This window comes from Bacillus nitratireducens (genome assembly GCF_036320425.1).
GTDB lineage: Bacteria > Bacillota > Bacilli > Bacillales > Bacillaceae_G > Bacillus_A > Bacillus_A nitratireducens.
The window spans coordinates 173,015-288,357 of the sequence record NZ_JAUMJO010000005.1; the positions used below are offsets into that span (position 1 = coordinate 173,015).

The window sequence follows — 115,343 nt, forward strand, 5'->3', positions numbered from 1 at the left end:
TAGCTGTGTTACCAGAGGCGGAAGAAGTAGAAATTAATATTCATGAAAAAGATGTTCGTGTTGATACGTTCGCTTCTAGTGGTCCTGGTGGACAAAGCGTTAATACAACGATGTCAGCGGTACGTTTAACGCATTTACCGACTGGTGTAGTTGTATCTTGTCAGGATGAGAAATCACAGATTAAGAATAAAGAAAAAGCAATGAAAGTATTACGTGCACGTGTTTATGATAAATTCAGACAAGAAGCACAAGCTGAGTACGATCAAAACCGTAAACAAGCTGTTGGTACGGGAGACCGTTCAGAGCGTATTCGTACGTATAACTTCCCGCAAAACCGTGTTACTGACCATCGAATCGGTTTAACGATTCAAAAGCTAGATCAAATCCTACAAGGTAAGTTAGATGATTTCATCAATGCCTTAGTGATGGAAGATCAGGCGCAAAAGATGGAGGCAGCTGAGTAATGCGTGTCTATGAAGCCCTGAAATGGGCTTCTTCTTTTTTACAAGAAAATGGACGAGATGAGAATGCGGGAGAAATTGTCCTTTGTCATGTATTAAAGACGAACAGAACAGGAATGCTCATGAATATGCGTGAAGAAATAACTGCGGAACAAGAGACAAGCTTTACGGAGTTTATCCACAAGCATGTAGAAGGTATTCCTATTCAATATATGATGGGTTATGAAATGTTTTATGGACGATCGTTCTTTGTGAATGAAGAAGTATTAATACCAAGGCCAGAAACAGAGGAACTTATAGTTGGAGTCCTAGAGAGAATTGAGCGCCATTTCGGTAATGAGGAGCTTCATGTAGCGGATATTGGCACAGGTAGTGGAGCGATTTCTATTACGCTCGCTTTAGAAAATAAAAATCTTCATGTGTATACGGTAGATATTGCACAGGAGTCGATTGAAGTTGCAAAAGAAAATGCAAAGGCTTTAGGAGCGGAAGTAACTTTCTATCACGGTGATTTACTGTCGCCGTTTTATGAAACTGGCCAGAAGTTAGATGTTGTTGTTTCAAATCCTCCGTATATACCGGAGGAAGATTGGCGTGGTCTTTCTACTGTTGTGAAAGAGCATGAGCCGAAAAGGGCGCTTGTTGGCGGTGAAGATGGACTAGATTTCTATCGTCGTTTTATGGAGGAATTGCCGAACGTATTAAAGAAAAAGGCGATTGTGGCGTTTGAAATTGGTGTAGGGCAAGGTGAAGATGTAAAAGCATTATTACAGCAAACTTTCCCTCACGCTCACGTTGAAGTTGTCTTTGATATTAATGGAAAAGATCGCATGGTATTTGCAGAGATGGAGTAAGGTTAAAACCTTACTCTATTTTTTTTGAAAAAATTTATATAGATTTTGAATTTAATAGTTTAGAAAGAAATAACTCTGTCCACACTGTTTCTAGAGGGGACGGTGGAGGAAATGAAAAAACAAGTTATTGCTTATCTTCTTCTATTATTAATTGGTGCACAGTTACTTGTGCAGTTTGGATATATGAAAGCTGATGCGAAAGGGCCTTCTGTTATTCCGAAAGAGGCCGTTCGATTACGAATTTTAGCAAATAGTGATTCAGATAAAGATCAGGCGTTAAAGCGTAAAGTACGCGATGAAGTAAAAGCGCAAATTGATGGATGGGTAGCTGATTTAACGTCATTTGAAGAAGCTCGAAAAGTAATTCAAAATCATATTCCTGAAATTGAAAAGACAGTGGCGAATACGCTGAAAAGGGAAGGAAGTAAAGAGACTTTTCAAGTGAAATTCGGTAAAAATGTGAAGTTTCCTACAAAGGTATATGGGAATTTTATTTATCCAGCAGGAGAATATGAAGCGGTACTTATTACAATTGGAAAAGGTGAAGGTGCAAACTGGTGGTGTGTACTATTTCCACCGATGTGTTTCTTAGATTTTTCGAGTGGTACAGCTGTAAGGAAAGAAGAACATGTTGTGAAAGCTGAATCTCCTGAAGAAGAGCAGGTGAAACAATCAGATGAGGAAGTAATGGATGTACCGGAGAAGAAAGAGGATAAGGTGGAAGAAAAGAAAGTAGTAAAGCCGGAAAAAGCTGAAAAAGTAACAGCACCTGAAAAGAAAGTAGTGAAAAATGAAACGCAAGTAGAAGAACAGTCTGTAAAAAAAGTAGAAACAAAACCTGTGGAAAAAGTGGAGAAATCTGTGGAGCAAAAACAAGAAAAGCAAAATGAGTATGTAAAAGTAGAAGAGGAAGAAGGAAAACCAGAGGTTAAATTATTTATCGTCGAAGCTTTTACATCTTTATTCTCTAAATAGTACTATTAGTAAATCCCTCCTCATATATAAAAATGAGGAGGGATTTACTATGAAGAACGTGTATTTTGCTACGAAAGCAGATGTAGAAAGATTGCATTCTTTTTTCGGACAAGCTAATAAAAAAGATGATAAAATAAATGAGTTGTACGCACAATTTATGGTTTTGGAAGAGGCGGGAGAAATACGAGCTGTAATTGGATATGAACAAAGTGAAGAAGATGCACTTATTCGTTCTTGTTTATTCACACCTAATGTGGATAAGCAGACTTTCTTATATTTTTTTGAAATGTTTTTGCAGTATATGAAAGAAAAAAATATTCGACAATTGTACTTACTCACAAATCATCCACAATCTGCGACAATCTTTCAATTTTTTGACTTTGTCATTATAGAGAAAGAGAAAGTTCCAGAGGGAATTCGACAGTTAGAACACTTTTGTAAAAATATAAAAGAGCCAAATGCAATAATACTAAATTGTCAGCTATTCACAAAGTTATCCACGGATTAACAAGGTTTATCCACATTTTGTGGATAAACCTTGTTTGTCTTTTGGATAAATCTCATAGTAAACTAAAAATAGACAAGTATTTCATGGTAGAAAAGGACGTGGGAAAAAATGCATACAAATATGTGGGTTGTGGATAATGTTGTGGAAAGAAAAAAATATTATCCACAATTAAAAGAAGCAGCGAGATTATTAAGAGAAAATGAAGCGGTGGCCTTCCCGACAGAAACGGTATATGGGTTAGGAGCAAACGCAATGGACGATGAAGCGATAGCGAAAATTTTTGCAGCGAAAGGGAGACCGAGTGATAATCCACTGATTGTCCACATAGGAACAAAATCTCAGTTAGATGGTATTGTAAGAGAAATTCCACCGGTTGCAGAAAAGTTAATGGAGCATTTTTGGCCAGGGCCATTAACAATCATTTTACCGAGGAAAGAAGGGATTTCAGAGAGGGTTACGGCGGGACTTAATACAGTCGGAGTAAGGATGCCAGATCATCCAGTAGCGCTCGCTCTTATTGAAGAAGCAAACGTGCCTGTTGCAGCACCGAGTGCGAATCGTTCTGGACGCCCAAGTCCAACATTAGCTTCGCATGTGTATGAAGATTTAAACGGGAAAATTGCTGGTATCGTTGATGGCGGGGCGACAGGAGTAGGTGTTGAATCAACTGTAATTGATTGTACGAGCGAAGTTCCGACGATTTTACGTCCTGGTGGGATTACGAAGGAACAATTGGAAGCAGTAATAGGAAATGTTTCTTTAGATCCAGCTTTAAAGGATGAGAAAGAAAAACCGAAATCGCCTGGAATGAAATATACACATTATGCACCGAAAGCACCACTTAGTATTGTTGAAGGATCCCGTGAGTTTATTCAGCGTATTGTGGATGAGAAAAAGAAAGAAGGATTTAAAGTAGGTGTATTAACGACCGAAGAGTATCAACATGTATATAGTGCTGATGTTGTATTATCTTGTGGTATGCGAAATGATTTAGCTAGCGTTGCGACTAAATTATATGATGTGCTTAGAACGTTTGATGCAAGTGAAGTAGATGTTATCTTTAGTGAATCATTCCCGAATGAAGGAATAGGGAATGCAATTATGAATCGTTTAACAAAAGCAGCGGGACATCATATTATCACTGAATGATAATGTACCTTTAGCAAACAGAATATTTCTCCTCGGATAAGCATATTGTGAAGTAGCACGTCCGAGGGGGGACATGAATGACGCTTGAACAGCTAATACCTTTAATAATTATGGCATTCGCCCTAGGGATGGATGCATTTTCAGTGAGCCTCGGTATGGGGATGGTAACATTAAAGTTAAGACAAATCCTTTATATTGGTATGACGATAGGGATATTTCATATTATTATGCCGTTTATCGGAATGGTACTAGGACGTTTTTTATCAGAGAGGTATGGGGATGTCGCGAATTTTGCGGGAGCTATTTTATTAATTGGATTAGGGTTCTATATTGTATATTCGTCTATTTTAGAAGGTGAAGAGACTAGAACTGCTCCAATTGGAATCAGTTTATTTGTATTTGCATTTGGTGTCAGTATAGATAGTTTTTCAGTAGGTCTTAGCCTTGGGATTTACGGAGCTGAGACAATTATTACGATATTACTGTTCGGACTAATAAGTATGTTACTGGCGTGGATGGGTTTATTGCTCGGTAGGCATGCCAAAAATATGCTTGGTACATACGGTGAAATAGTAGGTGGTATTATTCTTGTTGGGTTTGGATTATATCTCCTTTTCCCTATATAATTTTTATGAGGGTGAAAAATGTGAATAGGCTACTGAAATGGTATAGCGTATTTATAACCTTTTTCCAAGATGGTTACGTAGGTTCATCATTTTGCAAATTGCAGTTCTAGATGGGGTTAAGTTGATTCGTGAATGGTAAGGAAATTCTTTTCTGTATACTTGAACACAATACGCTGCAAATATAGAAAGGGTGGTACAAATGACGAGATTAAAGCAAGTTTTTGGTATTATTATTAGTTTTTTTGTTTTTTGGTTTAGTATGCTCGGTGTACAAATGTTTGCCGAGTTTTTAGATATTGAGTCATTAAAATTTGTTGCAGGAAAATCGGAGACGGCGCGTACGTTTTATTCACCGTATCCATTTTTAATTGTTTTCCTTATTACATTGCTTTCCTTATATTTCTTTGTAATAAAGCTTGGTAAATCTAAAAAAGAGAAATTACCTGCATTAGAGGAGAAGAAGGAAGAATTACAGTGAAAAAATCCCCCGCTTTTAGCGGGGGATTTTATGTTTGAGTGATGAAGCTGAGCGAGCCGCTTGCGCTTTTAAAGTGGCCTTACTAATTCAAATTGTTCTCCTAGTTTTGCGTAGTTGTGTCCTGCTAGACGGCTTACTGGTTTTAGTCCTTCTGCGTGAATGCGACCGTTTTCGTATAAGTGTTCTGCGACGTGGAAGCGAACGACGCGGCCAATTAGTAGGTCGCAAGCGGGTGCGTCTTCAGTTCCGCCGAGCGGGATAGCACGTTCTAATACACATTCCATTCGAATGTTTGCTTCTTTCACCCCTGGTACTGAAATGACATCACTGGCGATTGGGGTTAGTTTTGCTAGTTCAATTTCACTCTCATTTGGCGGGAGGTTAGCTGCTGTTTCGTTAATTGCTGCTACATATGATTCGTCAGAAATATGTACGACAAATTCGCCCTTTTCAATTGCATTTCGGGAAGTGTCCTTTGGTTTTCCTTCTTTTCGTTGTACAGAAACCGAGATAAGTGGTGGATTGGCTGCGACGATATTGAAGTAGCTATATGGTGCGCCGTTTAATACGCCATCTTTCGTTATAGAAGTGACAAAAGCGACGGGACGAGGAATAATACTTCCTGTTAATAATTTATAGTTTTCTTTTTCTGTCTGTTCATTTGGATTAATTGATAACATAATTGCAATCCCCTTTCTTAATATGACGACTTATTGTTTGTTTACAAGATACTAGTGGGAAACTCCTGCTGAAAAAATATTTTTTTGACGTTTTTTGTATTGCTACGTAAAAAAGGCCTACTTCAAATTTTACTGAAGTAAGCCTTTTTTGAATAGGTATCTCAAATTCGAGATAAATGATTAAAGTAAAACGTAAGCGCCAGGGCCAATTAAAGCTACACCAACAGCAACAGCAATTAACATTAAATTGTACTCAAATCCGTTTTGTGTGATCCAGTAACCATTTTTTCCGTGAACAGTGAAGATTGCCATTAACATTGTTCCAACGATAAATAATGAACCAATTGTAATGAAAATACCTGATGCAAATAAGAAACCACCTAATAATTCAGTTGCGCCAGCCATAAATGCCATGAATACACCAGGGCGTAACCCGATTGATTCCATCCAGCCACCTGTTCCTTTTAAGCCATAACCGCCGAACCAACCGAATAATTTTTGAGCACCATGACCCATGAATGTAATACCTATAATAAGGCGAATAATAAGAAGACCGATATCCATCATTTAAAAAAACCTCCTAAAAGTTATTAACTTATCTTATGTAAGTAATGATAAAATAGTTACTTACTTTAGTCAAGTGTATTTCAACAAAAATTTGAAAGAAATTTTACAAATTAACAACAAAAAACAAAATGTAGTAAAGACCTCTAGACAAGTAATTGAAAAAAGGAGAAAATATAAGTAGAAGTTAACTTCTTATTGTTATTCAGACAATCAGAATTGACTGGAATTTTGTGAGGCGCTACAATAAGAGTCTAGTAGTAATGGCATAATTTATTTCGAAAGCGTTTTTACAGTATAACATTCGAAGTATGAAGTCTTACGTGTATTTCGATCTTGAATAGAGATTGCCCTATAAACTTTTAGGTAAATTATAAGGAGGACTATCCTATGTTTAAAAAATTATTCGGTTTTGGTTCAAAAACAAATGAAGAAACAATCGTAGCTCCATTAACTGGAGCAGTGAAAAATATTGAAGAAGTACCAGATCCAGTATTCGCTGGTCGTATGATGGGTGACGGTGTTGCAATCGATCCTACTGAAGGTGTAGTTGTATCTCCAGTTGATGGTGAAATCGTACAATTATTCCACACGAAACATGCTATTGGAATTAAAGCGAAAAACGGTACAGAAATTTTAATCCACGTCGGATTAGAAACTGTAAAAATGGAAGGTGAAGGTTTCGAAGCTCACGTTTCTGAAGGACAAGCTGTAAAAGCTGGAGATAAATTAATCTCATTCGACTTAGAATTAATTCGTGAAAAAGCGAAAAGCACAATTACTCCAATCGTTATTACAAACACAGATGCAGCTGAGTCTATTAAGACAACTGTAGGTGTAACAGCTACAAAAGGTTCAACAGAAGTAATGAAAGTTACAATGAAATAATTATTGTATGAAAGGAATCTGTTTCGTATGAAATGGATTCCTTATTTTGTTTTGTAGTGTGTTCATCATGTATGGTAAAATACTTTGGGCACTTGGAAATAGGGTTTCACATATATGTGGATAAGGCGCATTTTTCTTAGAAAAAATATAAGAGAAATGCGCCTTTCGTATATTCACATTTCTTTTTTTCTATTCTAATGTACGCTATGATAAAGTGAAACTTTAATCAGTCGAGGGGGCTGTTCATCCCCCGCTGATTATTAGCCTTCACCAATCGGGGATAAATGGTAGGAAACAGAAAAAAAGGGGTGGGTTTAGATGAAACGAGTGTTATTTGTTTGCACTGGAAATACATGCCGTAGTCCGATGGCTGAGGCTTTACTTCGTCATTACGGAGAAGGTAAATTTGAAGTGCAATCTGCTGGTGTTTTCGCCTATCCTGGAAGTGATGCGTCGGTACATGCAAAGGAAGCTTTAGCTGAAAAAGGAATTGCAATCGATCATGCCGCGCAGCAGGTAAATGAAACTTTGGTTGATTGGGCGGATATTGTAGTAACAATGACGGAGAACCATAAGCAAATTGTACTTGGGCATTATCCGAGTGTTGAAAAGAAATTGGATACATTACATGGATTAACTGAGGGTATAAGTAAGGATATTTCAGATCCATTTGGCGGATCGCTTTCTATTTATAAAGAAACGCTAGAAGAGATGGAAAAACTTGTACAAACTTTCCTGAAAAAACATTCAGAAGGTTGATGTTTCGTGTATAATACGATATTGGAGATCACTTCATCCCATTAAGGAAGCGAGTGTGAAATGAAGATAATTGATTGAAACTTTGGAGGGGTAAAAATGAAAGTAGTAGTAGCATCTGATCACGGCGGTATGAATATCCGTAAAGAACTTGTAAGTTTATTAGAAGAATTAAATATTGAATATATTGATTTAGGTTGTGAATGTGAAGCTGGTTCTGTTGATTACCCTGATTTTGCGTTTCCAGCAGCAGAAATGGTCGCAAATGGGGAAGTAGATCGTGGTATTTTAGTTTGCGGGACAGGCATTGGTATGTCAATCGCGGCAAACAAAGTAAACGGTATTCGTTGTGCGTTAGTTCATGATACTTTCAGTGCGAAAGCAACGAGAGAGCATAATGACACTAACATGCTAGCGATGGGCGAGCGTGTAATTGGGGCTGGTCTAGCGCGTGATATCGCAAAAATTTGGTTAACAACTGACTATGAAGGTGGCCGTCACGAAAACCGCGTAGGGAAAATTAAAACGTACGAAACAAAGTAATAGATTCTAACTATAAGTAGTATGAAATATAATTTGGTGAACCAACCTGTGAAAGGAAGAGGCGTAATGACAGAAATCGTAAAGGTAAGAGAACAGCTACAAATTTCGCTTTCTGATTTCCAAGAACAAGCAGCGCTGCAAAGTGGCCAAATTTTTGTAGTGGGGTGTAGCACGAGCGAAGTGCTAGGTGAAAGAATTGGAACGTCAGGAACGATGGAAGTGGCAGAGGCGATTTTTTCTGAATTAAAGCAATTTCAAGAGCGAACAGGTATTGAATTGGCGTTTCAATGTTGCGAGCATTTAAATCGTGCTTTAGTAGTTGAGAGAGATGTAGCGATGAAATATCAATTTGAAATTGTAACAGTTACGCCTGTTAGATCAGCAGGTGGTGCATTAGCGACGTATGCGTATCACAATTTTAAAGATCCGGTAGTAATTGAGTTTATTAAAGCAGATGCAGGAATGGATATCGGCGATACATTTATCGGTATGCATTTAAAACATGTAGCTGTTCCGGTTCGCACAAGTGTGAAGGAAATAGGAAGTGCGCATGTAACGATGGCGAAAACACGCGGAAAACTAATAGGTGGAGCACGTGCTGTTTATGCGGCAAATGAAGAAGTTATTCCTTGCCGTTAAACGTGAAAAATTATAAAGTCGCATAATAGCTTTATATCGAAAGATAAAAGGTATGTAGTCTGACCTTATAATAGAAGAAAGAAAAGACCGATTTCGGTCTTTTTTTTTCTTTTATGATATAGAAAGTCATGTTAGAATGTAGTTGAAAACATGAAGGTTCGAAAGAATTACAACCTGAATTTTCGTTTTTTCTGAATAAATGAGAAAAAACTATTGGGAATCGATGTAATTCGTTCAGAAAAGGGGGATTTTGGTGGATCATTTAAAACGTCAAGATGAAAAGGTATTTGCTGCAATTGAGGCAGAACTAGGAAGACAGCGTTCAAAGATTGAGTTAATTGCTTCGGAAAACTTCGTAAGTGAAGCGGTAATGGAAGCGCAAGGTTCTGTTTTAACGAATAAGTATGCTGAAGGATATCCTGGAAAACGTTACTATGGTGGCTGTGAGCACGTAGACGTAGTTGAAGATATCGCACGTGATCGCGCGAAAGAAATTTTTGGTGCAGAGCATGTAAATGTTCAACCACATTCTGGTGCACAAGCGAACATGGCAGTATACTTCACAATTTTAGAGCAAGGCGATACAGTACTTGGTATGAATTTATCTCATGGTGGTCACTTAACACACGGAAGCCCTGTTAACTTCAGTGGAGTACAATATAATTTCGTAGAATATGGCGTGGATGCTGAATCTCACCGTATTAATTACGATGATGTATTAGCAAAAGCGAAAGAACATAAACCAAAATTAATCGTTGCAGGTGCAAGTGCATATCCTCGTGTTATCGATTTCAAACGATTCCGTGAGATTGCAGATGAAGTGGGTGCATACTTTATGGTTGATATGGCACATATCGCTGGTTTAGTAGCTGCTGGCTTACATCCAAACCCAGTACCGCATGCACATTTCGTTACAACGACAACACATAAAACATTACGTGGTCCACGTGGTGGTATGATTTTATGTGAAGAGCAATTTGCAAAACAAATTGATAAATCAATCTTCCCTGGTATCCAAGGTGGTCCACTTATGCACGTAATTGCTGCAAAAGCTGTTGCATTTGGTGAGACACTACAAGATGAGTTTAAAACATATGCACAAAATATCATTAATAATGCGAACCGCTTAGCTGAAGGTCTTCAAAAAGAAGGACTTACACTTGTTTCTGGCGGAACAGACAATCATTTAATCTTGATTGATGTTCGTAACTTAGAAATTACAGGTAAAGTAGCAGAGCACGTATTAGATGAAGTTGGTATTACAGTGAACAAAAATACAATTCCATTTGAAACAGCAAGCCCATTTGTAACAAGCGGCGTACGTATCGGTACGGCAGCTGTAACATCTCGTGGTTTCGGCTTAGAAGAAATGGATGAAATTGCATCACTTATTGCTTATACATTAAAAAATCATGAGAATGAATCTGCATTAGAAGAAGCAAGTAAGCGTGTAGAAGCGTTAACGAGCAAATTCCCAATGTATACAAATCTATAATAGATTGAAAAAGACTGCTAAAACGTAATTGTTTTAGTAGTCTTTTTTTTGGACATATATTGTTTTTAAAGTATGTATACAAATGATGAATAAATTTTGGCGATATAATGAAGGATACACCTCCCATAATTGGTAAAGATACTAGATAGATTCATCACAAAATCATGATTTTGCCAAATTTGCCCTTGAATATTAGTAGCGTTTTCTTTACAATCGTAAATAGTGTAAAAAAGCGTGTAAACGCATGAATATCATCTAAAGGAGAGATTCACATGGGAAAACTGTATGTATTTGATCACCCGTTAATTCAACATAAGATTACATATATTCGCGATAAGAATACAGGTACGAAAGATTTTCGTGAATTAGTGGACGAAGTAGCAAGCTTAATGGCTTTCGAAATTACTCGCGACCTTCCACTTAAAGACATTGAAATTGAAACGCCTGTAAGCAAAGCGACAACAAAAGTGATCGCTGGTAAAAAACTTGGTTTAATTCCGATTTTACGTGCAGGTTTAGGAATGGTTGATGGAATTCTGAAATTAATTCCAGCAGCAAAAGTAGGACACGTTGGTTTATACCGTGACCCTGAAACATTGCAACCGGTAGAATACTATGTGAAACTTCCAACGGATGTAGAAGAGCGTGACTTTATCGTACTAGATCCAATGCTAGCAACAGGTGGTTCTGCAGCTGAAGCAATTAATTCTCTGAAAAAGCGCGGTGCAAAGCAAATTAAATTAATGTGTATCGTAGCTGCTCCAGAAGGAGTAAAAGTAGTACAAGAAGAGCATCCTGATGTTGATATTTATGTAGCAGCATTAGATGAGAAGCTAAATGACCATGGTTATGTAGTTCCAGGTCTTGGTGATGCTGGTGACCGTTTATTCGGAACGAAGTAAGACAACAGACGAGAGGGGAGTCCCCTCTCGTCTTTTTTTCGCCCTGAGCGTGCGGGGGAGGGGGAGATAAATATACAGGGTGTATACAACATATGTTGTATACACATCACATATAATATAGAAGTCTTACGTCTTGGGAACACTATATTATGGAAGGAAAGCGCTATATCTTAAAAATATAATAGTGACAAACTTGTGAACATTTTCTTCTATTATAAAGAGAAAACTGTTAGAAATTGCATATCTCTAACCAGTATTTAGAAGGGGAACGTTTTCATTTTTGGGAGGAAATGACTAATACTCAAATTTTTTGATTTTTTACGATTTCTCGTTGACACTGTTAATACCCTATTGTATGCTAACAACGGGGATAGATGGTAGGGCTTTCAGTGACAAAAATACATCTATTCCGTGACGAAAATGTAAACTTTTTATTTTGTATAGAATTTATGCAGAAAAATGAGTTATTATTAACACATCGTGAATGAGGGTTACATATTGGAGGGATGAATCCTTGCAAAAAAACGATCGCAGCCATATAAAAGCATATGCTTTAATGTCAGGAATTCTTGCTCAGTTAGTCGGTTCTATTCTTATTGGAATCTTTGGTGGGCAATGGATTGATAATAAGGTTGGAACGTTTCCATTGTTTCTTATTATAGGGTTATTACTCGGTTTAGGAACAGGGATATACGCAATGATTCGACTCATTCGACATTACTATTCGGGAGAGCAATGATGATAGACGTACATGGACTTGTCCAAAGACAAAAGAAATATATGTACTACTTGCTTGCGCTTCTAGTGCTAGGATGGGGATTTACCCCTTACAAGGATGTATTTCTTGGGCTGATTATCGGAACGATTTTCAGTTTTCTTAGTTTGCGCATCATTGCACGTAGAACAGACAAGCTATTAGATCGTGTAACAAATGGAGAAAACGTGAAGTTTAAGGCGACAGCGGTAAGTACATATTCAAGATTTGCCACGATTGGGTTATTAATTTTATTTGCAGCCAAATATCAAGAGTTAATTGCGATGTGGGGCCTAGGTGTAGGATTGCTGACAGGATACCTTGTCATGATCATAGATTTTCTTTATTTAGAGTATAAGAGCAGGGAAGAGAGGTGAATTACTAGTGGAACACGGTAAATTAGTTGAATTTCTAGGTTTAACGTTCGATTTGTCATCAGTTATGATGGTTACTGTAGCAGCAGTTATTGTTTTCTTAATCGCAGTTATAGGAACTCGCGGCTTAGCTCTTCGCCCAACAGGAATGCAAAATTTCATGGAATGGGTGTTTGACTTCGTGAAAGGGATTATCAATAGTACGATGGACTGGAAAACAGGTGGACGTTTCTTAACGCTTGGCGTTACGCTTATCATGTTTATCATCGTATCGAACTTCCTTGGTTTACCATTCATGTATTCAACAGTTGAGGCTGGCGAACATATTGCATGGTGGAGATCACCAACGTCTGATCCAGCAGTTACATTAACATTAGCCGTGATGGTAGTTACCCTCACCCATTATTATGGAATTAAGATGAAGGGTACGAAAGAATACGTTAAAGGTTATTTCCAACCAATGAAATTCTTATTCCCATTAAAGGTTATTGAGGAGTTTGCTAACACATTAACGTTAGGTCTTCGTTTATTCGGTAACATTTATGCAGGTGAGATCTTATTAGGATTACTTGCTAAGTTAGGCGGGGCATCATTCCTTGGAGCATTAGGTGCGCTTGTACCAATGTTAGCATGGATGGGATTCAGCGTATTCGTTGGATCAATCCAGTCATTTATTTTCGTTATGTTAACGATGGTTTATATGGCTCATAAAGTAAGTCATGACCATTAATATAATTTAAGTAAGAAAAAATTTATTTTTTTATAATACAAAGGAGGACAAATTAAATGAGTTTAGGTGTAATCGCAGCTGCAATTGCAATTGGTTTATCAGCATTAGGTGCAGGTATTGGTAACGGTCTTATCGTATCACGTACAATCGAAGGTGTTGCTCGTCAACCAGAATTAAAAGGCGCACTTCAAACAATTATGTTCATCGGGGTTGCTTTAGTTGAGGCACTTCCAATCATCGGTGTAGTTATTGCTTTCATCGTAATGAACAAATAAGGGAGACTCCCCTTACATAGATGGCGAAGAGTGTTTTTCCGAACTTTCTTCGCCATTGCTTTATGAATGAAACGTATGTCTTTTTTTTTCATATGATCAATTTAGATATTTTGAAGGGAGTGAATCCTTGTGCCAACTTTATTATTAGGGGCTGCCATTCCATTTGGAACGATTGCTTATACATTGTTCATTTTCTTACTTCTATTAGTAATGCTACGCAAATTTGCGTGGGGTCCTTTAATGGGAATTATGAAAGAACGTGAAGAGCATGTTACTAATGAAATCGACGCTGCAGAAAGAAGTAACGCTGAAGCGAAGAAGTTAGTAGAAGAACAACGTGAAATGTTAAAACAATCGCGTGTTGAAGCACAAGAGTTAATCGAAAGAGCGAAGAAACAAGCTGTAGATCAAAAAGATGTTATTGTTGCTGCTGCGAAAGAAGAAGCGGAATCAATTAAAGCATCTGCTGTACAAGAAATTCAACGCGAAAAAGAGCAAGCGATTGCTGCTTTACAAGAACAAGTCGCTTCTTTATCTGTTCAAATTGCTTCTAAAGTAATTGAAAAAGAGTTAAAAGAAGAAGATCAAGTGAAGTTAATTCGCGATTATATTAAAGAAGTAGGAGAAGTGCGATGAGCAATGGGATTGTAGCAAAACGTTATGCTGTCGCTCTTTTTAAAATTGCAAAAGAAAAACACGTATTAGAAATGTTTGAAGAGGAATTACGCCTTGTACAAAACGTTTATGTAAAGAACGGAGAACTACATAGCTTTTTAACGCAACCGAACATTTCAAAAGAGCAGAAGAAAACGTTTCTTGCAAACGTATTCGGATCTGTTTCTGAGTCTATTTTAAATACGTTATATATTTTAATTGATAACAAGCGCATTGATATCTTACCTGAAATTGCAGATGAATATGTTGTTCTTGCTAATGAAGAACGTAACGTAGCGGATGCAACTGTATATTCTATTCGTCTTCTATCTGAAGAAGAGAAGCTTAACGTTGCAGAAGCATTTGCAAAGAGAACAGGAAAAGATGCAATTCGCGTGAAAAATGTTGTAGATGAAGATTTACTAGGCGGAATTAAAGTACGTATTGGAAATCGCATTTATGACGGAAGTTTACAAGGAAAATTAGCACGTATTCAACGTGAATTAATGAAGAATAGATAGGGGTGAAGCACATGAGCATCAGAGCTGAAGAAATTAGCGCACTGATAAAGCAACAAATCGAGAACTATCAGTCTGAAATCGAAGTTAGTGATGTTGGTACAGTTATCCAAGTCGGTGACGGTATCGCGCGTGCTCATGGTCTTGATAACGTTATGGCTGGTGAACTTGTAGAGTTCTCTAACGGCGTTATGGGGCTAGCACAAAACTTAGAAGAAAACAACGTAGGTATCATTATCTTAGGACCTTACACAGAAATCCGTGAAGGTGACGAAGTTCGTCGTACTGGTCGCATCATGCAAGTACCAGTAGGAAAAGAACTAATCGGTCGTGTTGTAAACCCATTAGGTCAACCAGTTGATGGTTTAGGCCCAATCAATACAACAAACACTCGTCCAATCGAAAGTCCAGCACCAGGTGTAATGGATCGTAAATCTGTTCATGAGCCACTTCAAACAGGTATTAAAGCGATCGATGCTCTTGTACCAATTGGCCGTGGTCAACGTGAGTTAATCATTGGTGACCGCCAAACAGGTAAAACAGCAGTTGCACTTGATACAATCATTAACCAAAAAGATGAAGATATGATTTGTATCTATGTAGCTATCGGACAAAAAGAATCAACTGTACGTAACGTAGTAGAAACACTACGTAAGCACGGTGCATTAGATTACACAATCGTTGTAACTGCATCAGCTTCTCAACCAGCTCCATTATTATACTTAGCTGCTTATGCTGGTGTAACAATGGGTGAAGAGTTCATGTACAATGGTAAACACGTATTAGTAGTATATGATGACTTATCAAAACAAGCAGCGGCTTACCGTGAGCTTTCATTACTATTACGTCGTCCTCCAGGTCGTGAAGCATATCCAGGGGATGTATTCTACCTACATTCTCGCTTATTAGAGCGTGCAGCAAAATTAAGTGATGCAAGAGGCGGCGGTTCTTTAACTGCACTACCTTTCATCGAAACACAAGCAGGGGACGTATCAGCTTACATCCCAACAAACGTAATCTCGATTACGGATGGACAAATCTTCTTACAATCTGACCTATTCTTCTCTGGCGTACGTCCAGCGATCGATGCGGGTACTTCTGTGTCTCGTGTAGGTGGATCTGCTCAGATTAAAGCGATGAGTAAAGTATCAGGTACACTTCGTCTTGACCTTGCATCTTACCGTGAGTTAGAAGCGTTCGCTCAGTTCGGTTCTGACCTTGATAAAGCAACACAAGCGAAACTAAACCGTGGTGCTCGTACAGTTGAGGTATTAAAACAAGGATTACACAAACCGTTACGTGTAGAGAAACAAGTTATCATTCTTTACGCTTTAACACGTGGATTCCTAGATGATATCCCAGTAGTAGATATCACTCGTTTCGAAGAAGAATTCCATGCTTGGTTAGATTCAAATGCAACTGACTTATTAGAAGAAATCCGCACAACTAAGAAACTTGCGGATGACGACAAATTCGCAGCAGCAATTAATGGATTTAAAAAAGTATTCGTAGCTTCTGAATAATAATAAAAAGTGAAGCCGACTGTGGCTTAGCTAGATCATATAAAGGCATCTCAGCTTTTGAGATTGCTGACGGTTATGTAAAGGAAAAGAGTAGGTGCACCTATTCTTTTCCTTCAATCATGAGCAAGAATATCTTGCAACCTAGATTAGGAAGAGGATTCTTACTAATCGTGCCAACTTCCGGAAAAAAGGTGGTGAAAACCTGTGGCATCTTTACGCGATATAAAAGCGAAGATTACCTCGACAAAGAAAACGAGTCAAATTACGAAAGCGATGGAGATGGTATCTGCATCTAAGTTAAACCGTGCAGAGCAAAATGCTAAATCTTTCGTTCCGTATATGGAAAAGATTCAAGAAGTAGTAGCGAGCATTGCGCAAGGAAGTAAAGGAATTAATCATCCAATGCTAAATGCGCGTCCTGTAAAGCGTACAGGATACATCGTTATTACATCTGATCGCGGACTAGCAGGTGGTTATAACAGTAACGTATTACGTACAGTAAGTAACGTAATTCGTGAACGTCATAATATGGATTCAAACCAATATTCAATTATTGTACTTGGACGACTAGGACGTGATTATTTAAAACGTCGCGGCTTTAACATCATTGATGAAGTAGTTGGATTATCTGACCACCCATCATTTACTGATATTAAAGATCTTGCTTCTCGAGCAATTGCGATGTTCGCAGATGGTGCTTATGATGAGCTGTATATTTACTACAACCATTACGTAAGTAAAATTTCACAAGAAGTAACGGAAAATAAAATTTTACCGCTTACTGATGTGGCGTCTGACAAACCGACGACAGCTTATGAATTCGAACCTTCTGAAGAAGAAATTTTAAAAGTATTATTGCCACAATACGCAGAAAGCTTAGTGTACGGTGCATTACTAGACGGTAAAGCAAGTGAGCACGCAGCGCGTATGACAGCAATGAAGAGTGCTACAGACAACGCAATGGAAGTTATCGATTCACTTACACTTTCATTCAACCGTGCGCGTCAGGCAGCGATTACGCAAGAAATTACGGAAATCGTTGGTGGAGCAGCAGCGTTAGAATAGTAATAAAAAGCGTAGGCGGCTCTTTTAGGAGAGTCGCGTAAGCTATAAACTAATAAAAATTAAAAGCCGACTTCTCTTAGAAAGCTGGCTAATTAAAAGAAAGCTAGGAGGGAACCCGATGAATAAAGGGCGCGTTACGCAAATCATGGGTCCGGTTGTAGACGTTAAGTTTGATGGCGGAAAGCTACCAGAAATCTACAACGCCCTTACGGTAAAACAAAGCAACGAAAACGGAGCAGGCATTAACTTAACATTTGAAGTTGCACTTCATTTAGGTGATGACACAGTTCGTACAGTTGCAATGTCTTCCACAGATGGACTTGTTCGTGGCACAGAAGTAGAAGATACTGGTAAAGCAATCTCTGTACCAGTTGGTGATGCAACACTTGGTCGTGTATTCAACGTATTAGGTGATGCAATTGACTTAGATGGTGATGTTCCTGCGGATGTACGTCGTGATCCAATTCACCGTCAAGCACCTGCATTCGAAGAACTATCTACTAAAGTAGAAATTCTTGAAACTGGTATTAAAGTAGTAGACTTACTTGCTCCTTACATTAAGGGTGGTAAGATCGGTCTATTCGGTGGTGCCGGTGTAGGTAAAACAGTATTAATTCAGGAATTAATTAACAACATTGCACAAGAACACGGTGGTATCTCTGTATTCGCTGGTGTAGGTGAGCGTACTCGTGAGGGTAACGACTTATACCATGAAATGAGCGATTCTGGCGTAATTAAGAAAACTGCGATGGTATTCGGACAAATGAACGAGCCACCTGGAGCACGTCAACGTGTTGCATTAACAGGTTTAACAATGGCTGAACATTTCCGTGATGAGCAAGGACAAGACGTACTATTGTTCATCGATAACATCTTCCGTTTCACGCAAGCAGGTTCTGAAGTATCTGCCCTTCTTGGTCGTATGCCATCTGCGGTAGGTTACCAACCAACACTTGCAACAGAAATGGGTCAATTACAAGAGCGTATTACATCTACAAATAAAGGATCTATCACGTCTATCCAAGCGGTATATGTACCAGCCGATGACTATACGGATCCAGCACCAGCTACAACGTTCGCTCACTTAGATGCAACAACAAACTTAGAGCGTCGTTTAACACAAATGGGTATTTACCCAGCCGTAGATCCATTAGCATCTACATCTCGTGCACTTTCTCCAGAAATCGTAGGAGAAGAGCATTATGAAGTAGCTCGTCAAGTACAGCAAACTTTACAGCGTTATAAAGAGCTTCAAGATATCATCGCTATCTTAGGTATGGATGAGTTATCTGAAGAAGATAAGTTAGTTGTACATCGTGCTCGTCGTATTCAATTCTTCTTATCTCAAAACTTCCACGTAGCTGAGCAGTTTACAGGTCAAAAAGGTTCTTACGTACCTGTAAAAAATACAGTTAGTGGTTTCAAAGAAATTCTAGAAGGAAAATATGATGACCTTCCAGAAGATGCATTCCGTCTTGTAGGTGGCATTGAAGAAGTTATTGAAAATGCGAAGAAAATGATGGCGTAAGGCCTTAGGAGGGACGAAGTATGAAGACATTTCCAGTCAGTATTGTAACTCCTGATGGACCGGTTTACGAAAAAGAAGTAGAAATGGTAAGTGTAAAAGCAGAGAGTGGGGAAATGGGGATCTTACCAGGTCACATTCCAACTGTTGCACCATTAAAAATTAGTGCAGTTCGTCTGAAACATGGTGGACACACTGATTATGTAGCAGTAAGCGGTGGCTTTATCGAAGTTCGTCCAGATAAAGTAACTGTATTATCATCATCTGCTGAAGAAGCAAACCATATCGATATCCATCGTGCAAATGAGTCGAAGCGTCGCGCTGAGCAACGTATGCAAGATAAACAAGCTCATGTTGACTTTAGACGTGCAGAAATGGCACTACAACGTGCTGTGAACCGTTTAAACGTTTCTGATATGAAGTAAAAAAACCGTAAAGGCTTCGCCTTTACGGTTTTTTTTTATAAATGATGGTTCATGAATAATTTTACAAAAATGGTATAATTACATTGGTGTTTGTATAAGTAGAGAATGTACAACAATTTATATTTCATAAAGGAGATGAATCAATGATCGGTGAAATGAAACGAGAAGCATTGTACTCTTTAAAGGGAAATTGGGGACTAGGTGTTGGATCAACGATTTTATATTTTATTTTAAGTTATGTTGTTGCAATGGCTGCAATGCTTATACTTTTAATTCCAGGAATTATTATATTTTTCTTATTTGCTGGTTTAACAGGCTCACTTGAAGAGGAAACAATATCAATCGGGGCAGGTATTACATTTGGGATTTTTTATTGTATAATGATCATTTTGAGTAATGCATCTTACGGTATTACATCGTACGGTTATACGAATGTGTTGCTGCAAATTAGTAAACGAGACGGTGCAAAAGTAGATCACTTATTCGAAGGATTTCGTGGTTTTAAAAGAATGATGAAAACAATGTGGGCAATGCTTGCGATTTTGTTATATACAGGTACATGGATTCCGATGTTGTTACTAGGTTTATTTGCGTTTTTTGGTGAAGAAGGGAATACGTCGTTTGCAATTGCTTTCTTCGTATTATTAGCTATTTCAATTGTCGGCATGATTGTGATGTATTTTTCTTATGCGATGACGTATTATGTGATGATTGAAAATCCAGATTATAGCGTTTCACAGGCGATGAAAGAAAGTAAGAACCTTATGAAGGGGCATAAACTAGATTTATTTCTTTTATGGCTTAGCTTCATAGGATGGGCTACCTTAGCGATTTTTACTCTTGGAATAGGATTTCTTTGGCTTAGTCCATATGTAGGTACAACGACAGCGCATTTTTATCGCTATATTGCAAAAGGTGAATTGCAGTAGGAATATGCTATACTAATAGAATTGTTACGTATAGGAGGCTAGGTATGATTAGTGATTTAAAAGGAGAAGCGCTGGACTCACTAGAAGGAAAATGGGGATTAGCTGTCGGGGCAACACTACTTATTTCAATTCTTATTTCAGCTTTTAGTTTTAGTATTGATTTCGTTTTCTCTCAGGTTTGGGATTGGAAAGAAGTAAATAGCTCACTTACAGTAGACGTTATTACAATATTGGTGGTAGGTCCATTAACGATAGGTGGTTATTATTTAGCGCTACATTTAATTCGTGAAAAAGAAGCGCGTATTGGGCATATATTCAGATGGTTTACAGAAGGAAGTAAGTTTATAAAGTCATTTTTATTATATATAGTAGTAAACATTTATATTTTCTTATGGTGCTTACTATTTATTATTCCAGGTATTATTAAATCATTTTCTTATGCGATGACGTACTTTATAATAAATGATCATCCGGAGTATTCCATAAATCAAGCTATTACAGAAAGCCGTCGTATGATGGATGGACATAAAATGGAGTATTTCATTTTATGTTTAAGTTTTATTGGTTGGTTTATATTGAGTTGTATTACATTAGGGATTGGATTTTTATGGTTAATTCCATATTTTTATACTACGTCAGCAGCTTTTTACGAAGAGATTGCAGAAGAATATTACGAGAAAAAAATTCCGACACTATAAAGTGAAACTTTAATCAGTGGGGAGGGGTTATCCCCCACTGATTATTAGTTGAACCAATCGGGCATTTACGGGCAGTTGATCTCCCACCTAGCTTCTTTGCTCCAGCCTAATTTTGAGGTGGGAATCTTACTGCCCGTTAATGCGGGGTAAAGTGAAACTTTAATCAGTGGGGGCCATTCCCCGCAAATAGCGGGATAAAAACACCCAGTGTGAACTATTGGTTCATACTGGGTGTTTTTTGTAGAAATCTTATAAATTCTTTACTTGTTAGAGGTTTACTGAAATAGTAACCTTGCATGTATTTACAGTTATTTTTTTTCAAAAATTTAAGCTGTTTTTCTGTTTCAATTCCTTCAGCAACGACGGAGAGATTTAAAGTATTTGCAAGAGAAAGGATAGTGGAAACGATGGCTCTTTCTTCAGGTCGATGATCGGCTAATTGTGTAAATTCTTTTGGTACTTTTAATGTATCGATAGGGAAAATTGATAAATAAGCAAGAGAAGAATAACCGGTACCGAAGTCATCAATGGACGTTTGGATACCATATTCTTTTAATTGCTTTAGTCTAGATAATGTTTCTTTTTCATCAATCATCGCAATTCGTTCTGTTAGTTCAAATGTTACATCTTTCGGGTCAATCTCAACGTCCTTTAGTATTCTTGAAATATTTTCGATTAATTGATTTTGTTGAAATTCTCTCGCTGATAAATTGACACTCATTTTTAAGTTTGTGTATCCAAAACTTTGCCATATTTTTAGTTGACGACAAGATTCTCTTAACACCCAATGTCCAAGAGGAACGACTTGTGGTGTCTCTTCTACAATTGGAATGAACTCGCATGGTGAAATGTCACCTAATAGTGGATGCTTCCAACGTATTAATGCTTCAGCACCGATAATTTTATTTGTTGTCGTATCAATTTGTGGTTGATAGACGAGATAAAATTCGTTGTTTACTAAAGCGAGTGGCAAATCTTTTTCGATTCGAGCTTTTCGTTCCATTTTCTTATATAGTTCTTTCGTGTAAAGAGAGCTACGATTTTTCCCTTTATTTTTTGCTTCGTACATGGCCATATCGGCATGTTGCAAAATAGACAGTGGGTCTTCACCTGCTTCAGGGTATATGGCAATCCCGATACTCGGTGAGATGTGTAAATGTTGATTTTCGATTTCGAATGGTTCGTTCATAGCTACTACAATCATATCAGCTATCATTTTTACATCTGTTCTTTTTTTATAATTTTCGATAAGGATTGTGAACTCATCCCCAGCTAGTCGAGCAAGTTTCATATTCTGTGTCGATATTCGTTCGAGCCTTTTTGCTACTGCAATTAATAGGAGATCCCCTACTCGGTGACCGAGGGTATCATTAATAACTTTAAAGCGATCTAGGTCAATAAACATAACAGCAAAAGGTCTTTTCGATACTTTTGCTCGTGAAATCGCTTTTTCTAAATGTTGATGAAATGAACGGCGATTTGCAAGCTCCGTTAAAGTATCATGATATGCTAGGAAGTTAATTTGTTCTTGTTGTTGTTTACTTTCCGTAATATCTTTAATCATTAAATAGACCCCAGAAATATGCTCCTTTAAAAAGATGGGAACAGCCGTAACATGCAAATAGTAAATATCTCTATTTTTATGATATGCCCGTATTTCTAAAGAAATAGAGTTCCCTTTTTTTACGTGATGAAAGGCAGTAATGATTTCTTCCAAATCTTCTTCATACATAAGTGAATAGTATGGTTGGTTTAATAATTCATTCGTTTGATAACCGAGTAAAGTAGTTCCGGCGTTGTTCACATTTAGAAAATTACCATACAAATCTAATGTGAAAATTGGATCTGGATGATGCTCGTATAAAGATTTAAACATTTGTTGGTTATGATATAACTCATTTTTTTGTTCTACTAAATCTTCTGTACGTAGTTCAATTTGTTTCTCGAGTTCCAAGTTGAATTGCATTTGTGCTAGCAATAATATTTTATTTTGTCTTCGGACTAACATATGGCGTATGAGAACGAAGGCGAAAGTTACCATCAGTCCAATTACTACGATAGGTGCAAAAACATTTTCGACCAATATAAAAACAATAAGCATCACTACAGAAATATACGGTAATGATAATCGGATTGATTCACCCAATCGAGGTGTTAGTAATACTTGTTCTTGTTTTTCAGGTTCTTTTGTGTGAAGTATACAAGCGATTGCTACCAATACTAAAGTTACTTGATAGAATGGAGCAACTGTGAACATAGAGTACTCAGGCTGGAAGTATTTTATATAAGAATAAATAGCATCCGTAGTAGCATACAAAATTAAAGCACTGCCAAGAAGAGCACCAACTTGTTTTGGTAGTAAGAATAATGGTCTAAATAAAAGATTGATTCCTATTAAAAGAAAGAGTAAATCAGTCATTGGATACGTGAGTTGAACAAACATGTCGATATATGATGTTGTGAAAATATGAATGGTTCTTTCGATAAGCAAATAGTAGCTTAAAGTAAATTGAGCTGTAACAATAATACAAATATCACATATCGTAGAAAGCTGTTCCAATAAGTTTCGGCCATAAATAATTTCATATAGAAAGGCAAATGCAAAGCTAATTAAAAATAATAAGTAAAAAAAGTTGGATGGATCAACGAATGTATAGTAGTCATGCAGAATTAAGCGTTGATAAGCAACTACTATATCACCGATAAAATAAGAGAAGAATCCGATAGTTAATGGTATCCAAAACAAACGAGATAACCCTTGTTTTACATTTGAAAAATAAAATATATAACTGCAAATTGTAATATCAATTAATATGGTACTGATTCCAGTTAATATTTGAAATGGGAGTGCGTACTCATATAAAAAGGACATTGATACGTAATGAATAGCTATATACAACAATGAAATGCTTATAAGAATACTTATGTGTGCTTGTTTTGTCATTTATATCACCCGCTGTATATACATAAGAACCACCTTTTTGTAGTTTATGTTTTTTTAGGATTTCTTGAAAAATATATAGAATTTCTATATTTATTTTACACATTTATAATGAGTTGTAAAAATAGATTTGTTTAGCAAGCATTAATTGTTGTTTCTGTTCCCAATATATCGACATAGGAATTTGAAGTTTGCTATAATGATTAAAATAGTTGCATTATTTAGAAAAATTTAAAAATAATAAATGATGCAAGTAAGACATATTGTTTACTATGTGAACTTGTTCTTAATTCAGGGGGGAGGGTTTCACAATGGCAAGTGTATATGAAAATAGTTATATGATTGTTTTGATTTTCTTGCTATTAGGTATATTGCTGCCGGTAGTGGCTCTTACATTAGGGAAAATGCTGCGTCCAAATAAACCAAGTGCAGCGAAAGCGACGACGTATGAGAGTGGAATTGAGCCTTTTCATGATGCGAATATTCGATTTCATGCTCGTTATTATATTTTCGCTTTATTGTTCGTCATCTTTGATGTAGAAACTTTATTTTTATATCCATGGGCTGTTGCATATGACAAGCTGGGTTTATTTGCACTGATTGAAATGCTCATTTTTGTTGTGATGTTGTTGGTTGGATTAGCGTATGCTTGGAAAAAGAAGGTGTTACAATGGTTATAAATTTTGAGGAATTACACCCACAGGAGCGAGCGGAATTAGAAAGGAATATCTTTTTTTCTACACTGGAACAGCTCAAGGGATGGGCGCGGAGCAACTCTTTATGGCCGATGACATTTGGACTGGCATGCTGTGCGATTGAAATGATGGGAGTAGGTTCATCACATTACGATTTAGATCGATTTGGCTCATTTTTTCGGACTTCACCAAGACAATCGGATGTCATGATTGTGTCAGGGACGGTAACGAAGAAAATGGCGCCTATTGTTCGACGCTTATATGATCAAATGCCTGAACCAAAGTGGGTAATTGCGATGGGATCTTGTGCAACAGCCGGTGGTCCGTATGTGAATTCGTATGCAGTTGTGAAAGGCGTAGATCAAATTGTACCAGTTGATGTATATATTCCTGGATGCCCACCAAACCCTGCTGCTTTAATTTATGGAATTAATAAATTAAAAGAAAAAATTCGTTACGAGGCGAAGACAGGGAAGCAGGTGACGAATAAATGAGTGATCCAAATAAAGACTTAGAAAGTATGAAGAGAGAAGCAGCTCGTCATGCGAAAGAGGAAGCGCGAAAACGTCTTGCCGCGAAACATGAGACGGAAATGTCTAAACTTGAAGGAGAACATCGAGAAAAAGAGAAAGCGCTACCAAAAGATAAAGAAGTTAATGTAGAAGAAGCAAAACGTCTCGCCGCAGCAGCTGCAAAAGCGAAAGCAGCGGCATTAGCGAAGCAAAAGCGAGAAGGAACAGAAGAAGTAACGGATGAAGCAAAAGCAAAAGCGAAGGCAAAGGCTGTAGCAGCTGCAAAGGCAAAAGCGTCGGCACTAGCGAAGCAAAAGCGAGAAGGAACAGAAGAAATACCGGATGAAGCAAAAGCAAAAGCAAAAGCGAAAGCAGCGGCACTAGCGAAGCAAAAGCGAGAAGGAACAGAAGAAGTAACGGACGAAGAAAAAGCAAAAGTGAAGGCAAAGGCTGTAGCAGCTGCAAAGGCAAAAGCAGCGGCGCTAGCAAAAGCAAAATCTTCGCAAGGTGATGGGAATTCTGGAGATGAAAAAGCAAAGGCTATTGCAGCCGCAAAAGCGAAAGCCGCTGCTGCGGCAAGAGCAAAGGGAGCTGTAAATAAGGTAGAAGATGAACCGCAGCAAGAAGAACCATCAGTTAACCAACCATATTTAAATCAGTATGTGGAGGTTGTTAAGGAGAAGTTAGGGGAATATGCATTAGTAGATTCCTATATTAATAAGCTTTCAAAAGATGTCCCAACTCTTGTGGTGGAGCCTTCAAAATATTATGAAGTGATGGAGTTAATGCGATTGCATGAGGGACTTGCTTTTGATTATATGTCAGAGCTACATGCGACGGATTTTGTGACACATATGGAAGTATATGTCCATTTATTTTCATATGGAAAGAAACAGTCAGTAGCAGTGAAGGTAAAGCTGGATAGGGAAGCGCCGCAAGTAGAATCGGTGACGCCGCTTTGGAAAGGGGCAGATTGGCCGGAGCGTGAAGCGTATGATTTGCTAGGTATTGTATTTAAAGGTCATCCTAATTTATCTCGCATTTTAATGCCGGATGATTGGGTAGGGTATCCACTTAGGAAAGATTATGAACCGTATGATGTGGAGGTGTAGCTTGTGATCCGTACGGAAGAGATGCTCTTAAATGTTGGACCGCAGCACCCGAGTACACATGGTGTGTTTCGGCTTGTAATTAAGATTGACGGGGAAATTATTAAAGAGGCTACACCAGTTATCGGGTATTTGCATCGCGGAACAGAAAAGATTGCTGAGAGCTTGCAGTATACGCAAATTATCCCGTATACAGATCGAATGGACTATTTATCAGCGATGACGAATAATTACGTCATTTGTCACGCTGTAGAGACGATGATGGATCTTGAGATTCCGGAGCGTGCTGAATACTTACGTGTGCTTGCGATGGAGCTGGGAAGGGTTGCAAGTCATCTCGTCTGGTGGGGGACGAACCTGCTTGATATAGGAGCGGTTAGTCCATTTTTATACGCGTTTCGTGAACGGGAAATGATTATAAATTTATTAAATGAATTGTGTGGTGCAAGGCTTACTTTCAACTATATGAGAGTCGGCGGCGTGAAGTGGGATGCGCCAGACGGCTGGATTGAAAAGGTGAAAGAGTTTGTTCCGTATATGAGGGAGCAGTTGGAAGGGTATCACGACCTTGTTAGCGGAAATGAAATTTTTTTAAATCGTGTGAAAGGCGTTGGCGTATATAGCGCGGAAGAGGCAATCTCGTATTCTTTAAGTGGCGCAAATTTGCGGTGCGCGGGAGTAAACTGGGATCTTCGCAAAGATGAACCGTATTCTATTTATGATCGTTTTGACTTTGATATTCCTGTTGGGAGCACGGGAGATGCTTGGGACCGCTACGTTTGCCGGATGAAGGAAATTGAGGAGTCATTAAAAATTATTGAGCAAGCAGCTGAGCAGTTCCCAAAAGATGGAGCCGTGCTGGCAAAAGTGCCGAAAATTATTAAAGCGCCTAAGGGAGAAGCGTTTGTCCGTATAGAGTCACCGCGGGGAGAGATTGGTTGCTATATTGCTAGTGATGGAAAGAAAGAACCGTACCGTTTGAAATTTCGAAGACCGTCTTTTTATAATTTGCAAATCTTACCGAAGTTATTGAAAGGTGAGAACATCGCCAATTTAATTACGATTTTAGGTGGGGTTGATATTGTACTTGGGGAGGTTGATGGCTAATGATTGAGACGCTCTTACAATCACCTTCAAGCTGGACGAATTTCTTCATTTTTTTCGGATTAGCGGTGCTTCTATTATTTGCAGTCCTGGGCTTCGTTACATACGGTATTTTGGCAGAACGGAAAGTGATGGGATTTATGCAAGGGCGGATTGGACCAAACCAAGTTGGGGGCCGGTTCGGTTTACTACAAACGGTAGCTGATGTTTTGAAATTATTATTAAAAGAAGATAGTATTCCGAAAGCTGCAGATAAACCGTTGTTTATATTAGCGCCTGTTATTGCATTCGCACCAGCATTTATGGTGCTTGCGGTTATCCCGTTTACTGATAAATTTCAGTTCGCGGATATTGGTGTAGGATTGCTGTATTACATTGCTGTTTCTGGGATTACGACGATTGGCGTTGTAACTGGGGGATGGGCATCAAATAATAAATACTCCCTTTTAGGGGGGATGCGCGCAGCGGCGCAAATGATTTCTTATGAGATTCCACTTGTGATGAGTGTAATTGGTGTCGTTTTGTTAGCAGGCAGCCTTAATTTAAATGAGATTGTAGCGGCGCAGGAGAAGGTATGGTACATTTTCGCACAGCCGATCGGTTTCGTCGTTTTCTTAATTGCGGCAGTTGCAGAGTTAAATAGGACACCGTTTGATTTACCCGAAGCGGAGTCAGAACTTGTGTCTGGATACCATACAGAATACTCAGGGTTTCGCTGGGCGTTTTTCATGCTTTCAGAGTATGTGTATTTCTTTGGGATGGCATCTTTAACTACAGTACTCTTTTTAGGAGGTTGGAATCCAGTTATGTTCCTTGGATTTATTCCAGGAGCCGTATGGTTTGCTTTGAAATTCAGCAGTGTGGTCTTTCTGTTAATTTGGTTCCGCGTTACGTTCCCGCGTATAAGAGGTGACCAGTTAATGGAGTTTGGCTGGAAAGTATTATTACCAATCGCACTTGCAAATATTTTCTTAACGGCATTGATTAAGGAGCTATTCTTCTAATCTATGAAGGGGGTGCCAGTAAGAGATGAAAGGACTATTTAAAGGGTTAAAATATACGCTTAGTAATTTGAGTAAGAAAAAGGTGACGTATGATTATCCAAATCAACCGTTACCATTACCAGACCGCTTTCGAGGTATTCAAAAGTTTTATCCAGAGAAATGTATTGTTTGTAATCAGTGTTCTAACATTTGTCCGACAGATTGCATTCAATTAACGGGAAAAAAACATCCTGATCCTACGAAAAAAGGAAAAATTATCGACACGTATGATATAAATTTTGAAATTTGTATTCTTTGCGATTTATGTACAGAAGTTTGTCCGACAGAGGCAATTGTAATGACGAATAACTTCGAACTCGCAGAGTATTCACGTGATGATTTATTTAAAAATTTGCAGTGGCTCGACGAAAACGACGAGAACGTCAGGAAGGAGAATAAGGCATGAATGGCGAGTTTGTAGCATTCTTTATCCTATCCTTGTCTGCGATTATCGGCGGAGTGCTTATGCTGAACTTAACGAAAGTAATGCATATGATGCTGGCTCTTGTACTTACATTTCTTAGCATTGCAGGCTTGTACTTTCTTTTATCGGCCGAATTTATCGGAGTTGCACAAATTTTACTTTACTCTGGTGCAATCACTATTATTATGATTTTTGGCATTATGTTAACGAAACATAACGCGGAAAATGAATCGCGCCTTACTCTTCGAAAATGGATTATCTTCTTTGCGGTTGTAGCATTTGGAGCAGTTATGTATTTCGCTGTTAATAGTATCGATTTTTCAGATCAAAGCACACAAGGAAGTTTACCTCTCCATGAAAATAACACACTTCAAATCGGTACACTTCTCTATTCAAAATATATTATTCCATTCGAATTAACCTCAGTTATTTTACTTGTAGCACTTGTAGGAGCGATTATCCTTGCGAAGAAGGATGAGGGAGAGGAGGATTCCCATGAGTAGCGTTCCGGCTTCTGCGTATTTAACACTTGCGATTATTTTGTTTTGCATCGGCTTATTTGGAGCTTTAACAAAGCGAAATACAGTAATTGTATTAGTTTGTATCGAATTAATGCTTAACGCGGCCAATTTAAATTTAGTAGCGTTTAGTAAATTAGGCTTGTTTCCGAATTTAACAGGACAAATTTTTTCGCTGTTTACGATGTCTGTAGCGGCAGCGGAGGCAGCGGTAGGTCTTGCAATTTTGATTGCTTTGTACCGTAATCGCCCGACAGTTCATGTAGATGAGATGGATACGCTCAAAGGATAGCAGATAGCATTGTGACCGAAAAGGGGGAAGGAAACAATGATCGATTATGCATGGCTCATACCGCTTTTCCCGCTTGTTTCGTTTTTGTTACTTATTGTGTTCGGGAAGAAAATTAGAGAGGGAAGTAGTGTACTAGGTATTTTCTTTACCTTTCTCTCTTTTATATCCGCGGTAGTGGTACTAATAGAACGGTTTTCATCCGAGGCAGTGAAGCATAAGTGGGTATGGCTTAGGGTAGGAGATATAGATATATCATTTGGTTTTGAAGTTACCGCATTAGGAGCTTTAATGTTGTTTATCGTTACGCTTGTGAGTTTTCTTGTACATGTGTACTCAAAAGGTTATATGAAAGGCGACGCCAGATTACCAACCTTTTATGCATATTTAGGGCTCTTTACATTTGCGATGCTTGGGCTTGTTATATCGACGAATTTATTACAGCTTTATATATTTTGGGAGTTAGTCGGCCTTGGTTCGTTTTTACTTATCGGTTTTTATTTCTTTAAAGAAGAAGCGAAGGCTGCTGCGAAAAAGGCTTTTATTATGACACGCATTGGGGATGTTGGGCTATTTATTGGGATGATTTTAATTTTTTGGCACGCAGGTAGTTTTGAATATGACGCGATTTTTAAAGCGATTCATACGGGCGACCTCTCTCCTTCTATGATTACAATAACGGCGATATTAATTTTTATCGGTGCAATGGGGAAATCGGGTCAGTTTCCGCTTCATACATGGTTGCCAGATGCAATGGAAGGACCGACGCCTGTTTCGGCGCTTATTCACGCGGCAACGATGGTTGCAGCCGGCGTATATTTAGTAGCGACGATGTTCCCACTATTTTCAGCAAGTGTGGTAGCGATGCAAACTGTTGCAATCGTTGGGGCTTTCACCGCAATCTTTGCGGCCTCTATTGGTCTTGTACAAACGGATATTAAGAGGGTTCTTGCTTATTCTACAGTTAGTCAGCTCGGGTATATGATGCTTGCGCTAGGCTCTGCTGGTTATGTAGCTGGTGTCTTTCACTTAACGACACACGCCTTCTTTAAAGCATTACTGTTCTTGGCGGCAGGAAGTGTAATTCATGCAGTCCATACGCAAAACATTAATAAAATGGGCGGTTTACAGAAAAAGATGAAAGTAACCGGTGCACTATTTTTAATAGGTACACTTGCAATTAGTGGTGTTCCTCTTCTTTCCGGATTTTTTAGTAAAGATGAAATTTTAGCGGCGGCTTGGATGAATGGCAATTACTTTCTATTCGTTTTAGCAGTAATTGCTTCATTTCTAACAGCATTTTATATGTTCCGTCTATACTTTCTTGTCTTTACGGGAGAAACGAAGACGGAGGAAGAAGTGCATGAATCACCTCGCACAATGACGTATCCGATGATTGTCCTTGGTGTTCTTGCGGTAGTGGCAGGCTATATAAATACACCGTGGTTCGGAACGTTTCTTGGGGATTGGCTTACGAAAGATGTAGGATTCAAAGTGCAGGAAGTACATGGACCTGTTTGGATTATGATTGTTGCGACGCTCGTTTCATTTGCGGGAATTGCCCTCGCATATTTCATATATGGTAAGAAATCTATCTCTAGAGATTGGGCAGGCGGAGAAGAGACGCCTCTTTATAACCTTTTGAAAGAAAAATATTATGTGGATGAACTTTACAATGTTACGGTGCTTCCTATTACGAAAGGAATCGCTCATGTGCTTCGCTTATTTGAAGTATACGTTGTAGAAGGAATTGCAGTTTTAATTGCGGGATTGGTTAAAGGTATGAGTGGCCTAGGATCCCGGTTTCAAAACGGGAATGTACAAGTGTACGGAACTGTAACGGCCGTTTCGCTCGCAGTGCTCATAATTATTTTGTTATATACGGGAGGGGATTTACGATGAATGGATTGCTATTAACGTTCTTCATTTTCTCCCCGCTTTTAGGGATTCTCTTGCTTGTGTTAACGCCGAAAAAAGAATCGCGTACAGTGCGAGCGCTTGGTTTATTTGGGACGGCGCTTCCATTTGGTATCGCTATCGTCCTCGCTTGTACATATGTTTCAGGAAAGAGTTTATCGATATTTGATGAGAAAGTGAAATGGATTAAATTTGGGGATTTTGCAGCGGTAGATAAAAGATGGTTTTCCATTTATTACGAGATTGGTATTGATGGTTTATCGCTTGTAATGATGGCGCTGACAGCCCTACTAGCGGTGCTTGCAGCAATTGCGGCATTTTCCATTAAAAGAAATTTAAAAGCATTCTACATGCTATTACTCATGCTAGAAATAGGGATGCTAGGTGTCTTCGCTGCTCAAAATTTAATGCTGTTCTTCATCTTCTTTGAAATTACGTTGCCACCAATGTTTTTATTAATTGGCAAGTGGGGGAAATTGTCGAGTGAAAAGGCTGCATACAGTTATTTAATATATAACGGTATCGGATCAGCTATTTTACTTATCGTTTTCTCGGTTTTATTTGCGAAAACAGGTACAACAAATATTACGGAGCTTAAAGAAATATTAACAAGTGTAGGTGCTGGGGGAGGAACGGCTGTCTCAAGTAGCTTACAGGTCGGCTTGTTTCTTGCCATAATGATTGCCTTTGCGATTAAGCTTCCTGTTTTCCCTTTGCATCGCTGGATGGTCAATGTACACATAGAAGCGCATCCTGCTGTAGTTATGCTTCATGCGGGAGTTTTACTGAAAATTGGAGCGTACGGTATTATTCGCTTCGGGAAAGGATTATTTCCAGAACATTTTCGTGATTTTGCAACGCTAATTGCGATTTTAGGAGTCATTAATTTATTGTACGGGGCCTTTCTAGCACTCATCCAAACGGACTTTAGAAAGGTGCTTGCTTACTCTAGTATTTCGCATATGGGCATTGTATTAATGGGGCTTGCGGCGTTAAATGCACCAGGTATACAAGGGGCACTGTTCCAGGTTGTGTCTCACGGTTTAATTGCGGCATTGCTCTTCTTCTTACTTGGCATGATTGAAGAGCGTTTTGGGACTTCAGATATTACAGCGCTTGGTGGACTTGCAAAAAGTGTTCCTGTGCTTAGCGGCTTCTTCCTAGCGGGAGGTATGGCATCGCTTGGGATGCCAGGGATGTCTGGATTTATTAGCGAATTCCTTGCCTTTCTCGGTTTATTCCAAGGGCGACCTGTTATCGCTGCCGTAGGTGTACTTGGAATTATTTTAACCGCTGTATACGTATTAAGAGCGACACTTCAAGTGACATTTGGTAACAAAGAATGGGAAGCGAAATCTGATATACACGGATGGGAGTACGTTCCTGTTATATTACTTATCGTTTGTATTATCGCAATTGGAGTAATGCCAGAACTACTAGGGGATCCGCTTCAAAATACGTTGAAAACATTGGGGGTGAAGTAGGATGGATATGAATACGTTACTTAGCTTGTCGTGGCATCTGATGGTGCCGGAATTCATTATTCTTGGGGCAGCCATCCTTCTTTCCATATGTGATTTGTTTTTTAAGCTGAACCATAGGCACGCTGCGATTGGTGCAATCGCAGCCGTCGTATTAGCGGCCGTGTCATTAATTACGCTATATAGTGAACCGGCGGGAGATATTTTAAATGGATCGTTTGTGTTAGATGGATTTTCAAAAGGGTTTAAAACATTGTTATTAATCGGGGCAGCTCTCGTCTTATGTATGGCAATGAGCGATGATGAAAAGGATCCTATTCAAGATAAGGGAGAATATTATTACTTAATGTTAATGGCGCTTCTTGGAGCGATGTTCATGGCTTCGAGCGTTGATTTCATCACACTATTCGTCGGTTTAGAATTGCTGTCGCTTTCTTCCTACATTCTTGTAGGAATTCGAAAAAGAAACCGCGCATCGAATGAGGCGGCAATGAAATACGTCATTAACGGAGGAATTGGAACAGCAATTACGCTCTTTGGAATGAGTTATTTATACGGTATTACAGGATCGACCAACATAGTGGAAATGCAACAGGCATTTACGCAAGGATTGGCCGGGGGTATTCAATTATTGTTAGCTCTCGCATTTCTACTTTTACTTGTTGGACTCTCATTCAAAATTGCAACAGTTCCATTTCATATGTGGGCACCGGATGTGTATGAGGGAGCGGCTACACCTGTCACTGCTTTTCTCGGAACGATTTCTAAAATTGCTGGTTTTCTACTCATTACGCGTTTGTTTCTTATGGTGTTTGCAGGCGTGGTAATCCAAGGGGACGCACAATCTTTGTACGGGCGTATGAGTATATACATTGCTGTGCTAGCTAGTATTACGATGATTATTGGGAATGTAGTAGCATTAAAGCAATACAACGTAAAACGTCTATTTGCCTATTCAGGTATCGCGCATGCTGGGTATTTGCTCGTGCCTCTTGTGGCGCTATCACAGTTCACGATGGATAGTATGTGGTTTTATATGCTTGCATATATGCTTATGAATATAGGAGCATTTGCAATCATCCACGGATTAATCTTACAAAATGATAAGGAAAATATGACGATTTTTACAGGATTATACAAGCGATCTCCATTTACAGCTATAGTGATGACAATCTTTATTTTATCGTTAGCTGGAATACCGGGGACAGCTGGTTTCATCGGGAAAATTAACATCTTTTTAGGGGCACTCCATGTTGAACCTGCTCATTACGTATTAGCTTCTATTATGATGGGGACAACAGTTGTTTCATTCGTATATTACTTTCGGATATTACAGCAAATGTTTTTCCGCACTGGAGAGACAGAAGAGAGGCTTCGTTTACCGTTAAATATAAAGATTGTCATGAGTTTTTGTGCAATTTCGATTGTAATACTAGGGATTATGCCGATGATTGGTTACAATTTCTTTTATGAATATTTTCCATTAATGAAGGATTTCTTCTTCTTGGGGAACGTGGTACAATAGTGAAAATAAAGGGTGTAGAGTCCGTACTCTGCGCTTTTTATTTTGGAGTAATAGCAAACAGAAACGTATATAAGTATATGTTTTTGAGAGGAAATTACGATTTGAAATGTAAGAAGCCTATTCGCGTTTGAAAAGTGTGGCTCCTACTTATTATGGTATCGTTTTTACATTTTGCGTAAGTAGTAGCCAAGTAAAAAGGGGTCGATTTTTTGGCACAACTTTTAGGGCAACAAGCACTGATTGCCATTGTTTCGCATTTATTGTTTATTACTATTACGTGGTGGGCCTTGCAAGGTATTCACATTGAGCGTTTAATGAAGTCTGGGAAAGTGATACAGACGAGAGTATTACTCATCCTAGTTACGATTGCGATTGGGACATCTGTCAGTAACTTTTTCCTTGATTATTTAGGCTATTCAAAGAGTTTAACGTATTTAGTAAAGTAAGTGTATAGAACCTCATATCTCCGTTAACAATGGGGATAGGAGGGGATGAAATTGAAGCTTAAAGCCATTCTTATCGTTGCCTTGAGTGTTGTTTTATTTTTGGTTGGATATAGAGAGATGAAACCTATAAGCGATGAACAGAAGATGGAGAGCATGATCGCAACTTTAGAGAAGAATGATGCAAAAGTAGAGCGGTGGTCATGGTTAGCGCGAGAAACAAAAACAATTTCTAATATACATACGTTTCAAAAATTGTTAAACGATGTGAAGGAAAAGGCAAATATCGAAAGTTGGGAATTAGAACAATCTCCAGATGGATATAAAGCTACATCCTATAAAAAATCTTCTTCATATGAAGAACGAGTAGTAGTAACTTGGACTAAGGAAAATACTAAAGAAAACACTTTCATTATATTTGAGGTAAGCGGGGCGAAATGGGACCCGAAGTACGTTCAGAAAATGAATAAAATTTTTAACGGAAAACCTACAATTTATACTTGTGTTCAAGGTGTATTGAATGATAAGATTGAAGGTGTTTTGCAAAATAAAACCAATCAGGTTTTGAAAGATCTTTCAGCAAGAGCGATCGAACAGACAGAAGAAAGAGCATTTGTGTCAGTCTCCGCATATAATAAAAAGTGGAATGACGCTCTTTCGATAAATAGAGAGAAAATAAATGTGCAAATAGCAATACGTTCTACAGACAACAAAGATACAATTGTGGTTGGCACACCGATCATAACTTCTGAGTATTGAGTGAATAGATACTGAAAAAAGGACACGGAGGGGAATAATTTGGAAAAGATCATCGTCCGTGGCGGAAAGCGGTTGAACGGCACAGTGCGTGTTGAGGGCGCAAAAAATGCTGTATTACCTATAATCGCTGCAGCCCTATTAGCGAGTGATGGAAAGAATGTACTATCTGAAGTACCAGTTTTGTCTGATGTATACACAATTAACGAGGTATTACGTCATTTAAATGCTGAAGTCGTATTTGAAAATAACCAAGTAACAATCGATTCTTCTAAAGAATTAAACATTGAAGCACCATTTGAGTATGTACGTAAAATGCGTGCATCTGTCCAAGTAATGGGCCCATTATTAGCACGTAACGGTCGTGCTCGTATTGCACTTCCTGGTGGATGTGCAATTGGTTCACGTCCAATCGACCAACATTTAAAAGGCTTCGAAGCAATGGGAGCAAAAGTAAAAGTTGGTAACGGTTTTGTTGAGGCGTACGTAGAGGGAGAACTAAAAGGAGCTAAAATTTATTTAGACTTCCCAAGCGTAGGCGCGACAGAAAACATTATGTCTGCAGCGACATTAGCAAAAGGGACAACAGTCCTTGAAAACGCAGCGAAAGAACCAGAAATCGTTGACTTAGCTAACTTCTTAAATGCGATGGGAGCGAAAGTACGCGGAGCTGGAACTGGAACGATTCGTATCGAAGGCGTTGATAAATTATATGGTGCAAACCACCCTATTATTCCTGACCGTATTGAAGCAGGAACATTCATGGTTGCAGCAGCAATTACTGGTGGAGACGTCTTAATTGAAAATGCTGTACCTGAACATTTACGCTCAATTACAGCGAAAATGGAAGAAATGGGTGTTAAAATTATTGAGGAAAATGAAGGTATACGTGTTATCGGCCCAGATAAGTTAAAAGCGGTTGATATTAAAACTATGCCTCACCCAGGTTTCCCAACAGACATGCAATCACAAATGATGGCATTATTATTACAAGCTGAAGGAACAAGCATGATTACTGAAACGGTATTCGAAAACCGCTTTATGCACGTTGAAGAATTCCGTCGTATGAATGCTGATATTAAAATTGAAGGTCGTTCTGTAATTATGAACGGTCCAAACAGCTTACAAGGTGCTGAAGTAGGCGCGACTGATTTACGTGCAGCAGCAGCATTAATTTTAGCTGGTTTAGTATCAGAAGGTTATACTCGTGTAACAGAGTTAAAACATCTTGACCGTGGCTATGTAAACTTCCATAAGAAATTAGCTGCATTAGGTGCAACTATTGAACGTGTAAACGAAAAAGTAGAAGAAGTGAAAGAACAAGAAGTTTCTGATCTTCACGCTTAATTGAAATAGTCTCTATGTCTTTTGACATAGGGGCTATTTTTTTTACTATTACTGTTATAGTCAAGAAATTCTATACTTATGCACGTCTCAGTAAAAATATTTAGAAAATTTTTGTTTTATTTCGCTATTTGTGATCAGTACAACTTCACCTCATTAAAGTTTCACTTTATATCGATACCCCCAAGTATGTTCTAAAAGATTCCATAGTTCCATAAGAATGAAAGGAAGCCAACTTTATATTGGGGGAATAGGATGAAATTTTCAAAGCCACTTTTCATTACGGTAGCGCTTTTAATAGCGCTCGTCATCATTGTACCTGCTGCTCTTGTCATTCCGTTTGCGAAAGCAAAAGTAGGGGAAGAAGCAGCTTCTAAAACTCCTCCAGCGATAGAAAGCATACCAGCTCCAGGGAAAGTGGATACAGCGGTTCAGGTTGCTGTATATCGCGATCGACAGAAGAAGGTAGACACATTACCTATGGAGGAGTATGTGACCGGTGTAGTAGCTTCTGAGATGAATGCCAGCTTTGAAATAGAGGCGCTAAAGGCGCAGGCATTAGCAGCGAGAACATTTGTAGTCCAGCGTATGCTAAGCGGAGGTAAGAAAAACAATGCGGACGTGACAGATACGGTGAAAGATCAAGTGTATAAAAGCAAAGAAGAATTGAAGAAACAATGGGGTAATAACTACGAAAATAATTTGAAGAAAATCGAGGAAGCCGTTTCGAAAACCGCAGGACAAGTTTTAACATATGATGGAAAACCAATTTCAGCTTCTTTCTTCTCAACGAGTAATGGCCGGACAGAAAATGCAGCTGATTATTGGGGGAATGATTATCCGTACCTGAAAAGCGTAGATAGTCCGTGGGATCAAGCATCTCCAAAATTTACGAGCGAGCAAACATTTACAGTAGCTGACTTTCAAAAACGTCTCGGTGTGAAAGTACTAGCGGACGGAAAAGTCGGCGATATTAAAGACCTTACAGAAGGCAAACGAGTAAAAGATGTAGCGTTTCAAGGAAAAACATTAACAGGAAAAGAAGTACGTGAAAAATTAGATTTACGCTCGTCTGACTTCACGTGGAAACAACAGGGGGATAAAATCGTCGTTACAACGAAAGGATTCGGTCATGGCGTTGGCATGAGCCAATACGGAGCGAATGGCATGGCAGCGGAAGGTAAGAAATATACAGATATCGTCGCTCATTATTATAAAGGCGTTGAAATAAAGACGATGAATGATTATGAAGGAAAATTGATGGTGAAGAAGTAGGGTGAAAAAGAGGCCGTCCCAAATGGTAGTTGGGACGGTTTTCTTTTGTTGGTAGGTAGGTTATTTTTTTCGTATTTTGCAGTTAAGTCGATGTTCCTTGTCGAAACGTCGATATAATTCAATTTGCGTTGATATAAATTCGATTAGCATTGCAATCGTAACAAAGAAGAAAATAGCTTTAGTCAGAAGTTCAATTTCGGAACGTCCTTTTTGTCATTATTTGTAGAAATAAATGGAAGTTACCCTACATACTGCGTGTTATAATACAGTTATGTGAATATATAAAATATAACAACAGGGGGTAATGAAAAATGATGATGGATGTACCACTTCTCATTCCGTCCATGATGGAACGAGCGGAGAAATATTTTTCGAAAAAGGAAGTTGTTTCACGGACTGCATCGCGTATTCATACATTAACATACGGAGAAATTGCAAAGCGGACGAGAAGGCTTGCTAGTGTATTAACGAAAATGGGAATTGAACAAGGGGATAAAGTAGGGACAATTGCTTGGAACCATCATAGGCATTTGGAAGCATACTTTGCGATTCCAGGAATCGGAGCGGTGCTACATACGATTAATTTAAGGCTTTCCGCTGATCACATTTCATATATTATTAATCATGCAGAAGATAAAATCATTCTTGTCGATGAAGATATGGTACCTATATTAGAGAGTATTCAACACGAAATCCCGCATATAAAAGCCTTTATTATTATGACAGACGATCATAAACTACCTCACACAACACTATCACCAGCATATCATTATGATCAATTACTCGAAGAAGGCGATGAGACATTTCCGTTTGTAAAAGATTTAGATGAAAAAGAACCAGCCGGTATGTGCTACACATCAGCTACAACAGGAAAACCGAAAGGTGTAGTTTACACACACCGTAGTATTGCGCTCCATAGTTATACACTTGGACTTGCAGATGGCGGGAACATATCAGAAGTAGACACTTGTATGCCTGTCGTTCCAATGTTCCATGTTAATGCATGGGGATTACCGTTTGCGAGTACATGGTTTGGGACAAAACTCGTATTACCAGGACCGCATTTCACACCAAAAATTTTAGCGGAGTTAATTGAAAGTGAGAAAGTAACAATTACAGCTGGCGTGCCGACAATTTGGATTGGCTTATTACAAGAACTTGAGAAGCATCCATATGATATTAGTAGCGTAAAAACGATATGGTCAGGTGGATCAGCAGCTCCGCAAAGTATGATTCGTACGTATGAAGAGAAATATGAAATTGCATTTAGACAAATATATGGAATGACAGAAACGAGTCCTGCTGTTGTAATTAATTGTCCGAAATCATATCAACGTGATTTACCGAAAGAAGAATATTATAACTTGCGCTCTCGCCAAGGATATTTATTCCCTGGGCTAGAAATGAAAGTGATTGGACAAGACGGTGAAATTAAGTGGGACGGGGAAGAAATGGGAGAACTTTGCCTAAGAGGCCCATGGATCGCTGGTAGCTATTATAAAGATGAGCGTACAGAGGAATCGATGAAAGATGGTTGGCTCCATACAGGCGATATCGTTACAGTTGATTCGGAAGGATTTATTAAAATTGCTGATCGCACGAAAGACTTAATTAAAAGCGGCGGTGAGTGGATCCCTTCAGTAGATTTAGAAAATGCTTTAATGTCACACGATAGCGTATTAGAAGCATCTGTCGTGGCAGTTCCACATGAAAAATGGCAAGAACGTCCTGTTGCTTGCGTCGTATTAAAAGAAGGACAAGCAGTAGAAAGAGAAGAGCTGTATTCTTTGCTAGAAGCCGAATTCCCGAAATGGTGGATGCCAGATGATATTTTATTCGTAAATGAAATTCCGAAAACATCTGTAGGGAAATTTCTAAAAAGAGCACTTCGTGATCAGCTCAAGACTTATATGGTGGAGCAGAAATAGAGAAGAAGGCTATCCTGATGGATAGCCTTCTTTGTTGATACAGTATAAAAACATTGTATTAAATATCATAATTTTCCATTAATTGTTTGGTATAATAGGATAAAAAAACACTTGGGGGATACAGAATGGCGTTATTGGAGTTGAAACAATTAGGGAAGACGAACCAGTTACCGGCAGTTGAATTGAAGGTTGAAAAAGGACAATGTGTTGTTTTGCAGTGTAATAATCATACAGCTAAAGTGTTGCACCGGATTATTATCGGAGAAGAAGAGGCTTCTTCGGGCAGTGTGTTATTTGAAGAGGAGCCGATTGGAAAGAAAGTATATTCCCGCATCGGTTTTTGTTTTTTGAAAGATGAAGCATACGACCGTTTGAAGGTGAAGGAGTACTTCAAGTTTATATTAGGGCTTTATGAATCACATATGAGTATGGAAGAAGTAGTACAATATGTCGGTCTCCTAGATAAGTTGAACGTTAAAATAGAAAAATTGTCATTTTCAGAGAAACGCCGTCTTCATCTTGGGCGAGTTATGATTCATAATCCGGATTTAGTTATTTTAGAAGAGCCAGAGCAAAATGTAGATACAGAGAGTACGATTATTATTCGAAAAGCGATTATGAAAATGAAAGAACAAGGAAAGGCAATCTTCATTACGTCCTCCTTTTTATCAGATGCACTTTCGCTGACAGAAGATGTATACATATTAAACAACGATGGTGTGAAAAAGGTAGAAATAGAGCAAGAAGAAGCTGAAGAAGTCGATGAAGAAAAAGTAGTTCAAATGATTCCGCAAATGAAACTTGAAAGAATCCCAGCGAAAGTGAACGATAAAATCATTTTACTGGATCCGATGGAGATTCATTTCATTGAAACGCAAAACGGAGTGACACATATTCATGTGCGCGAAGGAGATTTCGTATGCGCATTAACATTAAGTGAACTAGAAGTGAGATTAACAGGATTCGGATTCTTTAGATGTCATCGCTCGTACCTCGTCAATTTACAAAGAGTACGAGAAGTGATTACTTGGACACGCAATAGTTTTAGTTTAATTTTGGATGACGAAAGAAAAAGTTCAATCCCGCTTTCAAAAGGACGAATGGATGAGTTAAAAGGTGTAATTGGGCTATGAAAATACTCCAATAAGCTCAAAATACGATTCATTCACCGGTAAAAATACTCCTTTTACCGGTATTTTACTGCGTAAACCCTTTGTTTTTCATATGATTGAGTCAAGAAAAGCGAAACAAACAAACGAAAAGCGCTAAGGCGACTTTCATCTATAAAAAGAAAAACAAAGGGGATGACGAAATGACATTGGCAATTGAAATGAAAGATGTAATGAAAAGTTTCGATGGAAAAACGGCCCTTCGAAATGTAAATATTGAGGTGAAGCAAGGAGAAATCTTTGGATTCCTCGGACCGAGTGGATCTGGGAAAACGACAACAGTAAAAATATTAACATCTCAATTGCTTCATAGCGTTGGAACTGTAAGAGTATTAGGTAAAGACATTACAGGACCAAGCAGCATCGATTACAAACGAATCGGTATTTTAACAGACAATAGCGGCGTATATGAAAGACTTAGCATTTATGATAACTTACTACTATTTTGTGACCTATACGATTGTAAAAAAGAACGAATTGATGAAGTGCTAGCGCAAGTGAACTTATTAGATGATAAAAAAACACAGGTGAAAAAATTATCAAAGGGAATGAAGCAGCGCGTCACATTAGCAAGAGCAATTCTTCATAAACCAGATATCCTTTTCTTAGATGAACCAACATCTGCACTTGATCCAGTAAACGTACAAAACATTCATAAAATCTTAAAAGACTTAAATAAAGAAGGAACAACGATTTTCTTAACAACGCACAACATGGACGAAGCAGAAACACTTTGTAACCGCATTGCCTTTCTGTGCGGCGGAGAAATAGTAGCGCTTGATACACCGGAAAATCTTCGCTTGCAATACGCGAAAGATCAAATACAAGTTGTGTTAACAGATAAGAAGAAAGAAATTGTGAAAAAAGATGAATTAGGAGCAAAACGTATTTCAGAATGGATGAAAAAAGGAGAATTACTATCTATTCATTCACATGAACCAACGTTAGGCGATATCTTTATTGAAGTTACTGGGAGGGGACTATAATGACATTTTCAATGAGACGATTTTCAGCAATTTTTCGGAAAGAGGTACAGGATTTTAAAACGAATTCACAAACTTTAATTATGTTGGTAATGCCACTTGTCTTTTCGGTATTATTTAGTCGCTCAGATAATATGAGAGAAATTGGAGCAAGTACGTTAACTGCGATGGCGCTAGTTATGGTTGGAGGCTTTGTACAGGCGATGCTTATCGCTGAAGAAAAGGAAAAAAATACGCTTCGAGTTCTTATGCTATCACCAGCATCATCTATTGAAGTATTAATTGGTAAAAGTTCATTAACAGGTATGATTACAGTTGCAATTTGTTTTATTAATCTACTTATTTTAGGTAAATTAGAAGGTAATTTTGCATTATTATTACTTATCTTCGTTCTTGGAATGCTAATATTTAACCTCATTGGTACTTGTATTGGATTATTAGCTCAAAATGTTCCGCAAACATCAACAATTGGATTACCAATATTAATGACATTTCTTTTCGGTGATTTAATTGGAATGTTTGTGAAGAATGAAGTCGTTACAAAAATAATCGATTATTTACCAACTCGTCATATCGGTCTTGCGGTTAGTAGTGTTATAAAAGGTGAAGGTTTTAGTGCAATTACTAGTAATTTATTGAACATAACTATTTGGTTAGTTGCAGTACTTGTTATTACGCTCTTCATTTATAGAAAGAAACAAATGGACTAAAAACTGAGCTGAAACGCTCAGTTTTTTCCTTTTTCTATCATTTCCTCGGAAATTTTGCAATTCCTATACATATTTTTACAGATTTTGTCGAAAAGTAATTAGTTATAGGTTGTATAGGATGATTGAATATTGTTCAAAATGATTGCTGAGGTGATGATGGAATGCGAGGAAGAAATAATAAAAAGTCGCAAAAAGTAGTACATTTATTTCAAAGAAGATGGGTGTTTCCGGCACTATATATTGCTTGTGCAGCGGTAATCTTAATGGTTGCGCTATGGTTCCAAGGAGCTAATCCGAAGAAAGCTCCGAACCAAGATCAAGCAACACCGTATACACAAACGGAAGATCCAGCAGTACCAGTAACAAAGTCTTCAGAAGTAGTGAAAATGCCAGCTGCAGCAAATGCAGAAGTAGTAGTACAGAAGAAATTCTATGAAGATGCAGCATCAGAGGCGGAACAAGAAAAAGCACTTGTCTTTTATAACAACACATATTCTCCTAATAAAGGAATCGACATTGCTGCGAAGAACGGAAAAGAATTTGATGTGACAGCTGCTTTAAGTGGTACAGTAACGAAAGCTGAAAAAGATTCACTTCTTGGTTATGTTGTAACAGTAGATAGTGGAAATGGTGTAGCAGCATCTTATCAAAGCTTAGGCAGTGTGAAAGTAGAAAAAGGTGCAAGAGTTGCGCAAGGTGAAGTGTTAGGAAAATCAGGTCTAAGTGCAATGAATAAAGATGCAGGTTCTTACGTTCACTTTGAAGTACGTAAAGACAATGTGGCTGTGAACCCTGAGCGTTATTTAAATAAATCAGTAGCAGAAATTAAAGCTGATGCAGGTGCTGCAAAGGCGACAAATGCTTCTGGTAAAAAAGCTGATGACAAATCTCAAAAAGAAGAAAAGTCAACAAGCACGAAACCAGAAAGTAAAACAGAAGATAAATCTCAAAAAGAAGAGAAATCAACGAGCGGTTCGACTAGTGACAAAGAGACGAACAGCAAGCAAGATGAGAAATCTCAAAAAGAAGAAAAATCAACGAATGGTTCTACAGAATCATCTAACGATTCTTCTTCTTCACAAGAATAATAAAGTGAAAAAATCAGTTCTCACTAGAGAGCTGATTTTTTTATTTTTATATAAAAATAATTAATTTCGAGAAAAAAGTTGCAATAACAAGGAAAAATGACGAGATTCTCGAATATATATTACAAAAGGGAGGGGATACTGTGTCATTTTTATCTGTTCTGTCGATTGCTATTATATTATTGTTTGTTTTATTCGCTTTATATTATTATATTGCCGGTAAGAAGGAAGTTCCCCACCATCAGTTGTTGAAAGAAGATTGTGACCGAGAAGAGTGACACCTTTTATAAAAAGGTGTCATTTTTTTGCCATAATTGTCATCTTTAACGCATTTCTCACAAAAAAACGTAATTTTTCTTAACTTAGTCCGCAAAAATAGTGAACATGTAGCATATATCAGTAGTGCGAGCAATACAATGGTATAAACCAAAGCAAAGAGAGTGTTTGAGGTGAGAAATCGTGAATCATTTCATTATAAATCCAAGAATGTTTAACGCTTACAAACAGCACTCACATTTACTTCTTAGTCGTATGCAGCGAGTCTCATTTCACACTTCTCACATCCAATTTAGGGAGGCGAGTGGTGTGCACGATTACATCAAAGAGAGAACTATCAAGATTGGCAAGTATATCGTGGAGACAAGAAAGACAGTGCGTGTAATTGCAAAGGAGTTTGGGGTATCAAAGAGTACAGTCCATAAAGACTTAACAGAACGTTTGCCAGAAATTAATCCAGAGCTCGCAAATGAAGTGAAAGAAATTCTTGATTATCATAAGTCTATTCGTCATTTAAGAGGGGGAGAAGCAACAAAGCAGAAGTATCGTAAAGAAGATACAGAAAAGCCTGTACGCCAATAAATATAAGAGAGCAAACATTCCTTGCAAATTCGGTAATATTTTTCAGAAGAATTCTTTTTGCGAATATTACGTTTCTGTTAAATTTATGATAAAATCAGAAATTAGGTGTAAAAGAATTCGGGTGTAACCTGATTTTGAATATCGAGGAGGAAAAGACGGGAATGTTTGCACGAGATATCGGAATTGACCTAGGTACGGCTAATGTATTAATTCATGTTAAAGGTAAGGGTATTGTATTAAATGAGCCATCTGTTGTGGCAATTGATCGTAATAGTGGGAAAGTATTAGCAGTAGGTGAAGAAGCAAGAAGTATGGTGGGACGTACGCCTGGTAATATTGTAGCAATTCGTCCACTTAAAGATGGTGTAATCGCAGATTTCGAAATTACAGAAGCAATGTTAAAGTATTTCATTAACAAATTGGACGTAAAGAGCTTCTTTTCAAAACCTCGCATTTTAATTTGTTGTCCAACAAATATCACATCTGTAGAGCAAAAAGCAATTCGTGAAGCTGCTGAACGTTCAGGTGGGAAAACAGTATTTTTAGAAGAAGAACCAAAAGTAGCCGCAGTTGGTGCTGGTATGGAAATCTTCCAACCAAGCGGAAACATGGTTGTTGATATTGGTGGAGGTACAACAGATATTGCCGTACTTTCTATGGGTGATATTGTTACCTCTTCCTCTATCAAAATGGCTGGCGATAAGTTTGATATGGAGATCTTAAACTATATTAAACGTAAGTATAAGCTATTAATCGGAGAACGTACTTCGGAAGACATTAAAATTAAAGTTGGTACAGTATTCCCAGGTGCACGTAGTGAAGAACTTGAAATTCGCGGACGTGACATGGTAACAGGTTTACCACGTACAATTACAGTGTGCTCTGAAGAAATTACAGAAGCACTACAAGAAGAAGCGGCTATCATTGTACAAGCTGCAAAAGGCGTACTAGAGCGCACACCACCAGAACTATCTGCGGACATTATTGACCGTGGTGTTATTCTAACAGGCGGTGGAGCTTTATTACACGGTATCGACATGCTTCTAGCAGAAGAGTTAAAATTACCAGTATTAATTGCTGAAAACCCAATGCAATGTGTTGCGGTTGGTACAGGTATTATGTTAGAGAACATTGATAAATTACCAAGTCGTGCGTTGCGATAAGGTTTGAATGATTTAAAAAGTGCGAAGGAAATATTTCTTTCGCACTTTTTTTTGTAAATAAAAGAAAGTAAGAGGAGGTTTGTAATACCAGATAAGAAGGCGCCTTCTTAAACAAGATATGACAATAGTTGTTAGGTTATTGTCATAGTTTGTAAATGAAAATTATGTTATAATCATTCGTGTGAATTTCGTGTGAACTTAATGTAAAATCTATGTAAATTTGTTTTGCATTTACATAGGGGAATTTGAGTCCTTCTTATCGTACATAGGTGCAAGGGACACTCTAATTTGAATATATTTCTAAAGTGAATAATTATAAAATAAGAACATTTCACAGGGGGCGCGATTATGAAAAAGGTTATTACATATGGGACTTTCGATTTATTGCACTGGGGACATATTAACTTATTGAAGAGAGCGAAAGATTTGGGCGATTATTTAATTGTTGCTGTTTCTTCAGATGAATTTAACAAATTAAAAAATAAAAAATCTTATCATAGCTATGAGAATCGTAAAATGATTCTAGAAGCGGTTCGTTATGTGGATGAGGTGATTCCTGAGCATAATTGGGAGCAGAAAGTAAAAGATGTTGTTAATCATGACGTAGATATTTTTGTTATGGGTGATGATTGGGGAGGAGAATTTGATTTTTTGAAAGAATACTGTGAGGTTGTTTATTTACCAAGAACAGTTGGGATTTCTACTACTAAAATTAAACAGGAGCTAGTGTTAGTTGCTAGATAGTGTATTATGTTTCGAGAACTGATTGTAACAGTATATCTAATTGTGTTCAAAATCCTATTCAACATAGCAAAAGTATTTCCTCTTAAAAATAAGGTAACCTTTATTATGTCTTATGGGGAAAATCTTATCTTTATTTATGAAGAAATGCAGAAACAACATGTAAATTGTGAAGTTGTTTTTTTGTATAAATCAACTTGTAAGTATGAAGTGAAAAGTTATCCGGATGTAAAATCATTCGCATTTGAAACAAAAAGTATAGTACAAACTATACAAGCAGCGTATCATTTAGCGACATCTCAACATGTTATTATCGATAATTATTTTGGATCGTTGTCAACGATCCGGTTTAAAAGCGGGGTACAATGTATCCAAATTTGGCATGCGGCGGGTGCCATTAAAAAATTCGGATTATTGGCCCCTTCTTTTAAAAGGCGAAGTAAATACGCACAAAAAAGGTTTTTAAAGGTTTACAACAATTTTCATAAAGTTGTAGTAGGCTCTGATGCTTTGGCAAATATCTATATGGATGCCTTTGGAATAGAAGAGGAAAATATATTAAAAACGGGCATCCCTCGTACAGATGTTTTTTTTAATAAAAATCATCAAAAGCATATTGTTAATAGTCTCCTATGTGGTCTTCCTGATCTACAAAGGAAAAAGGTCATTTTATATGCTCCAACTTTTAGAGATAAAGAACTGGAAGATTTTGATTTACATTTAAATATTGATGCAATGTATGAGGCTTTAAAAGATGAATATATTCTTGTGATCAAACTACATCCAGCTATTAGAAATAATCTGGAATATAAGGAATCGTATAAAGATTTCTTATACGACTATTCTCTATACCCGAATATAAATGATTTGTTTTTAGTAACAGATATTTTAATAACAGATTATTCTTCTGTCCCTTTTGAATTTTGTTTGTTAAATAAACCAATGATATTTTTTGCATATGATCTAAAGAAATATGTGAAGAAAAGAGGAATCATTGGAGACTTTATTGCTGATGTCCCTGGACCTGTTGTGTATAACTCAGCTGAAATTATTGAGACAGTGCGAAACTATTCGTTTGATAGTAATAAGTTGAAGCAATTCAATGCACGTTGGAATCAATATTCGGATGGGAATTCAAGTAAGAAGTTGGTCAATTGCTTATTTGATCAAAAAGAGGTTGAGCTTTAAGTTAGGTTGTAAGGTAAATGGGCTAAGTGAGATCCAAGGAAAATACTTAGCTTCTTTTCGTGGGTGTTTAATTTTTCTTACTGTCTTTGAATCAGGGCATTGAATGTGAGAATGTAAATGGTTATCATGATAATTTATAAAATGGCTAATTGTAGTTAGAAGGTGCATGAATAATATGAATCTAATCAAAAAAATAAAAAATCATCGAATAGTAAAGGTTGCTTGTAAAACGATATTTGTACTATGCAGTCACTTACCTGCTCAAAAGAAATTAGTTGTTTTTGAAAGTTTTTCTGGCAAACAGTATAGTTGTAATCCACGTGCGATATACGAGTATATGGAACAGCAACATTTAGGATTCCAAATGGTGTGGAGTGTGAATAAAAACTATATAGAGCAGTTTAAAGAGGCGAATATTCCATATGTTAGGCGCTTTTCAATCCGTTGGTTTATTTTAATGGCACGTGCGCAATATTGGGTTACAAATAGTCGGATGCCATTGTGGCTTCCAAAGCCTAAGCATACTACTTATGTACAAACTTGGCACGGCACACCACTAAAAAAATTAGCTATGGATATGAAAGAAGTTCATATGCCAGGTACAACTACAGAAAAATATAAGGAAAACTTTAAGAGAGAAGCACAAAATTGGGATTATTTATTGTCACCGAATGCGTATTCAACAAAGATTTTCCGAAGTGCATTTCAATTTAAAAAAGATGTAGTTGAAGTTGGATATCCTAGAAATGACTTTTTATATGTAAACAATAATTGTAAGAAGATTGAAGAGCTGAAGAAAAAAAACGGTTTACCTGTAGATAAAAAAATTATTTTATATGCTCCAACGTGGCGAGATGATCAATTTTATAGCCAAGGGCGTTATAAATTAGACTTACAACTGGATTTAAGCCTTTTACAGCAAAAGTTAAGTTCTGATTATATCATTGTGTTAAGGATGCATTATTTAGTAGCAGAACAGTTTGATTTAGCTTCGTATAAAGGGTTTGTTTATGACTTTTCCCATCATATCGATATTAATGAATTGTACGTATTATCAGATGTGCTAATTACAGATTATTCTTCCGTCTTTTTTGATTATGCAAATTTGAAAAGACCTATTATTTTTTATACATATGATATTGATTTATATCGTGATAAGCTAAGAGGCTTTTATTTTGATTTAGAAAAGGAAGCTCCTGGACCAGTTGTTTCAATAACTGAAGGTGTATTGGAAGAGATTATGAAGTTCACAAGGGATGGATTGGGCGAATTTGAAAAAAAATATGATACTTTCTATAACAACTACTGTTATTTGGAAGATGGTCTTGCATCTAAACGTGTAGTAGAGAAAGTGTTTTTTGGAGAGGCACAATAAAATGAATGCAATGATTATGGTATTAAAAGAACAGATAAATAGTCTCTATTTAATTAAACGCCTATCTATTTATCAAGTTAAAAGTACAAATAAAGATAACTATCTAGGCATCGTTTGGGAAATGTTAAACCCTCTAATCCAAATGGGCATTTATTGGTTTGTTTTTGGAACCGCAATAAGAGGTGGTTCAGGGGTAAATGGTGTTCCATTTATATATTGGTTGATTTCTGGCATATCGGTATGGTTCTTTATTAATCCTGCAACTATGCAAGCTTCTAAATCTATTTATACAAGGCTAAATATGATCTCAAGGATGAGTTTTCCAATGAGTGTTATTCCTAGTTATGTAATTATGTCTAACTTTTATCAACATCTAGTATTAATAGGCATTGTTACCTTTATATTTTTAGTATCGGGTCAAGGGATTTCAATCTATTATATTCAATTGATCTATTATATGTTTGCCACAGTTATGCTTGTTTTTGCATTTTCTTTAATCACTTCTACTTTATCTACGATCGTACGTGATGTACAAATGATAGTGCAATCTTTAATGCGGATGCTACTCTATTTAACTCCCATTTTATGGACCCCTGAGAAGTTACCGCTTGTTTTACAAAAGATTATGCAGCTGAATCCATTATGCTACATAGTCCAAGGCTATCGAAATGCTTTTTTAGGAACGGGTTGGTTTTATGAAGATATAATGTATACACTGTATTTCTGGGGAATTGTGTTCTTTATGCTATTGATGGGTACAGCAGTACATGTGAAATTTAGAAAACATTTTGTAGACTATCTATAATGAGGATTGTAAAAAATGAACTATTCAGTGAAGTTTCATAATGTAACAAAAAAATATAAAATGCATAGTAAAAGTTCTGATAAGTTAAAGGATATTATATATCCGGGCGGGTTTGGTGAAGATTTCTACGCGTTAAGAAATTTAAGTTTTGAAGCCCAAAAAGGTGATGTAATTGGTATTATTGGTGTAAATGGATCTGGTAAATCAACAATGTCTAATTTAATTGCTGGTATTACACCACCTACGGCAGGAACTATTGATATAAAGGGTAAAATATCACTTATTGCTATAGCTGCCGGACTTAATAACCAATTAACAGGCCGAGAAAATATTGAATTGAAATGTTTGATGATGGGGCTAAGTAAGGATGAGATTCAAACATTAACACCAGGAATTATCGAGTTTGCCGATATTGGTAAGTTTATTGATATGCCTGTAAAAAAATATTCTAGCGGTATGAAATCTCGCCTTGGTTTTGCAATTTCTGTGAATATTAATCCAGATGTTTTAGTTATTGATGAAGCCTTGTCTGTAGGTGACCAAACATTTACAGATAAGTGTTTAAAACGAATGAATGAATTTAAAGAACAAGGGAAAACGATCTTTTTTGTGAGTCATTCATTAGGACAAGTAAAGCAATTTTGTACAAAAGCGTTATGGATTGAATATGGTGAAATTAAGGATTATGGGCTTATGCAAGACGTAATGCCTAAATACGAACAGTTTTTAAAAGAATACCGTGCTATGGGTAAAGAGGAGCAACAAAAATTTAAAGAAGAAGCACAGAGAAAACAAGCCGGTCAGGAAATGAAGCAGGAGGACGCTAAGGCTTTAGATATTGCACATACTAGATTAAATCCAAGGAAACGGAAGAAAAAATATATGATTCCATTGGCAGGATTGGTCTTATGTATCGGAGCTGGGAGTACTGCTTATTTGAAGAAGGATCTGTTTGTCCAGCCTCCTCAGGCGGAAGCTGAAAGTAAAAAGAAACAAGTGTCTAATGAAAAGAGAAAAAATCCATTGGCGGATTTAGATATTCGATATGTGAAAATGGCAAAGGCAAAGATCAGAAGTATGCCAAATCTAAATGGTAAACAAGTAGCTATGATGGAATTTGGTACACCGTTTGTGGTAAAGACACAGCAAAAAGATGAAAAAAACGATATAAACTGGTTGGAAATTGTATATGAAGATGGAACAGAAGGATGGATTAGTGAGGGTGTGTCAAGTACGATTCCTTTTAGCTCAGCTTTACAGTATGAGGTTATCTCCAACAAGTTAAAGGGGCTATCGGGCTCAAATCAAAACTTTGAAAGTGGTATATCCTTATTAGGAAAAAATCAACAAGATGTACAAGGTGTGATAGGGAAGCCAAAAAACACCGAAGAACTATTAGAGGGTACATTAAATAGTTATGAAAATATCAATGTTCTATATAACCATCAGTTCACTGTAAAACAGGTTACAATACAGAATATGTCTATCCCTAAGGTGGCGATGTTAGAGAAGTTAGGTCAAGCGCAGTTAGTAAGTGAAGACGGAGCATCATTTATATACCGCTCTGATAAATATGATTTTAAATTTTCATCCGCAGATGGTATAACTGTTGATCAAATATCTATATTTTTACATGCTAATTAAATTGATGAAGTGTTTACATGATTACGGTGGGATTAAAACCTTCGTATATCGCTCATAGTTGAGTTATAACATACAAATTTCTTGAAAATCATATATACAACTATATGATTTTGATTCGTTGAAGTGCTAAAGAAAGAGTGAAGCGAATGGTCAAATCCTCCGGAAAGTTAATTTCTAAAATACGAATAACGTCATTTAAGAAGAAAAAAGGAAAATGGCAGTTTGCTATTAGAGTAAAATGCAGAGATAAATGTACGGTCGAGGCTATAACTTTAAAAAAAAGGAACGGAGATAAAGTTTATCAACTCCCGTATCAGGAAAGTAGCGTAAATGAATTTGAAAAAAAGGTTATCTTTGAAATAGAGCTGGGTCAACTTGAGCTAGGCCCGTTTTTTTGGGATTTTTATGTACATTTGAAATCCGATGAACTTAAAAGTTATCGAATTAAACATCCCAGCTATATTGTTAATAGAAAGCTAAACAATCGATTACAGCGTGACCATGGTGAAGATGGATATGTAGTATATCCATATGTGACTATTAAAGGTGGACTCAGCTTACATTATCGAAGGAAGGGAACCTATGATCAGTTAAAATATGCTTTGAAAGAAAAGCTGGCATTAATCATATATTATACATTTAAATGGCATTGGGATCGAAAAGGCATTGTATTAGTATATGAGAAATTTGGCCATACCGCACAAGATAATTCTTATTATTTCTTTAAGTATTGCTATGATCATAAGCAAATTCCCAATCTATATTATGTGATTAACAAAAAGTCTAATGACTATAAGATGCTTGATCAATATGAGGATAAAGTTATCGACTTTATGAGCATCAAGTATATGATTTATCTCCTTGCTAGTACACTTATGATATCTTCTGAGTCAAAGGCACATTGTTATATATGGAAAGAAAACAGGGGAACGTTAAAGAAAGTTATTCATACTAAAAAGCACGTTTTTCTACAACATGGTGTGCTAGGTTTGAAAAAGGTGGATTCAATTTTTAAAAAAGGTAGTCCGAATGGAACGGATTTATTTTGTGTATCTTCGGAATATGAAAAAGAAATTGTAAAACAATTTTTTAATTATACAGAAGATGAAATCATTGTGAGTGGATTAGCAAGGTGGGATTATTTGCAAGATAAGAGTGGGGAGCAAAAACAAATTCTATTGCTACCGACATGGCGAGAGTGGCTAGATGAGGTATCCGAGGAAGGGTTTTTAGATAGTCAATTTTATAGGCAATATGAAAGGCTGCTAAATGATACAACCCTCGTTGAGCAACTAGAGAAAAATAACGTTATTTTAAAATTTTGTATGCATCCAAGAATTCATAGTTCTATTCGTTATTTTGAGTGTAATACTTCAAATGTACAATTTGTAAAATACAAAGATATAAAAATTAATGAGTTGATAATGGAATCTTCACTGCTTATAACAGATTATTCTAGTGTTTCTTGGGATATGTATTATTTAAAAAAACCAATTATTTTCTTTCAGTTCGATCATATAATGAATGGTTATTTAAACGTAGAACATGAATTATTTGGAGATAGATGTGTGCACGTGGATGAACTAGTTCAACTCTTAACTTTCTATATGCATAATGGATTTAAGGAGAAAGAAAGGTATAAATTGCTTAGAAATCACTTATTCTCATATATCGATCAAAATAATTCAAAGAGAATTGTCCTGGAGATCCTTGCAAAGAGAGAGCAACTGAAAAACTAAATCCGCCCTTTTTTAGTTAGAATTGTTTCGTTATATTGTTAATTAAATAAATAAGTATACTATGTTCTGTTTATCTTAATATATTAATTCCTCTCTTACTAATGATAGTAGTTAGGATAATTTTTTATATAAGTTATAAAAAATAAATTGTAAATAGAGGAATGGACACAAAGTAGTCGGATAGTGGATTTAACTGTTAACAGCTGAAAGGTGAGATTGAATTGAAAGTAAAAGTGTTATTGGAAGAAATGAAAATTACGCAAAATAAAAGCATCGAACTTGAAATCTCTATACAAACAGATGGAAATGTGCAAGATATTTATGAGAGAGTAAAGGGATTATTTATTCATAAAGGAAATTCTAAAAAACAGTTATCACTATCTAGTATGAAAATCCATAAAGATAGAATTATATGTGTTCTACCAATTTCGGGACTTTCCGAAATAATGAATAATGGAAAATTAAAAGTTTATTTACAACTAGATAAAGACATTGTTGTTCTTCATGTATATAACAATTTGGGGAAGGAATTCATTATATGTCCTGATAACACAATTTTTCAAGTGAATGCGATTAATTCAGTTGAACAGTGTGTTGAATTTAGTAGAAAAGACTCTGTAGGTATTGTTGTCTCTGCAAATGAAATTTTTGAAAATGAAGAAAAAGATTTTGTAATACTGGGGGATTTCTCCCCGAAGTCTAAACGTAGAGAGGTTTATTTAAAAGAGTTCTTTTTGAAAAATGGCCTTACAAAAGAAGTGAAAAACTTAACAGGTTTAAAAGTGAATGACAGTACAAATGAATATCAAGTAACGCTGAATTTAAAGGGAAATCCTTTATATGAAGGTAACTGGGAATTGTATTGCGAAGGGGAGCTTAATGGCAAGTCTGTATTAATAAAGGTTGAAAATAAACAAGAAAAAAAAGTAGTTGGACATTATTTTCGTTATAATGATCAATTGTATTATCACGTGTTTTCTCGTAATAATAAACAGGAATTAATTCTTAAAATTGAAAAAAACGAAGAGAGAATGGTTTCTACTAAAATTAAAACTGTAAATTTAGGACAGAACAAGCTCACTATCGAAGGATTCGTGCAATTTAATTGTATGGTGGATGCGGAAAATCAGATGGTAGAGTTATTGTTTATCCATCGAGATACGAAAAAACATCAATCACATCCTATTAGGATAATAAACCATTCTTTTACAAAGACAATAGCGTTTGAAGAAGGTGATTTCTTTGAAGAAAAGGGAATTTGGGATGTGTTCTTAAGTTTTAAAGTGAGCGGGGTTAAAGATAGAGTTCCATTAAATCTAGATTCTATCCTAGAAGCTAAAATGGACTTTGTAGTTATACCTAAAACAATTTATTCCCGATCCGGTACTATAAAAAGAATTCGACCATATGTTACTTTAGATAATAATTTGGCAGTATTGATTAGAGATGAAGGAGTATACTGTGATGTTATTAGAGTTGATTATGAAGCGAGTAAGCTAATCGTAAAAGGCTTTGTAAGCATTCCGGATGTTAACTATGTTTTAAAAGATGTGTATCTTCATGAGGAATCTATGGATTTAAAAATCAATTGTATAAATGAATTTTCAGAAGGAGACGGAGGCTATTATTTTAATAGCTCATATGATTGGGATTCATTTGATATTGAAACAATTGGTGAAGTAAACTTACAGTTTATGATTTATATTGAGGGTAATGGAAATAATATTGTGTTTAAATTCATATCCAATTTAGATGATATAAAGAATAAAGCAAAGGCAATTATTTATCCTTCATTAAACCGGAATGTTAATGGGCATCCGATACAAATTCAGCCCTATTATACAAATCAAAATGAATTATCAGTGTCTGTACAGAATTCTTTACAATCCTATTGTACTGAAATGGATGTAAATAAGGATAATATAAAACTCAAAATTTATTCAACGGTAGAAAAACAGCTTGAATTGCAAGATGCAAGGTTAGTTTTTAAGGAAAAGAAAACTGGTCAAACTGTAACACAGAAAGGTAAATTAAATAATCTTAATGAGTATCTATTTTATATTAATTCATCATTTATGAAAGTAAATGAGCTTCATGATGCAGGGAAATGGGATGTGTACTTTGCTGCGAATGTTAATAATAATACTGTGGAAACAATGGTACTTTGTGAGGATATAAATATTATCAATAAAAACTCCACTTTTAAAGAAAATGCGATAAAAATGGAAAGTGGTTTATATTGTTCTACGTTCTTTAATAAAAAGGATAAGATAATGTCACTTGAAATAAGGAGCTTAAAGGCACATGAAAGAAAAAAAGAAAAAATAAAATTCTTAATGGCCAGAGGAGTTGCTAAAGTATGGAGTAAATTTCGAAAGAAACCAGTATGGCTTATTGGGGAAAATTTGGGGGAAGTTGCGCAAGATAATGGATTTGCTTTTTTTGAGTCTTGTGTTAAGAATAAAACCTCAGAAAATTACTATTATGTGAGTACAACCAATAATAAAAATATGGCCAACCTAGAACCGTATAAAGAAAAGGTTCTGCGGTATGATAGTTTTAAACACCTTGTTCTATATCATTTAAGTGAATATCTTATCGTAAGTCATGGCATTAGGGATGTTATTCCAAGCATTGTCCATCCTAAGATGGGAAGTAATCCAAAGAAAGTAATTTACCTACAACATGGTATTATTGCAATGAAAAAATTGCAGTTTAATAGAAAGTCTTATAATGGAATGATTAAAAAATTCGTTGTTTCCTCTACACATGAACAAAATATTATGATAAACGAAATGAATTTTAAAAAGGATCAAGTGATGGTTACCGGATTAGCTAGATTTGATTCTTTAGTAGATAAAAGTAAAAGTCGAAAAACTCGAGAGATTCTTCTTATGCCTACATGGAGAGATTGGATTATTGATTCAAAAAAAGAATTTTTAGCATCAGATTTTTATGTGCATTATAGTCAATTATTAAAAGATAAGAGGTTGCATAATCTATTAGAGGAAAATGATTTAGTATTAAAATTCTTTCCACATATCGAAATACAAAAAAAATATAAAGAAGAATTTTCATCTTTAAATAAGAGAATACAAATTGTTAAATTAGGCGAAGAAAGCGTAAAAGAATTGATGCAAAGTAGTTCCTTAATGATTACCGATTATTCAAGTGTTGTGTTTGATTTTAATTATTTGGAAAAACCATCGATTTTCTATCATTTTGATGTCAATGATTATTTGAAACATAGAGGATCTTATGTAGATTTGAGCAGGGAGTTAGTTGGAGATATAGCATATACAAAAGATGAAGTAATAAAATATATTAATGAGTATGTTCAAAAAGATTTTAAATATAAACCTAAGTACCTCATTAAGTCTAAAAAATATTATGCGCGTCATGATAAAAAGAACTTTGAACGAATTTATAAAGAAATCAAGAAAATATCAAATGAAAAATAAAGAAATAGTGAGGTATATAAGGATGAAAATTACCTTTCTTGTATATAATATTTATGGAATGGGGGGAACTGTAAGAACAGTTGTGAATACTGCTAACTATTTTGCCTCTCAAAATTATGATGTGGAGATTGTCAGTGTTAGAAGAACGAGTGCAAAACCGATGTTCGATATTAATAAAAAAGTAAAGCTTAATCCTATCTTTGATGCTAGAAGAGGAAAATTATTTGGGAGAAACACACCTCTTTACCAGAAAGTAATAAAAAAGATCTTATTGAAAATGCCTAGTTATTTCATAGATAAAAGCGAAGATTTATATCATATGTTTAATCTCTTTGTCGATTTTAAGATTATTGCGGCTCTAAAGAAAATTAATGAGGGTATCTTAATTACAACAATACCATCATTTAATATCTTAGCAACTAGATTTGTAAGTAATAATGTAATTAAGATTGGTCAAGAACATAAGTATTTCGGTGGTCATGAAAAGTGTTTACAAAATAAAATTGAAAAATATTATGGGAAATTAGATGCTTTAACATGTTTAACAGATTCAGAAATTAGCGACTATCAATCACTATTAAAGGGAACTGGGGTAACGTTATATAAAGTAGAAAATGCTACAGCAGTTCCTAAAGAAATAGCTGCACTAGATAAAAAAGTAGTGATTGCTGCGGGTAGATATGTACCTCAGAAAGGTTTTGACCTTTTAGTCCCTGCGTTTTCTAAAGTTATAGAGAAATATCCGGATTGGAAGCTGAAAATATTTGGTTCGGGAGAAGATGAACAACTTCTTCGACAGCAGATTTTTGATTATAAAGCCTATAATAATATTTTCTTAATGCCAAAAACGAATGATATTATTGGTGAGATGCTTAATTCATCAATTTATGTTTTAAGCTCCAGATACGAACCTTTTGGAATGGTTATAATTGAGGCCATGTCAGTAGGAGTCCCTTGTGTAAGTTTTGCTTGTACAGGGCCTGTCGAAATAATTAAAAATAAAGAAGATGGATTGCTTGTAGAAGAAGGAAATATTGATGAACTTGCTAATTCATTAATGACCTTAATGGAATTTGAAGAATTAAGAAAGGAATATGGTCGTAGGGCTAAAAAGAATGTTGAAAGATATACTTTTAACGTTGTTGGTGATAAGTGGGAAAATATTTTAGAAGAACAAGTACAAAAAAAGTTAAAATAGAATAAGAAGGTATTGTCAGAGATATCGATATAATATTTCATTGATTTTGTATTAGTAATATCTTTAGTTATAGAATAATAATGTGGGAAATATGAGTAGGCAAAAATCATAAAATTAAAACAGAGGATAGATAATTTATTTTTACATAGTAGTGTAATTAAATTATTAATTCTTTTTATAGTGGTTAAATTTTATAGTTTATATAAATATGTTTTAGATTACTAGGAGGAATATCATTGAAAAAAGTAAGAAAAGCTATTATTCCAGCAGCTGGATTAGGGACTCGCTTCCTACCAGCAACAAAAGCAATGCCAAAAGAAATGTTACCAATTGTGGATAAACCAACAATTCAATATATCGTGGAAGAGGCAATTGCGTCTGGAATTGAAGATATTATTATCGTAACAGGAAAAGGAAAACGTGCAATTGAAGATCATTTCGATCATTCCTTTGAATTAGAACAAAACTTACTATCAAAAGGAAAGTATGAAACTCTTGAAAAAGTACAAGAGTCTTCAAAGATCAATATTCATTATATTCGCCAAAAAGAGCCTAAAGGTTTAGGACATGCTGTTTGGTGTGCTCGTAAATTTATTGGAAATGAGCCATTTGCGGTACTACTTGGTGATGATATTGTTCAAGCGGATACGCCGTGCTTACGCCAATTAATGAATCAATATGAGAATACACAATCATCAGTAATTGGTGTTCAAACTGTTCCAGAGAATGAAACGCATCGCTATGGTATTATTGATCCGCTAGAGCAAAAGGATCGCAGTTATCAAGTGAGTAAATTTGTTGAAAAACCTGCTAAAGGAACAGCACCATCTAACTTAGCGATTATGGGGCGTTACGTGTTAACTCCAGAGATCTTTATGTTCTTAGAAGATCAACAAACAGGGGCAGGCGGAGAAATTCAGTTAACAGATGCGATTCAGCGTTTAAATGAAATTCAACGTGTATTTGCATATGATTTCGAAGGAAAACGCTATGATGTCGGAGAAAAACTAGGGTTTATTCAAACAACAATTGAAATGGCACTGCAACACGAAGAGTTAAAAAAAGAGCTATTAGATTATATGAAAAAGTTAGTGGAAAGCGAAATGGTTTGTAACTAAGCTTTAACGATACAAAAAAGACTACATTAGAAATGAAGTCTTTTTTTGTAGAAAAGGATGCTAAAATTTTTATGGATCAGAATCAATATGTTGGTTAAACAGTTAAGGTAAATCTGTTTTTGGAATTAGCTTTTTAATAATATTTCTTTTTTTCAGTCGTCAAACTTGTAGGATATTGTTTAATTCAGTTTTAAATAGTTTTTATAATATATCAATATTTGAATAAAATAATTCACTTGAAATAATTATTTATGAAGTTATTTTTGAATTTATATAAGGATAATTGAATTAAATATACTAAGGTAATTGTTGGATTTGATGTATAAATTTATATTGACGGGTTCATTATCAAGAACTAAAATGAATATTAAATGAGTATATTAAGATTAAAGAAACAAGGAGTGAAATTTCCGAATGAAATTTATACTCAGAAAATTCATTCTACTTATGATTTAGTAAATTATGTTCGATATAATCAGAATTAACTTAGGTTATACGATTTGATTTACCAGCGATTAGCTTTTTTATTAGTTAAATAGACAGTAATGGAGGGGAAACATGGAAAAGGAAATAAACTTAAAAAATTTATTTAATGTTATAAAAAGAAAATTTTGGATTATTGCAGTAATTACGATATTAGCGGCATGTATTGGTGGTATATATAGCATTTTCATGAAAACGCCTTTATATGCGTCTTCTGCAAGAATCCTCATTCCAGCTAATGCTGATGCTATAGCTACACTTAAAGTGATGATAAAGGAACCTATTGTTTTAGAGAAAGTGGCCCAGCAATTAAATTCGCAAAAATCAGCAGATGCATTGAATGGACAGGTTAGTGTTGGAAAGATTGAAGAGTCACAGGTTTTTGTTATTACGGCTGTAGATACTAATCCAGCCCAGGCAGTCAAAATTGCCAATGCTACAGCAAATGTTTATAAAGAAGAAGCCAATGCTATCCTAAATTTTTCGAATGTCCGCATCTTAACAGAAGCAAAAGTACAAGAGCATCCTTTACCGATAAACTTGAATCATGCAAAAGCGATTGAGATGGCCTTGGCTGCCGGTCTTATACTGAGTATCGGAGTAGTCTTTGTATTGGATTCTCTTGATGAAACAATTAAATCGGAACGTAACATTGAAAAATTATTACCGGTTCCCGTTTTAGGAAGTGTTTCTCAAATGAAGAAAAATAATATAGTAGATAAAACAAGTAAGAGAGAAAGTGTAATAGTGGAGGGGAAAACATTTGATTCATAATAAAAAGCAAAGCCGTATCCTTGATAATAGTCATTTAATTGCTCATATCGCTCCGAAATCGAAGATGGCTGAGGAATATCGAACAATTCGTACTAACCTTCAATTTGCAATTGGCACGGACAAAACAAGAACTATAATTATTACTTCTCCTGGATATGGAGAAGGTAAAACCACCACTGTGGCAAATTTGGCGGTTTCTATGGCTCAGCGAGATGAAAAAGTCTTAGTTGTTGATGCGGATTTGCGAACTCCGGAACTACATGCGATTTTTGGAATGGAAAATAAATCTGGATTAACAAATGTTTTGGAGGGAAAAGCAGCATTAGAAAAAGTGGTAATGCAGACAGAAATCAGAAATGTACATATATTGACAAGTGGTCCCGAAATTAATAATCCAGCTGAGATGCTTAGTTTACCATCTATGCAAAATTTAATTAGCAAAGCAATAGAGCAGTATGACATTATTTTATTTGATTCTCCGCCCCTTCTTGAGGTTATAGATACAAATATACTAGCTAGTCAATGTGATGGGGTATTATTGGTGTTAAGTTGCTATCAAACTGCTAGTGAAGCAGTTGTTGAAGCGAATAGGGCCTTAGATTTAACAAAAGGAAAGCTTGTAGGGGCTATTCTAAATAAAAAAGTATAAGGGATTTATTAGAATTGATTATACATAAAATAATAATACAGCGCTTTCCTAATGGGTGACGTAAGGATGAGAAGCTTTTCATATATTTTATAGTAGAGAATGAAAGACTACCTATAAAAAATTATAGGGTACGGTGATGTCTCCTTACCACTATCAATGGAGACACTCGATCATACTGTGGGTTGAAGAACCTTAGACGTTAGTCGTCAAGAGTGTGGTGTGAGGGAGGGTTGGATGCCCAAATTTATTTGAAGTTCTTGTCTAGAAAGTCTTTCTAAAGGATTTTGTAGATAGGAACTTTGTATTAGTTGGTTATTGATTATTTTCCTTGTCTATATGTTTAGCTAGACATATTCAATATATAAATCTTTTAATTCTAAGATAACAATTATGAGGATTTCCTTTTATTATATATAAAAAATTTAGAGAGGGGGGCCTATTATGACGTATCGCCAGAGATTATCCTTATTAATTTTAATTGATTCCTTAATCGTATTAACTACGGTTTTCTTTAGTCGCTTCTTAGTAAGTGCTGATTTCAATGTCATAACATTTCCCATCGTAGTGAGTGCAATGACGCTGCTATTTAGCCATCATATTTTTTCTTTTATTTATAAGCTTTATAAAAAAGCATGGGAGTATGCAAGTGTAGGAGAATTGCTAATTATTTTAAAAGCAATCACACTTTCTGTTATCACAACAGCAGTAGTACAACAAATATTGGTTCAAGATATTTATTTCCGTCTTCTTGTTGTAACGTGGATGATTCATATTTTACTGATTGGAGGATCACGTTTTCTATGGCGGATGTTCAGAGATGCTTATATTCAAAAAGGGGAGGACAAAAAAAGAACACTAATTATTGGTGCGGGTTCTGCAGGTACAATGGTTGTAAGGCAACTTTTGAATAGTAATGATACTGAATTACTGCCTGTGGCATTTATAGATGATAATATAAAGAAACAAGGGTTGGATATTCTTGGAATACCGGTAATTGGAGGAATTGACCGTATTGAATTTGCTGTTCAGCAATTAGATATCGATAGCATCATAATAGCAATTCCTTCACTTAGCAAGAAAGCATTAAATATGATTTTTCAAGAATGTTCCAAGACAAAAATAAAAACACAAATTCTTCCAATGCTAGAGGATTTAGTGACTGGAAAAGTTTCAGTGAATGAATTTCGTGATGTCCAAGTAGACGATTTATTAGGACGTGATCCTGTTGAATTGGATATTGAAAGTATTTCAGAATTTATTACTAATAAAATTATTTTAGTAACTGGTGCTGGTGGTTCAATTGGATCTGAAATTTGTCGTCAAATTGCAAAATTCAACCCAAAACAATTGATTTTATTAGGTCATGGTGAAAATAGTATTTATTCTATCGAAATGGAATTGAAAGAGCTATACGGTGACACAGATATTGTCGTTACCACAGAAATTGCTGATGTACAGGATGATCTGAAAATGATGTCAGTAATGAGTCAATATCAGCCTCAAGTTGTTTATCATGCCGCTGCACATAAGCATGTACCATTGATGGAACGTAACCCCGAAGAAGCTATCAAAAACAATTTAATTGGGACAACAAACGTGGCAAAAGCGGCAAGCTGGAATGGGGTCGAGACGTTTGTAATGATCTCTACAGATAAAGCTGTGAATCCGACAAGTGTAATGGGAGCAACAAAAAGGCTTGCTGAAATGGTAATTCAAAACTTGGACAAAACAAGTAATACAAAGTTTGTGGCTGTAAGATTTGGTAATGTATTAGGAAGCCGCGGTAGTGTTATACCGTTGTTTAAAAAACAAATTAAGCAAGGTGGTCCAGTTACGGTTACACATCCAGATATGATTCGTTACTTTATGACAATTCCAGAGGCGTCCAAGCTTGTAATACAGGCTGGTGCATTAGCTAAAGGTGGAGAAATATTTGTGTTAGATATGGGAGATCCTGTGAAAATAGTAGATCTTGCGAAAAATTTAATTACATTATCAGGAAATTCGCTAGAAGAAATACAAATAGAGTTCACTGGAATAAGACCTGGAGAGAAGCTCTTTGAAGAACTATTGAAAAAAGAAGAAATACATGAACAACAAATTCATCCTAAAATTTATATAGGTAAAACATCGAACCTTTGTATAAACGAAATTGAAGCAGTTCTCCAAACTTATAAGAATCTCGAGAAGACGGAATTAAGAAAACGTGTATTGACATTGGCAAATAGTCATATAACTCCACAAAATATGATGTAAATATGGATTTTGATCTGCATATATATGCTTAGAATTATGTTTTACTATGTAGAGAAATGAGAATGAAGTATGCACAGGTGGTTAGTTACAATATAACAATTGTAGGGTGATATATATATGGAAAATAAAGTATTATTTTGTGCGACGGTAGACTTTCACTTTAAAGCATTTCATTTGCCGTATATGAAATGGTTTAAAGAACAAGGCTGGGAAGTCCATGTTGCTGCTGCTGGCAACATGGAACTTCCATATGTGGATAAGAAGTATGACATTTCTATTCAAAGGTCACCTTTGCAATTTAAGAATATTAAGGCTTATAAAGAGCTGAAAGATATTATTGATGAAAATCAATATAAAATTATTCATTGCCATACCCCGATGGGGGGAGCCGTTGCACGTTTGGCAGCAAGAAAGTCTAGAAAGCATGGAACAAAAGTTTTATATACTGCGCATGGATTTCATTTTTGTAAAGGTGCCCCGCTTGCAAATTGGCTGTTATATTATCCAATTGAAAAAATGCTAGCAAATTATACAGATTGCCTCATTACAATTAACCAAGAAGATTATAACTTGGCTGTTCAGCGAAAGTTTAAAGTACCTAAAATTGAACAAATTCATGGGGTGGGAGTGGACACAGAATATTTTAAACCAGTTAGTGAGGCTCAAAAGAATTGTCTAAGGATTGAGATGGGTTATAAACCGGATGATTTTTTAATGTTTTATGCGGCTGAGTTTAATAAAAATAAAAATCAGCAGTTTTTGATTCGTTCATTGGCCTTAATAAAAGATCATGTTCCCAATGCGAGGCTTCTATTGGCTGGGAATGGTCCTTTGATAAATGATTGCAAAAATTTAGCTGAAAAAATGGGCGTATTTGAAATGATAGATTTCCTTGGTTATAGGAATGATATTGCAAAAATTTTACCTATTTGTGATATTTCTGTTGCATCCAGTCTACGTGAGGGGTTACCAGTTAATATTATGGAAGCGATGGCTTGCGGGTTGCCTGTTATAGCTAGTGAGAACAGGGGCCATAAAGAGTTAATTCAAAATGGTGTAAATGGTTGGACAGTAGGTCGTGAAGACATACAGACAATGGCAGAAAAGATAAAATATCTTGCTGAAAATAGTAGCTTACAAGGCATATTCGGAGAGTCTGGTCGTGAGATTATTAAAAATAATTATGCCGTCAATAAAGTATTAGAAGAAAAGAGCTATATTTACACCATGTTTATGAGTGGAACGGAGGCATTAGATTGGATTGTCCATTAAGAATCTTACATGTTGTAGTCAATATGAACCGTGGTGGTGCAGAAACCCTTATTATGAACTTGTACCGGAATATAGATCGAAATAAAGTGCAGTTTGATTTTCTTACTTGTAAGGAAGGTGTTTTTGATACAGAAATATCAGAATTAGGTGGGAAAGTGCACAGGATTCCATATATTACTGATGGTGGTCATAACGAATACATAAAGTCTTTAGATAATTTTTTTGAATCTCATCAAGAATATAAGGTTGTACACTCACACATGGATAAGATGAGTGGATTTGTGTTACGTGCAGCTAAGAAAGCCGGTATACCAGTTCGTATCGCACATAGTCACAATACTAGCAGTGAAGGTGGAGTTGCTGCGAAAGTATATAAGTGGTATGCAGGGAAGTATATATTACGAAGTGCGACACATCTTCTAGCATGCTCGGATGCAGCATCTCGCTGGTTATTTGCAGGTAAAACAGATACCGCCACGATTTTAAAAAATGGAATTGAGCCTGAAAAGTTTTCATTTTCCCCCGAAATTAGAAAACAGATAAGAGAGGGACTAAATCTTACAGTTGATAACTTTGTAGTAGGGCATGTAGGAAGGTTTGCGCATCAAAAAAATCATGGATTCCTTATAGAAGTGTTTGCTCAGTTAGTTAAACTTAGAAGAGATTCTGTTCTTGTTTTGGTGGGGGATGGTCCGTTACGGTTAAAGATCGAACAAAAAGTGGAAGAATTAAATTTAGGGGCTAATGTAAAGTTTCTTGGCATAAGGAGCGATATCGACCATTTACTTCAAGCTTTTGATGTATTTGCATTCCCATCCATTCATGAAGGATTGCCTGTTACTCTTATAGAAGCGCAAGGAGCTGGGTTATCTTGTGTAATCTCGGATGCGATAACTAAAGAAGTAGACATGGGAGCAGGTCTAGTGAGTTTTGAAAGCATAAATACCTCCCCTGAAATATGGGCGCAGGATATATTGGATGTCAATAAACGTATGCAAGATGTAGAAGGATATATCAAGAAAGAAGGATATGATATAAGTGAATCGGCTACTTGGCTTGAGAATTTTTATCTTCAAGCGCTTTAATTAATAGTAACTTCTATATTTTAAATAATGTCTAAAGGATTAAAAAGGAGCACAATGATGTCAAGAGTTTCATGTTGTCTTAGGCTAGGAGAAGTTCCGCTGCATCTCTATAATATAACTGCAGGTTTTGTTCTACTTGCTCAACAAGGAGTAATAGACTTGAGGATAGAGAAACTTAGTAAGAATCATCAAGATCAATTACCTTATAATATGATGGAAGTTATAATCAACGGGAAAACTCGAGTGTTATATGATGTTAATGATGGTTATGATAATTTGCTTAAGAAAAATCAGGATTATGTTGAGTTTATGAATGTGTTGTTAGAAAAATACGACTTTTACTTTAAGCGAAGTTTTAATAGTTTTTATAATTCAAAGTTAAGGCATAAGGAAAAAATTTATCCTCTTGGATTAAATTATATGGTTACAATACCTGGAAATATTGCGCATTCACCGATGCCTCAAGATCCACTTAGGGAGAAAATTAAGAAAATAATACGGAAGGTTCCGTTGTCTCAATATTACAATGGTTTATATCGTATTAATTCTTTTGAAGATATACCTCATAAAGAAATAAATTCAAAAATTCTTTTTATGGCTAGGCTATGGGATGTAAATGGAGATTATGAAGGGCAAATTTCTTCGAATAAAAAGGAAGAACGTGCATATATTAATGATTTTCGAGCAACATGCATTAGACTTTGTCGAAAAGAGTTTGGAGATAAATTTTATGGAGGAGTAGCACCATCAGAATTTGCATATAAAAATTATGCAGATATTGTTATAGAAGACGGAAAAGCTACTGAACGGAATAATTACCTAAGAAAGGTAAAAGAATCAGCAATTTGTATTGCAACTATGGGATTACATCAATCTATTGGCTGGAAATTTGCAGAGTATGTTGCAGCAAGTAAGGCTATAGTAACAGAAGAATTACATTATGAAGTCCCAGGTGATTTTCGTGATGGTCAAAATTATCTTGTTTTTAAAACACCAGAAGAATGTATAAATCAAATATATACTCTATCAAATGATGAAAATTATAGATATCAAATGATGATTAACAATTATAGATATTACCATGAATATGTAAGACCTGATAGATTAGTATTAAATAGTATATTAACAATATTAGGGGATGAATTTTAATAGATTAGATGATTGATGGAGAGATGTAAATTGAAACCTACTCTTACAATTTTTACACCTACATTTAACCGTGCTTACACGCTGCATTTATGTTATGAAAGTTTAAAGCGACAGACAAGTAAGGATTTTGTTTGGTTAATTATTGATGATGGATCTACAGATGAAACAAGAGAGTTAATAGAAAATTGGATTTCCCAAGGCAGTATCTCAATTCAGTATCATTATCAAGAGAATCAGGGAATGCACGGAGCACATAATACTGCTTACGAATTAATTGATACGGAACTTAATGTTTGTATTGATTCTGATGATTATATGGCGGATGATGCCGTTGAAAATATCACTCGTTTTTGGAAGGAGTATGGAAGTAATGATTACGCTGGCATAATAGGGTTAGACGCTAATTCAAATGGAAAAGTTATTGGAACGATGATGCCGGAACATGTGAAGGCATCTAAACTGACAGATTTGCATGCGAAATATAAAGTCACAGGTGATAAAAAGTTAGTTTATCGATCAGAGTTAACACGAAAAACTCCACCATATCCAATATTTCCGGGCGAAAAGTACTGTCCTTTAAGTTATAAATATATTCTTATTGATCAAGAGCATCCGTTACTCATCATGAATAAAGTTCTTTGTCATGTTGAGTATTTAGCAGATGGATCTAGCATGAACATTATTAAGCAATACAGAAAAAATCCCCAAGGGTTCTCATTCTTTAGAAAAGTTGCTATGAAATATGCTCCTACATTAAAAGAAAAATTTCGAGAATCTATACATTATGTATCTAGCAACTTGATGATCAAAAACTATAAATTTCTCATTGAGTCCCCATGTAAATTTATTACTTTGGTGGCTACACCTTTTGGGATTATGCTTCATTTTTATATTCAAAAGACAAGTAAAGCTACTGTTTTGAAAAATAAATAGTAGGTCTTTAATTAACTGTGTATTTTATTGTCATATGTATTTAGATTGTAAGAGAAATATAGGACTGATAGGTTATATTATTGAATTATTTGGTTAAAGAATAGCAAAGAGTTTTATATTTACAATCTATAATATGAAAGGAATTTAAAAATGTTTATATTTTGGGTTACGCTGGCCTTAGTTTATATTCTTTCTTTTTTAGCAAGATATTTTTCTACTCCTGTAATAATGGGACCACACATTGTTCAATCAAAGCCAAATAAGCTGTTAGTATTTTTAACAATAGTTATTCTTGTAATGGTGTCTGGTCTCCGTAATAATATCGGGGATACTTTTTTTTATATGTATTCTTATAAAAAAGATACGTTTGATTGGGAACATATAAAAGAAGGAAAAGATATGGGTTTTAATGTGCTTCAGATGATTTTAAAACAGTTCTCTAATGACCCTCAAATATTGATTTTTGTAACGGCACTAATAACAAATGTACTTATTGTATTGGTTTTATATAAATATACAAGAATGTTCGAATTAAGTTTATATGTATATATAACAGGTGGAATGTATTTAATATCAATGAATGGGATAAGGCAATTTCTTGCAGCAGCAATTATTTTTGCTGCAACAAAATATATATTTGAAGGTAACTGGAAAAAGTATATTCTAATTATTCTATTTGCATCAACAATACATCAAACTGCACTTATCCTTATTCCAATATATTTTATGATTAGGAGAAAAGCATGGTCATGGGAAACGTATGTAACCCTTTTTTGCTCTGTATTCATAGTTATAGGGTTTAATCAATTTTTAGATACGTTATTCTCAGTCATAGGAGATAGTCAGTATGGAGATTACAAGAACTTTTCTGAGGGCGGAGCAAATATACTTAGAGTTGGAGTTAATATTCCTCCAATTATTATTGCTTACATTGGAAGAGAGAAACTTAGGGAAATATTTCCTAAAAGCGACTATGTAGTAAATATGTCTATATTAGGACTTGTATTCATGATAATTTCAACACAAAATTGGATTTTTGCAAGATTTTCTATATATTTTGGGTTATACCAATTAATTTTAATTTCATGGATTATAAAATTATTTACTGATAAAGACCAAAAACTAGTTTATTATGCAATATTAATATTTTATTTTATTTTCTATGCATACGAGAATGTAATAACATTAAACATTATTTATAAAAGTAATTTTTTAAATTTCTAAGTTTTTTAAGGTGAAATATGTTAATGACTAGTTGATCAATGAAATATGGAGATTTAGGTGTATAGGTATATTATTCTATATAGTTTAGAAAGGGGATACTGAGTTGGCATTTACAGAAAAGATTCCACGCATCATTCACTATTGTTGGTTTGGTAAAGGGGAAAAACCCATAATAGTAAAAAAATGTATAGATAGCTGGAAAGAGAATTTAGCTGGTTATGAAATAATTGAGTGGAATGAAGATAATTTTGATATAAATTGTAATTTATATGTCAAGGAAGCCTATGAATACAAAAAATTTGCATTTGTAAGTGATTATGTAAGAGTATACGCTCTTTATAAATTTGGAGGAATTTACTTAGATACGGATGTGGAGGTATTCAAATCTTTTGATGATATGCTACATCATGATTCATTTTGGGGATTTGAACAAGAGAACTATATAGCTACAAGTACAATAGGAGCCACTAAAGGAAATGTGTTAATAAGAATGTTTCTAGATTCATACGAAGAAAAAAGTTTTATTAAAGAGGATGGAAAGTATGACAGTTTAACCAATGTGGCCATTATAAGCGAGATACTAAAAAATAAAGGATTACAGTTGAATGGAAAATATCAAGAAATAAGTGGGATAGGGGCCTTCTATCCTCAAACATATTTTTCTCCATATGATTATATTAACTGTAGAAAATTTATTACTCCAAATACATATGCAATGCATCATTTTTATAAAAGTTGGTTACCACCTAAAGCAAGATTGAAGAGTGGTTTAAAACTGTTAGCATCTAAGGTTATAGGTGGAGAAAATATAGCGCGGATAAGAAAATTTGTTACAAAAAATTAGGGGGCATATATGAAGGATATACTGGTGGCCTCATTTGATATGGAAGTTGGAGGAGTAGAAAGAAGCCTTATAAGTATGCTTGAGGGTTTTGATTACAAAAAATACGCTGTTGATTTAATGCTGTATAGACATCAAGGGGATTTTATGGAATTAGTTTGTAACAAGGTAAATTTATTAGACGAAGTTCCACAATACACCACCTTTAGGAAGTCAATTGGAGAAACTTTAAAGGATAAAGAGTATGGCATTGGATTTTCTAGAATTTTATCTAAGATAAATACTCGTTTTACAGGAAAAGCTAAAGGAATAGTAGAGACAGGATATTATCAAATGCAATTAATGTGGAAATATGCTACTCCATTTTTACCTAAACTAGATAAAGAATATGACGTTGCGATTAGCTATTTATGGCCGCATTATTTTGTAGCAGATAAGGTCAAGGCTAAGAAAAAAATAGCATGGATTCATACAGATTATTCCATAATTGAGACAGATATAGAGATGGATTTAAAAGTATGGAATAAATTTGATTATATTGTAGCTGTATCAGAAGCATGCAAAAATTCATTTTTAAAAAAATATAGTTCATTAAAAAATAAGGTTATAGTGATGGAAAATATAACCTCCCCGCAGTTTATTAGAGATATGGCGAATGAAGAAATAGATACCCCTATGCTTCTTGATAACCGTTTTAAAGTTATAACTGTGGCTAGGCTATCTCATGCAAAAGGAATCGATAATGCTGTTAGGGCTTTAAGGATATTGAAAGATAAAGGCTATGAGAATATAGCCTGGTATGTAGTTGGATATGGTGGAGACGAAACAATGATTAAAAATCTAATAAGGGATTTGAAATTAGAAAATAGCTTTGTGTTGCTAGGAAAGCAAATTAATCCATATCCATATATAAAAGAAGCTGATTTATATGTCCAACCATCTAGATATGAGGGAAAAGCTGTTACAGTAGGAGAGGCTCAGATACTTGCAAAACCAGTCCTAATTACAAATTATACAACCGCAAACAGTCAAGTGAAAAATGGGGTTGACGGATATATTACGGAATTATCCGTTGAAGGAATAGCAGATGGAATAGAAAAATTATATAGGGATGCTACCGTAAGAAAGCAGTTAGTTAACAATTGTAGTAATACTGATTATAGTAATAAGTATGAATTAAATAAGTTGTATGAAATTATGGAGGCTTAAAAGTTTATTAAGTGTATTGGTACAACTACAAAAATTTTTAAAAATGAAAGTATAAGAGATTCGAAGCAAAGGAGTGATTTGCTCGTGAATAGAAATGTCAGTGTAATTATACCGGTTTATAATGCTGGTAAATATATTACTCGGTGTATAGAATCACTGTTAAATCAGGTGCTTCATAACTGTGAATTTATCTTTATCAATGATGGTTCAACGGACAATAGTGTAGAGATTATTGAAAAGTATAGGGCACTAGATGACAGGATTATACTTATAAATCAAAAAAATCAGGGTGTGAGTATTGCAAGGAATCAAGGGATTCTTATAGCTAATGGTGAATATATTGGGTTTGTTGATGCTGATGATTATGTAGAAGCGGATATGTATGAAAATCTGTATAATTCAGCAAAACAAAGCAATTGTGATGTAATTATATCAAATTTAAGAAGTGAGATTGAAGGGCATAAGGTAACAATTCAATATCCATTTCCAACTAATATTGTTCTAGAAAAAGAATATATAAATAAAGAGATATTATCCTATTTTCTTAAAAGCGATAATTTAAATACTGCTGTAAACAAAATTTATAAAAATAGCATAATAACGAAAAATAATGTGAAGTTTCCAGAGAAGGTTGCATTAGGAGAAGATGGAATGTTTAATATTCAATTTTTCAGTAATGCAACTAATATGAAATATATAGATTATACGGGGTATTATTATAGGGATGTAGCGGGTAGCGCAACCCGGGATATCTCAAAAAAAGATTATTTCAAGCGAGCTGTAGAAGTATATAATATGGAACTACCGAAAATTTATATCGAAAAGGTCGATAAGGCAAAGATACGTGAATTGAAATCAAGAAAGTTTATAAATAGTGTAATTTCCTACGTATATATTTATTTTGAACCGTCTAAGGAAATACGGTTTAGTGAGAGATATGAGTACGTAAAAAATATGATATGCAATAAATATGTTAGAGAGGCATTGCCACTATATTGTGAAGTAACTTATAGCAAACTTGGTAGATATGAGAAATTTTTGATAAATATGATTAAAAGAAGATCTACTGTGGGGTTATACTTTGCAGTCTCTTACAGCAGGCTTAGAAATAAATAAAACTGGAGGAATTTAGTGTGAAGTTTATGATGTTTGCCCATGGGGGCAGTTTGAATAGAGGGTGCGAAGCAATAGTTCGAGCTTCTACAAATATTATCAAAGAAAAAATAGATGGAGCAAAAGTATGTTTGGCATCAGATAGACCTGAAACAGATAAGGTAATCAATAAGTTAGATTATATATATGATGGCTCTAGCCGCAGTCTGAAAAAATATTCATATGATTGGTTATTGTCCTCAGTTAAAGTAAAACTCTTTAACGATGAGTCTTATGCGTTAGGGAAAATTCATCATAACATAATAAAGCATATAAAAAGTTCCGATGTATGTTTATCTATCGGAGGGGATAATTATTGCTATGGAGAGCAACCTGGGTGGTATGAGATTGATAGAAGAGTAAAAATGCAGGGGAAAAAGCTAGTACTATGGGGATGTTCTATAGGAGAAGAGGATATGTCTGAAAGAAAGTTGGAAGATCTAAAGCTCTTTGACTTAATATTAGCACGCGAAAGTCTGACCTATAATATGTTAAAAAAACAAGGATTAAATAATGTTCAATTGTGTGCTGATGCTGCATTTACAATGGAAAAAGAAGAATTGGAGTTGCCTAATGGATGGCAGGAAGGAAATACAATGGGTCTTAATTTTAGCCCGCTTGTATGGAATAGAAATGAGAATTCTCAAGTTGCGGTAAGAGAGTTAATTAATCATATATTAAATACTACAGATATGACGATTGCTCTCACACCTCACGTTATTGAAGATGGGAACAATGATTACGAAGTTCTCTACAAATATTACAAAGAATTTAAGGACACAGGCAGAGTGATTCTGTTACCAGATAACTTAAATGCAATACAGTATAAGGGGTATATAGCTAGAATGCGTTTCTTTATAGGAGCTCGAACGCATGCAACTATAGCTGCTTACTCTAGTTTTATTCCGACTATGGTATTGGGATATAGTGTAAAATCCAAAGGGATATCTAAAGATATATTTGGGGAAGAAAAATTAGTTTTAGATATAGAGGAGATATCTGATAGTAATAAATTAAAAGCAAGATTTGATGAGATGGTACGAGAGGAAGAGGAGATAAGGCAAAAGCTACGACAATCTATACCTAATATAAAGAAAATGTCTTACAAAGCAGTAGAATATTTGAAAGAATTGTCTAAGTAATTTGGGGTACATTATGAAAAAAAAACTACTATTTGTTATGCCTAGTTTATCTGCTGGTGGTGGAGAAAAAAGCTTGATAAATTTACTATCTCAGATAGATTACAGTTTATATGATGTAGATTTATTTTTGTTTAATAAAACAGGAATATTCATAAATTCGATACCAAGGGAGGTAAATATATTAGATCTGCCAAGTGATTATAAAATATTTGCATCTAGCCTTAAAAATTCAATAATGGGCTTTTTAAAGAATGGACAAATTGATTTAGCATATTCAAGATTGATGTTCACTATTAAAAATAGATTGATAAAGGAAGCTGCAATTTCAGAACAGTATACATGGGAATATCAAAGTAAGTCATTTGAAGTGTTAGAAAAAGAGTATGATGCAGCGATAGGCTATCTTGAAAAGTCTTCAATATACTTCGTAGTTGATAAGGTCAATGCCAAAAAAAAGGCTGGATGGATACATACAAACTACTCGAATTCAGGTATGGATTGCCAGTTCGATAACTCATATTTTGAACAACTAGATAATCTAATAACGGTTTCAGAAGAGTGTGCAAAATCGTTACAAGAAAATTTTCCACAACTAAAAAATAAAGTTACGATTATATATAATATAGTAGCTCCTGGCGTTATATATGATTTATCTAAAGAAGATATAGAAGATGACAGTTTGTTTGATAGACATTATACCAATATTATTACTGTCGCCAGATTAAGTCATGAAAAGGGTTTAGATTTAGCGGTGAAATCTTGCAAGTTACTTCTTGAAAAAGGATACAAGATAAATTGGTACGTATTAGGGGATGGAAATGAAAAAGATGCATTAGAACGTTTAATAGAAGATCATCATCTATCAAACCATTTTACAATTTTGGGGGTTCGAGAAAATCCCTATCCTTATATACGAAAAGCAGATATATATGTGCAACCATCTAGGTATGAAGGTAAGTCTATAGCAATTGATGAAGCAAAAATATTGCATAAACCGATAGTGGTGACCAACTTTGAAACTGCAAAAGATCAAATAAATCATGGAATAAACGGAATTATTGCTGAGATGTCTGAAGAAGGAATAGCAACTGAAATTGAAAGGCTTATCAAAGATATAGAATTAAGGGAAAGAATCGTAAATAATTTATCTACAGAAAAGTTAGGAACCGAAAAAGAAATAAATAAGCTCTACGGAATTCTTTAAAAGGTGATTATTATGAAAAAAGACGTATTATTTGTTATCAATAATTTGAACTGCGGTGGGGCTGAGAAGTCATTAATCTCTCTGTTGAATACGATGGATTACTCTCGCTATAATGTGGATTTATTTTTATTTAAGCATGAAGGTTTATTCCTTAATAAAATCCCTAAACAAGTGAATGTATTGGAAGAACCTCCTGAGTATCAGTTGTTTGATATGCCGATAAAAGCAGCTATCATGAAATGCTTGCGACAAGGAAGACTAGATATAGCCTTATCAAGGGTTTGTGCAGGTTACATATTTAAAAGTGAAAAAAACAAGGCTCGTTGTGAACAGAGAGTATGGCGATATCTATCAAAATCTTTACAGAATATAAGTAAAAAGTATGATGTAGCGATTGGGTACTTAGAAAAGAACCCAGTTTACTTTTGTATAGACAAAGTAAATGCGAATAAGAAAATTGGTTTTATACACACTGATTATGACAAATTAGGAATGGATCCTAACATTGATATGGGTTATTTTCGTTCATTGGATCATATAGTGACGGTGTCTGAAGAATGTGCCAATGTTTTAAAACAAAGATTTTCTATATATAACGACAAAATAGGTGTTATTCATAACATCGTATCTCCAAGTACGATAAATAAAATGTCACAGGAAAAGGTAGATTTAGAGCGTAAAGGGGTAAAGCTTGTTTCTGTAGGAAGGTTAAGTCATGAAAAGGGATTTGATTTGGCTATAGAAGCATGTAAGAATCTGGTTGGAGATGGATATGAAATAAAGTGGTATATCATTGGAGAAGGGGAAGGGCGAGGTAAGTTAGAAAAAATGATAGAAGAAAATCAACTTCAAGATCATTTTTTACTGTTAGGACTGAAAGAAAATCCCTATCCGTATATAAGAGAAGCAGATATATATGTACAACCATCCAGGTTCGAAGGAAAATCTATCGCAATAGACGAAGCAAAAATACTGCATAAACCAATAGTGTTAACAAATTTCAGTACAGCTAAAGACCAAATTAAAAATGAAGAAAATGGGCTGATTATAGACATGGATGCTCACTCACTTTCGGAGGGAATTAAGAAATTAATACATAATGAAGAATTAAGAAATAAGTTAATAAAGAACTTATCAGATGAAGAGCTAGGAACCGAGTCGGAGATAAAAAAATTATATACATTATTTAAGTAGTATAGAAAGGACATAATTATATGGTTATACAGGCAGCGTGCTTTGTGTTACTTGCCGTAATTGCAATTATTGTAGTGATTGATTTCATTCCTATAGGAAAGAATTGGTTGGGAAGAATAAAAATAGGAAGATATACGGATAAAAGCTTATGGAATCAGTCAATCACTCATATAGGTGTTAAGTGGCTAAATAAAACACCAAAGATTAAGGTAACTGATAACACAAGATTAATAGCAATTGATATGTTGAAAGGAAATTATACGAAAAGCGCTATACAGCATTGGCAAGAAGCATCTTTAATATTAGGGTTGTCTGAATACCTGAAATATAATGATGACAGAGCAGTAAAACATGAAATGACAAAGTTTTTGAACTCCAAATTTGATTCTAACGGTCAGTGGGTACACAAACCTCAGTATGTAGATGGAGCAATACTTGCTTATGCTATTATGAAGCTGGATTTTGAGGAGATAGATAAATATAAAAAAGCTTTGGATGCTACCTGGGAAATGATACAAGAGCATATAGGTGAGGATGGTACGATAGAATATAGAAAGTTTATGAAGGGGTATCGATACGTAGATACTATTGGTTTCATATGTCCATTCTTAGTGACTTACGGCATTAGGTATAACAAAAGTGAGTGTATAGATTTGGCTGTAAAGCAGATTAAAGAATATGAAACATATGGAATGTTAAACTTAAGTCATATACCATGTCATGCTTATAGATTAGAAGATAAAGTTCCTCTAGGTTTATATGGCTGGGGAAGAGGTCTTGGATGGTTTGCTATAGGTCTTATAGATACGTGGAATGAATTACCAGAAAACAACGGCTATAAATCTGTATTAGAAGAAAGTGTACGTGAATTTGCAAAAGCTACGATGAAATTTCAACAACAAGGCAATTGGAATTGGACTGTAACCAGGAACGAATGCGGACCAGATTCCTCCGCTACATCCACACTGGGGTGGTTTATGTTGAATGCAGCAAAGATAGAAGATATTTCAAAGGAATGTTTGGAAAGTGCAGATAAAGCTATCGGTTATTTGATGGGAGTGACAAGAAGAAACGGAGCGGTCGACTTCTCTCAAGGTGATACGAAGGATATAGGTGTATATTCTACGTTATTTGATATATTGCCATTCACACAAGGGTTTTGTATTAGATTAATTAATTTACGTAATAATTATAAAATGTAGTCATCCTTATAAGGATGACTACATTTTAATAGTTAGATTAATAAATTTTATTTTAGAACAGAGGGAAGAATTATGACGAGACGTTATAAAGAATTGGATTCCCTTCGGGGTATCGCTGCAATCATTGTTCTATTAGGACACTTCTTAGCATTATTTCCGATATTAGGTAAAAAGGTAATGTATTCAACATTTGGGGCCTATTTTTCTATATTATGGCAAGGCCATTCGGCTGTTATTATATTTTTTGTGTTAAGTGGATTTGTTCTATCCTTGCCTTTTTATAAAGGGACGGAATTTAATTATTTAAAGTATCTTATTAAAAGAGTTTGTAGGATTTACATTCCTTATATTGTGATTCTTTTTATTGCAATAGGAATTAAATTGGGGGTTCATTCTAAAATTGGTACCATTCCTGGTTTGGTACAATGGGGTTCATGGAACATAGAAGTTTCTTTTAATAGAGTAATGGATCATATTTTATTCTTGAGAGAATTTAATTCTGATGCGTTTATTATGGTGATTTGGTCATTAGTTCACGAGATGCGAATTTCCATAGTGTTTCCTTTAATTATTTTTCTTTTACTTAGAGTAAACTGGAAATTAAGTATGGGGATAGCGATGTTTTTATCAGTTATTGGTTATTTATTAATGAAGAACATTCCAAGCGAATTTAATATGCCAGTATCCACCAATTACTTTATCACATTACATTATAGCTCAATGTTTATTATTGGTGCACTACTAGCCAAAAACAGAGAATATTTAGTGAGTAAAATTATTAATTCAAAAGTAAAATATATATTATTACCTTTAGGTCTTTTATTTTTTAGCTATCCACGTATCCCATTTATGTTACTTTCCAAACTAATTGGTGAAATTGATTATGATTTGTATCTTATTATCATCGATTGGTATATATGTTTTGGTGCAGTTTTAATTATTCTATCCGCTCTAAGTTCAAAACTATTTTCTAAATTATTACTGATTAAACCAGTACAATTTATAGGGGAAATATCATATAGTCTTTATTTAGTACATCCAATTGTTCTATTAACAACAGTTCATATTTTCTATGGAAAGATATCAGTGCCTTTAATTTTATTAATTTCTTTCTTATTTACTATGGTTGTGTCGGTCTTATGTTATAAATTTATTGAAATTCCATCAATAAAAATAGGCCGGAAACTTGCCACTAAAAATTCTAGAGGCGATGTTTCGTTGAAAAAAAAGGCTAGTTGAAAAATTGGAAAATAATAAGAATAAATATTATGTAAGATGTGAATAGAGGGATAAGAGTAATTTTCTTAAGAAAAAGAGGAAAGATAATCTAATGCTCTATCGAGAAAAGTATTAGAAAGGAGCTTGGTATGGTGCAAATAAAAATAAAAAGTATGTTAGTTTTTATTTGGAATAAATTGATCGATATCAAAATTCAGAGTTTGAATCGATTAACTATCATAAAAGATCGATTCACGAAGTGCTTTTTCAAGCCCCCTAGAATTCAATCTATAGATGAAACTTTAAAAAAAATTATTCATGATAAAGCTTCCGTAGCCAGGTATGGTGATGGTGAATTTAAATTAATTCATAATCTAGATATAACATTTCAACGGGCTGATCATTTGTTATCAAAAAGATTAAAAGAAATATTGCTAAGTGAAGATGAGAAGTTCTTAGTTTGTTTACCGGATGTTTTTCAAGATTTATCAAAATATGCAGATGAACCAAAAGATTATTGGAGTCTTCATACTGCAAAATATAGATTAAAGTGGTATAAAGACTTGAAGAAGGGAAAAACTTATTATAATTCCTTTATATCGAGATTCTATTATCCTTTTCGAGATAAGTCAAAATGTAACGAATGGTTTATATTATTAAAATTAATATGGAAAGATAGGGATATAGTTTTAATAGAAGGCAGTAAGAGTAGATTAGGTATTGGAAATGATCTGTTTGACAATGCTAAATCAATTGAAAGGATTTTAGTACCAGAGGAGCACGCATTCTTACATTACAATAAAATCTTAACAGCAGCAAAAAAAAATAATAAATCTAAATTGATTCTATTAGCAATAGGGCCTACTGCTACTATTTTAGCATATGATTTGTATAAAGAGGGATATCAAGCAATTGATATAGGGCATGTGGATATTGAATACGAATGGTTTTTAAGACAAGCAAAAACTAAAATCAAAATTGAAAATAAGTACGTATGTGAAGCAGGTGCTGGACAAAATGTGGGCGATATTCAAGATGAGAAATATTTAAGCGAAATTAAAGCTGTAATAAGATAGGCATGAGGGTTTAACTTATGTAAGTAATGTAGAGGTGAAAGGATTGCATGAATTAATAAGTGTTATTGTTCCCATATATAATGTGGAAAAATGGTTAGCTAGATGTATTGAAAGTGTTTTAAAACAGCCTTTCGTCGATATTGAATTAGTTCTAGTCAATGATGGTTCAACAGATAAATGTGGTGAAATATGTGAAGAATATTTAGAAAAGGATAATAGAATTAAAGTAATCTATAAAGAAAATGGAGGAGTGAGTAGCGCAAGGAATGCAGGGATCGAGGCTGCTACAGGGAAGTATATAGTGTTTATAGATCCCGATGACGAGGTAAGCGAAAACTATTTTACTATGTTATATGGTATTGCGGAAGATAAAAAGTGTGATGCTGTAATATGCGGATACAAAACTGTTCCAAATGATAATAGTATTATTCCTAACTTCAAATTAGATACTGTTATGAACGGGAGAGATTTTGTACTGAGCTCTCCAAATGTTCATTCCAAGAATGATCTATGCTTTGCATGGAGGTATATATACAATTTAAGCATTATAAAAGAAAAAAACATCAGATTTAATGAACAAGTGTTTATTGGAGAAGATGTTATTTTTAATTTAGAGTTTTTATTGCACTCACAAAGGGTATGTGCAGTCTCAGAAGTTCTTTATTTTTATACTATTAATAATCCAAATAGCTTAATGAGGGTTCCGTATAAACCAAATTTAGAGAACAGTTTAGTTTTACAATATCAAATGAGAAGACAACTTTCACAAGAATTTGGTTTACTACACGATAAGAAATTTAAAAAAGATATGGCTAATTATTATATAAATCACATATATAGACTCTTGATTAATAATTTAAAAAGCGACCCTAATGTGGATGTTAATAATGCTTTTCGTAGAATAGTGAATTATGAAATGTTCTCAGATAGTGTAAAAGGAATTGGCTTTTCATATCGATGCAATAACTTTAAGGAGTATATATATTATTTAGCAATAAAGTTTAAAGTGTATCCTTTAATAGTTGCAGCATATAAAAGAGAAATCAGGTAATGCTCTTGGGTTGAAAGTGTTTTCATACTTTCTGAAGTGGGAGGAAAAATGAGAGTTAAAAATTCAATAATTAATATATCAGCCGGTATAGGTAGTCAAGTTATTATTACGTTACTAAGTTTTGCTTCCAGAACCATATTTATTACTTATTTAGGTGTTGAGTATCTGGGGGTAAATGGATTATTTACCAATATATTAGGAATGTTATCTTTAGCTGAAGCAGGAATAGGATCTGCTATCATATATAATCTATATAAACCAGTGGCAGAAAATAATCAGGATAGAATCAATATGCTTATGAATTTTTATAGAAAGGCATATATGGCAATAGCTTTAATAGTATTGTTACTAGGATTACTTTTGTTACCTTTTCTTGGATATATCGCTAAAGATGCAAAGGTAGACAATATTCATTTTATTTATATTATATTTTTAATTAATACAGCTTCATCTTATCTATTTTCTTATAAAACCTCATTTTTAAATGTTTGTCAAAAGGGATATATTGTTACAGGGATTTATTCTATCTCATCTATTATATCTACTTGCATTAAAATAGGAATTTTATACTTTACGCATAGTTATATTTTATATCTAATAATCGATATTATTATAACAATCAGTACCTCTGCGTTCTTGGCTATATTGGTAGATAAGATGTACCCATTTTTAAAAAATAAAGCAGCAAGCAAATTAGATAGTGAAACCAAAAGTAATATTGTTAAAAATGTAAAGGCTTTAGTGCTACATAATATAGGAGGATATATTGTCTTTGGTACTGATAACATGTTAATTGCGTCTTTTGTCAGTGTTACAGCTGTTGGATTGTATTCAAATTATTATATGTTAATTAACATTTGTAGAACCTTTATAAATCAAATATTTGATAATATTAATCATAGTGTAGGGAATTTGGTTGCAAAAGAAAGCGATGAAAAAATTTATAGCATATTTAAGATTACTATGCTTTGTAATTTTTGGATATACTCATTTTTTTCCATATTTTTATATATTATAATGCAACCCTTTATTACTTTATGGATTGGTTCGAAATTTATTATGGATATAAGTGTATTAATTATATTAATGATAAACTTTTATGTATCAGGAATGAGACGTTCTATATCTATGGTCAAAACAACATCAGGGATTTTTCATGAAGATAGGTATGCGCCCTTTTTAGAGGCTGCCGTGAATCTGGTGGCTTCTATTGTCTTGGTGCAATATATGGGCATAACAGGTGTTTTTATTGGAACACTTATAAGTACACTAGTGGTTCCATTTTGGATTGCTCCTTATTTAGTATATAAGAAAGTATTCCGTAAACCGGTTAGGGATTATTTTTTAAAATATACTTACTATGTGATGATAGGGCTAGGAGCTTGTGTTATCACAAGTTTAATATGTAGTCTTATTCCGTATAATGGATTACTAGAATTAATATTAAGAGGGATGATTTGTTTAATAATTCCAAATGCTATTTATGTATTTGTTTTTTATAAGACAGATGAATTTAAGTATTTATTTGGAGTTGTTAAAAGTATAATGGGGAACCTGAGGGTGAAAATTCAGTCAAATAAAAAGGGAACTTTTTAATTTGAAATCTACATTTCTATAATCTCGTTACTAACCCAATCCATCGGACACGATAAAGCCATTAACGAATCAACTTTACTAATTCATTAGGCACAAAATTGTAATGCTTTAAAGTAAGAGCAAGTAAATAAAAGGAAAGTATTAAGAGTCTTTTAGAAATGAAACACCACTATGTTCTGTTGAATATGGTGGTGTTCTTATTACTGAGTATTTTAATTAAATATTTTGCATGACATGTCCTTAAATAAAAAAGTAAATCAATTCGTTATTTTTCAACTATGAATGGGACTGCTTTTTATGAAGATAGAAGTTTTAGGCAGTTATGGAGTAGAGGTTAATACATAAACCAAATTAGGAGTATGATTATATATGAAAAGACTTTTTGATTTGTTTGTTTCTTTGTCATTATTGGTGTTTCTTTTACCGCCTATTATAATAGTGGCCGTTTTAGTTAGAATTAAGTTGGGTTCCCCTATCATATTTAAGCAGCAACGCCCAGGATTGCATGGTGTCCCTTTTTTTCTTTATAAGTTTAGAACTATGACTGACGAGAAGGATAGTGAGGGGAATGCGTTGCCTGATGATGTAAGGTTTACCCGTTTCGGAGGGTTTCTGAGAAAATATAGTTTAGATGAATTGCCACAGTTGTTTAATGTTATAAAAGGGGACTTAAGTTTGGTAGGTCCAAGACCATTATTGATGGAGTATTTGGAACTATACACAGAAGAGCAGGCCAAGCGACATAATGTCAGACCAGGGATTACGGGATGGGCCCAAGTAAATGGCAGAAATGCGATTTCTTGGGAGGAAAAATTTGATTTTGATGTATGGTATGCAAAAAAACGGACTTTTTGGCTTGATATGAAAATTTTGTTGTTAACGGTAAAGAAAGTATTTAAGTCAGAAGGAATCAATCAGGTTGGGCATGTAACTGTGGAAAAATTTAATGGTACAAAGAATTCTTGAGGAGGTGAGATGGATGCGAATAATTATGATTGGGGCAGGTGGTCATAGTAAAGTAATCCGAGATATTATCCTATCGTATGGAAATTATGAAATCATTGCGCAATTAGATGATGTGTATAAAGAGTTAAAAATTGAGGATGGTGTCTATTTTGGACCTATTTCTGCAGCTGTAAAGTTAATGGATGAGCATGTAGATACAAAGTTCGTGATAGCTATAGGGAATAACAGAACAAGAAAGATAATTATGGAGCGGTTAGAGATTCCCAGTCATCGCTATGCGACGCTTATACATAAACAATCTATTGTTAGTTTAAGTGCAAAGATTGGAGCTGGTACGGTTGTGATGCCAGGTGCAATTGTTAATGCAGATGTTGAAATTGGGAATCACGTTATTGTCAATTCAGGCGCTATTATTGAACATGATAATAAGGTAAATGATTTTTCACATATTTCCCCCAATGCAGTGCTTACAGGATCCGTTACTGTAGGAACAGGAGTACATATAGGAGCAGGAGTTAATGTGATTCCAAATATTACAATTGGCGATTGGTCCGTTATCGGTGCCGGAGCAACAGTGATCCGTGACATTGTAGCGAATTGTAAGGCAGTTGGTATTCCAGCTAGAGTAATAAACAAAGAATTATAGGAGAGTGTTTAAAGTGGTATACTCACAGGAAAAAACAAGAATCTATCTCTCCGCTCCACATATGAGCGGTAATGAACAAAAATATATAGGGGAAGCATTTGATATGAATTGGATTGCTCCACTTGGTCCAAATGTAGATGCGTTTGAAAGTGAACTTTCATCCCATGTTGGAGTTCTTGATGCGGCTGCAGTTAGTTCAGGAACCTCTGCTATCCATTTGGCACTTCGCTTACTGGATGTAAATGATGGAGATACGGTGTTTTGTTCAAGTCTTACTTTTATAGCGAGCGCAAATCCAATTTTATATTTAGGGGCTAAACCAGTATTTATTGATTCTGAGCTTGAAACGTGGAATATGTCGCCACAAGCTTTAGAACGTGCATTACGTGATGCAAATGAGAAAGGAATACTTCCGAAAGCTGTCATTGTTGTAAATTTATATGGACAAAGCGCTAAAATGGATGAAATTCTTTCGTTATGTAATGAATATGATATCCCAGTGATAGAAGATGCAGCAGAATCGCTCGGTTCTTCCTATAAAGGTAAAGCAAGCGGGACATTCGGAAAATTTGGTATTTATTCGTTCAACGGCAATAAAATCATTACAACTTCAGGTGGAGGCATGCTTGTTTCAAATGATGTCGAAGCATTGAGAAAAGCAAGATTTTTAGCTACTCAAGCAAGAGATCCGGCTCCACACTACCAACATAGTGAGGTTGGATATAATTATCGTATGAGTAATATTTTAGCAGGTGTAGGTAGAGCACAGCTGCAGGTCTTACAAGAGAGAGTACATGCAAGAAGACGAATATTTGATAGATATTATCAAGAATTATCTCATATTCCAGGGATACAGTTTATGCCTGAGTTAGAGGATACTTATTCAAACCGGTGGCTTACAGTTCTTACTGTAGATGAAGAAAAAACAGGAGTACCGATTCAGGCATTACTGAAACAACTGGAAAATGAAAACATTGAGGCGCGTTCTGTTTGGAAGCCTCTTCATATGCAACCTTTATTTGAAGATGTAATGTATTACCCGCATAGTGAGAGTGAGGATGTTTCTAGAAAATTATTTGAAACAGGCGTATGCCTTCCGTCTGGATCAGGTATGACAGAAAAAGATCAGACAAGAGTTATTACATGTATTAAGAATATATTGATGGTAAGTGCTGGCATGTAAAGATAAAAATAGAAACAGGTTTAATTAAGAAAGGTGTTAATGAACTAGGAGGATTTAATATCTCATTCAGTGCTGTTTTTGTGAAATCTCATTTTACTGAAAAAAATTTTCTTTGAATGAAAGTCACGGCAATCCCTATAAAGAGTGAAATAGTAAGCGTACATAATCTTATGGTAAATGCGAATGGTATTTTTTATTAGTGGTAAACGCATATTATATCATCCCCTTTGTGAAAATGGTATAAATATAAAAAGGTTATTCTCCTGTTTCGATTAAAGAAGCAGGAGAATAAAGTAATAGAGAACATAACACGTGAAAAATCAACTTTAATTAGTGGGTTAATAATAAATTATATAAAATATCATAGCACAGAAATTTTTAAAATATAAAAAGATGAAAATTCTCCTGTTTATTTGTAAGATATAACGTTTATCCTGCTATTTATGAGTATTAAGAGCACTACCTTAAGATTTTAGGGAAACTAAGAAAATAGATGGAATGTTCGTAAAATCTCGATTGATGAAATTAATAGTCGGTAGGGATGTAAAGCCTCCTACCGATTAAAGTTGTACTGTATTATTTGTTCTTACAGTTACTAAAAAAGATACATAAATATTCACTTTATTGAGTATATAGATACTTGACAATGCAATGGTGAAATGGTAATCTGAGTTTATATTCTTTATAAAGAATATAAACGTTTTATTGATATATTAAATTCAGTGATTTTTATTTATATAAAATTCAGATGGTAATATTTTGATTCGAATTAAGAAAATCACACCTTTGTTCTTTTTTGAGAAAATTAAAATGCAAGGGTTTACAATAGGATAGGTAGCCTGAAAGCTTGAATACTTCAACTGAAAAAGATTTAAGGCTATAAAATTGGGTTTTAAAATCTGTTATGCGTAAACGAGGTAGTTCGAGGAAAGGGTTTTCTAGTATATTAATAACATTTTTTTGATATATCTAGTAATTTGCTTATCCATCGGGTTTTCCCTTAATTGTCTCGTAGTGGGAGGAAAAAATGAGTGCAATAACCGGAATTTATCATTTAAATGGAGAACCGATACCGCCTGAACATAGGATTGGAATCATGAAAGATTTATCTCGTTATCCAGGTGACAATACCGATATATGGCACAAGGAAAATATTTTTTTTGGCTCCCATGCAAAATGGATAACATCTGAATCTATTAATGAACAATTACCCTACTATGATTATGAAACACAGTTGGTTATAACTGCTGATGCTATTATTGATAATCGCAATGAATTATTCGATAGATTGCAAGTAGACAAGGTACATAGAAGAGAGATGCCTGATAGTAAGTTGATTTTACTCGCTTATCAAAAGTGGGGAGAGCATGTACCAAAGTATCTAATTGGTGATTTTGCTTTTATGATTTGGGATGAGAGAAAGCAATTGCTCTTTGGTGCACGTGATTTTTCAGGAAGTCGGACTTTTTACTTTTACCGCAATCAAAATCAATTTGCTTTTTGTACTAGCATAAAACCGCTGTTTTCTTTACCGTACGTTGGGAAGGAATTGAATGAGCAATGGTTAGCTGAATATTTAGCGATACCTAATATGCTTGATACAATAGATGCATTTTCAACAGTGCATAAAAATATAGAGCAAGTCCCGCCTTCTCATACTATCTCCGTAGTTAAGGGAAGAGTTAGTATTGCGAAATACGACACGTTATTTGTAGAGGAGCAGTTGCAACTCAAATCAAATGAAGATTATGAAGAGGCGTTCAGGGACGTATTTGAAAGCGCAGTAACATCAAGGTTACGTACTCATCGTAATGTTGGTTCTCATTTAAGTGGGGGATTAGATTCAGGAGCTGTTGCTAGCTTTGCTGCGAGAGCCCTGCAAAAAGAGAACAAAAAATTATATACATTCAGCTCGGTACCTGCGGAAGGGTTTACTGATTGGACTCGTGGTCATACGATTGCTGATGAAAAGCCATTTATTCAAACTACAGTACAACATGTAGGGAATATTAAAGGGAATTATTTGAATTTTTCGGGAGAAAATTCTTTCTCAGAAATTGATGATTGGCTTGAGATTATGGAGATGCCATATAAATTTTTCGAAAATTCCGTCTGGGTGAAAGGAATTTATGAAAAAGCCCAACAACAAGGGATTGGGGTGCTCTTAAATGGAGCGAGAGGAAATTTCACAATCTCTTGGGGGCCAGCTTTAGATTATTATGCGATTTTACTTAAAAAGTTCAGCTGGTTGCAACTTTATCGTGAAATTGATTTGTACGGTAAGAACGTTGGGGTCAAAAAATCGAGAATACTGAAAGTTGTAGGGGAGAAAGCATTTCCATCGATAAAAAACATGTTTTCCTCAGAACAGCAATACGAACTGCCAACGTTAGTTAGTCCAGAACTTGCAAAACGTACTGATGTATTTAGAAAGCTTGAAGAACATGGTGTGAAAGTAACAGGGGCCTCTATCCCAAATATATACGAAATAAGGCAGAAACATTTTGAACAGCTAAACTTGTGGAATACAACGGGTACAAGTGGAACAAAGCTCTCCTTGCGTTATGGTTTACAAGGGCATGATCCAACGAATGACTTACGGGTAATTCGATTCTGTTTATCGTTACCACTCGAACAATTTGTTCAAAATGGCTTAAATCGTGCACTTGTCCGGAGGTCCACAAAAGGATTTCTTCCTGACAAAGTAAGGTTAAATCAGCGTGTACGGGGAATACAGGCAGCTGATGTGGTTCATCGCATGATTCCTTCATGGAAAATGTTTATCGAGGAACTTCAGCAGCTTAGTAAAGACCCAGTGGCCTCTAACTTTTTTAATATGGAGATTATTAAGAGCGCGATTTTGAAAATTCAAGGAGAACCACGAGTAGAATACGTGTTTGATCCAGATTTTAGAATTTTAATGCGTAGTCTTATTGTCTATCGATTTATCAAAAAATATATTTGAAAGGGGGTGAAATTATGAAACAAGAATGGCAATCACCAGTATTAGAAGTACTTGATATCAACATGACAATGGCTGGACCTGGAAAGAGACTTGTTGACCAAGTTTTTGAAGATGAGGATGAGCAAGGCGCTCTTCACCACAGCTAATGCACTAATATTTAAATGAGATTTATATGCTTTACAGCCCTTATATAGTTTAATTACGGTATAAGGGTTTTTTTTAATCAATTTTTCAACTATTTGGAGTGAGAAAGATGATACATACTGTAAAGAAAGAGATTTACAAAGCCTTCGGATTAGCCCTATTAAGTGAGATTCCCCTGCCGGAATTGCCTCAAGTAAGTAATTACGAAAATGAAGTAGACGTAAAAATAGAAACTGCAGATTTGTCCCAATTATGGGGAGAGTTATCTTCTCCGAAGTCAGTGTTTGTAGTTGAAGAAGAATTAATTATGTTTCAAATCCCCGAAACTGCTACGTTTTGTATTAAAAATGGAGAAAAAATCATTGTTTCACCTATGAAAGGGTCTGATCAAGATAAGATTCGGCTTTATATTCTTGGGACTTGTATGGGGGCATTGTTGATGCAGAGAAAAATACTCCCTCTGCATGGAAGTGTAATAGCCATCAATGGAAAGGCGTATGCTTTTGTAGGAAGATCAGGAGCTGGAAAATCAACTCTTGCATCAGCCCTTTTAAGCAAAGGCTATAAGCTTTTAAGCGATGATGTAATTGCTGTGTCTCTTTCTGAGGATAATATTCCTTTTGTTACACCATCTTACCCGCAACAAAAGTTATGGAAAGAGAGTCTTGATCAGTTTGGAATGGAGACAGCGAATTATCAGCCATTATTTGAAAGAGAAACTAAATATGCTGTCCCCGTTACAGCTAACTTTTTCGAGGAACCATTACCATTGGCAGGTGTATTCGAATTAGTGAAAGTAGAAAATGGGGATGTTGAACTTCAGCAGATTGAAGGACTGGAGAGACTACGCACATTGCTACGTCATACATATAGGAATTCATTAATCCCACGATTGGGGATGATGGAATGGCATTTTATGCATTCAACAAATATCGTAAACAAAATAGATATGTGTCAATTGAGACGTCCTATTTCAAAGTTTACGGCACATGATTTAGTATCCAAAATTCTAGAGTCTTTAAAAGAGGAGGAAAAATAATGAATAGTAAACAAACAATTTCATTACACAGTTTTGTTGTACAAGGTCAGGAAAATGTAGTGAGCGATATGGATGGGGAGAAAGTGATGATGAGCATCCATAATGGGAAATACTATAACTTAGGAGGTATAGGTGGTGAAATTTGGAGTTTAATTAATGAATTAATATCTGTCAATCAAGTGATCGATATATTATTGTCTCGATATATGATTGAAGAGGCAGAATGTAAGGAACAAGTACTCTCTTTCTTAAATCATTTGTATGCAGAAGGGTTAATCTCGGTTGATGAAAAACTTTGATTTTTAATTGAACGTTCCAGATTTAATAGATTAGGAGTAGGATCGATGAATATCATAAATAAAGCCAAAGCTTTCTTGTCGTTCGATATGGGAACAAAATTATTACTTATAGAAGCTTTCTTTTATTTAGGCTGGGCTCGTATTCTGAAAAGTATACCGTTTTCTAAAGCTGCTCCTATATTAGGAATTCATATGGCAGAAACGTCTTTAAGCTATGATGAATCGGAAAAGATTACGTTAAGGGAAATTTCTCAAGCAGTGCATATGATGAGCCGTTATACATTTTGGGAAAGCCAGTGTCTCGTTAAAGCTATCGCTGCAATGAAAATGTTGGAGAAGCGTCAAATTGAAAGTACCCTTTACTTAGGGACCGCGAAAGATGAGACGGGAAATATGATTGCCCATGCGTGGTTACGTAGCGGGCCCTTTTATATTACTGGCGTAGAAGAAATGAAGAGATTTACCGTTGTTGGTAAATTTGCAAAAAGGATAGGGTAAAAAAATCTTGAAGGAGAATGAGATGTATACCGGTTGTAATCTTGATTTGAGTCATTTACCTAAAGAACTAAAATTGTTACTTGAAATTATAAAGAAGGAAGATAAAGAGATACAAGAAATCCCGGGAGACTGGTTCATAAATATTGATTGGAACAAATTTTTGAAACTGGCGCTGCATCATCGCATGTACGCGTTCATTTACCCAAAAATGAAATCTATTGATAAACAGTTAGTTCCATCAAATGTTGTGCAAGTATTAAGTACATATTTTAAAAGGAATACATTCCATATGCTTCATTTAAGTGGAGAAATGGGAAAAGTAAGTAAATTATTTGCTGAAAACCAACTTCAACTTCTATTTTTGAAGGGCCCTATTCTTGGCGCAGACCTATATGGAGATGTTTCCCTTCGAACATCAGGGGATCTGGATGCCCTTGTTCCTATAGATGATCTTGGAAAAGTGAACGAATTACTTGTAAAGAATGGTTATGTCAAAGAGGATGATTTTCCGACGGTTATGAATGAATGGAAGTGGAGACGCCACCATACAACTTACATGCATCCGATAAGTAAGGTGAAATTAGAGATTCATTGGCGACTACACCCAGGACCGGGAAAGGAACCACACTTCGATGAGTTATGGGGGCGAAAGAGGACAAGTCCTGTCACAAATTATCCTGTCTATTTTTTAGGTAGAGAGGATTTGTTTATGTTTCTTGTGACTCATGGAACTAGGCATGGTTGGTCCAGGCTTCGATGGTTAACGGACATTGACCGTATGGTAAGGCAAGAAATAGATTGGGAAGAACTCATTGTTATGTTGGAAATATATGGATGCAAACAACTGGTAGGTCAGGCGCTTATTTTATCTTCTGAGCTTTTAGATACTCTTATAATAGCGGAAGAGGCAAAAGTATTAATGTCAGGGAGAAAGGTAACGCAATTAGCGCAGCTTGCTATATATTACTTGGAAAATATGATTAACTTGCATACAGATCCTGTCCCAGAAGAAGTTTCAAAATATCATGAGCGATATTTATATTTGTTAAAGACAAGCTCTCAAAAGCTACTGTTTCACCTTAGTTGGTTGTATCCTTATCCTCAGGATGTGGAAACTTTACCACTGCCAAAACAACTGCATGTTTTATATTTCCCTTTGCGGCCGGTTTTATGGATTTGGAGGGAAATGAGGTACCGTAAGGAGAAGTGAAAATGAGAAATATTTTATATTTTACAAAGCGGTTATACTCTTTTACTGGAAACATTCTCATTGTTAATCTCATGGGAATGGTATTGGTCAGTCTTGTAGAAGGAATCGGCATTTTATTATTAATTCCTATGATAAGTATTAGCGGTATTGCGAAGATGAATGAACAGACAAGTCCTCTTTCAGGGGTTCTTGGATTCCTAGGTGAGATTCCAACTACTTTAGGATTACCACTTGTATTAGGAATATATATTATATTGGTCGTGGGACAAGCGCTTTTGCAAAGGAATATAACAGTTCGTAATGCGAAAATCCAGATACGTTTTATTAATCATTTGAGATTGGAAACTTATCGTGGATTGTTGCAGGCCAACTGGAGTTTCTTTGTGAAAAAGAGAAAATCAGATCTTATCAATTCTTTGACAACGGAATTAGGGCGTGTTAGCGCAGGCACTAATTTATTTTTACAGTTGCTCACTTCTTTAATGTTTACATTTATACAGATTGGTTTCGCTTTTTGGTTAGCGGCAGATATAACAATTTTTGTACTATGTTGCGCTGTGGTACTTGCCTTTCTTTCACGAAGATTTATTAAAAAATCAAAAAGATTAGGTGGTCGAACCTCAGAGAATTCAAAAGCGTATCTTGCAGGTATAACTGATCATTTTAATGGAATTAAGGATATTAAGAGCAATACACTAGAACGATCTCGTTATATGTGGTTACGTAATTGGGTAGAAGATGTGGAACGTGAACAGTTTGCATATATTAAGGTGAGAAATAATTCTCAACTCTTTTATAAAATTGCATCAGCTGTTTTCATTGCCATTCTTATCTTTCTATCTGTTCAGCTGTTTCAGACGAAAACGGAGCAATTATTATTAATTATTCTTATATTTTCTCGTTTGTGGCCACGATTTGCAGGTATACAATCAAACATGGAACAAATTGCAGCGAATCTTCCCGCTTTTAAAGATTTGCTGCAATTACAGGAAGAGTGTAAGAAAAGTATAGAATTGCAAGATATAGAGCAGAATTATGATTGTATAAATCCTATGCAGATAGAACAATCTATTGAGTGTCAAAATATCTCTTTCCGCTACAATAAAGAAAATGCTGTGTACTCACTTAAAGATATTAATTTGCGTATTCCTGCAAATTGTATGACAGCTATCTCAGGGCGTTCCGGTGCTGGAAAGAGTACATTAATTGATATCATAATGGGACTTATGCAGCCGGAGAGCGGTCAGTTATTAATAGATAACAAACCGTTGACAAGTAAGGACCTATTATCATTGAGGAAATCTATTAGCTATGTTCCTCAAGATCCATTTCTATTCAATGCCAGTATAAGAGACAATTTGAGAATGGTTGAACCAAATGCAAGTGAGGAGCAGCTTTGGGAAGCTTTGGAATTTTCTGCTTCCGCTGAGTTTGTTAGCAGGCTCTCGCAAGGATTGGATACACTGATTGGCGATAGGGGAGTCAAACTTTCAGGGGGAGAACGACAACGTCTTGTTCTGGCTAGAGCGATACTTCGAAAGCCTTCTATTTTAGTGTTAGATGAGGCAACAAGTGCGTTAGATGCTGAAAATGAAGCGAAAATACAAGAAGCATTGGAAAGATTGAAAGGGAGCATGACAATTATTGTCATTGCACATAGACTATCTACTATACGTAAAGCTGACCAAGTAATTGTAATGGATCAAGGACAAATTATTCAACACGGTAGTTTCGCACAACTGGCAAAAGATGAAAGTGGTTTATTTAGTAGTCTACTTGGACAACAGGCTAAGGTAAACATTTAAATATGACTAGTCACAATTATTTTTTATAAATTTAAGGAATACACTGCCTTTATTTCTTTCGGGCCGGTAACACAATTTGATTATTTATGGTTCGGGGGATAATTGGTATTTGTGTACTGGTCTTTTTATGGAAATATGAGCTTAATTTAATTGTGTGACCAGTAAAAAAATTAGAAATACTTTTTGTGGATTATTAATATACCGTCTATATACATGTATAAATATCCGTGTTATAATTTAACATGGAACCTGATTTTATTTATACCATATAACAAAAAGCAGCGAGACCCCTTGTCTTTAGGACTAGAGGTCTCGCTGCTTTTTGTATATAAAGGTTTATTAGTGTAGTTGTGATAATATATTTTGAAGCACCTTGTAGACATTTTTATGGTCAGTGATTAATGAGAGGTAATGCCTAATGAATTGTTGGTATTTTGAATTGCTACTAATTTTATATAAGTAATTAAGAAGGGAAACGATTTGAGGAGATGAAAGAGAGATAGTGAAGAATATTATATAAGTATTTCTTTTTAGTTCATTTGAGTTTTTCTCTTAAATACTCCGGAATGCCTTATTTAATAGATAAACAAGGAAAAGCGACAATTTCTTATTAGTTATACTTTATTCTTATGTATTGTTAAAAAGATTTAAAAGAATTCATATGTAATATTGGATATTTCTGTAAAATATAAATGTGTCTTTTGTGATGATATTTTATAGGGTTTTTATTAAAGGCTAATCCACGAAGATTTATTTTTTTATAAAGCATAGTGTTCTGGATTACGAATCTTAATTTCTAGATATGCTATTTAAGATAATATAAGAAAAATGAAGAAATTTGTAGAAATTTGTAGAAAATTAAGGGGATAATGGTAAAAAGGAGTAAATATTAAATTTTTCTTTCTTATTTTTGTCCTTTATAATGAGCTATGAATACGACATACGAGGGAAATGATGTATATTTCCTCTCCCTAACTTTGATATACACCTTTTTCCAACCTCCGTGTTAATTGCTATTATTTTGTTATGCCGATTAGCGAAGGGAAAAGGGTGTATCTTTTTTGTATGAATAGTCCTAATAGATATTTTGGTTAGAAAGCATTTCTTGTTTTTCGTGACAAAAACAATGGAGAATGGGATAATAAGGACAGTGCGTTGGTGGTATGACCAATTTGGTATATAAGGAGAGAATGATATGCTAGATATTCAACAGATTAAAGAAATTATTCCACATCGTTATCCATTTCTACTAGTCGATCAAATTTTAGAAGTAGAAGAAGGAAAGCGTGCGGTTGGGATTAAAAATGTAACGGCAAATGAGGAATACTTTAATGGACACTTTCCAGATTATCCTGTGATGCCAGGTGTTCTAATTGTAGAAGCATTAGCGCAGGTGGGTGCTGTTGCGGTACTGAAGAAGGAAGAAAATCGCGGTCGCCTTGCATTCTTTGCTGGCATTGATAACTGCCGCTTCAAACGTCAAGTTCGCCCAGGTGATCAACTTCGCCTAGAAGTCGAAATGACACGTGTCCGTGGACCGATTGGAAAAGGAAAAGCAGTAGCAACTGTAAATGGTGAAATCGCTTGTGAAGCTGAAATCACATTTGCAATTGGTGATAAGAAAGAATAAAGATTTGTTAACATAACTTTACGTTGGAAGATGAATGAAGAGAGTATGGTCATTCATCTTTTTTATTGTTATTGAAGCGAATTATGAAGAAATGGACGAAAGGTAAGAGGATTTGTCGATAGGTAAGTTCTCTTACTTTTAAACAAACGTTTGATTAAAAAAATTGGGGACTTTCGAAAAAAAGTTTATCAACTAAAGTCTGAAAAAGATATCGAAAGATTAAGAAAAAATAAAATAAAAATCAACAATGTTAATATTTTTATAAACAGGATAGTATAAATGCACAGATCAATCAATGATATATTCACTAGTAATACTAATAATAACCATATATCGACAGTATATAGCAAATGAAAATCTACACATTAAAAACTGTGTCGAAATTCGTCAGATTCGGTAGTATAGTATTTGTCAATTTCTCCAACAATTTTCTCAACCATTCTTGCTATGCTAATATAAGTTCTGTAATATATTAAATAGTTATCTATCACTAAACAACTTTAGGACTAGATAACAGATGTTTGTTGTAAGATTAAAATCCAACAATTTATTTTTTTTAGAAGTTTTTATGACAAATTATTGAAAGCTGGAGGAAGGCATGGAAGAAACAATAAGTTTGAAAGAGTTATTTGCTATTTTAAGGAAACGATTAGTTATGATCCTTGTAATTACGATTGGTGCAGCACTTGTAAGTGCGATCGTAAGTTTTTACTTTATAACGCCGATTTATCAGACTTCGACGCAAATTCTTGTTAATCAAAAGAAGCAAGAAGGTGTTTTTCAACCTGGTGAAGTACAAACAAGTCTTCAATTAACAAATACATATAAAGTTATTGTGAAAAGCCCAGTTATTTTAGATCAAGTGAAAGAAAAGTTAAAGCTTAACATGTCAACTGGGGCTTTAAATAGCAAAATTAACGTCGCAAACGAGAAAGATTCACAAGTGATCGCTGTTACTGTACAAGATAAAGATGCAAAGCTAGCTCGTGATATCGCAAACACAACAGCGGAAGTATTCAAGAGTGAAATTGCAAAAATCATGAGTGTTGATAACGTAACAATCTTATCAAAAGCAGAAGTAACAGAAGGACAGTCACCAATTAAACCCAATAAGATGCTGAACGTAGCAATTGCATTTGTTGTTGGATTAATGGCTTCTGTTGGAATTACATTCTTACTAGAGTACTTAGATAACACGATGAAAAAAGAAGAAGATATTGAAAAACAACTTGGTGTACCAGTTCTTGGCGTCGTTTCTCATATGGAGGAAGATGGCACAAAGAGCGGTAGTTTATCAGCAACGAAGAGAGTAGGGGGTCATACAATTGGTTCTTAAGAAAAAAATATTACGTGCTCGCCGTCAGCTGATTGCATATGAACAACCAAAATCATCTGTGTCAGAGCAATACCGAAATATACGAACAAATATTGAATTTGCATCTGTTGATAAGAAGATTCGTTCTCTTATCGTAACATCTGCGAATCAAAGTGAAGGAAAGACAACAACGGCTGCTAATATTGCAATTGTTTTCGCACAACAAGGTAAGAAAGTATTACTTATCGATGCAGACTTACGTAAACCAGCATTACATCAAATGATGCAAGTGGATAATATATTTGGCTTAACAAGTGTATTAACACGTAGTAATACACTAGAAAAATGTGTGACACAAACGAAAATCGGTAATTTAACATTTTTACCATGTGGTCCAATCCCACCAAATCCAGCGGAATTACTGGGTGCAAGCTCGATGAAAGATTTACTTTCAGAAGCTTTTGGCACGTATGACCTTGTCATTTTTGACACATCACCAATCTTACCAGTTACAGATGCACACATTATGGCAAATCAATGTGATGCTTCTGTACTTGTTATTCGAAGTGGTGTAACAGAAAAAGAGGCGGCACTTAAAGCAAAACAATCATTAGATAGCGCAAAAGGTACATTACTTGGCGTTATCTTAAACGATAAAGAACAAAATGGATCCGAATATTACTATTACGGTTCTAACTAAATACAAAAGAAGGAAAGGTGAACATTCATCTTTTCTTCTTATATTCAGTATGTGAAGAATATGTGGAGAGAGGATGAAATAGAATGATTGATTTACATTGTCATATCTTGCCTAATGTCGATGATGGAGCACAATCAATCGAAGACAGCATTGCAATGGCAAAGGCAGCATGCGAAGAAGGAATTCATACAATCGTTGCTACTCCTCATCACCAAAATGGGGTTTATATGAATCTAGCAGAAAGCATTCTTCATCAGGTAAAGCAGTTAAATGAAAGATTAAAAGAAGAGGATATCAATTTAACCATTTTACCTGGTCAAGAAATCAGGTTGTACGGAGAGTTATTAGAAGACTATGATTCGGGGCGTATTGTTACATTGAATCGTACGGATAAATATATATTAATTGAATTTCCAACAAACCATGTCCCGCGCTATGCGGAAAAAATGTTATATGAATTACGTGTGAAAGGGATCACGCCGGTTATTGTTCATCCAGAACGGAATATGGAAATTATTGAACGCCCCGATGTGTTGTATAAGCTCGTCAATCAAGGGGCACTAACACAAATTACCGCAGGAAGCGTCACAGGAAAGTTCGGAAAGAAAATCAAGAAGTTTTCATTGCAACTTATTGAGCATCATTTAACACATGTCATATCATCAGATGCTCATAACACAACAACGCGCTCCTTTCACTTGCAAGCTGCGTATGAAACAGTAGAGAAAACATTTGGGAGTTCTACATTGTACGACTTCAAGGAAAATACATATGAACTAATAAGTGGAAAAATGATTTATCGAGAAGAGCCCGAGAAAATAAGACAAAGAAAAATATTCGGTCTCTTTTAAAGAGAAAACCACTTGGTGATGCCTCCTAACCGTTATCAATGGGGGCACTCGGTCGTGCTGTGGGTAGAGTAAATTTCTACCTTAGACGCGTTTGTTGTCAAAAGCATGGTGTGAGGCTGGGTTAGATGCCCATAATTCATTTATGATAGAAACTCTACCTATGGAGTTATAAATATGACTCTATAGGTAGGTTTTTTTATTATTGTTATATACATATGTATATATAAAATTTGGGGGTATTGATTTGAAAAAAGTAAGGAAGGCAATTATTCCAGCTGCTGGACTGGGAACAAGATTTTTACCAGCGACGAAAGCGATGCCGAAAGAAATGTTACCTATCGTTGATAAACCGACGATTCAGTACATTGTAGAAGAAGCAATTGAATCTGGCATTGAAGATATTATTATTGTAACTGGAAAAGGAAAACGTGCAATTGAAGATCATTTTGATCATTCTTTTGAACTGGAACAAAACCTTTTAGAAAAAGGTAAATATGAAATGCTTGAAAAAGTACAAGCATCTTCAAAGATTAATATTCATTACATAAGACAAAAAGAACCAAAAGGATTAGGTCACGCAGTATGGTGTGCTCGTAAATTTATTGGGAATGAGCCATTTGCAGTATTACTTGGTGATGATATCGTACAAGCTGATACGCCATGTTTACGTCAGTTGATGAATGAGTACGAGGCAACACATTCGTCTGTAATTGGTGTGCAAACAGTACCGGAAAATGAAACGCATCGTTATGGAATTATTGATCCAATCACGCAAAATGGTCGTCAATATCAGGTGCGCCGATTTGTTGAAAAACCAGCACAGGGAACAGCACCATCTAATTTAGCAATTATGGGGCGTTACGTATTGACATCAGAAATCTTCATGTTCCTTGAAGACCAACAAACAGGTGCAGGTGGAGAAATTCAATTAACAGATGCGATTCAACGTTTAAATGAAATTCAACATGTGTTTGCATATGATTTTGAAGGTACTCGATATGATGTTGGGGAAAAATTCGGATTTATTAAAACAACGATTGAGATGGCACTTCAAAACGAAGAATTGAAATTAGACTTGATGAAGTATATAAAAGAACTTGTAAAAAAAGAAGAGGTACATTCATAAGAGAATGTCCTTTTTTATTATCAATAAGATGCGAATTATATAAAGAAGGGAACAGGTATATTGAGTTATCGAAAACGGCTCTCATTATTAATTTTATTAGATTCATTTATTGTATTAACCGCCGTATATTTAAGTTATTGGTTCATACATCCGAATGTATTAAATAAAATCCCTGCGACAGTAATTATTAGCTCTATTACATTATTGTGTAGTCATCATATTTTTGCGGCTATTTATAAGCTTTATAACAAGGCGTGGGAATATGCAAGTGTTGGAGAATTAATACAAATATTTAAAGCAATTACACTTTCTATTATTGTAACAGCAATTGTTCAACAAATTATAAATCATGATATTTATGTTCGAATTTTAGCAATCGCATGGATGTTACATTTATTATTAATTGGTGGTTCTCGCTTTGTATGGCGTATGTTTCGCGATACATATATTACGAAAGCTACAGATAAAACACGAACATTGATTATCGGTGCTGGTTCAGCGGGAACTATGGTAGTAAGACAATTGCAACATAATAAAGAAGCGGATCTATATCCAATTGCGTTTGTTGATGATGATAGAAATAAACAAAAATTGGAGATTTATAATGTGCCGGTTGTTGGTACAACAAATCATATTCAAGAGATTGTGGAAGATAATGATATAGAGCATATCATTATTGCTATTCCATCTTTAAATAGAAATCAAATAAACGAAATTTTTGAGAAGTGTACAAAAACGAAAGCAAAAACGCAAATTGTACCAATGCTTGAAGATCTTTTAGATGGCAAAGTTTCTGTTAATGAATTTCGAGATGTACAAGTGGAAGATTTATTAGGTAGGGAGCCAATTCAATTAGATGACGCGGGCATCGGGGAAAAGATTGCAGGTAAAACGATTTTAGTAACGGGTGCGGGCGGATCAATTGGATCAGAAATTTGTCGTCAAGTGATGAAGTATAATCCTGCAAAAATTGTTCTTTTAGGACATGGTGAAAATAGCATTTATACTATTGAAATGGAAATGCGAGTTACTTATAAAGATGCAGTGGAAATTACGACAGAAATTGCTGATATTCAAGATCGACATAAAATCTTTGAAATAATGAACAAGCATCAACCATATATCGTATATCATGCAGCTGCACATAAGCATGTACCTTTAATGGAACGTAATCCTGAAGAGGCTGTAAAAAATAATATTTTTGGTACGAAAAATGTAGCAGAAGCGGCTGATACATTTAAAGTAAATACGTTCGTAATGGTTTCTACAGATAAAGCGGTAAATCCGACGAATGTAATGGGAGCTACAAAACGATTTGCGGAAATGATTGTCCAACATATGGCATCCATTAGTACTGGTACACGTTTTGTTGCAGTTAGATTCGGTAATGTTCTTGGAAGTAGAGGAAGTGTAATCCCATTATTCAAGAAACAAATTCAAAAAGGTGGACCTGTAACAGTTACTCACCCTGATATGATTCGTTACTTTATGACAATACCAGAAGCTTCAAGATTAGTTATTCAGGCTGGAACGCTAGCTAGGGGTGGAGAATTGTTCGTACTAGATATGGGGGATCCAGTAAGGATTGTTGATTTAGCTAAAAATTTAATTACTCTTTCAGGGTATTCTATTGAAGAAATTGGAATTGAATTTACTGGATTAAGACCAGGCGAAAAAATGTATGAAGAGTTATTAAATGAAGGTGAAATTCATCCGGAGCAAATATTCCCTAAAATTCATATAGGAAAAGCTGTTCTAATGGATCAAGAGATTTTAAGACAGTTTATGAATGATTTTGAGGAAATTAGTAACGAGGAAATAAGAGAACGATTATTAGATATTGCAAATAATAAAATTAATCTTAAAAATTAATTTAGGGGAAGGAAGTTTTTTAAATGAGAGATAGAATATTTCTTTCATCACCACATATGAGTGATGAAGGTTATGAAATGCAGTATGTTAAGGAAGCATTTGATACAAATTGGATTGCACCACTTGGGGAAAATGTGAATGGATTTGAAAGAGAACTAGCAACGAAAGTTGGCTCTAAAGCAGCCGCAGCGCTATCTTCTGGGACAGCTGCAATTCATCTGGCTCTAAAAGCAGCTGGAGTAGGGGAGGAAGATGTTGTTTTTTGCCAAACGCTTACATTCTCAGCTACTGCAAACCCTATTATCTATCAAAATGCTACGCCTGTTTTTATAGATAGCGATTATGAAACTTGGAATATGTGCCCTAAAGCATTAGAAGAGGCTTTTAAAAAATATCCAGATGTAAAGGCAGTTATAGTAGTTCACCTTTATGGGCTTTCTGCAGATATGGATAAGATTGTTGAACTTTGTAAGAAATATGATGTTGCTTTAATTGAAGATGCAGCAGAGTCTTTAGGGACTTACTATAAAGGTAAGCATACTGGTATTTTTGGAGATTATGGTATTTTCTCTTTTAACGGTAACAAAATCATCACTACCTCTGGTGGCGGAATGCTTGTTTCTGATAATGAAGAACGAATTTCAAAAGCAAGATTTTGGGCCACTCAAAGTAGAGATCAAGCAAGACATTATCAACATAGTGAATTAGGTTTTAACTATCGTATGAGTAATGTAGTTGCTGGCATTGGTAGAGGACAACTTAAGGTATTAGATCAAAGGGTTCAAAAGAAAAGATACATATTCGATTTTTATAAGAGAGAATTAGAAAATCTTGAAGGTATTGAATTTATGCCTAGTAATGAATGGAATGAACCAAACTATTGGCTAAGTTGCATGACTTTAAATGGTGAAATTCGACCAATTGATGTTATGGTAGCTCTTGAAAAAGAAAATATTGAATCTAGACCAGTTTGGAAGCCAATGCACATGCAGCCGTTCTTTGGGAAATATGATTTTGTTGGTACAGATGTATCAGAGAAACTTTTTGAGAATGGTGTTTGTTTACCAAGCGATACGAAGATGATAGACGCAGATTTAGAAAGAGTTGTGAAAATTATTAAAGGGTTGTGGTTAGCGTAATGAGGAATTCTAGAGGTGGCATCTATAGAAGACTTATAAAAAGACCGATGGATTTTATACTGTCTGTAATTGCTATTATAGTGCTTAGTCCAGTATTTCTTATAGTTGCTTTTCTTGTAAAAATAAAATTAGGTAGCCCAGTGTTGTTTAAGCAAGAGCGACCGGGATTACATGGGAACATTTTTAAAATGTATAAATTTAGAACAATGACTGATGAAAAAAACGAAGATGGTGAATTGTTACCTGATAGTGTAAGACTTACTAAGTTCGGTAAATTTTTACGCTCAACATCACTTGATGAGTTGCCAGGCTTGTTTAATATTTTTAAAGGTAATATGTCAATTATAGGACCTAGGCCTTTATTAGTTCAATATTTACCGTTATATAACGAACATCAAAAACGACGTCATGAAGTTAGACCAGGATTATCGGGATTAGCGCAAGTTAATGGTAGGAACGCTATTAGATGGGAAGAAAAGTTTAATTATGATGTAGAGTATGTTGAGAGTGTAAGTTTCATTACAGATTGGAAAATCATTCTTTTAACGATTAAGAAAGTTTTTATTAGAGAAGGAATTAATTCAGAAACTGCTGCTACAATGGAGCCATTTAAAAGGAATGGAAAAGGAAGTATAAAGTTATGAAAGAAAAACTTCTTATAATAGGAGCTAGTGGCCACGGAAAAGTCATAGCTGATATCGCACTGAAAATGAATAAATGGCAGAGTATTTCCTTTTTAGATGATAACGAAACTCTAAAATCTTCAATGGGAATAGAAATTATTGATAAATCAGCAAGTATCTCAAAGTATATAGATGATTACGATTTTTTTGTTGGAATTGGTAATAATGTCATACGAGAGAAGATTCAGAGGCAACTTGAGACCGAAGGGGCGAGCATTCCGGTATTGATCCATCCGAGTGCAATTATCGGAGAACAAGTTTATTTGGAAGCAGGAACTGTAGTTATGGCAGGAGCTGTGATTAATTGCTGTACTAAGATCGGGAAAGGATGCATTATTAATACTACTTCTACGGTGGATCATGACAATATAATTGAGGATTATGTTCATATATCACCGGGGGCACATTTGGCGGGTACGGTCAATATTGGGCGAGGTACTTGGTTGGGAATTGGTAGTATTATAAGTAATAATATTAATGTTACTGGTGGTTGTAGAATTGGTGCAGGAACTGTTGTTGTTAAGGATATAACTGAATTAGGAACTTATGTTGGGGTTCCATCTAGGAGATTATAGAATGAAAAAGGTTTTAATATTAGCAAATAACGATGTCGGTTTATATAAATTTAGAAAAGAGCTTATGCAAGAATTAGTGAAAGAATATAAAGTTTATATTTCACTCCCAGATGGTGAATTTATACATCAATTAAAGGAAATAGGATGTGAGTTCATTAATACACCAATCAGTAGAAGGGGTACTAATCCAATAACCGACGTAAAATTATTTATGAACTATAAAAAGATTATTAAAGAGGTAAAACCTGATGTGGTGTTAACCTACACAATAAAGCCTAACGTATATGGCGGTCTAGCTTGTAGGATGGCAGGTATTCCTTATGTATGTAATATTACTGGTCTTGGAACAGCGGTAGAAAATGATGGGATATTACAGAAAGTCACTTTATTTCTATATAAAAATGCCCTAAAAGACGCGACATGTGTATTCTTTCAAAATGAATCAAATAAAACCTTTTTTAGTACAAAAAAGGTTGTTAAGGGGAAATCAAGATTAATACCAGGATCTGGTGTTAATCTTAATTATTATCCCATACTGGAATATCCATTGGATAAAGAGGTTAATTTTTTATTTATTGCTCGTGTAATGAGGGAAAAAGGTATTGATCAATATTTAGATGCTGCTAAATACATAAGAGAGAAATACCCAAATACTATATTTCATATTTTAGGATTTTGTGAAGGTGAATATGAAGAAAAATTAAAGATAATGCAGGAAAAAGGGATAATTCAGTATCATGGAATGCAAAGTGATATAAGAGAGTTCCATAAAATTTCTCATTGTACTATTCATCCTACATATTATCCAGAAGGTATGTCTAATGTATTACTCGAAAGTGCTGCTTGTGGAAGGCCTATTATTACCACTGATAGAAGTGGCTGTCGGGAAATTGTGGAACATGGAGAAAATGGTTTAATTGTCAAACAAAAGAATAGTCAGGACTTAATAGAAAAAATAGAGCGCTTTTTAAGTATGGATTGGCAGGATAAAAAGAACATGGGCTTAGCGGGTAGAAAGAAAGTTGAAAAGGAATTTGATAGAAATATTGTTCTGAATGCTTATCTAGACGTAATAAACAGTGTACAGAAATAATTATAAGTAAGAGGGTTATATGATATTATGATTAATTCTAAGTCTATGTTACTTAAGGTTATATCGGTTTTTATGGGATCAGCATTTTTTATGGCATCACAATTTTTAATAATAATAATATTGGCGAGACTAGGTAATGCTGAAGTTGTAGGAGAGTTTGGGTTAATGCTAGCGATTACAGGTCCTGTATACATGTTTTTTACGATGCAAATTAGAAATAAAGTTACTAGTGAAGAAAGTAACTCATCTGCGTATATTGAAATTGTAATTTTAAATGTAATATTAGCAACTATAATATCCTTAGGTATTTGTTTTATTACAAAAGCTAGTTCTGACGTAACACAATTAGTATTTATCTACTTGTTAGCAAAAAATGTTCAATTAGTTTCCGAATTAGTTTATGGTATTTTGCAACAACAAGAAAAACTTCATGAAGTAGGATTTTCAAATTTTATAAAAGGTATTTCATCAACTTTTTTGTTTTTTATTTTTTATTATTTCACAAGAGATATTTTATTGGCCACTCTTAGTATAGGATTATCATGGTTAGTAACGCTTTTAATATATGATATTTCTAAAATTAATATGAATAAGAAGAGAAATATTAAAGATTACTTGAAATTACCTGATGATATGAAAAAGGTTAGTTATTTATATAGGGCTCTGTTACCTTTGGGAATTATCTCACTTCTATATTCATTAAATACAAATATAACTAGATATTTTATTACTTATTATACTGATACAGAACAATTAGGTTATTTTACAGCCCTCTCGTATCTAATGATAGCGGGAAATACCCTCGTTGGGGCGATAGGGCAGTCGTTTTGCAATAAATTATCTCGTTATAGTGATCGGGAGTCAAAAAGTGATTTTAATAAATTATTTAATAAACTAGTTGTCTTTGGCTTGATGTTAGGCCTGGTAAGTACATTATTGACCTTTTATCTTGGAGAGTTCTTATTGTATATTCTTTTTGGATCAGATTATATCGAATATTCTTCGCTTTTAACTCTTTTAATGGCAGCGACTATTTTTAGATATCCTGCTGAGTTTATGGGATACGCAACTATTGCTACTAAAACTTATAAGAATGAGTTACCTCAACTTATTTTCATGTTAATTGCAACATGTATTTGTGCATTTTTGTTAATCCCGATATGGGGATTATACGGTGCTGCTGTTACATTACTTGTAGGCTCTTGTATTACTGCGATTGGAAGATTTGTAATAATTTTAAGAGTGAATAAAGAAAGTGAAAGGAAAGTAAGTTATGAAACACAGTAAAATGAGAAATAGTGGGAATGTAATTTCATTTCCACTATTAATTAATGTATTACTCGTAGCTCTACTTGTAATACTTAGTTCAATATCACTTTTGTTTTTTAGCACCAATGAAGTAGTTACTTTAATCCCGATTGCAATTACAGCTTTATTTATCATTCGAAGAATAATATTAATAATTTTTCATAAGGTACCCACTTTGGATATTTGGGCTATTTTTACGTATACTTCGATACTAATTTTTATCTATTCTCCATTGTACCATCTAATAACGCATCAGCCGATTGCGAATAATTTACCATCTGATTTTACAAACCTAATAGCTATTATTGCTTGGACTTCATTACCGGTGATACCATTGTTTTATTTTGGGAGCTATATTAGAAAAAATATTAAATGGAGAATAAAAAAAGAAGCTTTTAAGAATGAAGAAATAAAAGTACCTAATATTTCTTTCATCGCATTTGTTTATATACTGGTTGGTTTTAGTGCAAATATGATTATAGAGTCAGGGATAGGCTTAGGTGTATTAACGGGTACCCTTTATGTTTTAAATGATTTTTTTAGTGTAGGGTTAATATTTTTATATTTTAACTGGGCTAGTAAAGTTGCTAAGAAAGATAAAAACGTAAAGTTTCTGGGGCTAATATATTTACTAGTTATTGTGGTCTTAATTTCTTTATTTAACTTAGATAGAGGTAGCAGGTTCTTCATTCTAGTTTATGCATTTTGGGGATTATATATCTATGTAAATTATTTAAATAAAAAATTTAATATTACAAAGTTAATAGTAATTACAATTATATTAATACCATTACTTACACAATATAAGTTATTCAAGTATGCGGAATATAATGCCGATTATTTGGTAGATAGTAATTACCGAAAGTCTATTCAAAACCAATATGAACAATTGACACCTGGTTACACAATTGCTACAGATTTAGGGCGCTATTACATTTGGATGTTATATTATAAGGAATTGCAACCCAATGGTAATATTGATTACCAGCATGGAAAGACTTATGTTGATGCTGCTTTAACTATGTTACCTAGTTGGATTGTACCTAATAAGCCCCCGGGTATGATTGCTTTGTCTCATGATGCAGAATCTGGTAGAGGATTTTATGAACAATATAGGCCTACTACAGCAAAAATAGGAGGATTCTGGGCAGAAAGTTATGTGAACTTTGGATTTTTAGGGATATGGACTTTAGCAATTATATTTGGCTATTTCCTAGAAGTTATAAATGAAGTAATAAATAGAAATAAATTTGGGAGTATTACACCGGTTGTAGCAGGTTTGTTAGTTACATTTGGTGCGGAATTTTTACTGCACGATTCAAGGTTAATATTATGGCATGTTGCAAAGGATTTGTTTTTAATCTTTCCATTAATAATATATATGAAATTTAAGAAAAAGAGGTTTAATACATGAAAATAATTTTTGCTATAAGTTCACAATACTATGAAAGTGAAGATGGGGTTTGGACAACGACATCATATAATAATACGATGTGGGATGAATATCTTAAAAGTTTTGATGAAATTTTTGTCTTAGCTCCATTAAAAAAAGTAAATGAGCTTCCAACTGGATGTAAAAGAGCTGATAATAAGAATGTCAAGTTTATTGACTCATCTGCTATTAAGAAAAAGGATGCAATTGGTATAATAAAGGTGAGAAATAAGATTAATTTATTAGTTAAATCATTAGATGGTGGGATATTGCATAGCCCATCATTTGAAGCGGAGTTAGCGTTTAGTGCTTTAAAAAAATATAAAAAGCCTTATGTTGTTGAAAGTAGAGGCGAGCAATCAATGCACGAAGGCTTTTTAAAAGCTAGAGGTATTCCTTTTGCCAAGTTTGTAAAGCAAATTTTTCTAAAAATGCATATGAGGCATCTTGAAGGGGCATACGGATGTATTTATGTTTCTGATACTTTAAAAGAAAGATATGCGCCAAAAAATATAATTAAAGCAGCAGTAATAAGTGATTTAAGATTACCAGATTCCTTTATTAAAACACCAAGGGTTTGGGAGCAAACTTCAGAACCTTTTAAAATAATTAATGTAGGTAATTTAAGTCCTTATAAGGATCAAAGAACTTTAATAAAGGCGCTTCATTTTATTATAAAAAACTTTAATTATAATATTCAATTAAATATGGTGGGGAAGGGTCCCCTTGAATCAGAATTAAAACAGTTTGTAAAAGAGTTGGAACTAGAACAATATGTAAAATTCCATGGTTTTGTACCATGGGGGGAGGAACTTTTTAGTTTATATGATCAAAATGATTTATTTGTTCTATCTTCTCTTACAGAAGGTATGCCAAGGGTAGTACTTGAATCGTTAGCAAGGGGATTACCGGTAGTATCAACAGAGGTTTCTGGATCAATTGAAATTTTGCCTAAAGAGTGTATAGCTCCTGTTGGTGACTATAAGACATTAGCTCAAGCAATTAGAAGATTAATGGAATCTCCTTCTTTACTAAGTGAACTTTCTAATTTAGGAATTAATGAGATTAAGAATTATAGAGAGGACATTTTAAAAGAGAAAAAAATAAACTACTTTAATGAATTTAAAGAAGCTTTTAAGGTGGATGGAGATTGATGAAAGAGCCATTGGTTAGTATTATAATACCAAGTTATAATCCAGGACGATTAATAGAATTTGCGGTGAAAAGTGTAGAAAACCAAACATATACAAACAAAGAAATTATCATTATAGATGATGGTTCAACGGATGGGACGCTAGAGTGGTTAGAAAATAATAAGGAAAGATTTAAATATGTTACTCAAAAAAATAGTGGAGCTTCTAGTGCAAGAAATAAAGGTGTAAATATTGCTACCGGAGATTTTATTGCTTTTCTTGATGCTGATGATATTTGGTTTCCTAATAAACTTGAAAAACAAATGGGAATTTTTAAAGAGGAACAGGATATTTCTTTTGTATTTTCAAACGGCTTAATAATACATGATGATATTGAAGTAGATAGTATAATTTTGGAGAATCATGAAAAAGTATTTGATTTATACACTTTACCGCCAAAAATAATAGATTTTGATTGGAATTTTCGTATTCATTCAGTGCCTACTAGTAGCCTTATTGTAAGGAAAGATGATTTTATTAAGGTGGGTGGATTTCCTACCTTAATTCAGGGAGAAGATTTTGCCTTAATACAATTATTATTGGCTTATAATAAAGGTTATGCTTTTAAGGAACCTTTAATGTGTTATAGGAGACATCAGAATAATACAAGTTCGTCTATACAAAAGGTATCTATGAAAAAAAGGATGGGAAAAATTTTAAATAAGGATTTGGCAAGAATTATATTGTTCAATATTTTAAAAGAAAATAATCATCCAATACCAAAAATTATTAATAAATATAGGGTTTATCCAGTCCCTTGTAGAATGCTTGCTTTGTTTATTTGGAGATTTAGGTATGGTGCAAACAAAAATAAAGTAAAACGGGATATTATTAATTATTTAACGGGAAGGGCTTGAAAAAGTTGAGAGGAAGAGAAAAAGCAAAGAAGTTCCAATTTTTTTTAAGAATAGTGATAGGAATTTGGAGTTTGTTTCCAAGGAAAGTATTGTATTCTTTATTAGTGTTAAATCGAAACTTGCCAGGATATTTAGGATTAGGCATAAGATATACTATATTTAAGGTTTTATGTAAATCTTGTGGGGAGAATGTTTTAATTGGACCTGGAGTATATTTCTTTAAGCTAGAAAATTTAGTAGTAGGAGATAATGTTAGTTTTCACCCTTTATGTTATATTGACGCTACTGGTGGAGTAGAAATACAAAAAGATGTTTCGATTGCACATAATTGTACGATTGTTTCCTTTGAACATGATTATACATCTGGAACTATATACAGAGATAATCCAGTAATCTCTAATCCCATTAGTATAGGCTCTAATGTTTGGTTAGGGGCAGGGGTAAGGGTTTTATCAGGAACGATTATTGAAAATAATGTTGTTATTGGTGCTGGTTCGATTGTTAAGGGAAAGATCAATAAAGATTCATTATATGTTGGGGTACCAGCTAAAAAGATAAAAGAGATTTAGTTTTATTTTAGTGGGATACTAAATTATGAGATTTTATTTATGAAGTACCCCTATTTATTTTTTATGAAATAAATATTGGGGCAATAATATAAAATAGTATAATGCTTGACGCTTCTATATTATTGAGGAATATAGAATTGTTAATTAACATATGAAGAGGAAGGTAAATATGTACAAGATAGCGGTAGCAGGAACAGGTTATGTTGGTCTAGTGGCAGGTGTATGTTTTGCTGAAGTTGGGCATCAAGTAACTTGTGTTGATATTGATGAAAAGAAAGTAGATTTAATGAAATCAGGTGTTTCACCAATCTATGAAGCTGGTTTAGAGGAATTAATGCAAAAAAATTATGCTGCTGGCAGAATTAATTATACAACTAATTATAAATCAGTATATAAAGATGCAGATGCGATTTTTATTGGTGTAGGAACTCCAGAACAAGCTGACGGTTCTGCAAATCTTTCATATATTGCAACTGTTGCAAAGCAAATTGCTGAAAGTATAGAAAAAGATTGCCTTGTTGTTGTAAAGTCAACTGTTCCGATTGGAACGAACGATAAAGTAGAGCAGTTTATTCAGGACTTTTTAGTTAATGATGTGAAAGTAGAAGTTGCATCGAATCCAGAATTTTTAGCTCAAGGTTCTGCTGTTCATGATACGTTATATGCAGAAAGAATTGTCATTGGTACAGAAAGTAAATGGGCTGAAGGAGTATTAATGAATCTTTATAAACCGTTTCATTTACCTATCGTTTCAGTAAATAGACGATCAGCTGAAATGATTAAATACGCTTCTAATGATTTTCTTGCCCTCAAAATTTCTTATATGAATGATATTGCAAATCTTTGTGAATTAGTTGGTGCGGATATCCAAGATGTTGCAAAAGGTATGAGTTTTGATGAGCGTATTGGAAGTAAGTTTTTAAATGCGGGCATCGGTTTTGGGGGATCATGTTTCCCTAAAGATACAAAAGCATTAGAATATTTAGCGAGACAACATGGTTACGAATTAAGAACAGTAAAGGCTACAATTGATGTGAATAAAGATCAAAAGACTTTATTATATAAAAAAGCTAGCCAAAGGTTAATTACTTTTAGTGGTTTAAAAGTAGCGGTACTAGGACTGACGTTTAAACCTGGAACAGATGATTTAAGAGAAGCTGCGTCTCTTGAAAATATCCCTTTACTATTAGAACAAGGTGCAGATATTTATGCGTTTGATCCAGTAGGTGCAAGCAACTTTGCTAAGGTATATCCAGACGGTAAAAATAAAAATGGTAATATTACATATGTTGCTAATGTTGAACAAGCTTTAGAAGGTGCAAACGTCTGCTTTATTTTTACAGAATGGGGAGAAGTGAAAGAATTAGCTCCAGAAAATTATAAGAAGTTAATGAGAACGCCCCTAGTATATGATGGAAGAAATATTTATGATGTTTCAGCGATGCAAGAAGCTGGGATAGAGTATCATTCTATCGGAAGAAAAGCTACAAGTAGAGAATGTATGAGGGAGTCGGATTATATTGAATTACAAGCCTCTAGATAATAGTAAAGTATACCTTGTTACTGGAGCGGCAGGTTTTGTTGGATATTCCTTATCTAAGAAATTATTAGAACAAGGTTGCCAAGTAATAGGTATCGATAATATAAATGATTATTATGATGTAAATCTTAAATATGCTCGTTTAGAGCAACTGAAACCGTATGAGAAATTTACTTTTATTAAAGGTGATATTTCTGATAAGGATATGATTACTAAGCTTTTTGAAGAGTACAAACCAAATATTGTAGTGAATTTGGCTGCGCAAGCTGGTGTGAGATATTCAATTGAAAATCCGGATGTATACATTCAAAGTAATGTTATTGGTTTCTATAATATTCTTGAAGCATGTAGACATTTCCCGGTTGATCATCTTGTATATGCATCATCTAGTTCTGTTTATGGAGCAAATAAAAAGGTTCCTTTCGAGGAAACAGATTTTGTAGATAATCCAGTATCACTTTATGCATCTACTAAGAAATCAAATGAACTAATGGCTCATACGTATAGTCACTTGTATAAAATTCCTGCTACTGGGCTTCGCTTCTTTACGGTGTATGGTCCAATGGGACGTCCAGATATGGCTTACTTTGGTTTTACTGATAAGTATTTTGCTGGTGATTCAATCAAAATATTTAATAATGGTGATTTTGAAAATGATCTATATCGTGATTTTACTTATATAGATGATATTGTTGAGGGGATCCAACGTCTTTTAAGTAATCCACCTAAAGGCGATGTTGAACATAAAGTATTCAATATTGGAAATAATAATCCTGAAAAACTAATGGTATTTATCGAAACATTAGAGAAAGTACTAGGTAAAGCTTTAGGAAGAGAAGTGACATTTGAAAAGGTATTTGAGCCTATCAAACCAGGAGATGTACCGGCTACTTATGCATCAACTGATTTATTACAGAAGGCTGTAGATTTTAAACCTGAAACTTCTATAGAAAAAGGCTTACAGGAGTTCGCTAATTGGTATGTAAAATACTATACAGTAAAATAATCGTGATTCTTTTTGAAAAGGCCACTAGCGGCTTAGAATACTTAAGATATAATATACTTTGATACGCTGGTTATAGCGTATCATTCTTAGTATAATAGACTAAATTAATATTTGTATTATCTGGAGATTTATTCAGAATGATTGAAAGATGAGGTCTATAATAATGAAAAAGAAAATTCTATTTTGGATATTAGGAATCATAGGAGTACTAATTATAGGTGGAGGAGTATACGCTTATAATGTATATTCTAAAGTCTCAAGTACATTAAATGAAGTTCATAAACCTTTAAAGCGTGATCAAGGTAACAAACAAGAAGAAAAAATTAATAAATCTGAACCTGTTTCAATCCTGTTGCTAGGTGCAGATGAACGCGGTGAAGATAAAGGGCGTTCTGATTCTTTAATGGTCATTACTTTAAATCCGAAAAACAATTCTATGAAGACGTTAAGTATCCCTCGTGATACGTATACGGAAATTGTAGGTAAAGGAAAAAGTGATAAAATTAATCATGCTTACGCATTTGGTGGCGTGGATATGTCTGTTGCAACGGTGGAAAAATTCTTGGGTGTTCCTATTAATTATTATATAGAAGTTAATATGGAAGGATTTAAGGATATTGTTGATGCGGTCGGTGGTGTAGATGTTAATAATGACCTAGAATTTTCTCTTGAGGGTCAACACTTCCAAAAGGGAAATATTCATTTAACAGGTGATCAAGCTTTAGCGTATACTCGTATGCGTAAAGAAGATCCACGTGGTGATTTCGGTCGTCAAATGCGTCAACGTCAAGTGATGCAGGCGGTTATTAAAAAGGGTGCAAGTTTCTCTTCACTTACAAGTTATGGTGATGTGTTAACAGCAATCCAAAAGAACGTGAAAACAAACTTAACACAAAATCAAATGTTTGATATGCAGAAGAACTATAAAAATTGCTTGGAGAATAGCGAAGATATTCAAATCCCAGGTGACGGACATAAAGCAGCTGACGGCATTTGGTACTACTATGTTCCAGACGCAGCGAAGCAAGATTTAACGAATAAATTAAGAGCACATCTTGAGCTAAAATAAGTAATATAGTATGAATAAACCCAACTCTTTGGAAAGAGTTGGGTTTATTTTTGCATGTTTTTATATTAGCATTATATAATGTGGTATTAATAGACGAGGTGAATCGATGAGTAAGAAATCAATAGTTATTTTAGTTATGTTCGTATTGTTTGTAGCCTCTATTGCAAGTGGGAAAATGTACTGGAGTAAAAAAGTTGCAAATGCAACAGCGCAAACAAATGAGGTACAAACGACAAAGACTAAAGTAGAGAATATGAAGACGAAAAAAGAAGAGAAGCAAGATGCAAAGTCATCTTTTAATGAAGCATACGCAAAGAACTTGCCAGATGCAGTGAAAGAGAAATTAAAGAAAGCTGCTCAGGATAAAAAGGCAGTAAATCTTGTTATTGTTGGTGATGAAGCTTCTTCATCTGAAAAAGATGCTTGGGTAGCTAAGTTTACTGCTAATTTAGAGGCTTCTTACGGTAAAGGAATATAAGGGTGAAAGTACAGAAGAATTAATCACGAATAAACGTGATAAAGAGATTGCGAAAGAAAATCCAGATGTAATTTTATTTGAGCCACCATTTATTACTGATAACGGAAAAACTGGTAATGGAAATTCTGTAGCGAGTACACAGAAGTTTGTGCAAGCACTTTCTACTAGTACAAAAGGCGTTACAATTATGATTTAACCACCATACACAGTGTATGGTGCGAAGAATTACCCGAAAGCGGTTGAAGCATTAAAACAATTTGCGACGCAAAATGGTTATACATATGTTGATCATTGAGGAGCGTGGCCTGATGCAACAACGAAAGCAATTTTACCGTACTTACAAGCAGAGTTCGGTTTCCCAAGTGCCAAAGGGCATGAAGTTTGGGCGCAATATGTAACGGATTATTTTGTAGCTAAGTAATGAAGGGTATATGAAAGGTATACGAGCAATCGCAAACCTTTTATATTAGTAAAGTAATTAAGAAATCGTAGTAATTATGTGGGAGGAAAACAATGAATTCAATCTTAATCTGCGGCGGAGCGGGCTATATCGGCTCTCACGCTATTAAAAAACTAGTGGATGAAGGTTTATCGGTAGTAGTAGTAGATAACTTACAAACTGGTCATGAAGATGCAATTACGGAAGGTGCAAAATTTTATAATGGTGACCTTCGTGATAAAGAATTTTTAAGAGATGTTTTTAAACAAGAAGATATCGAAGCGGTTATGCATTTTGCAGCTGATTCTTTAGTTGGAGTTAGCATGGAGAAGCCTCTTCAATATTACAATAACAATGTGTACGGTGCGCTTTGTTTGTTAGAAGTAATGGATGAGTTCAAAGTAGATAAGTTTATTTTCTCTTCTACTGCGGCGACTTATGGTGAGGTAGATGTTGATCTTATTACTGAGGAAACTGTAACAAATCCAACGAATACGTACGGAGAGACGAAGTTAGCGATTGAAAAAATGCTTTATTGGTATAGCCAAGCTTCTAATTTAAAGTATAAGATTTTCAGATACTTTAATGTAGCTGGTGCAACGCCAAACGGTATTATTGGTGAAGATCATCGTCCAGAGACACATCTCATTCCTTTAGTTTTACAAGTTGCTTTAGGGCAACGTGAAAAGATTATGATGTTTGGTGAAGACTATAATACACCAGATGGTACTTGTATTCGCGATTATATTCATGTGGAAGATTTAGTAGCAGCCCATTTCCTTGGTCTGAAAGATTTACAAAACGGCGGGGAAAGTGATTTCTATAACTTAGGAAATGGTAATGGCTTTAGTGTAAAGGAAATTGTTGAAGCTGTTCGTGAAGTTACGAATCATGAAATCCCAGCAGAAGTAGCACCAAGAAGAACGGGAGATCCTGCACGTCTAGTTGCTTCTTCACAAAAGGCGAAAGAGAAATTAGGATGGAATCCACAGTATGTAGAGGTTAAAACAATTATTGAACACGCTTGGAATTGGCATCAGAAGAAACCTCATGGCTATGAGAAGTAAGTAGAAATGGAAAAGAGAGGGTATCGTCGTTCAACATATGTTCGACAATACCCTCTCTTTTTCTGTATGATTTTTGCTATACTAAACTGTACTATAATACGGGATGGAAGGAGGATGATGATGAAAATACTTGTAGTTGATGATGAATCGAGTATCCGCAATTTAATTCGGATGCAGTTAGAGATGGAAGGATATGAAGTATTGACGGCAGCTGATGGGAGAGAAGCTTTAGAGAGATGGAATGAGCAGCCGGATGTACTCATTTTAGATGTGATGCTTCCTGATACGGATGGGTATGAGTTATTACGTTTATTCCGAGAGAAGGATCGTGATATCCCAGTGCTTATGCTGACAGCAAAGAGTCAGATGAATGATAAATTGCTTGGCTTGCAGCTTGGTGCGGACGA

The 115,343-nt window shown here is 34.9% G+C and carries 110 protein-coding genes and 1 pseudogene (2 of these 111 running past the window's edge); 108 read left to right on the plus strand and 3 right to left on the minus strand.

The window, feature by feature from the left end; genetic code table 11:
• The 7 genes from prfA to Q3V31_RS19750 form a co-directional block, all read left to right on the plus strand.
• On the plus strand, window positions 1-464 hold the final stretch of the coding sequence (gene prfA, locus Q3V31_RS19720) for a peptide chain release factor 1 (protein ID WP_002094338.1). Its footprint begins 604 nt before the window's first position; 464 of the gene's 1,068 nt are visible here — the last part of the coding sequence; its start codon lies beyond the left edge, outside the window; the stop codon is at window positions 462-464.
• Complete coding sequence (gene prmC, locus Q3V31_RS19725) at window positions 464-1,315, plus strand: peptide chain release factor N(5)-glutamine methyltransferase (protein ID WP_001267049.1); 852 nt, start codon at window positions 464-466, stop codon at window positions 1,313-1,315. The genes prfA and prmC overlap by 1 nt, the downstream gene beginning before the upstream one ends.
• 102 nt (window positions 1,316-1,417) lie before the next feature.
• Window positions 1,418-2,290: a stage II sporulation protein R gene (gene spoIIR, locus Q3V31_RS19730; RefSeq protein WP_329766479.1), complete on the plus strand. Its 873-nt coding sequence runs from the start codon at window positions 1,418-1,420 to the stop codon at window positions 2,288-2,290.
• Window positions 2,291-2,339: 49 nt separating this feature from the next.
• Window positions 2,340-2,798, plus strand: a complete 459-nt coding sequence (locus Q3V31_RS19735) for a GNAT family N-acetyltransferase (RefSeq protein WP_000800343.1) — start codon at window positions 2,340-2,342, stop codon at window positions 2,796-2,798.
• A gap of 108 nt (window positions 2,799-2,906) precedes the next feature.
• Complete coding sequence (locus tag Q3V31_RS19740) at window positions 2,907-3,947, plus strand: L-threonylcarbamoyladenylate synthase (protein ID WP_000557332.1); 1,041 nt, start codon at window positions 2,907-2,909, stop codon at window positions 3,945-3,947.
• A 77-nt stretch (window positions 3,948-4,024) separates the two neighbouring features.
• Window positions 4,025-4,573: a manganese efflux pump MntP gene (locus tag Q3V31_RS19745; RefSeq protein ID WP_000171553.1), complete on the plus strand. Its 549-nt coding sequence runs from the start codon at window positions 4,025-4,027 to the stop codon at window positions 4,571-4,573.
• A gap of 199 nt (window positions 4,574-4,772) precedes the next feature.
• On the plus strand, window positions 4,773-5,051 hold the full coding sequence (locus Q3V31_RS19750; protein WP_090813711.1) for a DUF3935 domain-containing protein: 279 nt from the start codon (window positions 4,773-4,775) through the stop codon (window positions 5,049-5,051).
• Window positions 5,052-5,119: 68 nt separating this feature from the next.
• On the opposite strand, the gene Q3V31_RS19755 is transcribed toward Q3V31_RS19750, so the two are convergent.
• Both Q3V31_RS19755 and Q3V31_RS19760 read right to left on the minus strand, forming a co-directional pair.
• Window positions 5,120-5,731 (minus strand): flavin reductase family protein, encoded by a 612-nt coding sequence (locus tag Q3V31_RS19755; RefSeq protein WP_090813712.1) that lies wholly within the window; start codon window positions 5,729-5,731, stop codon window positions 5,120-5,122.
• Window positions 5,732-5,911: 180 nt separating this feature from the next.
• Window positions 5,912-6,298, minus strand: coding sequence for a DoxX family protein (locus Q3V31_RS19760; RefSeq protein ID WP_044738154.1), 387 nt, complete (start codon window positions 6,296-6,298; stop codon window positions 5,912-5,914).
• A 387-nt stretch (window positions 6,299-6,685) separates the two neighbouring features.
• Between Q3V31_RS19760 and Q3V31_RS19765 the strand changes: the two genes are divergently transcribed.
• The 19 genes from Q3V31_RS19765 to Q3V31_RS19855 all read left to right on the plus strand — a co-directional run bounded on the left by Q3V31_RS19765 (window position 6,686) and on the right by Q3V31_RS19855 (window position 20,988).
• Window positions 6,686-7,183, plus strand: a complete 498-nt coding sequence (locus Q3V31_RS19765) for a PTS sugar transporter subunit IIA (protein ID WP_002016294.1) — start codon at window positions 6,686-6,688, stop codon at window positions 7,181-7,183.
• 318 nt (window positions 7,184-7,501) lie between these two features.
• Window positions 7,502-7,942, plus strand: a complete 441-nt coding sequence (locus Q3V31_RS19770; RefSeq protein ID WP_090813713.1) for a low molecular weight protein arginine phosphatase — start codon at window positions 7,502-7,504, stop codon at window positions 7,940-7,942.
• Between the two features lie 96 nt (window positions 7,943-8,038).
• A complete protein-coding gene (rpiB, locus tag Q3V31_RS19775) occupies window positions 8,039-8,482 on the plus strand; it encodes a ribose 5-phosphate isomerase B (protein ID WP_000869917.1) in 444 nt (147 codons plus the stop codon).
• A 66-nt stretch (window positions 8,483-8,548) separates the two neighbouring features.
• Window positions 8,549-9,121: a TIGR01440 family protein gene (locus Q3V31_RS19780; protein WP_090813714.1), complete on the plus strand. Its 573-nt coding sequence runs from the start codon at window positions 8,549-8,551 to the stop codon at window positions 9,119-9,121.
• 253 nt (window positions 9,122-9,374) lie between these two features.
• The gene (glyA, locus tag Q3V31_RS19785) at window positions 9,375-10,616 is read left to right on the plus strand and encodes a serine hydroxymethyltransferase (RefSeq protein WP_000349797.1); all 1,242 of its coding nucleotides are present in this window, start codon (window positions 9,375-9,377) and stop codon (window positions 10,614-10,616) included.
• Between the two features lie 272 nt (window positions 10,617-10,888).
• On the plus strand, window positions 10,889-11,518 hold the full coding sequence (upp, locus tag Q3V31_RS19790) for a uracil phosphoribosyltransferase (RefSeq protein WP_000517536.1): 630 nt from the start codon (window positions 10,889-10,891) through the stop codon (window positions 11,516-11,518).
• Window positions 11,519-11,892: 374 nt separating this feature from the next.
• Window positions 11,893-12,006, plus strand: coding sequence for a DUF4024 domain-containing protein (locus tag Q3V31_RS19795; protein ID WP_033712414.1), 114 nt, complete (start codon window positions 11,893-11,895; stop codon window positions 12,004-12,006).
• 26 nt (window positions 12,007-12,032) lie between these two features.
• The gene (locus Q3V31_RS19800) at window positions 12,033-12,257 is read left to right on the plus strand and encodes an AtpZ/AtpI family protein (RefSeq protein WP_001171218.1); all 225 of its coding nucleotides are present in this window, start codon (window positions 12,033-12,035) and stop codon (window positions 12,255-12,257) included.
• A complete protein-coding gene (locus Q3V31_RS19805; protein WP_090813715.1) occupies window positions 12,257-12,649 on the plus strand; it encodes an ATP synthase subunit I in 393 nt (130 codons plus the stop codon). The genes Q3V31_RS19800 and Q3V31_RS19805 overlap by 1 nt, the downstream gene beginning before the upstream one ends.
• 7 nt (window positions 12,650-12,656) lie before the next feature.
• Complete coding sequence (gene atpB, locus Q3V31_RS19810) at window positions 12,657-13,376, plus strand: F0F1 ATP synthase subunit A (protein WP_000399868.1); 720 nt, start codon at window positions 12,657-12,659, stop codon at window positions 13,374-13,376.
• A gap of 56 nt (window positions 13,377-13,432) precedes the next feature.
• A complete protein-coding gene (atpE, locus tag Q3V31_RS19815; protein WP_000052064.1) occupies window positions 13,433-13,651 on the plus strand; it encodes a F0F1 ATP synthase subunit C in 219 nt (72 codons plus the stop codon).
• A gap of 129 nt (window positions 13,652-13,780) precedes the next feature.
• Window positions 13,781-14,287: a F0F1 ATP synthase subunit B gene (gene atpF / locus Q3V31_RS19820; RefSeq protein ID WP_090813716.1), complete on the plus strand. Its 507-nt coding sequence runs from the start codon at window positions 13,781-13,783 to the stop codon at window positions 14,285-14,287.
• Window positions 14,284-14,826 carry a F0F1 ATP synthase subunit delta gene (atpH, locus tag Q3V31_RS19825; RefSeq protein ID WP_090813717.1) on the plus strand — a complete coding sequence of 181 codons (543 nt, stop codon included), beginning with the start codon at window positions 14,284-14,286 and terminating at the stop codon, window positions 14,824-14,826. The genes atpF and atpH overlap by 4 nt, the downstream gene beginning before the upstream one ends.
• Before the next feature lie 11 nt (window positions 14,827-14,837).
• Window positions 14,838-16,346 (plus strand): F0F1 ATP synthase subunit alpha, encoded by a 1,509-nt coding sequence (atpA, locus tag Q3V31_RS19830; protein ID WP_000027511.1) that lies wholly within the window; start codon window positions 14,838-14,840, stop codon window positions 16,344-16,346.
• A 204-nt stretch (window positions 16,347-16,550) separates the two neighbouring features.
• A complete protein-coding gene (gene atpG, locus Q3V31_RS19835) occupies window positions 16,551-17,411 on the plus strand; it encodes a F0F1 ATP synthase subunit gamma (protein ID WP_000157703.1) in 861 nt (286 codons plus the stop codon).
• 118 nt (window positions 17,412-17,529) lie between these two features.
• The gene (gene atpD / locus Q3V31_RS19840; protein ID WP_016130966.1) at window positions 17,530-18,939 is read left to right on the plus strand and encodes a F0F1 ATP synthase subunit beta; all 1,410 of its coding nucleotides are present in this window, start codon (window positions 17,530-17,532) and stop codon (window positions 18,937-18,939) included.
• 20 nt (window positions 18,940-18,959) lie between these two features.
• Window positions 18,960-19,361, plus strand: coding sequence for a F0F1 ATP synthase subunit epsilon (gene atpC / locus Q3V31_RS19845; protein ID WP_000847207.1), 402 nt, complete (start codon window positions 18,960-18,962; stop codon window positions 19,359-19,361).
• A gap of 143 nt (window positions 19,362-19,504) precedes the next feature.
• A complete protein-coding gene (locus tag Q3V31_RS19850) occupies window positions 19,505-20,290 on the plus strand; it encodes a DUF975 family protein (protein WP_090813718.1) in 786 nt (261 codons plus the stop codon).
• 44 nt (window positions 20,291-20,334) lie between these two features.
• Complete coding sequence (locus Q3V31_RS19855; protein ID WP_090813719.1) at window positions 20,335-20,988, plus strand: DUF975 family protein; 654 nt, start codon at window positions 20,335-20,337, stop codon at window positions 20,986-20,988.
• A gap of 214 nt (window positions 20,989-21,202) precedes the next feature.
• Here Q3V31_RS19855 and Q3V31_RS19860 read toward each other — a convergent pair whose 3' ends face one another.
• Entirely contained in the window at window positions 21,203-23,932 is a 2,730-nt protein-coding gene (locus Q3V31_RS19860) for a putative bifunctional diguanylate cyclase/phosphodiesterase (protein WP_090813720.1), read from the minus strand.
• Window positions 23,933-24,240: 308 nt separating this feature from the next.
• Between Q3V31_RS19860 and nuoA the strand changes: the two genes are divergently transcribed.
• The 82 genes and pseudogenes from nuoA to Q3V31_RS20270 all read left to right on the plus strand — a co-directional run.
• Window positions 24,241-24,609 carry an NADH-quinone oxidoreductase subunit NuoA gene (nuoA, locus tag Q3V31_RS19865; RefSeq protein WP_000179270.1) on the plus strand — a complete coding sequence of 123 codons (369 nt, stop codon included), beginning with the start codon at window positions 24,241-24,243 and terminating at the stop codon, window positions 24,607-24,609.
• Window positions 24,600-25,118 carry an NADH-quinone oxidoreductase subunit NuoB gene (gene nuoB, locus Q3V31_RS19870; RefSeq protein ID WP_000236333.1) on the plus strand — a complete coding sequence of 173 codons (519 nt, stop codon included), beginning with the start codon at window positions 24,600-24,602 and terminating at the stop codon, window positions 25,116-25,118. Before nuoA ends, nuoB begins: the two co-directional genes overlap by 10 nt.
• A complete protein-coding gene (locus tag Q3V31_RS19875) occupies window positions 25,115-26,248 on the plus strand; it encodes an NADH-quinone oxidoreductase subunit C (RefSeq protein ID WP_329766589.1) in 1,134 nt (377 codons plus the stop codon). Before nuoB ends, Q3V31_RS19875 begins: the two co-directional genes overlap by 4 nt.
• Window positions 26,249-26,251: 3 nt before the next feature.
• Window positions 26,252-27,352, plus strand: coding sequence for an NADH-quinone oxidoreductase subunit NuoD (gene nuoD, locus Q3V31_RS19880; RefSeq protein ID WP_090813721.1), 1,101 nt, complete (start codon window positions 26,252-26,254; stop codon window positions 27,350-27,352).
• Window positions 27,352-28,353: an NADH-quinone oxidoreductase subunit NuoH gene (gene nuoH / locus Q3V31_RS19885; RefSeq protein ID WP_016130961.1), complete on the plus strand. Its 1,002-nt coding sequence runs from the start codon at window positions 27,352-27,354 to the stop codon at window positions 28,351-28,353. Before nuoD ends, nuoH begins: the two co-directional genes overlap by 1 nt.
• A 25-nt stretch (window positions 28,354-28,378) precedes the next feature.
• A complete protein-coding gene (gene nuoI / locus Q3V31_RS19890; protein WP_000677191.1) occupies window positions 28,379-28,798 on the plus strand; it encodes an NADH-quinone oxidoreductase subunit NuoI in 420 nt (139 codons plus the stop codon).
• Entirely contained in the window at window positions 28,795-29,319 is a 525-nt protein-coding gene (locus Q3V31_RS19895; RefSeq protein ID WP_090813722.1) for an NADH-quinone oxidoreductase subunit J, read from the plus strand. The genes nuoI and Q3V31_RS19895 overlap by 4 nt, the downstream gene beginning before the upstream one ends.
• Window positions 29,312-29,626, plus strand: coding sequence for an NADH-quinone oxidoreductase subunit NuoK (gene nuoK, locus Q3V31_RS19900; RefSeq protein WP_000100081.1), 315 nt, complete (start codon window positions 29,312-29,314; stop codon window positions 29,624-29,626). Before Q3V31_RS19895 ends, nuoK begins: the two co-directional genes overlap by 8 nt.
• Before the next feature lie 36 nt (window positions 29,627-29,662).
• Window positions 29,663-31,525, plus strand: a complete 1,863-nt coding sequence (nuoL, locus tag Q3V31_RS19905; protein WP_090813723.1) for an NADH-quinone oxidoreductase subunit L — start codon at window positions 29,663-29,665, stop codon at window positions 31,523-31,525.
• Entirely contained in the window at window positions 31,522-33,024 is a 1,503-nt protein-coding gene (locus tag Q3V31_RS19910) for an NADH-quinone oxidoreductase subunit M (RefSeq protein ID WP_090813724.1), read from the plus strand. The genes nuoL and Q3V31_RS19910 overlap by 4 nt, the downstream gene beginning before the upstream one ends.
• 7 nt (window positions 33,025-33,031) lie before the next feature.
• Entirely contained in the window at window positions 33,032-34,546 is a 1,515-nt protein-coding gene (gene nuoN / locus Q3V31_RS19915; RefSeq protein ID WP_329767187.1) for an NADH-quinone oxidoreductase subunit NuoN, read from the plus strand.
• A gap of 209 nt (window positions 34,547-34,755) precedes the next feature.
• Window positions 34,756-34,992, plus strand: coding sequence for a DUF1146 family protein (locus Q3V31_RS19920; protein WP_000057887.1), 237 nt, complete (start codon window positions 34,756-34,758; stop codon window positions 34,990-34,992).
• 51 nt (window positions 34,993-35,043) lie between these two features.
• A complete protein-coding gene (locus tag Q3V31_RS19925) occupies window positions 35,044-35,748 on the plus strand; it encodes a YwmB family TATA-box binding protein (RefSeq protein WP_420866261.1) in 705 nt (234 codons plus the stop codon).
• 39 nt (window positions 35,749-35,787) lie between these two features.
• Window positions 35,788-37,092 (plus strand): UDP-N-acetylglucosamine 1-carboxyvinyltransferase, encoded by a 1,305-nt coding sequence (gene murA, locus Q3V31_RS19930; RefSeq protein ID WP_090813727.1) that lies wholly within the window; start codon window positions 35,788-35,790, stop codon window positions 37,090-37,092.
• 252 nt (window positions 37,093-37,344) lie between these two features.
• Window positions 37,345-38,364 (plus strand): stage II sporulation protein D, encoded by a 1,020-nt coding sequence (spoIID, locus tag Q3V31_RS19935; protein ID WP_090813728.1) that lies wholly within the window; start codon window positions 37,345-37,347, stop codon window positions 38,362-38,364.
• A 311-nt stretch (window positions 38,365-38,675) separates the two neighbouring features.
• Window positions 38,676-40,292 (plus strand): long-chain fatty acid--CoA ligase, encoded by a 1,617-nt coding sequence (locus Q3V31_RS19940; RefSeq protein ID WP_090813729.1) that lies wholly within the window; start codon window positions 38,676-38,678, stop codon window positions 40,290-40,292.
• A 125-nt stretch (window positions 40,293-40,417) separates the two neighbouring features.
• Window positions 40,418-41,425, plus strand: a complete 1,008-nt coding sequence (locus tag Q3V31_RS19945; RefSeq protein WP_090813730.1) for a LytTR family transcriptional regulator DNA-binding domain-containing protein — start codon at window positions 40,418-40,420, stop codon at window positions 41,423-41,425.
• Window positions 41,426-41,604: 179 nt separating this feature from the next.
• On the plus strand, window positions 41,605-42,447 hold the full coding sequence (locus tag Q3V31_RS19950; protein ID WP_090813731.1) for an ABC transporter ATP-binding protein: 843 nt from the start codon (window positions 41,605-41,607) through the stop codon (window positions 42,445-42,447).
• Window positions 42,447-43,154, plus strand: a complete 708-nt coding sequence (locus Q3V31_RS19955; RefSeq protein ID WP_090813732.1) for an ABC transporter permease — start codon at window positions 42,447-42,449, stop codon at window positions 43,152-43,154. The genes Q3V31_RS19950 and Q3V31_RS19955 overlap by 1 nt, the downstream gene beginning before the upstream one ends.
• 161 nt (window positions 43,155-43,315) lie before the next feature.
• Complete coding sequence (gene spoIIQ, locus Q3V31_RS19960) at window positions 43,316-44,242, plus strand: stage II sporulation protein SpoIIQ (RefSeq protein WP_090813733.1); 927 nt, start codon at window positions 43,316-43,318, stop codon at window positions 44,240-44,242.
• Between the two features lie 140 nt (window positions 44,243-44,382).
• Window positions 44,383-44,517: a hypothetical protein gene (locus Q3V31_RS19965; protein ID WP_044738197.1), complete on the plus strand. Its 135-nt coding sequence runs from the start codon at window positions 44,383-44,385 to the stop codon at window positions 44,515-44,517.
• A gap of 307 nt (window positions 44,518-44,824) precedes the next feature.
• Window positions 44,825-45,097, plus strand: coding sequence for a sporulation transcriptional regulator SpoIIID (spoIIID, locus tag Q3V31_RS19970; RefSeq protein ID WP_000544011.1), 273 nt, complete (start codon window positions 44,825-44,827; stop codon window positions 45,095-45,097).
• 161 nt (window positions 45,098-45,258) lie between these two features.
• Window positions 45,259-46,260: a rod shape-determining protein gene (gene mreB, locus Q3V31_RS19975; protein WP_329766590.1), complete on the plus strand. Its 1,002-nt coding sequence runs from the start codon at window positions 45,259-45,261 to the stop codon at window positions 46,258-46,260.
• Between the two features lie 348 nt (window positions 46,261-46,608).
• Complete coding sequence (tagD, locus tag Q3V31_RS19980; RefSeq protein ID WP_090813735.1) at window positions 46,609-47,004, plus strand: glycerol-3-phosphate cytidylyltransferase; 396 nt, start codon at window positions 46,609-46,611, stop codon at window positions 47,002-47,004.
• A 6-nt stretch (window positions 47,005-47,010) separates the two neighbouring features.
• Window positions 47,011-48,189: a CDP-glycerol glycerophosphotransferase family protein gene (locus tag Q3V31_RS19985; RefSeq protein WP_029952795.1), complete on the plus strand. Its 1,179-nt coding sequence runs from the start codon at window positions 47,011-47,013 to the stop codon at window positions 48,187-48,189.
• Between the two features lie 175 nt (window positions 48,190-48,364).
• Complete coding sequence (locus Q3V31_RS19990; RefSeq protein WP_090813736.1) at window positions 48,365-49,564, plus strand: CDP-glycerol glycerophosphotransferase family protein; 1,200 nt, start codon at window positions 48,365-48,367, stop codon at window positions 49,562-49,564.
• Between the two features lies 1 nt (window position 49,565).
• Window positions 49,566-50,369 (plus strand): ABC transporter permease, encoded by an 804-nt coding sequence (locus Q3V31_RS19995; protein ID WP_090813737.1) that lies wholly within the window; start codon window positions 49,566-49,568, stop codon window positions 50,367-50,369.
• Window positions 50,370-50,384: 15 nt separating this feature from the next.
• Window positions 50,385-52,013: a teichoic acids export ABC transporter ATP-binding subunit TagH gene (gene tagH, locus Q3V31_RS20000; protein WP_090813738.1), complete on the plus strand. Its 1,629-nt coding sequence runs from the start codon at window positions 50,385-50,387 to the stop codon at window positions 52,011-52,013.
• A 146-nt stretch (window positions 52,014-52,159) separates the two neighbouring features.
• Window positions 52,160-53,752 (plus strand): CDP-glycerol glycerophosphotransferase family protein, encoded by a 1,593-nt coding sequence (locus tag Q3V31_RS20005; RefSeq protein WP_090813739.1) that lies wholly within the window; start codon window positions 52,160-52,162, stop codon window positions 53,750-53,752.
• 221 nt (window positions 53,753-53,973) lie between these two features.
• Window positions 53,974-57,213 (plus strand): CDP-glycerol glycerophosphotransferase family protein, encoded by a 3,240-nt coding sequence (locus Q3V31_RS20010; RefSeq protein WP_090813740.1) that lies wholly within the window; start codon window positions 53,974-53,976, stop codon window positions 57,211-57,213.
• Entirely contained in the window at window positions 57,203-58,411 is a 1,209-nt protein-coding gene (locus Q3V31_RS20015; protein WP_240514157.1) for a glycosyltransferase family 4 protein, read from the plus strand. The genes Q3V31_RS20010 and Q3V31_RS20015 overlap by 11 nt, the downstream gene beginning before the upstream one ends.
• A 236-nt stretch (window positions 58,412-58,647) precedes the next feature.
• Window positions 58,648-59,529, plus strand: coding sequence for a UTP--glucose-1-phosphate uridylyltransferase GalU (gene galU / locus Q3V31_RS20020; protein ID WP_041488624.1), 882 nt, complete (start codon window positions 58,648-58,650; stop codon window positions 59,527-59,529).
• Window positions 59,530-60,087: 558 nt separating this feature from the next.
• Window positions 60,088-60,786 (plus strand): YveK family protein, encoded by a 699-nt coding sequence (locus tag Q3V31_RS20025; RefSeq protein ID WP_044439499.1) that lies wholly within the window; start codon window positions 60,088-60,090, stop codon window positions 60,784-60,786.
• Window positions 60,776-61,435, plus strand: a complete 660-nt coding sequence (locus Q3V31_RS20030) for a CpsD/CapB family tyrosine-protein kinase (RefSeq protein ID WP_090813741.1) — start codon at window positions 60,776-60,778, stop codon at window positions 61,433-61,435. Before Q3V31_RS20025 ends, Q3V31_RS20030 begins: the two co-directional genes overlap by 11 nt.
• A gap of 441 nt (window positions 61,436-61,876) precedes the next feature.
• A complete protein-coding gene (locus Q3V31_RS20035) occupies window positions 61,877-63,691 on the plus strand; it encodes a polysaccharide biosynthesis protein (RefSeq protein ID WP_105589837.1) in 1,815 nt (604 codons plus the stop codon).
• 117 nt (window positions 63,692-63,808) lie between these two features.
• Window positions 63,809-64,963, plus strand: coding sequence for a glycosyltransferase family 4 protein (locus tag Q3V31_RS20040; protein ID WP_097872431.1), 1,155 nt, complete (start codon window positions 63,809-63,811; stop codon window positions 64,961-64,963).
• The gene (locus Q3V31_RS20045) at window positions 64,948-66,048 is read left to right on the plus strand and encodes a glycosyltransferase family 1 protein (protein WP_090813744.1); all 1,101 of its coding nucleotides are present in this window, start codon (window positions 64,948-64,950) and stop codon (window positions 66,046-66,048) included. Before Q3V31_RS20040 ends, Q3V31_RS20045 begins: the two co-directional genes overlap by 16 nt.
• A gap of 57 nt (window positions 66,049-66,105) precedes the next feature.
• The gene (locus Q3V31_RS20050; protein WP_090813745.1) at window positions 66,106-67,197 is read left to right on the plus strand and encodes a hypothetical protein; all 1,092 of its coding nucleotides are present in this window, start codon (window positions 66,106-66,108) and stop codon (window positions 67,195-67,197) included.
• A gap of 30 nt (window positions 67,198-67,227) precedes the next feature.
• Window positions 67,228-68,130 (plus strand): glycosyltransferase family A protein, encoded by a 903-nt coding sequence (locus Q3V31_RS20055; protein ID WP_090813746.1) that lies wholly within the window; start codon window positions 67,228-67,230, stop codon window positions 68,128-68,130.
• Between the two features lie 150 nt (window positions 68,131-68,280).
• Window positions 68,281-69,354, plus strand: coding sequence for an EpsG family protein (locus Q3V31_RS20060; protein ID WP_078176138.1), 1,074 nt, complete (start codon window positions 68,281-68,283; stop codon window positions 69,352-69,354).
• Between the two features lie 103 nt (window positions 69,355-69,457).
• Window positions 69,458-70,198: a glycosyltransferase family 32 protein gene (locus Q3V31_RS20065; RefSeq protein ID WP_090813747.1), complete on the plus strand. Its 741-nt coding sequence runs from the start codon at window positions 69,458-69,460 to the stop codon at window positions 70,196-70,198.
• Between the two features lie 9 nt (window positions 70,199-70,207).
• Entirely contained in the window at window positions 70,208-71,404 is a 1,197-nt protein-coding gene (locus tag Q3V31_RS20070; RefSeq protein ID WP_090813748.1) for a glycosyltransferase, read from the plus strand.
• Window positions 71,405-71,488: 84 nt separating this feature from the next.
• Window positions 71,489-72,520 carry a glycosyltransferase gene (locus Q3V31_RS20075; protein WP_090813749.1) on the plus strand — a complete coding sequence of 344 codons (1,032 nt, stop codon included), beginning with the start codon at window positions 71,489-71,491 and terminating at the stop codon, window positions 72,518-72,520.
• Between the two features lie 17 nt (window positions 72,521-72,537).
• Window positions 72,538-73,698 carry a polysaccharide pyruvyl transferase family protein gene (locus tag Q3V31_RS20080; protein ID WP_000671003.1) on the plus strand — a complete coding sequence of 387 codons (1,161 nt, stop codon included), beginning with the start codon at window positions 72,538-72,540 and terminating at the stop codon, window positions 73,696-73,698.
• A gap of 13 nt (window positions 73,699-73,711) precedes the next feature.
• Window positions 73,712-74,902, plus strand: coding sequence for a glycosyltransferase (locus Q3V31_RS20085; protein ID WP_016130943.1), 1,191 nt, complete (start codon window positions 73,712-73,714; stop codon window positions 74,900-74,902).
• A 12-nt stretch (window positions 74,903-74,914) separates the two neighbouring features.
• On the plus strand, window positions 74,915-76,096 hold the full coding sequence (locus Q3V31_RS20090) for a glycosyltransferase (RefSeq protein WP_329766591.1): 1,182 nt from the start codon (window positions 74,915-74,917) through the stop codon (window positions 76,094-76,096).
• Between the two features lie 20 nt (window positions 76,097-76,116).
• Entirely contained in the window at window positions 76,117-77,298 is a 1,182-nt protein-coding gene (locus Q3V31_RS20095) for a glycoside hydrolase family 88 protein (RefSeq protein ID WP_329766592.1), read from the plus strand.
• A 72-nt stretch (window positions 77,299-77,370) separates the two neighbouring features.
• A complete protein-coding gene (locus Q3V31_RS20100; RefSeq protein WP_329766593.1) occupies window positions 77,371-78,537 on the plus strand; it encodes an acyltransferase family protein in 1,167 nt (388 codons plus the stop codon).
• Between the two features lie 128 nt (window positions 78,538-78,665).
• Window positions 78,666-79,592 carry an SP_1767 family glycosyltransferase gene (locus tag Q3V31_RS20105; protein ID WP_090813753.1) on the plus strand — a complete coding sequence of 309 codons (927 nt, stop codon included), beginning with the start codon at window positions 78,666-78,668 and terminating at the stop codon, window positions 79,590-79,592.
• Between the two features lie 43 nt (window positions 79,593-79,635).
• Complete coding sequence (locus Q3V31_RS20110) at window positions 79,636-80,643, plus strand: glycosyltransferase (protein ID WP_329766594.1); 1,008 nt, start codon at window positions 79,636-79,638, stop codon at window positions 80,641-80,643.
• Between the two features lie 48 nt (window positions 80,644-80,691).
• Entirely contained in the window at window positions 80,692-82,239 is a 1,548-nt protein-coding gene (locus tag Q3V31_RS20115) for a lipopolysaccharide biosynthesis protein (RefSeq protein ID WP_098216080.1), read from the plus strand.
• Between the two features lie 369 nt (window positions 82,240-82,608).
• Complete coding sequence (locus tag Q3V31_RS20120) at window positions 82,609-83,205, plus strand: sugar transferase (RefSeq protein ID WP_090813756.1); 597 nt, start codon at window positions 82,609-82,611, stop codon at window positions 83,203-83,205.
• A gap of 13 nt (window positions 83,206-83,218) precedes the next feature.
• Window positions 83,219-83,851, plus strand: coding sequence for an acetyltransferase (locus Q3V31_RS20125; protein ID WP_329766595.1), 633 nt, complete (start codon window positions 83,219-83,221; stop codon window positions 83,849-83,851).
• A 13-nt stretch (window positions 83,852-83,864) separates the two neighbouring features.
• On the plus strand, window positions 83,865-85,034 hold the full coding sequence (locus tag Q3V31_RS20130; RefSeq protein ID WP_329766596.1) for a DegT/DnrJ/EryC1/StrS family aminotransferase: 1,170 nt from the start codon (window positions 83,865-83,867) through the stop codon (window positions 85,032-85,034).
• 1,027 nt (window positions 85,035-86,061) lie between these two features.
• Window positions 86,062-87,999 (plus strand): lasso peptide isopeptide bond-forming cyclase, encoded by a 1,938-nt coding sequence (locus tag Q3V31_RS20135; RefSeq protein WP_329766597.1) that lies wholly within the window; start codon window positions 86,062-86,064, stop codon window positions 87,997-87,999.
• Window positions 88,000-88,013: 14 nt separating this feature from the next.
• Window positions 88,014-88,145, plus strand: coding sequence for a paeninodin family lasso peptide (locus tag Q3V31_RS20140; RefSeq protein WP_000808480.1), 132 nt, complete (start codon window positions 88,014-88,016; stop codon window positions 88,143-88,145).
• A 107-nt stretch (window positions 88,146-88,252) separates the two neighbouring features.
• A complete protein-coding gene (locus Q3V31_RS20145; RefSeq protein ID WP_329766598.1) occupies window positions 88,253-89,182 on the plus strand; it encodes an aldolase in 930 nt (309 codons plus the stop codon).
• The gene (locus Q3V31_RS20150) at window positions 89,182-89,481 is read left to right on the plus strand and encodes a lasso peptide biosynthesis PqqD family chaperone (protein WP_016130930.1); all 300 of its coding nucleotides are present in this window, start codon (window positions 89,182-89,184) and stop codon (window positions 89,479-89,481) included. The genes Q3V31_RS20145 and Q3V31_RS20150 overlap by 1 nt, the downstream gene beginning before the upstream one ends.
• Window positions 89,482-89,526: 45 nt before the next feature.
• On the plus strand, window positions 89,527-89,979 hold the full coding sequence (locus tag Q3V31_RS20155; RefSeq protein ID WP_016130929.1) for a lasso peptide biosynthesis B2 protein: 453 nt from the start codon (window positions 89,527-89,529) through the stop codon (window positions 89,977-89,979).
• A 22-nt stretch (window positions 89,980-90,001) separates the two neighbouring features.
• The gene (locus tag Q3V31_RS20160) at window positions 90,002-91,189 is read left to right on the plus strand and encodes a nucleotidyltransferase domain-containing protein (protein WP_329766599.1); all 1,188 of its coding nucleotides are present in this window, start codon (window positions 90,002-90,004) and stop codon (window positions 91,187-91,189) included.
• Between the two features lie 2 nt (window positions 91,190-91,191).
• Window positions 91,192-92,994 carry an ABC transporter ATP-binding protein gene (locus tag Q3V31_RS20165; protein WP_329766600.1) on the plus strand — a complete coding sequence of 601 codons (1,803 nt, stop codon included), beginning with the start codon at window positions 91,192-91,194 and terminating at the stop codon, window positions 92,992-92,994.
• A 1,195-nt stretch (window positions 92,995-94,189) separates the two neighbouring features.
• Complete coding sequence (fabZ, locus tag Q3V31_RS20170; protein ID WP_002184592.1) at window positions 94,190-94,624, plus strand: 3-hydroxyacyl-ACP dehydratase FabZ; 435 nt, start codon at window positions 94,190-94,192, stop codon at window positions 94,622-94,624.
• Between the two features lie 598 nt (window positions 94,625-95,222).
• Window positions 95,223-95,960 (plus strand): YveK family protein, encoded by a 738-nt coding sequence (locus Q3V31_RS20175; RefSeq protein WP_329766601.1) that lies wholly within the window; start codon window positions 95,223-95,225, stop codon window positions 95,958-95,960.
• The gene (locus Q3V31_RS20180; RefSeq protein WP_329766602.1) at window positions 95,950-96,639 is read left to right on the plus strand and encodes a CpsD/CapB family tyrosine-protein kinase; all 690 of its coding nucleotides are present in this window, start codon (window positions 95,950-95,952) and stop codon (window positions 96,637-96,639) included. Before Q3V31_RS20175 ends, Q3V31_RS20180 begins: the two co-directional genes overlap by 11 nt.
• An 83-nt stretch (window positions 96,640-96,722) precedes the next feature.
• The gene (locus Q3V31_RS20185) at window positions 96,723-97,490 is read left to right on the plus strand and encodes a tyrosine-protein phosphatase (protein ID WP_071743883.1); all 768 of its coding nucleotides are present in this window, start codon (window positions 96,723-96,725) and stop codon (window positions 97,488-97,490) included.
• 244 nt (window positions 97,491-97,734) lie between these two features.
• On the plus strand, window positions 97,735-98,616 hold the full coding sequence (galU, locus tag Q3V31_RS20190; RefSeq protein ID WP_329766603.1) for a UTP--glucose-1-phosphate uridylyltransferase GalU: 882 nt from the start codon (window positions 97,735-97,737) through the stop codon (window positions 98,614-98,616).
• Window positions 98,617-98,676: 60 nt separating this feature from the next.
• Window positions 98,677-100,488: a polysaccharide biosynthesis protein gene (locus Q3V31_RS20195; RefSeq protein ID WP_329766604.1), complete on the plus strand. Its 1,812-nt coding sequence runs from the start codon at window positions 98,677-98,679 to the stop codon at window positions 100,486-100,488.
• A 23-nt stretch (window positions 100,489-100,511) separates the two neighbouring features.
• A complete protein-coding gene (locus tag Q3V31_RS20200; protein ID WP_329766605.1) occupies window positions 100,512-101,627 on the plus strand; it encodes a DegT/DnrJ/EryC1/StrS family aminotransferase in 1,116 nt (371 codons plus the stop codon).
• Window positions 101,627-102,271 carry a sugar transferase gene (locus tag Q3V31_RS20205; RefSeq protein WP_329766606.1) on the plus strand — a complete coding sequence of 215 codons (645 nt, stop codon included), beginning with the start codon at window positions 101,627-101,629 and terminating at the stop codon, window positions 102,269-102,271. The genes Q3V31_RS20200 and Q3V31_RS20205 overlap by 1 nt, the downstream gene beginning before the upstream one ends.
• Window positions 102,268-102,885 carry an acetyltransferase gene (locus Q3V31_RS20210; protein ID WP_070145551.1) on the plus strand — a complete coding sequence of 206 codons (618 nt, stop codon included), beginning with the start codon at window positions 102,268-102,270 and terminating at the stop codon, window positions 102,883-102,885. The genes Q3V31_RS20205 and Q3V31_RS20210 overlap by 4 nt, the downstream gene beginning before the upstream one ends.
• A 1-nt stretch (window position 102,886) precedes the next feature.
• Window positions 102,887-103,978, plus strand: coding sequence for a glycosyltransferase family 4 protein (locus tag Q3V31_RS20215; RefSeq protein ID WP_002184602.1), 1,092 nt, complete (start codon window positions 102,887-102,889; stop codon window positions 103,976-103,978).
• A 27-nt stretch (window positions 103,979-104,005) separates the two neighbouring features.
• Window positions 104,006-105,265 (plus strand): oligosaccharide flippase family protein, encoded by a 1,260-nt coding sequence (locus Q3V31_RS20220; RefSeq protein WP_002184603.1) that lies wholly within the window; start codon window positions 104,006-104,008, stop codon window positions 105,263-105,265.
• Window positions 105,252-106,700 carry a hypothetical protein gene (locus Q3V31_RS20225; protein ID WP_329766607.1) on the plus strand — a complete coding sequence of 483 codons (1,449 nt, stop codon included), beginning with the start codon at window positions 105,252-105,254 and terminating at the stop codon, window positions 106,698-106,700. The genes Q3V31_RS20220 and Q3V31_RS20225 overlap by 14 nt, the downstream gene beginning before the upstream one ends.
• On the plus strand, window positions 106,697-107,872 hold the full coding sequence (locus tag Q3V31_RS20230; RefSeq protein ID WP_002184606.1) for a glycosyltransferase family 4 protein: 1,176 nt from the start codon (window positions 106,697-106,699) through the stop codon (window positions 107,870-107,872). The genes Q3V31_RS20225 and Q3V31_RS20230 overlap by 4 nt, the downstream gene beginning before the upstream one ends.
• Entirely contained in the window at window positions 107,872-108,768 is an 897-nt protein-coding gene (locus tag Q3V31_RS20235) for a glycosyltransferase family 2 protein (RefSeq protein WP_078176119.1), read from the plus strand. Before Q3V31_RS20230 ends, Q3V31_RS20235 begins: the two co-directional genes overlap by 1 nt.
• A complete protein-coding gene (locus Q3V31_RS20240; protein WP_002184608.1) occupies window positions 108,765-109,337 on the plus strand; it encodes an acyltransferase in 573 nt (190 codons plus the stop codon). Before Q3V31_RS20235 ends, Q3V31_RS20240 begins: the two co-directional genes overlap by 4 nt.
• Before the next feature lie 169 nt (window positions 109,338-109,506).
• Complete coding sequence (locus tag Q3V31_RS20245; RefSeq protein ID WP_329766608.1) at window positions 109,507-110,880, plus strand: UDP-glucose dehydrogenase family protein; 1,374 nt, start codon at window positions 109,507-109,509, stop codon at window positions 110,878-110,880.
• Entirely contained in the window at window positions 110,858-111,883 is a 1,026-nt protein-coding gene (locus tag Q3V31_RS20250) for an SDR family NAD(P)-dependent oxidoreductase (RefSeq protein WP_329766609.1), read from the plus strand. Before Q3V31_RS20245 ends, Q3V31_RS20250 begins: the two co-directional genes overlap by 23 nt.
• Window positions 111,884-112,046: 163 nt before the next feature.
• Window positions 112,047-112,952 (plus strand): polyisoprenyl-teichoic acid--peptidoglycan teichoic acid transferase TagU, encoded by a 906-nt coding sequence (tagU, locus tag Q3V31_RS20255; RefSeq protein ID WP_329766610.1) that lies wholly within the window; start codon window positions 112,047-112,049, stop codon window positions 112,950-112,952.
• 106 nt (window positions 112,953-113,058) lie between these two features.
• Window positions 113,059-113,851, plus strand: a pseudogene (locus tag Q3V31_RS20260) (SGNH/GDSL hydrolase family protein).
• Window positions 113,852-113,943: 92 nt separating this feature from the next.
• Window positions 113,944-114,936, plus strand: coding sequence for a UDP-glucose 4-epimerase GalE (gene galE / locus Q3V31_RS20265; RefSeq protein WP_329766611.1), 993 nt, complete (start codon window positions 113,944-113,946; stop codon window positions 114,934-114,936).
• 120 nt (window positions 114,937-115,056) lie between these two features.
• Window positions 115,057-115,343: the start of a response regulator transcription factor gene (locus Q3V31_RS20270; protein ID WP_329766612.1), read on the plus strand. The gene runs 385 nt beyond the window's last position; 287 of the gene's 672 nt are visible here — the first part of the coding sequence; its start codon is at window positions 115,057-115,059; its stop codon lies off the right edge, out of view.

Bases quoted from the DNA above. Each gene is read 5' to 3' on its own strand.
- Q3V31_RS19850 (WP_090813718.1), top strand. From the start codon at position 19,505: ATGATCGGTGAAATGAAACGAGAAGCATTGTACTCTTTAAAGGGAAAT.
- Q3V31_RS20225 (WP_329766607.1), top strand. From the start codon at position 105,252: ATGAAACACAGTAAAATGAGAAATAGTGGGAATGTAATTTCATTTCCA.
- Q3V31_RS19910 (WP_090813724.1), top strand. From the start codon at position 31,522: ATGAATGGATTGCTATTAACGTTCTTCATTTTCTCCCCGCTTTTAGGG.
- nuoH (WP_016130961.1), top strand. From the start codon at position 27,352: ATGATTGAGACGCTCTTACAATCACCTTCAAGCTGGACGAATTTCTTC.
- mreB (WP_329766590.1), top strand. From the start codon at position 45,259: ATGTTTGCACGAGATATCGGAATTGACCTAGGTACGGCTAATGTATTA.
- Q3V31_RS20150 (WP_016130930.1), top strand. From the start codon at position 89,182: ATGAATAGTAAACAAACAATTTCATTACACAGTTTTGTTGTACAAGGT.
- Q3V31_RS19950 (WP_090813731.1), top strand. From the start codon at position 41,605: ATGACATTGGCAATTGAAATGAAAGATGTAATGAAAAGTTTCGATGGA.
- Q3V31_RS19985 (WP_029952795.1), top strand. From the start codon at position 47,011: ATGTTTCGAGAACTGATTGTAACAGTATATCTAATTGTGTTCAAAATC.
- Q3V31_RS19940 (WP_090813729.1), top strand. From the start codon at position 38,676: ATGATGATGGATGTACCACTTCTCATTCCGTCCATGATGGAACGAGCG.
- fabZ (WP_002184592.1), top strand. From the start codon at position 94,190: ATGCTAGATATTCAACAGATTAAAGAAATTATTCCACATCGTTATCCA.
- Q3V31_RS20155 (WP_016130929.1), top strand. From the start codon at position 89,527: ATGAATATCATAAATAAAGCCAAAGCTTTCTTGTCGTTCGATATGGGA.
- Q3V31_RS19955 (WP_090813732.1), top strand. From the start codon at position 42,447: ATGACATTTTCAATGAGACGATTTTCAGCAATTTTTCGGAAAGAGGTA.
- Q3V31_RS20230 (WP_002184606.1), top strand. From the start codon at position 106,697: ATGAAAATAATTTTTGCTATAAGTTCACAATACTATGAAAGTGAAGAT.
- Q3V31_RS20185 (WP_071743883.1), top strand. From the start codon at position 96,723: ATGATTGATTTACATTGTCATATCTTGCCTAATGTCGATGATGGAGCA.
- rpiB (WP_000869917.1), top strand. From the start codon at position 8,039: ATGAAAGTAGTAGTAGCATCTGATCACGGCGGTATGAATATCCGTAAA.
- atpC (WP_000847207.1), top strand. From the start codon at position 18,960: ATGAAGACATTTCCAGTCAGTATTGTAACTCCTGATGGACCGGTTTAC.
- upp (WP_000517536.1), top strand. From the start codon at position 10,889: ATGGGAAAACTGTATGTATTTGATCACCCGTTAATTCAACATAAGATT.
- Q3V31_RS19860 (WP_090813720.1), bottom strand. From the start codon at position 23,932: ATGACAAAACAAGCACACATAAGTATTCTTATAAGCATTTCATTGTTG.
- Q3V31_RS20175 (WP_329766601.1), top strand. From the start codon at position 95,223: ATGGAAGAAACAATAAGTTTGAAAGAGTTATTTGCTATTTTAAGGAAA.
- Q3V31_RS20070 (WP_090813748.1), top strand. From the start codon at position 70,208: ATGAAGGATATACTGGTGGCCTCATTTGATATGGAAGTTGGAGGAGTA.
- tagD (WP_090813735.1), top strand. From the start codon at position 46,609: ATGAAAAAGGTTATTACATATGGGACTTTCGATTTATTGCACTGGGGA.
- nuoK (WP_000100081.1), top strand. From the start codon at position 29,312: ATGAGTAGCGTTCCGGCTTCTGCGTATTTAACACTTGCGATTATTTTG.
- atpE (WP_000052064.1), top strand. From the start codon at position 13,433: ATGAGTTTAGGTGTAATCGCAGCTGCAATTGCAATTGGTTTATCAGCA.
- atpD (WP_016130966.1), top strand. From the start codon at position 17,530: ATGAATAAAGGGCGCGTTACGCAAATCATGGGTCCGGTTGTAGACGTT.
- Q3V31_RS19750 (WP_090813711.1), top strand. From the start codon at position 4,773: ATGACGAGATTAAAGCAAGTTTTTGGTATTATTATTAGTTTTTTTGTT.
- Q3V31_RS19735 (WP_000800343.1), top strand. From the start codon at position 2,340: ATGAAGAACGTGTATTTTGCTACGAAAGCAGATGTAGAAAGATTGCAT.
- Q3V31_RS19990 (WP_090813736.1), top strand. From the start codon at position 48,365: ATGAATCTAATCAAAAAAATAAAAAATCATCGAATAGTAAAGGTTGCT.
- Q3V31_RS19770 (WP_090813713.1), top strand. From the start codon at position 7,502: ATGAAACGAGTGTTATTTGTTTGCACTGGAAATACATGCCGTAGTCCG.
- nuoI (WP_000677191.1), top strand. From the start codon at position 28,379: ATGAAAGGACTATTTAAAGGGTTAAAATATACGCTTAGTAATTTGAGT.
- Q3V31_RS20235 (WP_078176119.1), top strand. From the start codon at position 107,872: ATGAAAGAGCCATTGGTTAGTATTATAATACCAAGTTATAATCCAGGA.
- Q3V31_RS20140 (WP_000808480.1), top strand. From the start codon at position 88,014: ATGAAACAAGAATGGCAATCACCAGTATTAGAAGTACTTGATATCAAC.
- Q3V31_RS19755 (WP_090813712.1), bottom strand. From the start codon at position 5,731: ATGTTATCAATTAATCCAAATGAACAGACAGAAAAAGAAAACTATAAA.
- Q3V31_RS20160 (WP_329766599.1), top strand. From the start codon at position 90,002: ATGTATACCGGTTGTAATCTTGATTTGAGTCATTTACCTAAAGAACTA.
- atpH (WP_090813717.1), top strand. From the start codon at position 14,284: ATGAGCAATGGGATTGTAGCAAAACGTTATGCTGTCGCTCTTTTTAAA.
- Q3V31_RS19780 (WP_090813714.1), top strand. From the start codon at position 8,549: ATGACAGAAATCGTAAAGGTAAGAGAACAGCTACAAATTTCGCTTTCT.
- nuoL (WP_090813723.1), top strand. From the start codon at position 29,663: ATGATCGATTATGCATGGCTCATACCGCTTTTCCCGCTTGTTTCGTTT.
- Q3V31_RS19795 (WP_033712414.1), top strand. From the start codon at position 11,893: ATGGTAGGGCTTTCAGTGACAAAAATACATCTATTCCGTGACGAAAAT.
- Q3V31_RS20060 (WP_078176138.1), top strand. From the start codon at position 68,281: ATGTTTATATTTTGGGTTACGCTGGCCTTAGTTTATATTCTTTCTTTT.
- Q3V31_RS20245 (WP_329766608.1), top strand. From the start codon at position 109,507: ATGTACAAGATAGCGGTAGCAGGAACAGGTTATGTTGGTCTAGTGGCA.
- prmC (WP_001267049.1), top strand. From the start codon at position 464: ATGCGTGTCTATGAAGCCCTGAAATGGGCTTCTTCTTTTTTACAAGAA.
- Q3V31_RS20095 (WP_329766592.1), top strand. From the start codon at position 76,117: ATGGTTATACAGGCAGCGTGCTTTGTGTTACTTGCCGTAATTGCAATT.
- Q3V31_RS20005 (WP_090813739.1), top strand. From the start codon at position 52,160: ATGGTCAAATCCTCCGGAAAGTTAATTTCTAAAATACGAATAACGTCA.
- tagH (WP_090813738.1), top strand. From the start codon at position 50,385: ATGAACTATTCAGTGAAGTTTCATAATGTAACAAAAAAATATAAAATG.
- galE (WP_329766611.1), top strand. From the start codon at position 113,944: ATGAATTCAATCTTAATCTGCGGCGGAGCGGGCTATATCGGCTCTCAC.
- nuoN (WP_329767187.1), top strand. From the start codon at position 33,032: ATGAATACGTTACTTAGCTTGTCGTGGCATCTGATGGTGCCGGAATTC.
- Q3V31_RS20120 (WP_090813756.1), top strand. From the start codon at position 82,609: ATGAAAAGACTTTTTGATTTGTTTGTTTCTTTGTCATTATTGGTGTTT.
- Q3V31_RS20135 (WP_329766597.1), top strand. From the start codon at position 86,062: ATGAGTGCAATAACCGGAATTTATCATTTAAATGGAGAACCGATACCG.
- Q3V31_RS20210 (WP_070145551.1), top strand. From the start codon at position 102,268: ATGAAAGAAAAACTTCTTATAATAGGAGCTAGTGGCCACGGAAAAGTC.
- nuoA (WP_000179270.1), top strand. From the start codon at position 24,241: ATGGCAAGTGTATATGAAAATAGTTATATGATTGTTTTGATTTTCTTG.
- Q3V31_RS19805 (WP_090813715.1), top strand. From the start codon at position 12,257: ATGATAGACGTACATGGACTTGTCCAAAGACAAAAGAAATATATGTAC.
- spoIID (WP_090813728.1), top strand. From the start codon at position 37,345: ATGAAATTTTCAAAGCCACTTTTCATTACGGTAGCGCTTTTAATAGCG.
- Q3V31_RS20025 (WP_044439499.1), top strand. From the start codon at position 60,088: ATGGAAAAGGAAATAAACTTAAAAAATTTATTTAATGTTATAAAAAGA.
- Q3V31_RS20090 (WP_329766591.1), top strand. From the start codon at position 74,915: ATGAAAAAAGACGTATTATTTGTTATCAATAATTTGAACTGCGGTGGG.
- Q3V31_RS19945 (WP_090813730.1), top strand. From the start codon at position 40,418: ATGGCGTTATTGGAGTTGAAACAATTAGGGAAGACGAACCAGTTACCG.
- nuoB (WP_000236333.1), top strand. From the start codon at position 24,600: ATGGTTATAAATTTTGAGGAATTACACCCACAGGAGCGAGCGGAATTA.
- Q3V31_RS20050 (WP_090813745.1), top strand. From the start codon at position 66,106: ATGTCAAGAGTTTCATGTTGTCTTAGGCTAGGAGAAGTTCCGCTGCAT.
- atpA (WP_000027511.1), top strand. From the start codon at position 14,838: ATGAGCATCAGAGCTGAAGAAATTAGCGCACTGATAAAGCAACAAATC.
- Q3V31_RS20165 (WP_329766600.1), top strand. From the start codon at position 91,192: ATGAGAAATATTTTATATTTTACAAAGCGGTTATACTCTTTTACTGGA.
- Q3V31_RS19745 (WP_000171553.1), top strand. From the start codon at position 4,025: ATGACGCTTGAACAGCTAATACCTTTAATAATTATGGCATTCGCCCTA.
- Q3V31_RS20200 (WP_329766605.1), top strand. From the start codon at position 100,512: ATGAGAGATAGAATATTTCTTTCATCACCACATATGAGTGATGAAGGT.
- Q3V31_RS19875 (WP_329766589.1), top strand. From the start codon at position 25,115: ATGAGTGATCCAAATAAAGACTTAGAAAGTATGAAGAGAGAAGCAGCT.
- Q3V31_RS20035 (WP_105589837.1), top strand. From the start codon at position 61,877: ATGACGTATCGCCAGAGATTATCCTTATTAATTTTAATTGATTCCTTA.
- Q3V31_RS19765 (WP_002016294.1), top strand. From the start codon at position 6,686: ATGTTTAAAAAATTATTCGGTTTTGGTTCAAAAACAAATGAAGAAACA.
- Q3V31_RS20145 (WP_329766598.1), top strand. From the start codon at position 88,253: ATGATACATACTGTAAAGAAAGAGATTTACAAAGCCTTCGGATTAGCC.
- Q3V31_RS19995 (WP_090813737.1), top strand. From the start codon at position 49,566: ATGAATGCAATGATTATGGTATTAAAAGAACAGATAAATAGTCTCTAT.
- tagU (WP_329766610.1), top strand. From the start codon at position 112,047: ATGAAAAAGAAAATTCTATTTTGGATATTAGGAATCATAGGAGTACTA.
- Q3V31_RS20100 (WP_329766593.1), top strand. From the start codon at position 77,371: ATGACGAGACGTTATAAAGAATTGGATTCCCTTCGGGGTATCGCTGCA.
- spoIIQ (WP_090813733.1), top strand. From the start codon at position 43,316: ATGCGAGGAAGAAATAATAAAAAGTCGCAAAAAGTAGTACATTTATTT.
- Q3V31_RS20215 (WP_002184602.1), top strand. From the start codon at position 102,887: ATGAAAAAGGTTTTAATATTAGCAAATAACGATGTCGGTTTATATAAA.
- Q3V31_RS19740 (WP_000557332.1), top strand. From the start codon at position 2,907: ATGCATACAAATATGTGGGTTGTGGATAATGTTGTGGAAAGAAAAAAA.
- Q3V31_RS20125 (WP_329766595.1), top strand. From the start codon at position 83,219: ATGCGAATAATTATGATTGGGGCAGGTGGTCATAGTAAAGTAATCCGA.
- Q3V31_RS20085 (WP_016130943.1), top strand. From the start codon at position 73,712: ATGAAAAAAAAACTACTATTTGTTATGCCTAGTTTATCTGCTGGTGGT.
- Q3V31_RS20115 (WP_098216080.1), top strand. From the start codon at position 80,692: ATGAGAGTTAAAAATTCAATAATTAATATATCAGCCGGTATAGGTAGT.
- Q3V31_RS20040 (WP_097872431.1), top strand. From the start codon at position 63,809: ATGGAAAATAAAGTATTATTTTGTGCGACGGTAGACTTTCACTTTAAA.
- Q3V31_RS19760 (WP_044738154.1), bottom strand. From the start codon at position 6,298: ATGATGGATATCGGTCTTCTTATTATTCGCCTTATTATAGGTATTACA.
- Q3V31_RS19895 (WP_090813722.1), top strand. From the start codon at position 28,795: ATGAATGGCGAGTTTGTAGCATTCTTTATCCTATCCTTGTCTGCGATT.
- Q3V31_RS19855 (WP_090813719.1), top strand. From the start codon at position 20,335: ATGATTAGTGATTTAAAAGGAGAAGCGCTGGACTCACTAGAAGGAAAA.
- Q3V31_RS20205 (WP_329766606.1), top strand. From the start codon at position 101,627: ATGAGGAATTCTAGAGGTGGCATCTATAGAAGACTTATAAAAAGACCG.
- Q3V31_RS20015 (WP_240514157.1), top strand. From the start codon at position 57,203: ATGAAAAATAAAGAAATAGTGAGGTATATAAGGATGAAAATTACCTTT.
- Q3V31_RS20220 (WP_002184603.1), top strand. From the start codon at position 104,006: ATGATTAATTCTAAGTCTATGTTACTTAAGGTTATATCGGTTTTTATG.
- Q3V31_RS20105 (WP_090813753.1), top strand. From the start codon at position 78,666: ATGGTGCAAATAAAAATAAAAAGTATGTTAGTTTTTATTTGGAATAAA.